This window comes from Enterobacter sp. WCHEn045836 (assembly GCF_003965585.1).
GTDB lineage: Bacteria > Pseudomonadota > Gammaproteobacteria > Enterobacterales > Enterobacteriaceae > Enterobacter > Enterobacter dissolvens.
This window is the reverse complement of the sequence record NZ_RXPT01000003.1, coordinates 1-114,009: the sequence shown is the minus strand read 5'-3', so window position 1 is coordinate 114,009 and position 114,009 is coordinate 1. Positions and strand designations below refer to the sequence as shown.

Sequence of the window (114,009 nt, the reverse complement as noted above, 5' to 3'; positions counted from 1 at the left end):
CCGATGTGATCACCAAGGTGACGCTGGCACCTGAAATGACCGGCACTGACGTTATCAGCAAACTGGCCGCCGCCGGGATTGTCGTGTCAGCAGGCCACTCAAACGCCACGCAGAAAGAGGCAAAAGCCGGTTTCCGCGCAGGCATTACCTTTGCGACGCACCTGTATAACGCCATGCCATACATCACGGGTCGTGAACCGGGTCTGGTCGGGGCGATTCTGGATGAGCCAGACGTTTACTGCGGTATTATCGCGGACGGTTTACACGTCGATTACACCAACATTCGCAACGCCAAGCGGCTGAAAGGTGACAAGCTTTGTCTGGTGACAGATGCCACCGCACCGGCAGGGGCAAATATTGAGCAGTTCATTTTTGCCGGTAAAACAATATACTACCGCAACGGACTGTGTGTGGATGAAAACGGTACGTTGAGCGGCTCCTCCCTGACCATGATTGAAGGCGTGCGTAACCTGGTTGAACATTGCGGGATTGCGCTTGATGAAGTCCTGCGAATGGCAACCCTTTATCCTGCGCGCGCTATCGGCGTGGATAAACAGCTTGGCGGAATTGCACCAGGTATGGTTGCAAACCTGACGGCATTCACACACGATTATAAAATTATTAAGACCATCGTTAATGGTAACGAGGTCGTCACTGAGTAAGTAAAAGTATGACACCAGGCGGACAAGCTCAAATCGGTAATGTCGATCTCGTTAAACAGCTTAACAGCGCGGCGGTATATCGCCTGATTGACCAACACGGGCCAATCTCACGTATTCAGATAGCCGAACAAAGCCAGCTTGCTCCCGCCAGCGTGACAAAAATTACACGTCAGCTTATTGAGCGCGGACTGATCAAAGAAGTCGATCAGCAGGCCTCCACCGGGGGCCGCCGCGCAATTTCCATCATCACCGAAACGCGCAATTTTCAGGCCATTGGCGTGCGTCTTGGTCGCCATGACACCACCCTCACACTTTACGATCTGAGCAGTAAAGCCATCGCGGAAGAGCACTACCCTCTTCCGGAGCGCACCCAGGAGACCCTGGAACACGCGCTGCTGAATACTATCGCGCACTTTATCGAAAGCTGTCAGCGCAAGATCCGCGAACTCATCGCCATTTCAGTGATCCTGCCCGGGCTGGTTGATCCGGAAAGCGGCGTCATTCGTTACATGCCACATATCCCGGTCGAGAACTGGGCGCTGGTGGAGGCGCTGGAAAAGCGCTTTAAAGTGACCTGCTTTGTGGGCCACGACATCCGCTCGCTGGCGCTGGCCGAGCACTACTTTGGTGCGAGTCAGGACTGTGAAGACTCTATTCTGGTGCGTGTTCACCGCGGCACCGGGGCGGGCATTATCTCCAACGGCCGTATCTTTATTGGTCGTAACGGCAACGTGGGCGAGATTGGTCATATCCAGGTGGAACCGCTCGGCGAGCGCTGCCACTGCGGTAATTTTGGCTGTCTTGAAACAGTTGCCGCCAACGCAGCCATTGAGCACCGCGTCCGTCATCTGCTGGAACAAGGCTACCAGAGCCGCGTGACGCTGGACGATTGTAAAATCGGCGCCATCTGCAAAGCCGCCAATAAAGGCGATGCGCTGGCCTGCGAAGTGATCGAGCAGGTCGGGCGCCACCTCGGTAAAACCATTGCCATTGCCATCAACCTCTTTAATCCGCAAAAAGTGGTGATTGCAGGCGAAATCGTCGAGGCGGAAAAAGTGTTATTGCCCGCGATTGAAGGCTGCATTAACACTCAGGCGCTGAAGGCGTTTCGCCAGAATTTACCGGTCGTGCGTTCGACGCTGGATCACCGCTCTGCGATTGGCGCGTTTGCGCTGGTCAAACGTGCCATGCTCAACGGGATCCTGTTGCAGCATTTGCTGGAAAGCTAATCGGGACTTATAGTAACGCCTTCTTTTTTTGATGTCGGATTGTTCATGACCATTAAGAATGTAATTTGTGATATTGACGGCGTGCTGATGCACGACAACGTCGCCGTGCCAGGTGCTGCGGAGTTTCTTCACCGCATCATCGACAAAGGAATGCCGCTGGTTCTGCTCACGAACTACCCTTCCCAAACCGGTCAGGACCTGGCGAACCGTTTTGCCACCGCGGGCATCAACGTACCGGACAGCGTGTTTTATACCTCCGCCATGGCGACGGCAGATTTTTTGAAGCGTCAGGAAGGGAAAAAAGCCTACGTGGTCGGAGAAGGTGCGCTGATCCACGAGCTGTATAAAGCAGGCTTTACGATTACCGATGTAAACCCGGACTTTGTAATTGTCGGCGAAACGCGCTCGTTTAACTGGGAGATGATGCATAAAGCAGCCTACTTTGTCGCCAGCGGCGCGCGCTTTATCGCCACCAACCCGGATACGCACGGCCGTGGTTTCTATCCGGCCTGCGGCGCACTGTGCGCCGGTATCGAAAAAATCTCCGGTCGTAAGCCGTTTGTTGTCGGCAAACCGAGCCCGTGGATCATTCGTGCCGCGCTGAACACGATGCAGGCCCACTCTGAAGAGACCGTGATTGTCGGTGATAACCTGCGCACCGATATTCTGGCAGGTTTCCAGGCGGGTCTGGAAACCATTCTGGTGCTCTCCGGTGTCTCTCAGCTCGATGACATTGATTCGATGCCGTTCCGGCCGAGCTGGATATACCCCTCCGTCGACGAAATTGACATTATTTGATTCAGAACCACGCCTCAGGGCGTGGTTTTTCATTTATAGCCCCCACAAACAAAACCCCATCTAACAAAAACGTCAATTCATTGCATAATCATCAATAAAACTGTTTATGACATACTCTTTTTTCAACATTCTGCAATCACCATTGCACTATTTCCGTTTAACACCGTAAAACCCTTGCGCGCCCTGCCCCTTTGCGGCATTTTCATAAGCAAGCAACATTACAAAGCAACAGGGTTAACGGAGAAGGTTATGTGTTCAATTTTTGGCGTACTGGATATTAAAACTGACGCGGGCGAACTGCGTAAAAAAGCACTCGAACTGTCCCGCCTGATGCGCCATCGCGGCCCGGACTGGTCTGGCGTCTACGCCAGCGACAAAGCAATTCTGGCGCACGAACGCCTGTCGATTGTTGACGTCAACGCCGGTGCACAGCCGCTGTATAACGAGAAAAAAACACACGCGCTGGCTGTCAACGGTGAAATCTATAACCATCAGGCACTGCGTGCGGAGTATGGCGATCGCTACGCCTTCCAGACCGGCTCTGATTGTGAAGTTATTCTGGCGCTGTATCAGGAAAAAGGCCCCGAGTTCCTGGACGACCTGCAGGGCATGTTTGCATTCGCCCTGTACGACAGCGAAAAAGACGCGTACCTGATTGGCCGCGACCATATTGGTATTATCCCGCTGTACATGGGCCATGATGAACACGGCAACTTCTATGTTGCGTCTGAAATGAAAGCGCTGGTACCGGTGTGCCGCACCATTAAAGAGTTCCCGGCAGGCAGCTACCTGTGGAGTAAAGAGGGTGAGATCCGCTCTTACTACCAGCGCGACTGGTTCGACTATGACGCGGTAAAAGACAACGTCACGGACAAAGCCGAACTGCGTCAGGCGCTGGAAGATTCCGTTAAGAGCCACCTGATGTCAGACGTACCTTACGGTGTGCTGCTCTCCGGCGGTCTGGACTCCTCCGTCATTTCCGCCATCACCAAGAAGTTTGCGGCTCGCCGCGTGGAAGATCAGGAACGCTCTGAAGCCTGGTGGCCTCAGCTGCACTCCTTTGCCGTGGGTCTGGAAGGCGCTCCGGATCTGAAAGCCGCGCAGGAAGTGGCGAACCACCTCGGCACCGTGCACCATGAGATTCATTTCACCGTGCAGGAAGGTCTGGATGCGATCCGCGACGTGATCTATCACATTGAAACCTATGATGTGACGACCATTCGCGCTTCCACCCCTATGTACCTGATGTCGCGTAAGATTAAGGCGATGGGCATCAAGATGGTGCTGTCAGGTGAAGGTTCTGATGAAGTATTTGGCGGCTACCTGTATTTCCACAAAGCGCCGAACGCGAAAGAGCTGCATGAAGAGACGGTGCGTAAACTGCAGGCGCTGCACATGTTTGACTGTGCACGTGCTAACAAGGCGATGTCGGCATGGGGTGTGGAAGCGCGCGTTCCGTTCCTGGATAAGAAATTCCTTGATGTGGCCATGCGCATCAACCCGCAGGACAAAATGTGCGGCAACGGCAAAATGGAAAAACATATCCTGCGCGAATGTTTTGAATCCTACCTGCCAGCCAGCGTGGCGTGGCGTCAGAAAGAGCAGTTCTCTGATGGTGTCGGTTACAGCTGGATCGACACCCTGAAAGAGGTGGCGGCGAAACAGGTTTCAGACCAGCAACTGGAAACGGCAAGCTTCCGCTTCCCCTACAACACGCCGGGCTCTAAAGAAGCGTATCTGTACCGTGAGATCTTCGAAGAGCTGTTCCCGGTACCGAGCGCTGCCGAGTGTGTGCCTGGCGGTCCGTCAGTTGCCTGCTCCTCAGCGAAAGCCATTGAATGGGATGAATCTTTCAAAGCGATGAACGATCCATCAGGACGTGCGGTCGGCGTTCACCAGTCCGCCTATAAATAACCTGTAATTTCAACATCAGGCCCTGCGGGGCCTGTTTTTTTTTGCCTCACATTTCCCCCGCTAAAACCGATTAATAACCAATAATTGCCGAATATTCGGTCACGCTGTTCGCAACCTAACCAAACAGTCACATTCCGGCCATTTTCGTTGAAAAAGGTGTTGACGCTGCAAGGGTCTATACGCATAATGCGCCCCGCAACGCCGATAAGGTAACGCGAAAAAAGATGGCTACGTAGCTCAGTTGGTTAGAGCACATCACTCATAATGATGGGGTCACAGGTTCGAATCCCGTCGTAGCCACCATCTTTTTTGCGGGAGTGGCGAAATTGGTAGACGCACCAGATTTAGGTTCTGGCGCCGCAAGGTGTGCGAGTTCAAGTCTCGCCTCCCGCACCATTCCCAGGACAGCGTTGCACGGATGGGGTATCGCCAAGCGGTAAGGCACCGGTTTTTGATACCGGCATTCCCTGGTTCGAATCCAGGTACCCCAGCCATATTTCTTCGATTTTGCGGTTCTCCGCGGTATTGGGGTATCGCCAAGCGGTAAGGCACCGGTTTTTGATACCGGCATTCCCTGGTTCGAATCCAGGTACCCCAGCCATCGAAGAACGCAGTACTGGCTACGTAGCTCAGTTGGTTAGAGCACATCACTCATAATGATGGGGTCACAGGTTCGAATCCCGTCGTAGCCACCAAATTAAGATTATCGATTGTAATCGGTAATAAAAAATTGTTGGGGTATCGCCAAGCGGTAAGGCACCGGATTCTGATTCCGGCATTCCGAGGTTCGAATCCTCGTACCCCAGCCAATTTAAAAAGTCGTTAAGCAGTACGTTTAACGCAATTGGGGTGTCGCCAAGCGGTAAGGCTCTGGTTTCTGATACCAGCATTCCGGGGTTCGAATCCCTGCACCCCAGCCACTTAAAACAAACAAGCCCGCTCTGCGGGCTTATTTGTTTTTGTTGCTCAGAATAGTGCCCCTGATGCCCTCTCCCACGGGGAGAGGGAATAAAGATTAGAGCCCCAGGGCGTATTTCAGAGCCTGACGTTTCAAACCACCGGCGCGTTCCGCCGCCATCAATCCAATGTTACGCAGAATACGCACCGGCGCTAAGTCATTGCTGAATCCGGCATAGAACAGATCCATCCCCGACTGCATGATGAAGTTATCCGCCATACGTCGCGTCTGGTAGCGCTTGAGTACGTGATGGCTTGACCAGGCCTCCGCGTGAGCGCGTGCATTGCCCAGCACATCCAGTAAAGCGTCAACGTCACGATACCCCAGATTCACCCCCTGACCCGCCAGCGGATGAATGGTATGCGCCGCATCGCCCACCAGCGCCAGCCCTTCACGGGCATACTGCAACGCGTGGCGCCGTGTGAGGGGGAACGCCCCTGCGGCAACCGGCGTGACGTATCCCAGACGAGCCGGGAAGTGTTGCAGGATTTCACGCTGCAACTGCGCCATTGAAAGCCCCTGCAACTGGCGGATGCGCGCCGGTTTGTCATACCACACCAGCGACGCCCAGTTATCAAACAGCGGTAAAAAGGCATGCGGGCCATTCGGGGTAAAGTGCTGCCAGGTACTCTCTCCCGGCGCGTTCTCGCACTGAACGGTGATCAGCATACAAGACTGCTCATACTGCCAGGCATGAACGCCGATACCCGCCATCTGTCTGACCTGCGAGTGAGCACCGTCAGCCCCAATGACCAGTTTTACAGCCAGTTCATCGCCACTGTCGAGCGTCAGCGTATAGCCGCTATCATGAGGATGCAGCGCCTTCAGCGACGCAGGGACACGCAGCGTCACCTTCGGATGCGCCTCCAGCGCCTGCCAGAGCGCCCGCTGGAGGACGTTGTTTTCCACCATATAGCCCAGACGTGGCAGCTTCAGCTCGGCGGCATCAAACGCGACGTGGGCATTTTCCCATTCCCAGGTTTCGAGGCGACTGTAAGGGTGAGCCCGCATATCGAGCACCGCCTCCCAGACGCCCAGCCCGCGAAGCAGATCGACAGAGGCCGCGCTGATGGCGGAAATGCGGACATCCGGCTTTGCCGTCGGGTCAAACTCAGCCGGTGCCGCCTGCTCAATAACCGTTACCTCAAATCCCTGCTGCGCCAGCCCCAGCGCCAGCGCGCCGCCGACCATACCGCCGCCGACAACGGCTATTTCGGTGTGTTGGAGTGTCATGGTCACTTTTCCTTATTGGAGAATCCCTTAAGTTTACCGGATTTTTGCGGTCCTGAGACGCATAACCTTCATACTGGTCACAACCCCACCAAAGCATTACAATACACGGCTTGCAATCCTGAGCTGAGCAAGTCGATGACTAAAAAACTCCATATAAAAACCTGGGGCTGTCAGATGAACGAATACGATTCATCCAAGATGGCCGATCTGCTGGATACCACCCACGGATACCAGCTGACTGAAAATGCGAAAGAAGCCGATGTGCTGCTGCTGAATACCTGCTCCATTCGTGAAAAAGCGCAGGAAAAAGTCTTTCACGTGTTAGGTCGCTGGAAACTTCTCAAACGAAAAAATCCGGACCTGATCATCGGTGTGGGTGGCTGCGTCGCGTCGCAGGAAGGTAAGCTGATCCGCCAGAGAGCCCCCTATGTGGATATTGTCTTTGGCCCACAGACCCTGCACCGCCTGCCTGAGATGATCAATAAAGTGCGTGGCGATCGTAGTCCGGTTGTTGATGTCAGCTTCCCGGAGATCGAAAAATTTGACCGTCTGCCCGAGCCGCGCGCGGATGGCCCGACGGCGTTTGTCTCCATCATGGAAGGCTGCAACAAATATTGCACCTACTGCGTAGTGCCGTATACGCGCGGTGAAGAAGTAAGCCGCCCGGCAGACGATATTCTGTTCGAAATCGCACAGCTTGCCGCACAGGGCGTACGCGAGGTGAACCTGCTGGGTCAGAACGTTAACGCCTGGCGTGGTGAGAACTACGACGGCACCACTGGCAGCTTTGCAGAGCTGCTGCGCCTGGTGGCCGCGATTGACGGTATCGATCGTATTCGCTTTACCACCAGCCATCCAATGGAATTCACCGACGATATTATCGACGTTTACCGCGATACGCCGGAGCTGGTGAGCTTCCTGCATTTGCCGATTCAGTGCGGCTCTGACCGCGTGCTGAACCTGATGGGGCGTCCGCATACGGTGCTGGAGTACAAATCTACCATTCGTAAGCTGCGTGAAGCGCGCCCGGATATCCAGATAAGCTCCGACTTTATCGTTGGCTTCCCTGGTGAAACCGCTGACGACTTCGAACGCACCATGAAGCTCATCGGCGAAGTGAATTTTGACGTCAGCTACAGCTTCATCTTCTCTGCGCGTCCTGGCACACCTGCGGCCGATATGGTTGACGATGTCCCGGAAGAAGAGAAAAAACAGCGTCTGTACATTCTGCAGGAGCGTATCAACCAGCAGGCAAACGCCTGGAGCCGCCGTATGCTCGGCACTGTCCAACGTATTCTGGTGGAAGGTACCTCCCGCAAGAGCATCATGGAGCTGTCCGGCCGTACCGAAAACAACCGCGTGGTGAATTTCGAAGGCACACCGGACATGATCGGTAAATTTGTGGACGTTGAGATTGTGGAAGTGCTGACCAACTCGCTGCGCGGGAAGCTGGTGCGCACCGAAGATGAGATGGGTCTGCGCATTGCGCAATCGCCTGAATCCGTGATTTCCCGCACCCGCAAAGAAAACGATTCTGGCGTACGAGTTTACCAGCCATAATCCTTCAGGCCTGCCTTCCCGGCAGGCCTTGTATTTCCTCTCATCGCCCCCAATATCTTCCGCAACGCTTGCGCCTTTTTTCCATGGCGTGAATAATTTCGGTAATGACCGTTTTATTACGCCTGAGGGCGCCGGGCCAGTTAACCAATCAAAGAGGAACAGTTTGAACATAGACACGCTTGAAATTAGCCTAACGCCCGCAGACAACGCTCGCCTGCTGAGCCTGTGCGGGCCGTTTGATGACAACATCAAACAACTGGAGCGACGTCTGGGTATCGAAATCAATCGTCGCGATAATCATTTCAAACTCACCGGACGCCCTATCTGCGTCAATGCGGCTGCGGACATTCTGCGTAACCTGTATGTTGATACCGCCCCGATGCGCGGCGAAATTCAGGATATCGAACCAGAACAGATCCACCTCGCCATTAAAGAGGCGCGCGTGCTTGAGCAGAGCGCGGAAAGCGTGCCGGACTATGGCAAGGCCATAAACATCAAGACCAAACGTGGCGTCATCAAACCGCGTACACCGAACCAGGCGCAGTACATCGCCAACATCCTCGATCATGACATCACCTTCGGCGTGGGCCCGGCGGGTACAGGTAAAACCTATCTGGCCGTTGCCGCTGCAGTTGATGCGCTGGAACGCCAGGAGATCCGTCGTATTCTGCTGACCCGCCCTGCTGTTGAAGCCGGTGAAAAACTCGGCTTCCTGCCGGGAGACCTGAGTCAGAAGGTGGATCCTTATCTGCGCCCTCTGTACGACGCGCTGTTCGAAATGCTCGGCTTCGAGAAGGTTGAGAAGCTCATCGAACGTAACGTGATTGAAGTCGCCCCGCTGGCCTACATGCGTGGCCGTACCCTTAACGATGCGTTCATTATTCTGGATGAGAGCCAGAACACCACCATCGAACAAATGAAGATGTTCCTGACGCGTATCGGCTTTAACTCGAAAGCGGTCATTACCGGTGACGTCACCCAGATCGACCTGCCGCGCAGCACCAAATCGGGTCTGCGCCACGCCATCGAAGTACTGGCCGAAGTGGACGAAATCAGCTTTAACTTCTTCCACAGTGAAGACGTGGTACGCCACCCGGTGGTCGCGCGTATCGTTAACGCCTATGAAGCCTGGGAAGAGGCCGATCAGAAGCGCAGGGCCGAACTGGCCGCAGAACGTAAGCGCGAAGCGCAGGAGCAAGAACAGAAATGAGTCAGGTGATCCTCGATTTACAGCTGGCCTGTGAAGATAATTCCGGCATGCCAGAAGAGGCGCAGTTTCAGAAATGGCTGGATGCCGTTATCCCCCAGTTTCAGGAAGAGTCAGAAGTCACGATTCGCCTGGTGGATGAAGCAGAAAGCCATGAGCTCAACCTGACCTACCGCGGGAAAGATAAGCCAACCAACGTGCTCTCTTTCCCGTTCGAAGCCCCACCGGGTATTGAGATGCCGCTGCTGGGCGATCTGATCATCTGCCGTCAGGTGGTGGAACAGGAAGCCAAAGAACAGCAAAAGCCGCTCGAGGCCCACTGGGCGCATATGGTCGTCCATGGAAGCCTGCACCTGCTGGGCTACGATCATATTGAAGATGACGAAGCGGAAGAGATGGAGTCCCTCGAGACAGAGATAATGCTTGCTCTGGGCTATGAGGATCCGTACATTGCCGAGAAAGAATAGTCAGACAACAGACTGACTAACATGCCGCCGCGTAAGGAAATCACGCGGCGGTAAACATTGAACTGACGAGAGAACCCTTAACAAACGCCATGAGCGACGACAATTCACACAGTAGCGACACGACAAACAGTAAAAAGGGATTTTTCTCCCTCATTCTGAGCCAGCTTTTCCATGGTGAGCCCAAAAACCGTGATGAACTGCTGGAGCTGATTCGTGATTCCGGGCAGAACGATCTTATCGACGAAGATACGCGCGAAATGCTCGAAGGGGTAATGGACATCGCCGACCAGCGCGTTCGCGATATCATGATCCCCCGCTCGCAGATGATCACCCTGAAACGTAACCAGAGCCTCGACGAGTGCCTCGATGTCATTATCGAATCCGCTCACTCCCGTTTCCCGGTCATCAGCGAAGACAAAGATCACATCGAAGGGATTTTGATGGCGAAAGATCTGCTGCCGTTTATGCGCAGCGATGCCGAAGCCTTCAGCATGGAAAAAGTGTTACGCCAGGCGGTTGTTGTGCCGGAAAGTAAACGTGTGGATCGGATGCTGAAAGAGTTTCGCTCCCAGCGTTACCACATGGCGATTGTGATTGATGAATTTGGCGGCGTGTCAGGCCTCGTCACGATCGAAGATATTCTTGAGCTGATCGTGGGCGAGATCGAAGACGAGTATGACGAAGAAGAAGATATCGACTTCCGTCAGCTTAGCCGCCACACGTGGACCGTCCGCGCGCTGGCCTCCATTGAGGATTTCAACGACGCCTTCGGCACCCACTTCAGTGATGAAGAGGTGGATACCATTGGCGGGCTGGTGATGCAGGCCTTTGGTCATCTTCCTGCCCGCGGCGAAACCGTTGACATCGATGGTTACCAGTTCAAAGTGGCGATGGCCGACAGCCGACGTATTATACAGGTTCATGTCAGAACGCCGGACGACTCACCGGTGCCAAAACTGGAAGATTAATGTAAATGGCATTTGCCCCATTGCTTGAACGCCAGCGCGTCCGTTTGCTGCTGGCGCTGCTACTCGGAGCCAGCGGTACGCTGGCTTTTTCTCCTTACGATATCTGGCCTGCGGCCATCCTCTCCCTGATGGGATTACAGGGTTTAACCCTGAATCGTCGTCCCGTCCAGGCTGCAGCCATCGGCTACTTCTGGGGGCTGGGCCTGTTCGGCTCAGGTATCAACTGGGTCTACGTCAGCATCGCCCAGTTTGGCGGTATGCCGGGGCCGGTTAACGTCTTTCTTGTTGTACTGCTGGCTGCCTATCTCTCGCTCTATACCGGTCTGTTTGCGGGCATTCTCTCCCGCCTGTGGCCTAAAACCAGCTGGCTGCGCGTCGCCATTGCGGCCCCCGTGGTCTGGCAGATTACCGAGTTCCTGCGCGGCTGGGTGCTGACCGGCTTCCCGTGGCTGCAGTTTGGCTACAGCCAGATCGACGGCCCGCTGAAAGGGCTGGCTCCGGTAATGGGCGTTGAAGCCATTAACTTCCTGCTGATGGTGGTCAGCGGTCTGCTGGTGCTGGCACTGGTCACGCGTAACGGGAAACCACTGGTGGTGGCGCTGGTCCTCTTTGCCCTGCCCTTCCCGTTGCGTTATATCCAGTGGTATACCCTGATGCCTGAGCGCGCAACGCAGGTTTCAATGGTACAGGGCGATATTCCGCAGGCGATGAAGTGGGATGAGAAAGAGCTGCTGAACACGCTGAAAATCTACGCCAACGCCACTGAAGAGGTGATGGGTAAATCGCAGCTGATCATCTGGCCTGAATCCGCCATTCCGGATCTGGAAATTAACCAACAGCCGTTTCTGAATATGATGAACGATCTGCTGCGCGCGCGCGGCAGTACGCTGATCACCGGGATTGTGGATGCGCGTCTGAATCAGCAGAACCGCTACGATACCTACAACACCATCATTACGCTCGGCAAAGACAGCGACTACAGCTACACCTCGACTGACCGGTATAACAAGAATCACCTTGTTCCGTTCGGCGAGTTTGTTCCGCTGGAGTCGATTCTGCGTCCGCTGGCACCGTTCTTTGACCTGCCAATGTCCTCCTTCAGTCGGGGGCCGTATGTGCAGCCGCAGCTGCATGCACACGGTTTTGCCCTGACGGCGGCCATTTGCTACGAGATCATCCTCGGCGAACAGGTACGCGATAACTTCCGTCCGGATACGGACTTCCTGCTGACCATCTCTAATGATGCCTGGTTCGGTAAGTCGATTGGTCCGTGGCAGCATTTCCAGATGGCGCGAATGCGTTCCCTGGAGCTGGCGCGTCCTCTGCTGCGCAGCACCAACAATGGCATCACCGCCGTGATTGGACCGCGGGGTGAAATTCAGGCCATGATCCCGCAGTTTACGCGCGAAGTGTTGACGGCTAAAGTCACGCCAACAAGCGGCCTGACGCCATATGCCCGTACCGGTAACTGGCCTCTGTGGATCCTGACCGCCCTGTTTGGCTTTGGGGCTGTGCTGATGAGCCTGCGTCAGCGTCGCCAATAACCTCACCTCTTCCTGCCGGGTGGCGGCTACGCCTTACCCGGCCTGCATTTCGCTTCGTCGGTCGGGTAAGGCGTAGCCGCCACCTGACAGTTCCCTCCCAAATTTCAATTCTGGCACGTCTATTGCTTTGTTTATTCACGCAAACGCAGTTTGGCTTAACGTGCAACCTTGTCGCACCAGCGCAGATCATCAGTAGCACCGAAACGGTGCAATGAGAGATTTTTGCCTCGGAATGGTGCGGCGCGCTTCGCAAAAATAAACAATAACGCAGCAAAATCTTTACATTAAGCCAGACTAAATGTTAACAAGCTTGCATAACACTGCACTCGCATAGCGCGAGATATAACAACATCACAATGGGTATCAATGCGTCTCTGGCGCTGATAAGAAAGGAGTTGGGTATGCAATTACGTAAACTGGCCACAGCAATGCTGGTAATGGGGATGTCCGCAGGCGTCGTTCACGCTGAAGACGCGCCGGCAGCCGGCAGCACTCTCGACAAGATTGCCAAAAACGGCGTGATCGTGGTCGGCCACCGTGAATCTTCTGTCCCGTTCTCTTACTACGACAACACGCAAAAAGTCGTGGGCTATTCACAGGATTACTCTAACGCTATCGTTGAGGCCGTGAAGAAAAAGCTGAACAAACCCGATCTGCAGGTGAAGCTGATTCCGATCACCTCACAGAACCGTATCCCACTGCTGCAAAACGGCACCTTCGATTTTGAGTGTGGCTCTACCACCAATAACCTGGAGCGTCAGAAACAGGCCGCCTTCTCCGACACCATCTTTGTGGTGGGGACCCGTCTGTTGACCAAAAAAGGCGGCGCGATTAAAGATTTTGCTGACCTGAAAGGCAAAGCCGTTGTTGTGACCTCCGGGACAACCTCAGAAGTGCTGCTGCACAAGCTGAACGACGAGAAGAAAATGGATATGCGCATCATCAGCGCGAAAGACCATGGTGACTCCTTCCGTACGCTGGAAAGTGGCCGTGCCGTCGCGTTTATGATGGATGATGCCCTGCTGGCTGGCGAACGTGCAAAAGCGAAGAAACCGGACAACTGGGATATCGTGGGCACCGCGCAGTCGAAAGAAGCTTACGGCTGTATGCTGCGTAAAGACGATCCGCAGTTCAAGAAGCTGATTGATGACACCATCGCCCAGGTGCAAACCTCTGGTGAAGCGGAAAAATGGTTCGACAAATGGTTCAAGAACCCAATTCCACCTAAAAATCTCAACATGAACTTTGAACTGTCTGACGACATGAAAGCACTGTTCAAATCACCGAATGACAAGGCTCTTAACTAATTAGAACTACAGGGGCGGGATCTCCTGCCCTCTCGATTGTCGGGAAGCATGGACAGACTATACGTTGAGTGGTCGTTCCCCACTCAGCGCGAAAAATGAGCTTCTCACCAATCTTCGAGGGTAGCGCTGCTACCCTTTTTTTTCTGGAGTTTATTATGTCAATAGACTGGAACTGGGGCATATTTCTGCAACAAGCCCCGTTCGGCAACACAACCTATCTTGGCTGGCTGTGGAGCGGCTTTCAGGTCACCGTTGCATTATCGATAACGGCGTGGATTATTGCGTTCCTTGTCGGTTCACTGTTCGGTATTCTGCGCACCGTCCCAAACCGTTTTCTCTCTTCTATCGGCACGCTGTATGTGGAACTGTTCCGTAACGTTCCGCTGATCGTGCAGTTCTTTACCTGGTATCTGGTCGTTCCTGAACTGCTGCCGGAAAATATTGGCATGTGGTTCAAGTCGGAACTGGATCCTAACGTACAGTTCTTTGTCTCCTCGATGATGTGTCTGGGGCTGTTTACCGCCGCGCGCGTGTGCGAGCAGGTGCGTGCCGCTATTCAGTCGCTGCCGCGTGGACAAAAGAACGCGGGTCTGGCAATGGGATTAACGCTGCCGCAAACCTACCGCTACGTCCTGCTGCCTAACGCCTACCGCGTCATTGTCCCACCGATGACCTCAGAGATGATGAACCTGGTCAAAAACTCGGCCATCGCCTCCACGATCGGTCTGGTCGATATGGCGGCACAGGCGGGCAAACTGCTGGATTATTCCGCCCATGCGTGGGAATCCTTCACGGCAATTACGCTCGCGTATGTTCTGATTAACGCTTTCATCATGCTGGTGATGAACCTGGTTGAACGCAAAATTCGCCTGCCGGGCAATCTGGGGGGCAAATAATGTACGAATTTGACTGGAGTTCCATTATTCCTTCCATGCCATACCTGCTTGATGGTCTGGTGATCACCTTAAAAATCACCGTGATCGCCATCATCGTTGGTATCGTCTGGGGAACCCTGCTGGCAGTCATGCGCCTGTCGAGCTTTAAACCGCTCGCCTGGTTTGCCACTGCCTACGTTAACGTTTTCCGCTCCATCCCGCTGGTGATGGTGCTGCTGTGGTTTTACCTGATTGTTCCCGGTTTCCTGCAAAACGTTCTGGGACTGTCACCGAAAACCGATATCCGCCTTATCTCCGCGATGGTTGCGTTCTCCATGTTTGAGGCCGCTTACTATTCCGAGATTATCCGTGCGGGCATTCAGAGTATCTCCCGTGGGCAGTCCAGCGCGGCGCTGGCGCTGGGAATGACCCACTGGCAGTCCATGCAGCTCATTATTCTGCCGCAGGCGTTTCGCGCCATGGTTCCCCTCCTGCTGACCCAGGGCATCGTGCTGTTCCAGGATACCTCTCTGGTATATGTCCTGAGCCTGGCAGACTTCTTCCGTACCGCGTCCACCATTGGTGAACGTGATGGTACGCAGGTTGAGATGGTGCTCTTCGCAGGTGCGGTCTATTTTGTGATTAGTTTAAGCGCGTCGCTGTTGGTCAGTTGGCTGAAGAAAAGGACGGTATAATGATTTCCCTGAAAAATGTTTCTAAATGGTATGGGCACTTTCAGGTGCTGACCGACTGCTCCACCGAAGTCAAAAAAGGTGATGTGGTGGTAGTGTGCGGGCCGTCCGGTTCCGGTAAATCGACGCTGATCAAAACGGTGAATGGCCTGGAGCCTGTGCAGCAGGGCGAAATTGTTGTTAACGGCACCAAAGTGAACGACAAGAAAACCAACCTTGCCCAGCTTCGCTCCCACGTGGGGATGGTGTTCCAGCATTTTGAACTGTTCCCTCACCTCTCCATCATCGAGAACCTGACGCTGGCGCAGGTGAAAGTGCTTAAGCGTGACAAGAAAGCGGCGCGTGAGAAAGGGCTGAAGCTTCTGGATCGCGTTGGGCTTTCGGCGCACGCCGATAAGTTCCCGGCACAGCTTTCCGGCGGCCAACAGCAGCGTGTGGCCATTGCCCGCGCGCTGTGTATGGATCCGGTCGCCATGCTGTTTGATGAGCCTACGTCAGCACTCGATCCGGAGATGATCAACGAAGTGCTGGACGTGATGGTGGAGCTGGCGCACGAAGGAATGACCATGATGGTAGTGACCCACGAAATGGGCTTCGCCCGCAAAGTGGCCAACCGCGTGATCTTCATGGATGAAGGCAAGATCGTTGAAGACTCGCCGAAAGAAGAGTTCTTCGCCAACCCGAAATCCGAACGCGCAAAAGACTTCCTGGCCAAAATCCTGCACTAATCTTCTCAGTGCGCAATCTGCGGATTGCGCACTGCCTCACGCTTTCAATCTCTGCTTCTCGTCGGCGTCACATTGCAGCGTTAACCTTGTCACAAAATAACGCTACGTATGGAGAACGCTATGGCACAGCCTATTATTCTCGATTGCGATCCGGGTCATGACGACGCGATTGCCCTCGTCCTTGCACTTGCCTCCCCTGAACTTAAAGTCAAAGCTGTCACCTCATCTGCCGGCAACCAGACGCCGGATAAAACCCTGCGCAACGTCCTGCGTATGCTGACCTTGCTAAAGCGCACCGATATTCCCGTGGCCGGTGGCGCGGTCAAACCGCTGATGCGTGAACTGATCATTGCCGACAACGTACACGGAGAAAGTGGCCTGGACGGCCCGGCACTGCCGGAACCGGGTTTCGCCCCGCAATCCTGTACCGCCGTGGAGCTGATGGCAAAGGTACTACGCGAGAGTGCTGAACCCGTCACGCTGGTAGCAACGGGCCCACAAACCAACGTTGCGCTGCTGCTGAACAGCCATCCTGAACTCCACAGTAAAATTGCCCGTATCGTGATTATGGGCGGTGCCATGGGACTGGGTAACTGGACGCCTGCGGCGGAGTTCAACATCTTTGTCGACCCGGAAGCGGCGGAGATCGTCTTCCAGTCGGGCTTGCCGATTGTGATGGCCGGGCTGGATGTTACCCACCGTGCACAGATTATGGCGAATGACATCGAGCGTTTTCGTGCGATTGGCAACCCGGTTGCCACGACCGTTGCCGAGCTGCTCGACTTCTTTATGGAATATCACAAAGCCGAGAAATGGGGCTTCCACGGTGCACCGCTGCATGACCCATGCACCATTGCCTGGCTGCTGAAGCCTGAGATGTTTACCACGGTAGAGCGCTGGGTTGGTGTGGAGACCCAGGGGAAATACACCCAGGGGATGACGGTGGTGGATTACTATTCGCTGACGGGGAATAAACCGAATACCACGCTAATGGTGGATATCGATCGGCAGGCGTTTGTGGATTTGCTGGCGGAGAGGCTGGCTTACTATTCTGCGGCCTGATGCCCTCACCCCAGCCCTCTCCCACAGGGAGAGGGCGCAAACAGTTTTGCTTTTATTTAGGGCTCAAACGGCCGACGCTGGAACTGATCGTGCCCGCACTTCGGACACAGGGACAGCACCTCCGGCGTATAAACCGCAATATGATGATGGCATTTCTCGCAGACCAGGTTTCCCAGTCCCACCACTTCGCCACTGTGGTAAACACCATGATGATTCAGATCCTGGAATACCTCGCGCCACTCCAGCTGTGTTTTATCGGTAATATCCGCCAGTTCCTGCCAGAGGCTCTCCTTGATCACCCGCATAAAAACGCTGTCGGTCACCTCGTCCTGGCTCTCCTGGTAACTGCGCGCGAACTCTTCCAGATCACGACGCACGGCGCGCGTCACCTCTTCCACTTCGGTTCGCGTTAACTCACCCGTTTGCGTCACGCGGGCACGCGCCTGCTCCACCAGCGCGTCGATATCACGCTCGCCGTTACGCAGCCGTTCCGTCAGTGTCGCCACCAGTTCGCGGTAAAATTGAGCAACCTTGTTCATCATTTTGCCTCCCGGGTCAGTAACTATTTCTAATAATAGACCTTATTTCATCGCCGCTTTGTCAGGTGAACCACAGACCCGGTAAATTCCTGCAAAGCGCATTTGTGCGAAAGGCTGTTTTGACGCGGGCGTTTGGGCTATGCTATGCGGATCTGAAATACCACATCCATTGGCTACATTTGTAGCTGTATTGAAAACAGGACCACTGGCTGCCATGCAAGAGCAATACCGCCCGGAAGAGATAGAATCAAAAGTCCAGCAACACTGGGACGAGAAGCGCACCTTTGAAGTAACCGAAGACGAGAGCAAAGAGAAGTATTACTGCCTGTCGATGCTTCCCTATCCTTCTGGTCGACTACACATGGGCCACGTGCGTAATTACACCATCGGTGACGTGATTGCTCGCTACCAGCGTATGCTGGGCAAAAACGTTCTGCAGCCAATTGGCTGGGATGCGTTCGGTCTGCCTGCGGAAGGCGCGGCGGTCAAAAACAATACAGCACCCGCGCCGTGGACGTATGACAACATCGCGTACATGAAAAACCAGCTCAAAATGCTGGGCTTTGGCTATGACTGGAGCCGCGAGCTGGCGACCTGCACCCCGGAATACTACCGCTGGGAACAGAAGTTCTTCACCGAGCTGTACAAAAAAGGCCTGGTTTATAAGAAGACGTCTGCGGTTAACTGGTGCCCGAACGACCAGACCGTTCTCGCGAACGAACAGGTTATCGACGGCTGCTGCTGGCGTTGTGACACCAAAGTTGAGCGTAAAGAGATCCCTCAGTGGTTTATCAAAATCACCGCTTACGCTGACGAACTGCTGAACGATCTGGACACGCTGGACCACTGGCCGGATACCGTTAAGACCATGCAGCGCAACTGGATCGGTCGTTCTGAAGGCGTGGAGATCACCTTCAACGTTGAGAACTACGATCAGACCCTGACCGTCTACACCACTCGTCCGGACACCTTCATGGGCGCGACCTATCTGGCCGTAGCCGCAGGTCACCCGCTGGCGCAGAAAGCTGCTGAAAATAACCCAGAGCTGGCCACCTTCATCGACGAATGCCGCAACACGAAAGTGGCGGAAGCCGACATGGCGACGATGGAGAAAAAAGGCGTTGCCACGGGCTTCTATGCGAAGCACCCACTGACTGGCGAAGCGATTCCGGTCTGGGCAGCAAACTTCGTGCTGATGGAATACGGCACTGGCGCGGTGATGGCCGTTCCGGGTCACGACCAGCGCGATTATGAATTTGCCACCAAATATAACCTGCCGATCAAAGCCGTTATTCTGGCAGCTGACGGCTCTGAACCTGACCTGTCTGAGCAAGCTCTGACGGAAAAAGGTACGCTGTTTAACTCTGGTGAGTTCAGCGGTCTGAGCTTCGAAGACGGCTTCAACGCCATCGCCGACAAACTGGCATCGCTGGGCGTGGGTGAGCGTAAAGTAAACTACCGTCTGCGCGACTGGGGCGTTTCCCGTCAGCGTTACTGGGGTGCGCCAATCCCGATGGTCACGCTGGAAGACGGCACCGTGATGCCAACCCCGGAAGATCAGCTCCCGGTGATCCTGCCGGAAGATGTGGTCATGGACGGCATTACCAGCCCGATCAAAGCCGATCCTGAGTGGGCGAAAACCACCGTCAACGGCCAGCCTGCGCTGCGTGAAACTGACACCTTTGACACCTTTATGGAGTCATCATGGTACTACGCGCGCTACACCTGCCCGCAGTATCAGGAAGGGATGCTGGATTCTGACGCGGCAAACTACTGGCTGCCGGTGGATATCTATATCGGTGGTATTGAACATGCCATCATGCACCTGCTCTACTTCCGCTTCTTCCACAAACTGATGCGCGACGCGGGTATGGTCAACTCTGACGAACCAGCAAAACAGCTGCTGTGTCAGGGCATGGTACTGGCAGATGCGTTCTACTACGTCGGTGCGAACGGCGAGCGTAACTGGGTTTCTCCGGTTGATGCGATTGTTGAGCGCGACGAGAAAGGCCGTATCGTGAAGGCAAAAGACGCCGAAGGTCATGAACTGGTGTATACCGGCATGAGCAAAATGTCCAAGTCCAAAAACAACGGTATCGACCCGCAGGTGATGGTTGAGCGTTACGGCGCGGATACCGTGCGTCTGTTCATGATGTTTGCCTCTCCGGCAGACATGACCCTGGAGTGGCAGGAATCTGGCGTTGAAGGGGCTAACCGCTTCCTGAAACGTGTCTGGAAACTGGTTTACGAACACACCGCACAGGGTGACGCTCCGGCACTGAACGTCGCTGCGCTGACTGAAGATCAGCAGGCGCTGCGTCGTGATGTTCATAAAACGATTGCAAAAGTGACCGATGATATTGGTCGTCGTCAGACCTTCAATACCGCAATTGCGGCTATTATGGAACTGATGAACAAGCTGGCGAAAGCACCGCAGGAAGGCGAGCAGGATCGTGCCTTAATGCGTGAAGCGCTGTTAGCCGTCGTGCGCATGTTGAACCCGTTCACCCCGCATGTCAGCTTCACCCTGTGGCAGGAGCTGAAAGGCGAAGGCGATATCGACAACGCGCCGTGGCCGGTTGCTGACGAATCCGCCATGGTGGAAAACACCACGCTGGTGGTGGTGCAGGTCAACGGTAAAGTACGCGGTAAAATTACCGTCGCCGTTGATGCAACCGAAGAACAGGTTCGTGAGCGTGCTGGCCAGGAACATCTGGTGGCGAAATATCTTGAGGGCGTTACCGTGCGTAAAGTGATCTACGTACCGGGTAAACTGCTGAATCTGGTCGTTGGCTAAGCGCGGGAGGAAACGTGCGACAACTGGCAACAATACTCTTATCTCTGGCGGTGCTGGTCACCGCGGGTTGTGGCTGGCACCTGCGCAATACCACGGCGGTGCCCGCTGAGATGAAAACGATGATTTTCGACTCATCGGATCCAAATGGTCCACTCAGTCGGGCTGTGCGTAATCAGCTGCGCCTGAACGATGTTGAGCTGATCGAGAAAGGCACCCTGCGCCAGGATGTACCGTCATTACGTATCTTAAGCTCATCGCTGGCTAAAGATACCGCGTCTATCTTCCAGGATGGACGTACTGCGGAATATCAGATGGTGTTGACGGTGAACGCGGCCGTACTGATCCCGGGTAAAGACATTTACCCTATCAATACCAAAGTGTACCGTTCGTTCTTTGATAACCCGCAAACGGCGCTGGCAAAAGATGCTGAGCAGCAGATTATCATTAACGAAATGTACGACAAGGCAGCGGAACAGCTGATCCGTAAACTGCCGGGCATTGCCGCATCGCCAAAACAGGGTTCTGACATCATCGACAAACCGGATGCCAACACGCCTCCTGTTTCTACCTCCATGGGTAACTGATGATCAGGCTGTATCCTGAACAACTCCGCGCGCAGCTCAATGAAGGGCTGCGCGCGGCGTATCTGCTACTCGGTAACGACCCATTATTACTTCAGGAAAGCCTGGATGCCGTGCGACACGCGGCGGCCGCTCAGGGCTTTGATGAACACCACACCGTTCAGTTGGATAACAATACCGACTGGAATGCCCTCTTCTCGCTTTGCCAGGCGATGAGTCTCTTTGCATCACGCCAGACCATCCAGATCCTGCTGCCAGAGAATGGTCCGAACGCGGCCATAAATGAACAACTGGCGACGCTGGTCAGCCTGTTGCACAGCGATCTGATGTTAATCGTGCGTGGCAACAAGCTCACCAAAGCGCAGGAAAACGCAGCGTGGTTTACCCAACTCGCCACTCATGCCGTGCTGGTGACCTGCCAGACGCCTGAGCAGGCCCATCTGCCCAAATGGGTAGCCGCAAGAGCTAAACAGAACAACCTTCAGCTGGACGACGCAGCAAATCAGCTGCTGTGCTACTGCTATGAAGGAAACCTGCTGGCCCTGGCGCAGGCGCTGGACCGGCTTTCCCTGCTCTGGCCAGATGGCAAACTGACCCTGCCGCGCGTGGAGCAGGCGGTTAACGATGCCGCACACTTCACGCCGTTCCACTGGGTGGATGCCCTGTTGTCGGCAAAGAGCAAACGCGCCCTGCATATTTTGCAGCAGCTCCGTCTTGAAGGTAGCGAGCCGGTGATTTTGCTGCGTACGCTGCAGCGTGAACTGCTGTTGCTGATTACGCTCAAGCGCCAGTCTGCCCATACGCCATTGCGTTCGCTGTTTGACAAACACCGTGTCTGGCAAAACCGTCGGGCAATGACCACCGAGGCAATCAATCGTCTGAGCCATGAACAGCTGCGCCAGGCGGTACAGCTTCTGCTGCGCGCAGAGCTCACGTTAAAACAAGACTACGGCCAGTCCGTCTGGGCGGAGCTGGAAAGCCTTTCTCTGCTGCTCTGCCACAAGGCACTGGCAGACGTATTTATCGATGGATAGTATGCACTCTTTACAGGCCCTGTACGGTGGCACCTTTGACCCGGTCCATTACGGTCATCTGAAACCGGTTGAAATTCTGGCGAATCTGATTGGTCTTCAGCGCGTGATTATCATGCCCAATAACGTTCCGCCGCACCGGCCACAGCCTGAGGCCACCAGCGAGCAGCGAAAAGAGATGCTCGCTCTGGCCATTGCGGATAAACCGCTCTTCACTCTCGACGAGCGGGAGCTACGCCGCGACACCCCTTCCTGGACGTCGCAAACGTTGCAGGAGTGGCGGCGCGAACAGGGGCCGGACAAACCGCTGGCCTTTATCATCGGCCAGGATTCTCTGCTCAACTTCCCCACCTGGCATCAGTATGAAACCATTTTGCAGAACAGCCATCTGCTCGTCTGCCGCCGTCCGGGCTATCCGCTGACCATGCGTGAAGAGCAGTATCAGCAGTGGCTGGAAGCCCATCTGACCGACAATGTGGAAGATCTGCACAGTCAACCTGCCGGGAAGATCTATCTGGCGGAGACACCGTGGTTTGATATTTCTGCGACAATCATTCGCGACCGGCTGCAGCACGGTTTAGCCTGTGACGATCTCCTGCCATCGTCAGTGCTGGACTATATCCACGCGCACGGGTTGTATCAGAAAAGCGCAGACGCATAATCCGGGCGCACAAAAAGCGCCTTATTGATTATCCTGCCTTGACAGAGTAAGCCATACTGTTATCCTCCGCTGCCAGACTTTCCCGCCGATCATTGCTTTACAGAAATTGTTTTACAAAAATGGCGATGCAATCTCCGGCGGAGGGTGGGATGATACCCGCCTTCAAAAGCCCGGCCGGTGACATTTGTCCCGACAGGGGCGTCAGTTCAGGTATACTGTCTGGCTACGAATTCACAGTTGCACAATCTCATTCACCCAGGGGGAAAACTTGCAGGGTAAAGCACTCCAGGATTTTGTTATCGACAAAATTGATGACCTGAAAGGTCAGGACATCATCGCTATCGACGTTAAGGGTAAATCCAGCATCACCGACTGCATGATCATCTGCACCGGTACGTCTACTCGCCATGTGGTTTCAATTGCCGATCATGTTGTTCAGGAATCACGCGCAGCAGGACTGTTACCGCTCGGGGTTGAAGGTGAAGCGACCGCTGACTGGGTGGTTGTCGATCTTGGCGATGTTATTGTCCACGTCATGCAGGAAGAGAGCCGTCGCCTGTATGAGCTGGAAAAACTCTGGGGTTGATGCGTGAAGTTGCAGCTGGTCGCCGTCGGCACCAAAATGCCGGACTGGGTACAAACCGGTTTTACTGAGTATCTGCGTCGTTTCCCGAAAGATATGCCGTTCGAGCTGGTGGAGATCCCCGCCGGAAAGCGCGGCAAGAACGCGGATATCAAACGCATTCTCGATAAAGAGGGAGAGCTGATGCTGGCTGCCGCAGGCAAAAACCGCATCGTGACCCTCGATATTCCAGGCAAGCCCTGGGATACGCCGCAGCTGGCGCACGAACTGGAGCGCTGGAAGCAGGATGGTCGTGACGTCAGTCTGTTGATTGGCGGGCCTGAAGGGTTGTCCCCTGCCTGCAAAGCGGCGGCAGAACAAAGTTGGTCTCTCTCCGCGCTGACGCTCCCCCACCCGCTTGTGCGGGTACTGGTGGCAGAAAGCCTGTATCGCGCGTGGAGCATTACTACCAACCACCCCTATCACCGCGAGTAATGACTGACCAGGGTAGATTAAGCAGCGGATGAAACTACAGAATTCTTTTCGCGACTATACGGCTGAGTCCGCGCTGTTTGTGCGCCGGGCGCTGGTCGCCTTTACGGGGATTTTGCTGCTTACCGGCGTGCTGATCGCCAACCTTTATAATCTGCAAATTGTCCGCTATACCGATTACCAGACGCGCTCAAACGAAAACCGCATCAAGCTGGTGCCTATCGCCCCCAGCCGCGGCATTATTTACGACCGTAACGGCACCCCGCTGGCCTTAAACCGCACCATCTACCAGATTGAGATGATGCCGGAAAAAGTCGACAACGTGCAGGATACGCTGGAAGCATTGCGAGGCGTTGTTGATCTTAACGATGACGATATCGCTGCGTTCAAGAAAGAGCGCGCCCGTTCTCACCGTTTTACCTCCATTCCGGTTAAAACCAACCTGACGGAAGTCCAGGTGGCCCGCTTTGCCGTCAATCAGTACCGTTTCCCTGGCGTGGAAGTGAAAGGCTATAAACGCCGCTACTATCCCTACGGCTCCGCGCTGACGCACGTGATCGGCTACGTCTCCAAGATCAACGACAAAGACGTCGAGCGTCTTGATAAAGACGGCAAACTGGCAAACTACGCTGCAACGCATGATATCGGTAAGCTGGGAATTGAACGCTATTACGAAGATGTCCTGCACGGGCAGACCGGCTATGAAGAGGTTGAAGTCAACAACCGTGGCCGCGTTATTCGCCAGCTGAAAGAGGTGCCACCGCAGGCAGGACACGATGTCTACCTGACGCTTGACCTTAAACTGCAACAGTATATTGAAACCTTACTGGCAGGCAGCCGTGCGGCAGTTGTCGTGACCGATCCGCGCACCGGCGGCATTCTGGCGATGGTCTCCATGCCAAGCTACGACCCTAACCTCTTTGTCGATGGGATTTCCAGTAAGGACTACTCCGGGTTGCTTAATGACCCGAATACACCGCTGGTGAACCGCGCCACGCAGGGGGTATACCCTCCGGCGTCGACAGTGAAACCTTACGTCGCCGTCTCGGCGCTGAGCGCGGGTGTCATCAACCGCAACACCAGCCTGTTTGACCCGGGCTGGTGGCAGTTGCCGGGGTCAGAAAAACGCTATCGCGACTGGAAAAAATGGGGCCACGGTCATCTGAACGTAACGAAATCGCTGGAAGAGTCTGCGGATACCTTCTTCTATCAGGTGGCGTACGACATGGGTATTGACCGCCTGTCAGAGTGGATGAGCAAATTCGGCTACGGACACTACACCGGGGTTGATCTCGCCGAAGAACGCTCCGGCAACATGCCAACCCGTGAATGGAAGCTGAAGCGCTTTAAGAAGCCGTGGTATCAGGGTGATACCATTCCGGTAGGTATCGGCCAGGGTTACTGGACCGCGACCCCGCTGCAGATGAACAAAGCGATGATGATCCTCATCAACGATGGCGTGGTGAAGGTCCCGCATCTGCTGCAAAGTACCGTTGAAGAGGGCAAAAAAGTGCCGTGGATCCAGCCGCATGAAGCACCAGTGGGGGATATTCACTCCGGCTTCTGGGAGATCGCCAAAGACGGGATGTACGGGGTGGCAAACCGCCCGAACGGTACCGCGCATAAGTATTTCGCTGGTGCGCCGTATAAAGTGGCCGCCAAATCCGGTACAGCGCAGGTCTTCGGTCTGAAAGCCAACGAAACCTATAACGCGCACCGCATTGCCGAACGACTGCGTGACCATAAGCTCATGACGGCATTTGCACCTTATGATAACCCGCAAGTGGCGGTGGCGATGATTCTGGAAAACGGTGGCGCAGGGCCAGCCGTAGGTACCATCATGCGCCAAATCCTCGACCACATCATGCTGGGTGATAACAACACCGAACTGCCGGCTGAAAACCCGGCCGCCGCTGCGGCGGAGGACCAATAATCATGACGGATAATCCAAATAAAAAATCGCTGTGGGATAAAATCCACATCGACCCAGCCATGCTGCTGATCCTGCTGGCTCTGCTGGTCTACAGCGCCCTGGTTATCTGGAGCGCCAGCGGCCAGGACATCGGCATGATGGAGCGCAAGATTGGCCAGATCGCGATGGGTCTGGTCATCATGGTGGTGATGGCGCAGATCCCGCCGCGCGTCTATGAAGGCTGGGCGCCCTATCTCTATATCTTCTGTATTATTTTGCTGGTTGCGGTAGATGCGTTTGGTGCTATCTCCAAAGGTGCACAGCGCTGGCTGGATTTGGGCGTGGTTCGCTTCCAGCCCTCGGAAATTGCCAAAATCGCCGTTCCACTGATGGTGGCACGCTTTATCAACCGTGATGTCTGTCCCCCATCTCTGAAAAATACCGCCATCGCGCTGGTACTGATTTTCCTGCCAACGTTGCTGGTGGCGGCGCAGCCTGACCTTGGCACCTCGATCCTTATCGCGCTCTCCGGCCTGTTTGTTCTTTTCTTGTCGGGCCTGAGCTGGCGTCTGATTGGTATCGCGGTGGTGCTGGTCGCCGCGTTCATCCCTATTCTCTGGTTCTTCCTGATGCATGATTACCAGCGCCAGCGCGTGATGATGCTGCTCGATCCGGAAACCGATCCGCTGGGTGCAGGCTATCATATTATTCAGTCCAAGATCGCGATTGGCTCCGGTGGCCTGCGCGGAAAAGGCTGGCTGCACGGCACCCAGTCACAGCTGGAGTTCTTACCAGAGCGCCACACCGACTTTATCTTTGCGGTACTGGCGGAAGAGCTGGGGCTGGTCGGCATCTTGATCTTACTCGCGCTGTATGTACTGTTGATCATGCGCGGGCTGTGGATTGCCGCGCGTGCGCAAACCACCTTTGGCCGCGTGATGGCGGGTGGGTTGATGTTGATTTTATTCGTTTATGTCTTCGTAAATATTGGTATGGTGAGTGGTATTCTGCCGGTTGTAGGCGTTCCGCTTCCGCTGGTGAGTTACGGAGGCTCAGCACTGATCGTGTTGATGGCCGGGTTTGGTATCGTGATGTCGATCCATACCCACAGAAAAATGTTGTCAAAAAGCGTATAAAAATAAGGGGATCGGAATGCGTAAGCAGTGGCTGGGGATCTGCATTGCGGCAAGTTTACTTGCGGCGTGCACAAGTGATGATGGTCAGCAACAGGCAACCGTCGCGCCGCCGCAGCCTGCGGTGTGTAATGGCCCAATCGTTGAAATCAGCGGCGCCGATCCCGTTTATGAACCGCTGAATGCCAGCGCGAATCAGGATTATGAGCGTGACGGCAAAAGCTACAAAATCGTTCAGGACCCTTCCCGTTTCAGCCAGGCGGGTTTCGCCGCCATTTATGATGCGGAACCCGGGAGCAACCTGACGGCATCTGGAGAAGCGTTCGACCCGACGCAACTCACTGCGGCGCATCCGACGCTGCCTATCCCAAGCTACGCCCGTATCACCAACCTGGCGAATGGTCGTATGATCGTGGTACGCATAAACGACCGTGGCCCGTACGGTAACGACCGCGTGATTTCGCTGTCGCGCGCGTCCGCCGACCGCCTGAACACCTCGAACAACACCAAGGTTCGTATTGACCCGATTATCGTGGCGCAGGATGGTTCGCTTTCCGGGCCGGGTACCGCATGTACGACAGTGGCAAAACAGACGTATGCCCTTCCTGACCGTCCAAATCTTGACGGCGGCATGGGAAGCGTCTCATCGCCGGCCGAGCCTTCTCAGCCTGGCGGAGAAGTGCGCCCTATCAGCAACGATACGCTGCAAAGCGATGACAGCACTGGCGCACCGGTAAAGAGTAGCGGTTTCCTGGGGGCACCGACGAACTTAGCCTCAGGTGTGCTGGAAGGCAGTGAGCCTACCCCCGCGCCTGTTGCCGCCCCTGTCGTGCAGCAGCCTGCTCCCGTCACCGCGCCGGCCACCACCCAGAGCACAGCGGTGGCAGCGCCTGCTGCCGCCGCTGCCAGCGGCGGCTTTGTCGTCCAGGTGGGCGCCGTCAGCGATCAGGCCCGTGCACAGCAGTATCAACAGCGACTGAGCCAGCAGTTTGGCGTCCCAGGCCGCGTTGAGCAAAACGGAGCGGTTTGGCGTATTCAGATGGGACCGTTTGCCAGCAAATCGCAGGCAGCGACCCTGCAGCAGCGACTGCAAAATGAAGCGCAACTCCAGTCATTTATCGCGGTAGCGAAGTAATTTATCGGCGGTATCCGAATTGTCAGTTTGTGTAAAACACATTCACAAACTCATGCTTAAAGTCGGATGCCTGCCTGAATAGCATTTGCTATAGTAAGGCACTTTTTTTAATTCCATCACGGATGTCGTAGTTCTGACCATGAAGACCACTTTTTCTGCTCGTTTTGTGCAGCGCATGGCGCTGACCACGGCCCTTTGCGCGGCTGCACTCTCCGCAGCTCACGCCGATGACCTGAATATCAAGACCATGATCCCTGGCGTTCCGCAAATCGACGCGGAATCCTACATCCTGATCGATTACAACTCTGGCAAAGTTCTGGCCGAACAGAATGCCGATGCCCGTCGCGATCCGGCCAGCCTGACCAAAATGATGACCAGCTACGTCATCGGCCAGGCCATGAAAGCAGGTAAATTCAAGGAAACTGACCTGGTCACTATCGGTAACGATGCGTGGGCAACCGGGAACCCGGTCTTCAAAGGTTCTTCTTTGATGTTCCTGAAACCGGGTATGCAGGTTCCGGTCTCTCAGCTGATTCGTGGTATCAACCTGCAGTCCGGTAACGACGCCTGCGTCGCGATGGCCGATTTCGCTGCGGGCAGCCAGGATGCGTTTGTTGGCCTGATGAACAGCTACGTTTCTGCGCTGGGTCTGAAAAACAGCCACTTCCAGACCGTTCACGGCCTGGATGCTGAAGGGCAGTACAGCTCTGCGCGCGATATGGCGCTGATTGGCCAGGCGCTGATCCGCGACGTACCGAACGAATATGCCATCTATAAAGAGAAAGAGTTCACCTTCAACGGTATTCGTCAGACCAACCGTAACGGCCTGCTGTGGGATAACAGCCTGAACGTTGACGGCATCAAAACGGGTCATACCGACAAAGCGGGTTACAACCTGGTTGCCTCTGCTACCGAAGGTCAGATGCGCCTGATCTCTGCCGTGATGGGCGGTCGTACCTTTAAAGGCCGTGAGACAGAAAGTAAAAAACTGCTGACCTGGGGCTTCCGTTTCTTCGAAACCGTGAACCCACTGAAAGCAGGCAAAGAGTTTGCCTCTGAGCCGGTCTGGTTCGGTGACAACGATCGCGCCTCCCTGGGCGTGGACAAAGATCTGTACCTGACCATTCCACGTGGCCGCATGAAAGATCTGAAAGCCAGCTACGTACTGAACACCACCGAGTTGCATGCACCTCTGCAAAAAAATCAGGTTGTGGGTACCATCAACTTCCAGCTGGATGGCAAAACTATCGATCAGCGCCCGCTGGTTGTCCTGCAGGAAATTCCTGAAGGCAATTTCTTCGGCAAAATCATTGATTACATTAAATTGATGTTCCATCACTGGTTTGGCTAAAAATTGAGCACTTGAAAGTGTGATTTTGATCCCCATATATTAAGTATCCTGATAACTCCCACCTGACGTGGGAGTTATTCTTTTTTGACGTTACGCCGGAGCTGACATGAAAACCAAACTTAACGAACTGCTTGAATTCCCTACCCCATTTACTTACAAAGTAATGGGTCTGGCGAAACCTGAGCTGGTTGATCAGGTGGTTGAAGTGGTACAGCGCCATGCGCCGGGTGACTACTCTCCGTCAGTAAAACCAAGCAGCAAGGGCAACTACCACTCGGTATCCATTACCATCACCGCGACACACATCGAGCAGGTGGAGACGCTGTACGAAGAGCTCGGTAATATCGAAATTGTTCGTATGGTGCTGTAGTCCCTCTGCGGTTACCCGGTTTGCCGGGTAACCCCTTTCCCCGCTGTGATATACTCCCCCTCATCTTTTGTCCCTCGTCTTCGGAGACGTCGTTTTGTACCAGGATAAAATTCTTGTCCGTCATCTCGGGCTGCAACCTTATGAGCCTGTCTCCCAGGCTATGCATGACTTCACCGACTCACGCGATGACACCACCCCCGATGAAATCTGGCTGGTAGAACACCTGCCGGTGTTTACGCAGGGGCAAGCGGGAAAAGCGGAACATTTATTGATGACGGGCGATATCCCGGTTATTCAGAGCGACCGCGGCGGGCAGGTTACGTACCATGGCCCAGGGCAACAGGTGATGTACGTTCTCCTGAACCTCAAGCGCAGAAAGCTGGGCGTACGCGAGCTGGTAACTCTGCTTGAGCAAACGGTCGTCAACACGCTGGCGGAATACGGTATTGATGCGCATCCGCGGGCCGACGCGCCGGGTGTCTACGTGGGCGAGATGAAGATCTGCTCGCTCGGGCTGCGTATCCGTAAAGGCTGCTCTTTTCACGGGCTGGCGTTAAACATTAATATGGATTTGAAGCCTTTCCAGCGCATCAACCCCTGCGGCTATGCCGGGATGGAAATGACGCAAGTGTGCCAGTGGGTCGACACCGCAACGACAGAAAATATCCGTCCTGTGCTTTTAGCTAATATGTTAGCGCTACTTAACAATCCCCCGCACGAATATATCACTGCTTAATATATTATACATTGTGGCTCGATAATTTGACGGGCCACGATTTAATTGCCGCTTTTACACTTTACAATAATCCGCAGATTCTATATTTTCGAAGCGCTCGAATATTACCGATCCATATTATTTAGCCTCCCGTCAGCGCTGCGTGCAGGACCTAAGTAACTTGCGTGATAATCACACAACTGGTTGTTTTTGATAAACAAGTGAAACAAAACCAACACTTTACGAATCTCTACAAGCATAATAAATAAATTCAACTATCATTCATGTTGTGAATGTGTACGGAGTAAAAGCGTGGAGTATAATAATTTACCAGCCAAACGCCTGAATGAACCCGGTGGCGAAGACAAGCCGCAAATTTTTCGGACTTTACGTAATATTGATCTCAATTTACTGACTATTTTTGAGGCAGTATATGTCCACAAGGGTATCGTTAACGCTGCGAAAATTCTTAATCTCACGCCCTCTGCAATAAGCCAGTCAATTCAAAAACTGCGCGCTATATTTCCTGATCCGTTATTTATTCGTAAGGGACAGGGGGTTACCCCCACGGCGTACGCCACGCATCTGCATGAGTACATCAGCCAGGGGCTGGAGTCGATTCTGGGCGCGCTGGATTTAACCGGAAGCTACGACAAACAGAGAACCATCACCATCGGCTGCTCTCCCTCTGTGGGGGTGTTAGTCATGCCTGCGATTTATCAGGCCGTAAAAGAGCATGCACCGCAACTCCTGCTGCGTAATGTTCCCCTCAGCGAGCCTGATGTGCAGCTTGCCCAGTTCCAGACTGATTTGATTATCGACAGCGGCAGCTTCAGCGCCAGAGCGTTAGGGCAAAATGTCCTCTACGCAGACAACCTGGTGCTGGTCTGTCGCCAGCAGCACCCGGTGCTCAGTGAGCCACTCACCATTGAAAATCTGCGTAACTACGATCACTCGTCATTCATGACGGAAGGACAGTCTCACCATTCGCTGCGCCAGCGTATTGATGACATCTTCCCGGAGCGCCAGATCAGCTTCAGCAGTTACAATATGTTCACTACCGCGTCCCTGATTGGCAGCAGTGATATGCTCTGCATCATGCCGTCGCGCCTGTATCACCTGCTGCGTAAATGTTGGCCACTGGAGAGCATTCCGCTCAGCCAGCTCAATGCAGAATCTATCGAGATTTCACTGCATTACAATAAGCTCAGTCTGCGCGATCCGGTACTCGAAAACGTGATCCGCATCATCCGCCAGGCCTTCTGACAGGTTGACACAGCACAAGTCCCTGCCGCACGCAGGGCAAAAGGCACAAAACAACAACTATTTTACAAATTGGCGACCTGGCAGGCTGCTTTACCGACCGTTTCAATGATATACTGCCTGTCGTTCGTTCAAAAATAGTTGATAAATACAACATTCCCTTGAATTGAAACGCTTTCCTTCGATATTCGCAACTGGAACACGCACGCTATGAGTAAACCCATTGTGATGGAACGCGGTGTTAAATACCGCGATGCCGATAAAATGGCCCTTATCCCGGTTAAAAACGTGGCTACAGAGCGCGAGGCGCTGTTAAGAAAACCGGAATGGATGAAAATCAAACTTCCGGCCGACTCTTCGCGTATCCAGGGGATCAAAGCGGCGATGCGTAAGAATGGCCTTCACTCCGTTTGTGAAGAAGCGTCTTGCCCGAACCTTGCTGAGTGTTTCAACCACGGCACCGCGACGTTTATGATTCTGGGTGCCATCTGCACCCGTCGTTGCCCGTTCTGCGATGTTGCGCATGGTCGCCCGGTGGCGCCTGATGCAAACGAACCTCAAAAACTGGCGCAGACCATCGCTGATATGGCGCTGCGTTATGTGGTCATTACCTCCGTTGACCGTGATGACCTGCGCGATGGTGGTGCTCAGCACTTTGCTGACTGTATTACTGCCATTCGCGAGAAAAGCCCGAACATTAAGATTGAGACGCTGGTTCCGGATTTCCGCGGCCGTATGGACCGTGCACTAGATATCCTGACCGCAACGCCACCAGACGTCTTTAACCACAACCTGGAGAACGTACCGCGTCTCTATCGCCAGGTGCGTCCGGGTGCTGATTACAACTGGTCTCTGAAGCTGCTGGAGCGGTTCAAAGAAGCGCATCCGCATATTCCTACCAAGTCAGGCCTGATGGTGGGTCTTGGTGAAACCAATGACGAAATCATTGAAGTGATGCGCGATCTGCGTCGCCACGGCGTGACCATGCTGACGCTGGGCCAGTATCTGCAGCCTAGCCGCCATCACCTGCCCGTGCAGCGCTACGTTAGCCCGGATGAGTTTGATGAGATGAAAGCCGAAGCGATGGCGATGGGCTTCACCCACGCTGCTTGCGGTCCATTTGTACGCTCCTCTTACCATGCTGATATGCAGGCAAAAGGCGAAGAAGTTAAATAACCCTGTAATATTCACTTACAGGAATACAAAAAAACCGGCCTGTTGAGCCGGTTTTTTTTTCGCAAGCCTTCAGGCATTGCCGTTACTCTTTGTGAGAGAGCTTTTCAGCCGGAACGGTATCCTCGGCGCTTTTCTTCGCTGCCGCATCATCGTCGTTCATCGCTTTCTTAAAGCCTTTGATGGCGGCACCCAGGTCACCACCCAGCGTGCGTAACTTCTTGGTACCAAACAGCAGGACGACCAGTGCGGCAACCACCAGCAGTTTGGTAATACTAATCTCACCCATAGATACCTTCTTAACATAAAACAGGCTGCATTCAGCACCAAAACCCGATCGTATTAACGGTCATTTGGCGCGTGCACACAATAGCAATCTGTAACAAGGTGAATCAAGCATTGTTGAAAAAAACATCACAATAATTGCGGTGGCGCAAAACGGCGGTTGCGAAGAACAGGTAATTGCTGCCGTGCAAGCGCAATCCTTTCCGAAATTATCTCCGTCATCAGCATAACCGGACCTTCCGCTGCGGCGGCAATCGTAACGCCCAGCGGGTCAATCACCCTGCTCTGCCCGATATTTTTATTGCCACACTCTCCTGCCGCGACCACATAACAGGTGGTATCCAGCGCACGCGCCGTAAGCAACGTGGCCCAGTGATGCTCTTTCAGCGGCCCCCTGACCCATGCGGCAGGCAGAACCAGCACATCCGCGCCCTGTAATGCCAGGCTCAGCGCCAGCTCAGGGAAACGAAGATCGTAGCAGGTCATCAGCCCAATGTTTAACCCCTCAACCGCGATCAGGGGCGGTACACAGTCACCCGGGTCAACCTGGCGCGACTCCTGAATACTGAACGCATCATAGAGATGAAGCTTGGCATAGCTGGCGATGATGCCGCCGCCACGGATGGCCACCAGCGTATTCACTGCCCGACCAGGCGTTGACGGCACATGCACCGTCAAAATCGTGGTCATGTCATTACCCACACTCGCGGTCAGTAATTGCTGTAAAAATGGCCCATCAAGCGCCTGCGCAGATTTCACCGACAAATCCGGGTCGTTATCATCGCGAGCCAGCAAGGCCTCTGGCAACACCAGCAGCGACGCGCCCTTTCGTTGTGCCTGCGTCATCAGCGAGACGCATTGAGCCGCGTTCTCCTGCCAGCGAGGCGTGACCACAAACTGCCCTACCGCAACATACATATTTGTCCCCTAAACATAAACAGCGTTAAACTCGCCACTCTTACACATCAAATAGCAGGTATTTACAGTGTTACAACTCCTTTTAGCTGTTTTTATTGGTGGGGGGACGGGAAGCGTTGCGCGGTGGTTCCTGAGTATGCGGTTTAATCCCCTGCATCAGGCGATCCCAATGGGGACACTGGCGGCAAACCTGATTGGTGCGTTTATTATTGGCATGGGGCTGGCCTGGTTTAACCGCATGACGCACATCGACCCAATGTGGAAAGTATTGATTACCACCGGATTCTGCGGCGGTTTAACCACCTTCTCCACCTTTTCTGCGGAAACGGTATTTTTGTTTCAGGAAGGCCGTATCGGCTGGGCGCTGGTAAACATTGCCATCAATATGCTCGGCTCCTTTGCGATGACGGGGATCGCATTCTGGCTATTTTCATCCGCCACTCCCCACTAACAGCCGGAGCGTTAATGTTGGCTTAATTTTTCTCTGTCACTCTGGTGCCAATACAGAACGAGGGTGACAGAATGAAAGAGAGTTTGATGAGCGCAGGCGTGGTGTTGTTGAGCGTGCTGATCGTTGCCAGCTTCCTGAAAATGTATCTGCTTGGCTGAGACAAAACGAAAAAAACCCGCTCAGTGAGCGGGTTTTGATATTCTTGCTGACGCGTCTGAATTACAGAGCGATTACGTTAGCAGCAGAAGGGCCTTTGGCACCGTTAGTGATTTCGAACTCTACACGCTGACCTTCAGCCAGAGTTTTGAAACCATTAGACTGGATTGCAGAGAAGTGTACGAACACGTCTTTGCTGCCATCTTCAGGAGTAATGAAACCGAATCCTTTGGACTCATTAAACCACTTAACGTTACCTTTAATCTTAGACATCAAAATTACCTTTACATTAAAAAACGACACAAATGCTGTGTCGGTTACCAGTACATCAATTGTGGGAGCTTTTGTCCAGCGGATCTTTGATAAAAAGTGACTAAAGTCGCGTTAATTTTCGCTGGCGGATTTTTATCCCATATGATTCAACGGCTGCGCATTTTTTCACCAGTCCGTCACCGTTTTTCAGTTAAAACTGAAAACGCATCCAGGCGAAGTAAACGTTACCGTTGTTGTACGTACCGGGAATGTAGGTCATCTGGAACGTTGCAGGGCCATAGCCAATCGAGGCCAGCGGCAACAGAACCGGAATGGGGATATAGTTCCAGTTGTCGCGCGCGGTCACCCCAACGGTGTAGCCGAGACCAACATGGAAGTTGTCGTCAGTTAACGGACGCCATGTTTTCTCCCAGCCATAGCCGCCGATCGGTTCCCATTTGTTAAAGGAATCTTTAAAGGCCATCAGATAGATGCCATTCCAGTTTCCTTTTTCGTCCCAGCGCGACTGACCAAAACCGGCTCCCCATGGGCGCTCGTTATATTTGTCCGTCTTTTCTTTGTCGTAGGCAAAGCGTGCATGCCAGGTGATCGCCGGCACATAGAGATCATAGTGCTCTGGCGCGCTCCAGGTTTGAGAGACATTATCCGTAAAGGTGGAGAACCAGCCTTTATCCGTCGCGTTCTCTTCAGCCAGTGCAACAGAAGAGAACGTTAACTGTGCAAAAATAAACAATAAAATGAAGAAAAAATTATTACGTCCGATCACAATGCAATTACCATTCTTAGTATTCGAGGCAAAGTTTACCATAAAATAGTTGAATGGAGCCTTAACAGCATCAGCATTACTCCTAATTAATCAGCCATTTTGCGAGAATATTCTGAGTGATGCATTGCCCCATGCTGAATAATCGCCTGTCCGGTACCTGTTCAGCAGTTATCAAATAATGTTTACGGACATTAATAACCTCATTTTTATTATGGCTTTCAGGGCAAACATAAACGCCGGTCAAGGTCGTATAAATTTAATCATTAGCATCTGCAGTCAGACTTTTCTTTCTATCCGACTGCCTGCCCTACGCTGGCGCGGCTCAGAGCGGATCACTCCCCCGGCACAGCTGGTTTGAAAAGTCTTTTACCTTCTTAATCAAGAACGTGTTAATCTACAACCAATAAATTAACAACTCATTAGCATTTAAATGACATACTCTACTCAACCAATCGGTCAATACCCACATGTCATTATTGCCATCGCAATGGCAAAAATATCGCTAACATCTGCTTTAGTAGTATATTTATTGATTTTAATCAGCAAGGACTGGCCATTAATTCGGCACATTCTCATCCTTCTTTTTTATTGATTATTTGTGCTCTCGGGGAGCAAGGATACAGGGGAAATCATGCTTACGTTTTTAGAGCTCCTTATCGGAGTCGTTGTCATTGTCGGTGTAGCGCGCTACATCATTAAGGGGTATTCCGCCACGGGCGTGTTATTTGTCGGCGGCCTGACCTTACTGATCATCAGCGCGCTGATGGGTCATCAGGTCTTACCTGCCAGCGCAACCAGCACCGGCTATACCGCCACAGACATTGTTGAATACATTAAAATTCTGCTCATGAGCCGCGGTGGCGATCTGGGCATGATGATCATGATGCTGTGCGGTTTTGCCGCCTACATGACCCATATTGGTGCTAACGATATGGTCGTGAAGCTGGCCTCTAAGCCGCTGCAGTACATCAACTCCCCGTATCTGCTGATGGTGGCAGCCTACTTCCTCGCCTGTCTGATGTCGCTGGCCGTTTCGTCAGCCACTGGCCTGGGGGTGTTATTGATGGCTACCCTGTTCCCGGTCATGGTTAACGTCGGCATCAGCCGTGGTGCCGCGGCGGCAATCTGCGCCTCTCCGGCGGCAATAATTCTTTCCCCAACCTCCGGTGACGTCGTGCTGGCGGCGAAAGCGGCAGAAATGTCACTCATCGATTTCGCCTTTAAAACCACGCTGCCTATTTCTATTGTGGCTATTGTAGGGATGGGGATCGCACATTTCTTCTGGCAACGTTATCTCGATAAAAAAGAAAATATCAGTCATGAAATGATGGATGTGAATGAAATCACCACCACCGCCCCGGCGTTCTATTCGATTCTGCCGTTCACGCCTATTATCGGTGTGCTGATTTTTGACGGCAAATGGGGACCACAGCTGCACATCATTACCATTCTGGTTATTTGTATGCTTCTGGCCGCCGTGCTGGAATTTATTCGCGGTTTCAATACCCAGAAGGTATTTTCAGGCCTGGAAGTGGCGTATCGCGGTATGGCAGATGCGTTCGCAGGCGTCGTGATGCTGTTGGTGGCGGCAGGCGTCTTCGCGCAGGGCCTGAGCACCATTGGCTTTATTCAGAGTCTCATCTCCATCGCCACATCGTTCGGCTCTGCCAGCATTATCCTGATGCTGGTGCTGGTGGTGCTGACCATGCTGGCGGCAATGACCACCGGTTCAGGTAACGCGCCGTTCTACGCCTTCGTTGAGATGATCCCAAAACTGGCACACTCTTCCGGTATTAACCCGGCTTACCTCTCCATTCCCATGCTGCAGGCGTCAAACCTCGGTCGTACCATTTCGCCGGTATCAGGGGTGGTGGTAGCGGTCGCCGGGATGGCAAAAATCTCGCCGTTCGAAGTGGTAAAACGCACGTCGGTACCGGTGCTTGTGGGCCTGATCATCGTGATTATCGCGACCGAGGTTCTGGTTCCCGGCGCAGCCTGAGCTCAATGACCGATATCCAAAAAGCGCCTGCGGGCGCTTTTTGTGCTTTAATAACTTCCAGAAATTTATCGCGTTAACCCATCAGGAAATCACATGTTCAGGAAGGATATCGTTATCCCGTCTGGCGCTATGGCGCTTGCACTCTGTGTCTTCTCCGCGCAGGCGGACCCGCTCAAAGCCACGCAGTATGGCGATTTCGATCGCTACGTTCTGGCGCTTTCCTGGCAAACCGGGTTCTGCCAGAGCATGGCCGAGCGTAACCGTAACGAGCCAGAAGAGTGTCGTCTGCAAAAAGAGAGCAATAACAAGACCGATTATCTGACCGTACACGGCTTATGGCCGGGCCTGCCAAAATCCATTGCCGCACGCGGGGTGGATGAACGCCGCTGGATGCGTTTTGGCTGCGCGACCCGCCCAATCCCAAACATGCCGGAAGTTAAAGCAAGCCGCAAATGTTCGGCCGCCGAAACCGGGCTGTCACTGTCGGGAGCCGCGAAGCTGAACAGCGTCATGCCCGGCGCAGGCGGTAACTCCTGCCTGGAACGCTATGAATACGCCAAACACGGCGTCTGCTTCGGCTTTGATCCTGACGCCTATTTCGGCACCATGGTGCGGATGAATCAGGAGATAAAAAACAGCGCGGTGGGGAAATTCCTGGCGGACAACTACGGTAAAACGGTAAGCCGTAAAGACTTTGATACTGCCGTGGCGAGAAGCTGGAGCAAAGAGAACGTCAAAGCGTTCAAGCTGACCTGCAATGGCAATCCGGCCTATCTGACCGAAATGCAGATTTCGCTCAGGGCCGATACCATTAACAGCCCGCTCTCTGCGAACTCTTTCGCGCCACAGCCACATCCGGGTAACTGTGGCAAACAGTTTGTTATCGATAAAGTCGGTTACTGACCCACAATCGGGCGCACCAGATCAAACCGGTGTTCGTCACTGATCCCATAATAGGCCGTCGGCCCACCTGCACGCAGGATGGGCTGCGCTTTCGCCGTCTGATAGATCCCCTCTTCCAGCAGCGATTCGGCAATATGAACGCCTACCACTTCCCCGAGCACCAGCCAGGTGTCAACCGGTGTACCGTCGGCGCCGGTCAGCTGAATACACTGCGACAGGCGGCACTCAAAGTTTACCGGGCTCTCGGCCACTCGCGGCGCCTTCACCAGCTGTCTCGCAGCGGGCGTCAATCCGGAAAAGGTAAACTCATCTTGTTCGTGTGGCAGCGTGGCTGAGGTTTGATTCATCGCTTCAGCCAGATCGCGCGTGGCCAGGTTCCAGACAAACTCACCCGTTTCGTTAATATTACGCACGCTGTCTTTCCAGCCATTGCTGGAAAAGCCAATAATCGGCGGACGATAGTTAAAACAGTTAAAGAAGCTATACGGAGCCAGGTTGAGCTGTCCTGCCTTGTCGCAGGAGGAGATCCAGCCAATCGGACGCGGGCCAATGATGGCATTCAGCGGGTCATGGGGCAGACCGTGCCCCTGAGAAGGTTGATAGAAATACATAGCGCTCTCTTAATGATGGGGAAGTCGCGAATGGCGTGTCGCTCATCGCCCTGATTCAGAACAGTCAGCGTAACGCAATCTGCCAGAAATGAAGACTGAATAAATTTCAGCGAAAATTCATATGGCCCATGAATGTGACCTGTATCACTTCAAAGTTGCGCGTTCAGACAGTATCATCGGGAGAGTTAAACCCTCGCTGCCAGACGGCGAGGGTTTTCTTTTGGATTGGTTTCTGCGTTACACGCAGTATTAACGACATGGAGTAAAAAATGTCCAGACCCACCATCATTATCAATGAACTCGACGCAGAACGTATTGACCGACTTCTGGAAAAACCAGAATTCGCCTCGCTCCCGGTTGCCGATGCCCTGAATGAAGAGCTCGACCGGGCGCAGATGTGCACCCCGGAGTCAATGCCGCATGACGTGGTGACCATGAACAGCCAGGTCAAATTCCGCAACCTGACCACGGGTGAAGAGTTGACCCGCACGCTGGTTTACCCGGCACAGATGACCGACAGCAGCGCCCAGCTTTCCGTGCTGGCACCGGTCGGCGCGGCCCTGCTGGGTCTGCGTACCGGGGATACCATCCACTGGGAACTGCCAGGCGGAGCCTCGACCCATCTGGAAGTGCTGGAACTGCTCTACCAGCCAGAAGCGGCAGGCGATTACCTTCGTTAATCCCTTCTGAACCATCGCGACCCGCGTTGCACAGAGGATGCCTGCGCATCCTCTTTCCGCAGATTCACCCGAACGTCCTATACCGCGCCAGAAACCCTTAATCCAGGCTTAACCTGTTTTGGTGCCGCGAGGACGGTCATGAGTGAGATAGTTGTTATCACACTTATTTTTCTCATTTTTGTGGCGATCATCGTCACGGCCGTGCTCTATCTCGAGCGCCACTGGTAGGCAATCTGCTTCACACAACGCCCCCCGGAAACGCATTCACCAGCCCTTTCACCTGCTGCTCCGCCATCCAGATGCCCGGCTGAGCGGCAACAAGCGGTAGACGGTTCATGCATTCTCCCCCGCATAATAAGAGGGGCTGAGCGTCTGCCAGTGTTCAGCCAGCCACTGCTGGCACGCCTCCTGGGAGCGGGGTTCACCGACCACGCGCCAGCCTGCGGGCAATGCGCACTGCTGCGGCCACAGGCTGTACTGCCCCTGATCGTTACGCAAAATAGCAAACTGCCCCTGCGGATTATCGAAAGGATTGCTGAATTCCATACAGACTCCGTTAGTGAATAAGCGGCTGCCAGAGGGTCATCAGCCCCTGCGTCAGCCCACCGCGCCAGCAAAGCGCGTCGTGTCCGCCGTCAACCTGACGCCAGTAAACCTGCTGCTGTGTGTGCAGTTCGTCGTAAATGGCCTGATTCGCGCGGTAAATCAGCGGCTCGTTGCGCCCGGCCTCAAGGAGGATGCGCAGGCCGCGTGCGGTCTTCTCACCCGCTTTCAGTTGGGCGATAAGCAGTCCTTCCTGCTGCCCGCCGCGGTGCGGCCACCAGTAAGAGCCGGACTGGCTCAGCACGCAGCCAAAACGCTGCGGCCAGTGAAGTGCGGCATAAAGCGAGGAGAGGCCGCCGAAGCTCTGGCCTGCGACCACCGTACGGTCAGCGCGGTCGCTGAATGGCGTGCGTTGTTTTACAAGAGGGAGAAGCTCTTCCTGCACCGCCAGCCAGAAATCGGGGTTACAGGGCAATTCGTTATTGCGATGCGCCATATCTATCACATCGATTAAAACGTAGACGGCAGGCGGCAGTTTGCGTCCGAGAGTCAGCGCCGTCAGCGCTGGCCAGACGGGCATGCTTTCGGCCCAGAACTGGCCGTCGAGCAGCACCGCCAGCGGGCGTTCAGGGTCGTCATTCCCGGTGGTAAAAATCCATATGCGTCGACGGTTGCCCAGACGCCTGCTGTGCCATTCGATGCAGACCGGCTGCCGGTACGGCGTATCGGGGCGATCCCAGCCGGGCTGCACCGGAGCATCGGGCATCTCCAGCGCAGAGACATCATGTCCCCTCCCGCCTCGCCAGCTCTGGGCATTAAGCGGGTCGGACATCGCCTGCGGCAGCAGCTTGCGCCAGCCTTCACGCAGCGCCATGCGATCCGGCTGCTCACCGTGAAACACATCGGGCGCAAAATCGTCCGTATTCTCTGAGGGGATAAAGCAGTAGCTGCCGCGCCACTGGGGACTGAACTCGCCCTGCCACTGCCAGACGTCGGTGTCCGGGATGCGTTCGAGGGATTGTGGGCGGGCATTTTTATGGTGATCGGTTACGCCGGTGATATACAGCCAGACGCGTTTCACCGCTGAGGTCTGTTGGGTTCCCGCCGGATCGCGCCACCAGAAGGTGACCCGATATTTCCCCTGTTCACGCACCCATTCCGGCCCGTTTTTCGACTGCCACCAGGCTTCACTTCCCGTTGTTAACACCGTCACCCCTCTAACCTCATGTTTAACAGTCTTTTTTGTTTCAGGACAAATTTTATTGATAATATTATTGATAACTATTTGCATTTGCAATAGCGTAATGCCCGCGCTGTGGGAAGCGCGTTCATAAGAAACCATAAAAGCGGGACATCCAATGAATAAGAAGATTCACTCTCTGGCCTTGCTGGTCAATTTAGGGATTTATGGCGTCGCGCTGCCTGCCATGGCAGACGACAATACCGCCTCCGCGCAGCATGAAGACACCATGGTGATCACCGCCGCCGAGCAGAATTTGCAGGCACCGGGGGTTTCCACCATTACCGCCGATGAGATCCGTAAAAATCCGCCCGCGCGTGACGTGTCTGAAATCATCCGCACCATGCCAGGCGTTAACCTGACCGGTAACTCCACCAGCGGCCAGCGCGGTAACAACCGCCAGATTGATATCCGCGGTATGGGCCCGGAAAACACGCTGATCCTGATCGACGGCAAGCCGGTGACCAGCCGTAACTCGATTCGTCTGGGCTGGCGTGGCGAGCGCGACACCCGCGGTGATACCGGCTGGGTGCCGCCTGAGATGATTGAGCGTATCGAAGTGATCCGTGGCCCGGCCGCCGCGCGTTACGGTAACGGTGCGGCAGGTGGCGTGGTGAACATCATCACCAAAAAATTCGACGACCAGTGGCACGGCTCCTGGAACACCTATCTGAACGCGCCTGAACACAAAGATGAAGGCTCCACAAAACGCACCAACTTCAGCCTGAGCGGCCCGCTGGGCGGCGACTTCAGCTTCCGCATGTACGGTAACCTCGACAAAACTCAGGCCGATGCGTGGGACATCAACCAGGGTCATCAGTCTGAGCGTACCGGTGCCTATGCCAACACCCTGCCAGCTGGCCGCGAAGGGGTTGAGAACAAAGACATCAACGGGGTAGTCCGCTGGGATTTCGCACCGATGCAGTCTCTGGAGTTTGAAGCGGGCTACAGCCGCCAGAACAACCTCTACGCCGGTGATACCCAGAACACCAACAACGACAATGCGCTGGTGAAGAAGAACTACGGCAAAGAGACCAACCGCATCTATCGCCAGAACTTCGCCGTGACCTGGAACGGCGGCTGGGATAACGGCATCACCACCAGCAACTGGGCGCAGTACGAACACACCCGCAACTCACGTCTGGGTGAAGGGCTTGCCGGAGGAACCGAAGGGCTGTTCAACAGCGATAAATTCACTGACACCGACCTGGCCGACGTGATGCTGCACAGCGAGATCAACCTGCCGATTGATTTCATCGTCAACCAGAACCTGACGCTGGGCACCGAGTGGAACCAGCAGCGAATGAAGGATTCCACCTCCTTCTCGCAAACCCTGCAGGGCGGGACCGTCCCGGGGATGAGTAACGATCGCAGCCCGTATACCTCCGCAGAGATTTTCTCCCTGTTTGCGGAAAACAATATGGAGTTGACCGACAGCACCATGCTGACCCCGGCGCTGCGCTTCGATCACCACACCATCGTGGGCAACAACTGGAGCCCGTCTCTGAACCTGTCGCAAGGTCTGGGGGATGATTTCACCCTGAAGATGGGCATCGCGCGCGCCTATAAAGCGCCGAGTCTGTACCAGACCAACCCGAACTACCTTTTATACAGCAAGGGCCAGGGCTGCTATGCCAGCTCTGACGGCGTGGGCTGCTATATGATGGGTAACGACGATCTGAAAGCCGAAACCAGCATCAACAAAGAGATTGGTCTGGAGTGGAAACGCGACGGCTGGCTGGCGGGCGTGACCTGGTTCCGCAACGACTATCGCAACAAGATTGAAGCGGGTTATACGCCGATTGGCCAGACCTCCACCAGCAAAGTCACCACCGATATCTACCAGTGGGAGAACGTGCCGAAAGCGGTGGTTGAAGGTCTGGAAGGTTCCCTGAACGTGCCGGTCAGCGACACCATCAACTGGACCAACAACATCACCTACATGCTGCAGAGCAAGAACAAGGAGACCGGCGACCGTCTGTCGATCATCCCGGAGTACACGCTGAACTCTACCCTGAGCTGGCAGGTGCATCAGGATGTGTCGCTCCAGTCGACCTTCACCTGGTACGGCAAGCAGCAGCCGAAGAAGTACAACTACAAAGGTCAGCCGGTGAGCGGGTCTGAGAAAGACGAAGTCAGTCCGTACAGCATCCTTGGCCTGAGCGCGACGTGGGACGTGACCAAAAACGTCAGCCTGACCGGCGGCGTGGATAACGTTTTCGACAAACGTCAGTGGCGTGCGGGTAATGCCCAGACCACCGGGAATACCGCGACGGGTGCCTATATGTACGGCGCGGGGGCTTATACCTATAATGAGCCAGGCCGCACGTGGTATATGAGCGTGAATACCCGATTCTGATTCAGGTAGTGACTTCCCCCTCTCCCTGTGGGAGAGGGCCGGGGTGAGGGCAACAGGCCGCACAATTCTGAAGGGAAAACCATGCACACAACCCACAGCACGTTCGTTCTCGCCAACCTCACCGTTCACCGCATCACCTTTGACCCCACCACCTTCACCGACGCCGATCTGCTCTGGCTCCCCCATCACGCACAGCTGGCTGACGCCGGACACAAACGCAAAGCCGAGCACCTGGCGGGTCGCCTTGCCGCCGCGCATGCATTAAATAACCGCACGGTGCCAGGCATCGGCCCCAGCGGCGAACCGCTCTGGCCGCACGGGGTATCGGGCAGCATCACCCACAGCGGCACGAGGGCCATGACCGTCGTCACGCACGAGCACCATGCGCTTCTCGGCATCGATTGCGAAGCGATCCTCCCCGACATGGAGGCCCGAGAAATCAAAGACGGCATCATTGATAAGCAGGAAGAGAGTGTGCTGTCACGCGCGGGAAATCCGTTCGCCCTCGCCCTGACGCTGGTTTTTAGCGCCAAAGAGAGCCTGTTTAAAGCCCTTTTCCCGCGGGCGAAAATCTACATGGGATTTGACAGCGCCCGCATCACAACGCTCGACGACGAGACGCTGACGCTGGCGCTGACCCGCCCACTGGCGGGGTTTAACGAAGGCACCCCCTTCACGCTGCACTGGCAACGTGATGGCGATGGGGTGATCACATTGCTGTCACGCTCTCCCGCCGCCTGGCCCTCAAGCCCGTCACCACAAAGGTAACGATAAACACCAGCGCGAACAGCACCACAATGGTCGGCGCTGGCGCGCTGTCGAGAAAGAACGACAGAAAGATGCCGCTCACCGAGACCAGCATCGAGATCGCAACCGCCACCAGCAACGCCATGTGGAAGCGTCGGGTGATCAACACCGCAATCGCGCCGGGCGCAATCAGCAGAGAAATCGACAGAATAATCCCCACCGCTTTCAGCGTCGCCACAATGGTCAGCGAGACCATGCACAGTAACCCGTAGTGCAGCCAGCGCGTGCGCAGACCGCTCGCCTGCGCCTGCTGATAATCAAAGCAGAACAGTAAAAAGTCGCGCCATTTCAGGCTAATCACCAGCGTAATCACCCCGGCGACGATACCGCTTTGCAGGATATCCATGTTGTTTATGCCCAGCATATCGCCGAACAGAATATGGTCGAGATGCACCTCAGGTTTAACGGCGATATAGAGGATCAGTCCGGCACCGAACATGCCGGAAAAGACGATCCCCATGACCGTATCCTGCTTGATGCGGCTGTTGTCCTTCAGGTATCCGGTGGCGACCGCGCAAAACAGCCCGGCAACAAATGCCCCCAGCGCCAGCGGCAGACCCATCATCCACGCCAGTACAACACCGGGAAACACCGCGTGGCTCATGGCGTCGCCCATTAATGCCCAACCTTTGAGAACCAGAAACACCGACAGCAATGCGCAGGGAACGGCCACCAGGAGTGAAATCAGCAGCGCGTTGTGCATAAACGCAAACTGGAAGGGTTCCAGCAGCAGCGCCATCATGGAAGTACCTCCTGCGCGTGACGTGCCCGGCGCCGGCTGGCAAGCAGGCCATGCTTCGGTGCAAAGACGAATGCCAGCAGGAACAGCAGCGTCTGGGCGACCACGATAATGCCGCCGGTCGCGCCGTCCAGATAGTAGCTGGCCCACGCGCCAAGGAAGCTGGTGATGCTGCCAATGGCGACCGCAATCATCAGCAGGCGCGGAAAGCGGTCGGTCAGCAGCCACGCGGTCGCACCGGGGGTGACCACCAGACAGATCACCAGAAACGCGCCGACGGTTTGCAGCGCCGCCACGGTAGAGACCGCCAGCAGGGTAAAGAAGAGGATTTTCAGGCGTTCAGGACGCAGGCCAATGGCGCGGGCGTGGTTCTCATCAAAAAAGGTCACCATCAGATCTTTCCATTTGAACAACAGAATGAGCATTGACACCACGCCGATAATCGCCAGCTGGACAATATCTTCCGGAGCAATCGCGAGGATATTACCGAGGACGATAGTCTGAATATTTACCGAGGTTGGGTTGAGCGACACCATAAACAGACCCAGACCGAAAAAGGAGGAAAATATCAGTCCGATAATAGCGTCCTCTTTCAGGCGGCTGCGCTGGTTCAGAAAAAGCATGCTCCCCGCCGCCAGCCCACCCGATAAAAACGCCCCCAGCGAGAACGGCAGGCCGAGCATATAAGCGCCCGCCACGCCCGGTACGATAGAGTGCGAGAGCGCATCGCCAATCAGCGACCAGCCTTTGAGCATCAGGTAACAGGAGAGAAAGGCGCACAGCCCGCCCACCATCGCCGAGACCCACATCGCGTTGAGCATGTACTCATAGCCGAAGGGTTCAAGAAGCGCGTTCATTTTGCCCCCTGACGGTGGGTAACGAAGGGCCGCTCATCGTCAGTAATGATGCGCTCTTCAGAGCCGCTGAGCACCACGTGACGCAGCACGCCGCTGAAGGCGCGTTCAAGATTCTCGGCGGTGAAGGTAGTTTCCGTCGGGCCGCTCGCCAGCACGGTACCTTTGACCATCACCGTGTAATCGCAAAACTCCGTCACCGAACCTAAGTTATGGGTCGAGACCAGCATCGTTTTGCCCTCGTCGCGCAGTTCCCGCAGCAGGCTGATAATTCTGGCTTCGGTTTTGACATCCACGCCTGTAAAAGGCTCGTCGAGCAGGATCACCTCCCCCTGTTGGGCAATCGCCCGCGCCAGAAAAATGCGTTTCTTCTGCCCACCGGACAGTTCGCCAATCTGGCGATGACGCAGGTCGAGCATATCCACGCGCTTCAGCGCATCGTTCACGATACGACGATCGTTCTCCTTAGGCCGACGCATAAACCCCATATGCCCGTAGCGCCCCATCATCACCACGTCTTCAACCAGCACCGGAAATGACCAGTCGACCTCTTCCGACTGGGGCACATAGGCGACGAGATTCTGATGCAATGCACGATGAGGCGGCATGCCCAGAATGGCGATGTTGCCATTCGCCGCCCGTACAAAGCCCATTATTGCCTTGAACAGCGTGGACTTGCCGGAACCGTTCACCCCCACCAGCGCGGCAATCGATCCCCCCGGCACGTTAAACGAGGCGTCACGCAGCGCCGTGTGACCGTTGCGGTAGGTCACGGTAAGGTCTGTGACGGCAATCCCCTTTTGCATAGTTACTCCTTCATGCCGTCACGGATGCCCTGCACCAGCGTGCGGGTGGTGACGTTCAGCAGATCGATATAGGTCGGCACCGGGCCGTTTTCCGCGCTCAGGGAGTCAACGTACAGTACGCCGCCGTAATGGGTGTCGGTTTCGCGCGCCACCTGACGCGCGGGCTTATCGGAAACGGTGCTTTCGCTGAATACCGCCGGGATATGATGTTTTTTCACCAGGTCGATCACCTTGCGCACCTGCTGAGGCGTGCCCTGCTGATCGGCATTGATCGGCCAGAGATAAAGCTCTTTCAGGCCAAGATCGCGCGCCAGATAGGAGAAGGCCCCTTCGCTGGTCACCATCCAGCGTTTGTCTTCCGGGATCTCCGCCACCTGCTTACGCAGCGGTTCGAGGGTAGCGGTGATCTTCTGCTTGTAGGCTTCGGCATTTCGCTGATAGGTCTGCGCATTCGCCGGGTCGTACTTCACCAGCGCATCGCGAATGTTGTCGACGTAAATCAGCGCGTTGTCCGGCGACATCCACGCGTGCGGGTTGGGCTTGCCGTTGTACGGCCCTTCACCGATCCCCATCGGCGTGATGCCTTTGGTGACGATCGCTTCCGGCACGCCGTTCAGATGCTGATAAAAGCGCTGAAACCAGAGTTCGAGATTAATGCCATTCGCCAGAATCAACTGTGCTTTTTGCGCGCGTTTGATATCGCCCGGCGTGGGCTGATACTCATGGATTTCAGCGCCCGGTTTGGTAATCGATGTCACTTCTGCGGCGTCTCCCGCCACGTTTTTCGCCATATCAGCGATAACGGTAAAGGTGGTTATGACCTGGAACTTTTCAGCCGCCAGCGCGCCCGTAGAGGTGCCGGTTATGAGCAGTGCGCTGAACAACAGACGCTTCAATCCTTGCCGTAGGTGCATCGCAGAAGTCTCCTGAGGTGATTAAATTCAAAGCAAAATTAGCCCGTGCTATAAGGTATAGCACAGGCTATATTTAAATGAAAATAGTTATCATTAAAGTTATGTCAATGGAGGGTTTATGGGAAGCGATGACATTTGAAGAGTCTGGCTGCGCCTGATGGCGCGTCGCTTATCAGGCCTACAAAGTTGGCTCGCGGTAGGCCGGGTAAGGCGAAGCCGCCACCCGGCATGAGGGGGGCTCACTGAGCTGCAAGCGCTTTATAAAACGCGGGATCCTTCTGAATCACATAGAGAACCTTCGCCGCCAGCCCGGTTGGGTTACGACGTTTAGACTCCCAGCTTTTTATGGTATCAACGCTCGTGCCAAGCGCCTTCGCCATTTCGCTTTGAGTAACATTTAGCTGTTCTCTGATTGCGCGAACATCCGCGACTTCATAGCGGGTTACCCTGGAAGCGGCTTTCCTTCCGCTATGGATCTCAACGGCCTCTTCAAGCGAAGTTTTTAACTCATCAAAGATACTCATGTCAGCCTCCTCCTACCTGAACGGAGTACATAGTACACCTTTCATTTGCGGCATTGGAAGCAGTATTTTTCAGCACAGAAGTCAGTTTTTTAAGTTCTGCTTTCTCTGCCTCAGTCAGGCTGTCTTTCGTGTTTTGTGGGTAGGCCATAATGAAATAGATCACCTCCTTCGTGGCCAAAAAGTAAATCACTCTTGCACCGCCTCTCTTTCCTTTTGGGCCTGTAGCCATCCTTATTTTACGTAAACCCCCGTCTGCTGGATCAGATCGCCTTTATCATGCCAGGCAATGAGTTCCTTTTGCAGATCCTTTAATTCATCATCTGTAGCAATGCTTTTAATCTGCCGGGTAAAGAGTGATGTTTCGATAAACTCTATCGCGTGATTCATCCATGTTTCCTTCCCTAATCGCAGCAAAAACCTAAGACATCAAAGTCAGGTTCTTGCTGCATTGTTACTCTTCCTTGAGTAATACTGCTCCAGGGAACTGTATTTATATACAGACAAAAGGAGTTTTAAGAATTCGTTTAGACATCCGGGAACATCACGCTATTCCCCGGCGCTTCCCGGTGCAGGTGGATAAAGTTCAGGTGCCGTTCATACTGGTCCAGAATGTCCGTTATCACCTGCTCCTTGCTGTAATCCATCAAATCATTTCCCTGGCTGCCTTCCAGCAGGAACGTCTCCAGCCGGTAGTAGGTCGACTTCCCGCTGCGCGCGCGGTAGGTAAACCCGGGCACCGAATACTGCTGCGGCCAGATCTGATAAACAAAGTTCTGCTCGTCGCCCATATGCACCAGCAGATCCAGGTGCCCCAGGGTCTCGCCCTCTTCCGGCGGCAGGTTTTTCAGCTCCACGTAAGCCCCGCGTAATCGCAACTCCTGCGCCACCTCTTCCATGGCCGGGTAACAGACCGTCTCCATCATCTGGCTGGTATAGCGCGTGCCCGGGTAGTTCATCAGGCGTGAGAGACGTTTCTTCCAGCTCAGTCTGTCCTTGGCGCCCATCGGACGCGGCGCGGTGTCGCGGCTGGCGCTGACGCGGCGGTAATCTTCCACCTTGAGCGATTTGTACAGCCCGGCCATTACGAAGAAGATCACAAAGCTGAACGGCAGACCCATGATCACCGTGGTGTTCTGCAGGGCGGAAATCCCGTTGGTCATCAGCATGCCGAGCGTCAGCAGGCCAATGGCCACCGACCAGAAGATGCGCAGCCAGTTTGGCGCATCGCTGTTGATGTCCTTCAGCTTCGAGGTGAAGTTGCCCAGCACCAGCGCACCGGAATCCGCCGAGGTGACGTAAAACAGCAGGCCGGTAATGGTGGCAACGGAGGCGCTAAAGGTGAACGCCGGATACTGCGCCAGCAGGCTGTAGAACCCGCGCTCCGGATGCACCATCGCCTCCTGCGCAAACGCTGCGTCACCGTGAATGATTTCAAACAGCGCGCTGTTGCCAAACACCGAGAGCCACAGCAGGGTAAAGGTGAACGGGATAATCAGCGTGCCCATCACAAACTGGCGAATGGTGCGGCCACGTGAAATACGCGCCAGGAACAGGCCGACAAACGGCGACCACGCCACCCACCACGCCCAGAAGAACAGCGTCCAGTTGTTCATCCACTCCACCGGGCGGTCAAAGGCGAAGCTGTTCAGGGTCATGCCCATAAAGCGGTTTATGTAGTCGCCCACGTTCAGCACTAAGGCATTGAGCAGGAATGACGTATCACCCATGAACAGCACAAACAGGATCAGACCCAGCGCCAGAGCCACGTTCAGCTCTGAGAGCACGCGGATACCTTTATCCACACCGGACGTCACCGAAATGGTGGCGATAATCACCGACAGCGCAATCAGCGCCGCTTTCGCCGCCATCGAATCCGGAATATCAAACAGCACGCTCAGCCCGTAGTTGAGCTGCACCACGCCAATCCCGAGCGTTGTCGCGATACCAAAGATGGTGCCGATCACCGCCGCAATATCCACGCTGTGACCAATCGGGCCGTTTATTTTTTTACCGAAAATCGGGTACAGCGCGGAGCGGATGGTAAGGGGTAAATTATAACGATAGCTAAAGTATCCGAGCGCCATCCCCATCAGGGCGTACATTGACCAGCCGGTCAGGCCGTAGTGGAACAGCGTCCAGACCATCGCCTGGCGCGCGGCCTCCATCGTCTGCCCTGCCCCTTCCGGTGGCTGCATATATTGTGTGACCGGTTCGGCCACGGAGAAGAACATCAGGTCGATGCCAATGCCCGCGGCAAACAGCATCGCAGCCCAGCTCAGCAGGCTGAACTCGGGTTTTGACTGTTCGGGCCCGAGTTTCACCGAGCCAAAGCGTGAACAGGCAATGCAGACGACAAAGACAATATAGAGCGTCGCCGCCAGCAAATAGTACCAGCCGAAGGTCTTCGACACCCAGTTCAGGGTGCGCCCAATCCACTCGGCAGAGAAGTCTCTAAAGAAGATCGTCATCAGGGAAAACAACAAAATCAGTCCTGCGGAAGTATAAAAAACAACCGGATTGATTTTGTCCTTTTCTCTGTTTTGCGAAAGATCTGTCATCCAGTATCCCCACTGTTTTTGTAACTATTAAAATCCAAATCCGCAACAATTAAGACACATTTTATATTGAACGTCCAATCAAAAACCGCTTTAATGGTTAACCAACGCTGATGAATGGAGTGGCAAAAATGCCCAAAGTGGGGATGCAGCCGATCCGGCGCAGGCAACTGATCAACGCCACGCTGGAAGCAATAAATGAAGTGGGAATGCATGACGCGACCATCGCGCAGATCGCCCGTCGTGCGGGCGTCTCCACGGGGATCATCAGTCACTACTTCAGGGATAAAAATGGTCTGCTGGAAGCGACCATGCGCGACATCACCGGCCAGCTGCGCGATGCGGTCCTGAGCCGCCTGCACGCCCTGCCGGATGGCAGCGCAGAGCAACGCTTGCAGGCCATTGTCGGCGGCAATTTTGATGAAACGCAGATCAGCAGCGCGGCAATGAAAGCCTGGCTGGCCTTCTGGGCGAGCAGCATGCATCAGCCGATGCTCTACCGGTTGCAGCAGGTGAGCAGCCGTCGTCTGCTCTCAAACCTGGTGTACGAGTTCCGCCGCGAACTGCCGCGCGAACAGGCCCAGGAAGCAGGCTACGGGCTCGCGGCACTGATCGACGGGCTATGGCTGCGCGCGGCCCTGAGCGGCAAACCGCTGGATAAAAACCTGGCCCAGTCGCTCACCAGCCACTTCATCAGCCAGCATTTATCGACCGATTAACCGAGGAGAATTTATGTCCCGAATGGCAGAACAGCAGCTTTATATCAATGGTGGTTATACATCCGCCACCAGCGGTCGCACCTTCGAGACCATCAACCCGGCCAACGGCGAGGTTCTGGCGACCGTACAGGCCGCCGGGCGCGAGGATGTCGATCGCGCCGTACAAAGTGCACAGCAGGGGCAAAAAATCTGGGCGGCGATGACCGCCATGGAGCGTTCTCGCGTCCTGCGCCGCGCTGTCGATATCCTGCGCGAGCGTAACGATGAACTGGCGAAACTGGAAACCCTCGACACCGGTAAAGCGTATTCCGAAACCCGCACCGTGGATATCGTCACCGGTGCGGACGTGCTGGAGTACTACGCGGGGCTGATCCCGGCGCTGGAAGGCAGCCAGATCCCTCTGCGAGACACTTCTTTCGTTTACACCCGTCGTGAGCCGCTGGGCGTGGTCGCGGGTATTGGCGCGTGGAACTACCCGATCCAGATCGCCCTGTGGAAATCCGCTCCGGCGCTGGCGGCGGGCAACGCGATGATCTTCAAACCGAGCGAGGTCACCCCGCTCACCGCCCTGAAGCTTGCGGAGATCTACACCGAAGCGGGCCTGCCGGACGGCGTGTTTAACGTCCTGCCGGGCGTGGGCGCGGAGACCGGCCAGTTCCTGACCGAGCATCCGGGCATCGCGAAAGTCTCCTTCACCGGCGGCGTCGCCAGCGGCAAAAAGGTGATGGCGAACTCGGCGGCCTCGTCCCTGAAAGAGGTGACGATGGAGCTGGGCGGTAAATCTCCGCTGATTGTCTTTGACGACGCGGATCTCGATCTCTCCGCCGACATCGCCATGATGGCCAACTTCTTCAGCTCCGGCCAGGTGTGCACCAACGGCACCCGCGTGTTCGTACCGGCGAAGTTCAAAGCCGCGTTTGAGCAGAAAATTGTTGAACGCGTGGGCCACATCCGCGCGGGCGATCTGTTCGATGAAAACACCAACTTTGGCCCGCTGGTGAGCTTCCCGCACCGCGACAACGTGCTGCGCTATATCGCCAAAGGCAAAGAGGAAGGCGCACGCGTGCTGTGCGGCGGCGACGTGCTGAAGGGCGACGGCTTTGACAACGGCGCGTGGGTCGCCCCGACCGTGTTCACCGACTGCACCGACGAGATGACCATCGTGCGCGAAGAGATCTTCGGGCCGGTGATGTCCATCCTCACCTATGAATCTGAAGAAGAGGCTCTCCGCCGCGCTAACGATACCGACTACGGGCTGGCGGCGGGCATTGTCACTGCCGATCTGAACCGCGCCCACCGCGCGATTCATCAGCTTGAGGCGGGGATCTGCTGGATCAACACCTGGGGTGAATCCCCGGCGGAGATGCCGGTTGGCGGCTACAAACACTCCGGCATTGGCCGCGAAAACGGCGTGATGACGCTCCAGAGTTACACCCAGGTGAAGTCCATCCAGGTTGAGATGGGTAAATTCCAGTCCATATTTTAACCGGGAGGTTTTTTTGCAATTTGACTACATCATTATTGGTGCCGGCTCTGCCGGCAACGTTCTGGCAACACGACTGACTGAAGATCCGAACATCACCGTGCTGCTGCTTGAGGCGGGCGGCCCGGATTACCGTTTTGACTTCCGCACCCAGATGCCCGCCGCGCTGGCATTTCCCCTGCAGGGCAAGCGCTACAACTGGGCGTACGAAACCGAGCCTGAGCCGTACATGAACAACCGCCGCATGGAGTGCGGACGCGGTAAAGGGCTGGGCGGGTCGTCGCTCATCAACGGCATGTGCTATATCCGCGGCAACGCCATGGATCTGGACAACTGGGCGAAAGAGCCGGGTCTGGAGCACTGGAGCTATCTCAACTGCCTGCCCTACTACCGTAAGGCCGAAACCCGCGACGTGGGTCCGAACGACTACCACGGCGGCGACGGCCCGGTAAGCGTCACCACCTCGAAGCCGGGCGTGAACCCGCTGTTTGAGGCGATGGTCGAAGCCGGGGTACAGGCGGGCTATCCGCGCACTGACGATCTCAACGGCTATCAGCAGGAAGGCTTCGGCCCGATGGACAGGACGGTCACGCCGCAGGGGCGACGCGCCAGCACCGCGCGCGGCTATCTGGATCAGGCGAAACAGCGCCCGAACCTGACCATCCGCACCCACGCCATGACCGATCGCATTCTGTTTGACGGCAAGCGCGCCGTGGGCGTTGAGTGGCTGGAGGGCGAAAGCACCATCCCGTCAAAAGCCACAGCAAACAAAGAGGTGCTGCTGTGCGCCGGGGCGATTGCCTCTCCGCAGATCCTGCAGCGCTCCGGCGTGGGCAACGCGGAACTGCTGAAGCAGTTCGATATTCCGCTGGTGCACGATCTGCCCGGCGTGGGTGAAAACCTGCAGGATCACCTGGAGATGTATCTCCAGTACGAATGTAAAGAGCCGGTCTCCCTCTACCCTGCCCTGCAGTGGTGGAACCAGCCGAAGATTGGCGCTGAGTGGCTGTTTGGCGGCACCGGCGTGGGCGCGAGCAACCACTTCGAAGCGGGTGGGTTTATCCGCAGCCGGGAAGAGTTCGAATGGCCGAACATTCAGTACCACTTCCTGCCGGTGGCGATTAACTACAACGGCTCGAATGCGGTAAAAGAGCACGGCTTCCAGTGCCACGTTGGGTCGATGCGCTCACCAAGCCGCGGGCACGTGCGTATTAAATCGCGCGATCCGCACCAGCATCCGGCGATCCTGTTCAACTATATGTCCCACGAGCAGGACTGGCAGGAATTCCGCGATGCGATTCGCATCACCCGCGAAATCATGCATCAGCCCGCGCTGGACAAATACCGTGGCCGCGAAATCAGCCCGGGGGTTGAGTGCCAGACCGACGAACAGCTGGACGAGTTCGTGCGTAACCACGCTGAAACCGCCTTCCACCCCTGCGGGAGCTGCAAGATGGGCTATGACGAGATGGCGGTGGTCGATGGCGAAGGCCGCGTTCACGGGCTGGAAGGGTTACGCGTGGTGGATGCGTCAATTATGCCGCAGATCATCACCGGCAACCTGAATGCCACCACCATTATGATTGGCGAGAAAATAGCTGATGCCATTCGCGGGCGCGAGCCGCTGGCGAAGAGTACAGCGGCGTATTATGTGGCGAACGGAGCGCCAGTTCGTCAGCAAACGCAGAAGGTATAATTGCTACACCCTCTCTGTAAAAGGAGAGGGTTTTCAATATGAATTGTCCATTTAAAAAATCTGTTTTTATCTATAAGAATTAAATATTAGCAAGACAATTAATTTAATTATTTAAAAGTGTGTTGACACTCTGCCCCACGAGAATTAAGTTTTAATCGAAGTCTGTTCCTGCCTTTATACAGAATATATCGCAATCAGCATTAAAGAATATGTCATGGTTCTTTAATGGCTTCCTGCATTTTATTTATTTTGCATCACCCGACAGTGAGATAACATCATGAATAATAGTGCAAACCGCGTCGTCGTGATCACCGGCGCCAGCAGCGGTATCGGTCAGGCTGTTGCTCTTCATTTAGCGAATAAAGCGTTTTCTCTGGTACTGGTCGCACGTCGTCTGGACAGAATAAACGCCCTTGTCGACAACATCACTCAGACAGGTGGACAGGCCATCGCCGTGCAGGCCGACGTAACCCGCCAGGAAGAGGTTCAGAAAGCCATCGATGCTGCCGTAGCGGCCTGGCAGCGCGTGGATGTGTTGATCAATAACGCCGGATTTATGGCTATCGCCCCCATCAGCGAGCGGAAAACCGATGAATGGGATCGGATGATCGATACCAATATCAAAGGGGTCTTGTATGGCATCGCCGCCGCGCTGCCGGTGTTTCAACGTCAGGGCAGCGGACACTTTATCAACGTGGCGTCCGTGGCGGGCATTCGGGTGCTTGCCCCTGGCGGGGTCGTCTACAGCGCCACCAAATTCGCCGTCCGTGCGCTAAGCGAAGGGCTACGCCAGGAGGCAGGCAAAACTATCCGCACCACGCTTATCTCTCCGGGGGCTGTCGAAAGTGAACTGCAGTACGGCAGTTCTGATAAAGAAAGTCTGGCGTTTCTCGCTGAATTCTATAAGCAGGCGATCCCGGCAGAGGCCATTGCCCGGGCCGTTTTATTTGCAATCGAACAACCCAGCGACGTTGATGTCAATGAAATTATTGTCCGACCGACGCAGGAAGAATTTTAGCATGCCTTAAATAATACTGAATGAGGTGTCATTATGATTAAATCATTAACGTCCTTATCAGATTTAAATATGCGAACCGGGGCCGATATTCTCCTCGAAGTGCTGGAGAGTGAAGGCGTGGAATATATTTTCGGTAACCCTGGCACCACCGAACTCCCGCTAATAGATGCCCTGCTCCGGCATGAAAATATTCACTATATTCTGGCCCTGCAGGAGAGCAGCGTGGTCGCCATTGCCGACGGGTATGCAAAAGCGTCCGGCAAAACCGGGTTTATCAATTTACATACCGCCAGTGGTCTTGGGCACGGCATGGGGAATTTAATTAATTCCCGGATCATGAAAACGCCGCTGGTGGTCACCGTCGGTCAGCAGGATACGCGCCACTATGTGCGTGATCCGCTTCTGTATGATGACATTGTCTCCATTGGCGCGCCGGTGACGAAATGGGCACAGGAGGTCACCAGTGCCGATCAGCTGCCGGTGCTGGTTCGCCGCGCATTTCACGCTGCCAGCTATCCCCCTGCCGGACCGGTGCTGCTCTCCCTGCCGATGAACGTGATGGAAGAACTCAGCGATGCCGGGATACAAACGGCGTCCAGAGTAAACTACCACACCGTTGCCGGTTCGCTGGACGAACTGGCGGAGGAACTAAGCCAGGTGCCCGCCGGGAGGATCATGATCGTGGCCGGGGATGAAGTTCACTCCAGCGGCTCAACGCCGGAGATTGTCCAGCTGGCGGAAACGCTGAGCGCCCATGTTTATGGCTCTTCCTGGCCGCTGAACCTGCCCTTCCCCACGCAACACGCCCTCTGGCGCGGCAATATGCCCACCACCGCCAGCGAGATCGCCAGCATCGTGAACGCCTACGATGCGGTATTTATTATCGGCGGCAGAAGTTTGATCACCATTTTGTACAGCGAAGGGGACGCCATCCCGGGAAGCTGTGCGGTTTACCAACTCTCCGCCGATATGAACGAACTTGGCCGGACGTATGCCACACGGCTCTCGGTAATGGGAGATATCAAACTGTCCCTGCGCGAACTGCTGCCGAAGCTGGAACAGCGCCTGCTTGCCAGCACGCTGACCCACCAGCGGTTGCTGATTGCGGCCCGCGATGAACGTGAAAAAGAGTGGCAGCAGCAGGAGGAACGTCTGTCTGCCGAGCGGCTACGCCCGACGATTGCCCCGATGGTCGCGGCCTGGGAAGTCATCCGCGCCATTCCGGCGGGCACCACTATTGTCGATGAGGCGATTGCCACCGCCAGGCATGTCCGCCGGTTTATCTCTGACCAGCAGCATCAGCGCTACTACTTTATGCGCGGCGGCGGACTGGGCTGGGGAATGCCTGCCGCCGTGGGCCACTCACTGGGCCTTGGCCGCGAGCCGGTCGTATGCCTGCTGGGTGACGGTGCCTCACTCTACTCGCCGCAGGCACTGTGGACCGCGGCACATGAAAATCTGCCCGTCACCTTTATTGTGATGAACAACAGGGAGTACAACATCCTGAAAAACTTTATGAAAAGCCAGGCAGACTACAGCTCGACACAGCTGGGACGTTTTATCGGGATGGATCTGGTTAACCCGCATATCGATTTTCAGTCGCTGGCAACCGCCATGGGTGTTCAGTGCTGCCGGGTAACCGAGGCTGCAGATATCGCCGGAGCGGTAGCACGCGGACTGCAGTCAGGAAAAACCAATTTGATTGAAATCGCGATTTCTGCGGATTAACCACGCGCATGCGTTATTCCCGCAGGGCATAAGCAAAGCAGAATTTCGACTTTGCGTAAGACATCAGCCAGCCTAACGTAACGGAATATAAAACAAACAATATATCTTCTTCAGGGATCGCTATGACGAAAAAACTGCTGCCGTTACTGGTGCTGGCTGCGCTTTCCGGCGCGGCGCACGCCGCCACGCCCCCCAACACGCTGGTTGTCGCCCAGGGCCTGGATGACATTGTGAGCCTCGACCCGGCAGAAGCCAACGAGCTCTCCAGCATCCAGACCGTGCCGAGCCTGTATCAGCGCCTGGTACAGCCGGACCGCGATAATCCGGAAAAAATCACGCCGATTCTGGCGGAAAGCTGGGACGCCGACGCGGCAGCAAAAACCCTGACCATCAAGCTCAAGCCCGATGCCAAATTTGCCTCCGGCAACCCGCTACGCCCGGAAGACGTGATCTTCTCGTATACCCGCGCCGTGACGCTGAACAAATCCCCGGCCTTTATCCTCAACGTGTTGGGCTGGGAGGCGAGCAACATCGCCAGCCAGCTGAAAAAAGTGGATGACCACACCGTGCAACTCCACTGGACTGCGGACGTCAGCCCTGCCGTGGCGTTGAATATTCTCTCCACGCCGATTGCCTCTATCGTGGATGAGAAGCAGGTGGCGGCCAACGTGAAAGATAACGACTTTGGCAACGCGTGGCTGAAAATGCACTCGGCGGGCAGCGGCGCGTTCAAAATGCGCGTCTATCAACCGCATCAGGCTATCGTGCTGGAAGCCAACGACTCCGCCCCCGGCGGTGCGCCAAAGCTGAAAAGCATCATTATTAAAAACGTCCCCGATCCGGCCTCACGCCGCCTGCTGATCCAGCAGGGTGATGCCGACGTGGCGCGCGATCTGGGCGCAGACCAGATTAGCGCGCTCGAGGGCAAGCCGGGCGTGAAGGTGCTGAGCATCCCGTCCGCGGAACAGAATTACCTGGTGTTTAACACCGGCAACAGCGCCAACCCGCTGCTGAATAACCCGGCCTTCTGGGAGGCGGCGCGCTGGCTGGTGGACTATGACGGCATCACCAAAAACCTGCTCAAAGGCCAGTATTTTGTTCATCAGAGTTTCCTGCCGGTCGGCCTGCCGGGCGCGCTGGAAGACAATCCGTTTAAATTTGACCCGGCGAAAGCGAAAGCAATCCTCGGGAAAGCGGGCATTAAAGACGCGCACTTCACCCTGGACGTGGAGAACAAGGCGCCGTTTATCACCATCGCCCAGTCGATGCAGGCGAGCTTCGCGCAGGGCGGCGTGAAGGTGGATCTGCTGCCCGCAGCGGGTAGCCAGGTGTACGCCCGCGTGCGTGCGAAACAACATCAGGCGGCCATTCGTCTGTGGATCCCGGACTACTTCGATGCACACTCCAACGCCAGCGCCTTCGCATGGAACGACGGAAAATCCAGCACCGTGGCCGGACTTAACGGCTGGAAAATTCCGGAGCTGAACAAGGCTACGCTGGCGGCGGTTGCCGAGCCGGATCCGGCAAAACGTCTGGATCTGTACAAGAAGATGCAGGAACAGTTACAGCATAACTCGCCGTACGTGTTCGTTGACCAGGGCAAAACCCAGATTGTGGTGCGCGATAACGTGAAGGGGTATCAGCAGGGGCTTAACGCGGATATGGTCTGGTACGATCGCGTTACGAAGTAGCTTTTCCCCCTCTCCCTGTGGGAGAGGGAGCCGTCCGTGCATATTTTCAGGATAACGGTTTTCCCATGCCACATCTTTCCACCCGCGTGCTTCAGGGTCTGCTCAACCTGCTGCTCACGCTGTTCGGGCTGCTGCTCGTCACGTTTGCGCTCTCTGCCTTTTCCCCGGTCGATCGTGTATTGCAGATCGTCGGCGATCACGCCAGCCAGTCAACCTACAATCAGGTTCGCCACCAGCTCGGACTGGATCGGCCCCTGCCCGTGCAGTTCTGGCACTATCTGCAAAACCTCGCCCACGGTGATTTAGGCACCGCCAGCGCCACCGGACAGCCGGTGCTGCAGGATCTGCTGCACGCCTTTCCCGCCACGCTCGAACTGGCAACCCTGGCGCTGATTATCGGTACCGTACTCGGCGTAATTGCCGGGGTGTTGTGCGCCCGCTACGCCGGATCGCCGCTCGATTTAGCCCTTCGCACGCTCACCCTGCTCGGCAACTCGGTGCCGATTTTCTGGCTCGGGCTGCTGATGCTGGCCCTGTTCTACGCGAAGCTGCAGTGGAGTGCCGGTCCCGGCAGGCTGGACGACATCTGGCAGTTCACCGTGGAGCCGAGGACCGGCTTTGCGCTGGTGGATACCTGGCTTTCCGGCGACCGGGAGGCATTTCGTAATGCCGTCAGCCATCTGGTACTGCCGGTGCTGCTGCTGGCCTATTACTCGCTGGCAAGTATCACCCGCCTGACGCGCTCCGCCTGTCTGAGCGAGATGAACAAAGAGTACATTCTGCTCGCCCGCGCCAAAGGGGCCGGGGAGATGGCCATCCTGCTGCGACACGTGCTGCCCAACATACGCAGTACGCTGCTGACGGTCATCGCACTGGCCTACACCAGCATGCTGGAGGGCGCGGTATTAACCGAAACCGTCTTCTCGTGGCCGGGCATCGGGCGCTACCTCACCACCGCCCTGTTCGCCGGCGATACCACCGCGGTGATGGGCGGTACGCTGCTGACTGGCGTCTGCTTTGTGCTGATCAATAACCTTACCGACCTGCTTGTGCGGGCGACCGATCCCAGGGTGCGCTGATGCCGTTCTCTATTTTCTTACGCCGCCTGCGCCGCTCCCCCGCCGCCTTTTGCGGACTGGTTGCCATCGCGCTGCTGGTGCTGATCGCCCTTTTCGCGCCGTGGCTTGCGCCGCTTGATCCCAACTGGCAGGACGCCGCCGCGCGCCTGCAGGCACCGAACGGCCAGCACTGGCTGGGGACCGACAGCTACGGGCGGGATCTGCTCTCGCGTTTAATTTACGGCACCCGTCCGGCGCTGGGGCTGGTGGCTTTAGTCACCGTTATCACCCTGCCCGCCGGTCTGCTGGTGGGGATTTTGTCCGGCTACTACGGCGGCTGGCTGGAGCGCATTCTGATGCGCTTTACCGACGTGGTGATGTCGATGCCGCGCCTGATCCTCGCCTTCGCGTTTGTGGCGATGCTCGGCCCCGGCCTGCTTAACGGCGCGCTGGCGCTGGCCTTAACCACCTGGCCGGCCTACGCGCGTCAGGCGCGGAGTGAAATTCAGCGCCTGCGCCACAGCGATTACCTGGCCGCCGCCGAGATGATGGGCATTCGCGGCCTGCGGCTGCTGGTGGGTCATATTCTTCCGTTGTGCCTGCCCTCGGCGATTGTACGTTTAGCGCTGGATCTGGCGGGGATTATTCTGGCCGCCGCCGGGCTGGGTTTCCTTGGCCTCGGCGCCCGTCCGCCAATGGCCGAATGGGGGGCGATGATTGCTGACGGTATGCAGGTGATTTTCGACCAGTGGTGGATTGCCGCCATTCCGGGCGGCGCGATCCTGTTCGCCAGCCTGGCCTTTAACCTGCTGGGCGATGGCCTGCGTGATGTACTGGAGCCGCAACATGACTGAACAACGCGTCATCGTCGATGCGCTGACTATCGACTACCCCGCCGCCCGCGTGGTCAATAACCTGAGCTTTACATTAGGCAACGAGCGGCTGGCGCTGGTGGGCGAATCCGGCTCGGGCAAATCGATGTCAGCCCGCGCCCTGATGGGGCTGGTACGTAAGCCCGGCGTAGTGAGTGCCCGGCAGCTTAACGTGCTGGGCAACAATGTGCTGACGATGAATACCCGCCGCTGGCAGGCGCTACGCGGTAACGGCATTGCGATGGTATTGCAGGATCCGCGCTATGCCCTCAACCCGGTGAAAAGCATATTTGCCCAGCTTGACGAGGCGCTGACCTTGCATCAGCGCCTGCCCCGTGCAGAGCGCGTGGCGCGCATTCACGACATTGTTCGCGCCGTCGGGCTGAGTGAAAACGTGCTGGCGCGTTATCCCGGTGAACTCTCTGGCGGCATGGGCCAGCGGGTAATGATCGCCATGGCGCTGATCAACAACCCACAGGTGCTGATTGCCGATGAACCCACCTCGGCGCTGGACGCGCGCCTGCGCAACCAGATCCTCGAATTGCTGGTACAGCAGTGCGAAGCCCGGCAGATGGCGATGCTGCTCATCAGCCACGACCTGCCGCTGGTGGCAGAGCACTGCGACCGCGTGCTGGTGATGTATCAGGGCGAGAAGGTCGATGAGATGGCGGCAAGCCAGCTTTCGCAGGCGACGCATCCCTACACGCGCACCCTGTGGACCTGCCGGCCGAACGCCGACACGTACGGCCAGATGCTGCCAACGCTCGACCGCACGCAGCCCTGGAAGGAGGCAAGCAATGGCCCTCGTTGACGTCAATCGGCTTCAGGTCACCTTCGGTGAGAAAACGGCGGTGTCCGGTGCCCGTTTTACCATCGAAAAAGGCGAAACGTTCAGCCTGATCGGTGGCTCCGGCTGCGGTAAATCGACCCTGTTGCGCGTGCTGGCGGGGCTGCAGCGCGAGTGGCGCGGAAGTCTCTCTCTGTTGGGCGAAACAATACAGCCAGGGCAGCGTTTTACCGGCCCGCTGCGCCGCAACGTGCAGATGGTGTTTCAGGATCCGTGGGCCTCGCTGCACCCGAACCACACGCTGTTGCGCACGCTGTCGGAGCCGCTGAAAATCCACGGCGAGACGCAGATTGCACAGAAAGTGGCGGATGCGCTACAGCAGGTGGGGTTATCCGCCGATGCGGGTAAGCGCTACCCGCACCAGCTTTCCGGCGGCCAGCGTCAGCGCGTGGCGATAGCCCGTGCGCTGCTGTTGCGCCCGCAGCTACTCCTGCTGGACGAACCAACCTCGGCGCTGGATATGTCGGTGCAGGCAGAAATTTTGAATCTGCTCAACCGCCTGAAAGCCGAGCACGGCATGACCTATCTGCTTGTCAGCCACGATGCGGACGTGATTGCGCATATGTCCGACCGGGCGGCGTTTATGGCGCACGGGGAGATCCAGCGGGTGTTTGATCGGGAGGCGATGTTAAGGGGTGAGCACAGGATGGGGTAACCCGTGCGGCGGCGAGCGCCGCACGGGTTTTCCAGGCCGGGTAAGGCGCAGCCGCCACCCGGCAAACAATTACTTCAGCAGCTTCACCGTAGCATCGATATCGATTTCATCTTCGGTAAAGATCAGCGTGGTGTTCTGGAAGGTGGTGATCGCCAGCTTCTTCACCGTGCGCATTTCGCCCGGCTTTTTGTCGGATTTCGGTTTGATGTTGTTCATCAGCAGCCCGACCGACAGCACCGCGTTCTCTTTGTCGATGCCCGTATCCGCAGGCTCTTCTTCGCTAAACACCACGAAGGATTTGATGGAGGTGAGCTTCACGCGCTCGCCGGCAATATAGAGGTGTTTACTTTCCGGGATCACCTTCACCGCATAGGCGGAAAGGCCTTTGTTGTTGGTGGTTGGCTCAAAGGTCACCGCCGCGTCTTTCTTAATCAGATCAGGGTTGGCGACCTTAATCACATGAAAATAGCGGTTATCGCCGTTTTCATCTTTGATAAATCCAAAGCCTTTATCTTTAAACCACGTTGTGATTGTACCGTTCATCGCTGTTACCGCCTGTCAGATCGTAATGACTAAAGTTTTGCAGCGCGCAGTGTAATGCACAATGGCGGAGGAGACAAAAAAAAGCCCCTGCACGGGGGCAGGGGAAAACTCATGTCAGAGCTTATTAGAATTTAGTTGAACACCATCCCACCATCAATCAAGAGCGACTGACCAGTCATGTAGTCAGAGTCTGGCCCGGCGAGGTATGAAACACAGGCAGCGACATCTTCCGGTTCGGACAGGCGGCCAAGCGTAATGCGTTTGGCAAAGGTTTCGGTGCCATAACCAAGCGGTTTACCTGCCGCCTCGGACACCTGACGGTCAATCTCCGCCCACATCGGCGTTTTCACGATACCCGGGCAGTAGGCGTTAACGGTGATCCCCAGCGGCGCGAGGTCCCGAGCGGCGGTCTGGGTTAAGCCGCGCACTGCGAATTTACTTGAGCTGTACACCGCCAGTTCCGGGTTACCGGTGTGGCCCGCCTGGGAGCAGGCGTTGATGATTTTGCCGCCGTGCCCCTCTTTGCGAAACGCGTCAATCGCGGCCTGCATACCCCAGATCACCCCTTTCACGTTGATGTTGTAGACCTTGTCGACAATCTCCGGCGTGATGGATTCGATGGGCGTAGATGGCGCAATCCCGGCGTTATTCACAATCACGTTGAAACCGCCCAGCGCGGTGCGGGCTTTCTCCACCGCCGCAAACACCTGGTCGCGATCAGAGACATCCACCTTCACGGCGACGGCGTTGCCGCCGTTACGGATGATTTCATCGGCGACGGCTCTCGCCGTCTCATCGTTGTAGTCGGCGATAGCGACGGCAAAACCATCTTTCACCAGGCGCAGCGCAATCGCTTTACCAATCCCCTGGCCTGAGCCGGTTACGAGAGCAACTTTTTGCATTTCTCTGTCCTTATAGTGAGTCACAAAATCTGGCTGAGATGGAGCTGGCCCATCAGCAGCGGGTTATCGCTGTAGTCAACGGGAATGGCCACCACGGCCGGGCCATTCACATCCATCGCCGCACGCAGCGTCGATTCAAGGGCATCGGCGCTCTCCACGGCAAAGCCCCTGGCGCCAAAGGCGTCGGCATAGGCTTTGAAGTCAACCGGGCCGAACGCCACGCCGGAAAGACGCTGGTATTTTTTCTCTTCCTGAATGGCGACCATGTTGTAGCCGTTATCCACCCAGATGATGTGCAGCACGTTGGCGTTGAGGCGCACCGCGGTTTCCAGCTCCATGCTCGACTGCAGGAAGCCGCCGTCACCGGACACCGACACCACCTTGCGGCCCGGGTTGACCAGCCACGCGCCAATGGCCCACGGCAGCGCAACGCCCATGGTCTGCTGACCGTTGGAGATCATCACCTGGCGCGCCCGGAAGCTGTAGAGGTAGCGGGCGATCCAGATGTGGAAGCTGCCCATGTCGACGGTCAGCGTCACGTCGTTATTGACGATGTCCTGCATGGCGCGAACGATACGCAGTGGATGCAGGGCAAACTGGTTGAGCGAGGCACCGCGGCGATCGAGCAGATCGCGCTGATGCTGGCGATCGACCAGGATTTCTGACGCACGCTGGCTGAGCTCCAGCTTGTGGTCAATCCGGCTGGCAAGCAGGTTCAGCGTGGCGGCGATGTCGCCCACCAGCTCGATGTCAGGGACATAATTGCGCTCTTCATACGCAGGCAGTACATCAATATGCACCAGCGTGGCGTCGCCGCTGTTCCACATGGACGGCTCATACTCAACCGGGCTGTAGCCGATACAGATAATCAGATCCGCCAGGTGCAGCAGGCGGTCACCCGCCTGGTTGTTAAAGAGGCCAACGCGTCCGGCGAAGCGGGTGAAATGCTCCTGGTTCACCGCCCCGGCGGCCTGATAGGTGCTGGTGACCGGAATGCGGCTTTTCTCCAGCAGCTTACGCAGCGCCGCGCTGTTAGCAGGCTGGCTCGCCATCAGCCCCAGCAGGATCACCGGGTTTTTGGCGTTGTCGATGAGTTTCGCCACGTCGTTAATGGCCGATTCAGGAGCCGGGCCCATCAGCGCCGGGCCGCTGGCCGGTAAAATCGCCCCCGTGGCAGGCTGGTCAACAATATCCTGCGGCAGGCTGACGAACGCACCGCCCGGCCTGCCGTGCTCGGCGGCACGGAATGCGTTCGACACCACTTCAGCAATCGCATCCGGAGAGCTGACTTCAACAGCGTATTTGGTGACCGGGCTGAACATGGCAACCGTATCCATGCTCTGGTGCACCAGCTTGGCTTTATCCGCCCGCTTCACCGCCCCGCCCAGCGCCACCACCGGGTCGCCTTCGCTGTTGGCGGTGGCGATACCGGTGATCAGGTTGGAACAGCCCGGGCCGGAGGTGACCAGCGCCACCCCGGCTTTGCCGGTCAGGCGCCCTACCGCCGCCGCCATGAACGCCGCGTTTGCCTCGTGGCGTACGGGGATGATCTCAATGGAGGAGTCCAGCAGGGAGTCAAAGACTTTGTCGATTTTCGCCCCCGGGATCCCGAACACCTGCTTCACGCCCTGCGCTTCCAGTTGACCTACAACCATATCGGCGCCATGCGCCCACTGACGTGACTGTTTCTCACTGTTCACGGTAGTTCTCCTGTTAGTTTTCGACGGAACGGATCGCTGCATCAAGATTGCTGGGGTGAAGGTTGGCCTGTAAAAACGCGCTGTCGGCTGGCAGATCGATCATCAGCTTGTGTATTTCGCCAAAGGTGAGCACGCCGCTCTCCAACTGATAGTCGAGCAGATGTCCCCCGCCCTGACGGTCGTCGGTAATGAAATGTTCGTGATAGCCGGCCACGTTAATGCCCTGCATATGCTGCGGCGTGCGGAACCCGACCAGCACCCCTTCGCGCTGGTTGAAGCGGAACACCGGCTGGTCGTCCAGCACGTCGGTCATCGCGCGGTATGGCGGCGTCTGACGCGGTACGGTACGGGTGTGGGCGTGGCGGAAGTTGCCGTCGATGCGCAGCGCGCAGAACAGGTTATCGGAGGGGATTTGCTGGTCGATCACGTCGTGGATCTGCTGACGACTGACCGGCGCATCAAAGGTTTTACGGTACTGCGGCTGGAACCAGGTCATCACCGCGAACGGCGTTTTCTGCTCTGGCTTCGCGGCGCGTGCGCTGCCGTCGGCGCGCAGCTGGTACACCTGGCTGCTGAAGGCAATCATTTCGCCGTCCAGCTCGTTGAAGGTGCCCAGACCAAAATCACCGTGCGCCAGCAGATCGGCGATGGTGGTGTCCCCCTCGTAGACGCCGCTTAGCAGGGCGCTCATTAGCGATGTCTGATAGATCACGCTGTCAGGATGCTTAGCGGAGAACCCGCGCAGGGTCTCGCATAAACTGGCCTCACAGTCGCAGGCAGATGAGTGCATCATCATGCTCGTCCTCTTCAACTTTATTTAGAAAGGTTAAATAAATGTTGACCCGATTCAGCAGAGAGTTCCAATATAGAATCCATGCTGGTTTGAGACGTTTTAGATATGGAACTTCGTTATCTGCGGTATTTTGTCGCGGTTGCACGCGAGCGACACTTCACCAGGGCGGCCGAAGCGCTGGGTATTTCACAGCCTCCTCTGAGTCAGCAGATCAAACGGCTCGAAGAGGAAGTGGGCACGCCGCTGTTCAGACGCCTGACGCGGGGCGTAGAGCTAACCGAAGCGGGAGAAGCCTTCTACGAGGACGCCTGTAAGATCCTGGCGCTGAGCGACGCCGCGCTGGAGAAAGCCCGGGGCATCGCGCGCGGTCTGAACGGTAACCTGTCGATTGGCATTACCAGTTCAGATGCTTTTCATCCCAAAATTTTCACGCTCATTCGTCAGTTTCAGGTACAGAACATGGCGGTGCAGGTACACCAGGTGGAGGCCAATATGTCTTCGCTGACAGCGATGCTGGCGGAGGGGGAACTGGATATTGCCTTCGTGCGGCTACCGTGCGAAAGCAGCAAGGCATTCGAGTTAAAGATCCTTGACCGGGAACCGATGGTGGTGGCGCTGCATCGCGACCATCCGCTCGCAACAAGCGGCGATCTGGCGCTGGAGCAGCTCCGGGATACGCCAGTGGTGTTGTTCCCGCAGGAGGTCGCGCCCGGCCTGTTCGACCGGGTTTACAGCTGCTGCGAACGGGCCGGGATCGACGTGCAGCACGCGCTGCAGTCGTCACAGCTTTCGTCCTCCCTGAGCATGGTCTCCGCCGGTGGCGGCTTCGCGCTGGTGCCGAAATCGATGGCGGCCATTTCTCCGCCGAATGTCACCTATCATGCGTTGAGCTCACCCGAGCTTTATACCGATATCGCGCTCTGCTGGCGACGGTTTGAACGCTCGCGGACGGTGAAGCGGTTCTTGACGATGATAAGCGAGGAGTAGCGGCCGGTTTGGTTGGTGGTTTTTGTAGGCCGGATAAGGCGTAGCCGCCATCCGGTAAGACAGCTTCTGGCGTCAAATCCAGACATCATTCTCGGCGGTGCGTTCCCCGCCTTCGTGCCCGGTATTAAGGACGCCGCAAGGTTCTATCATCATCATTTTTACCGTCCCCTCTGCAGAGGTTTTGTGCTCTATACCTTTTGGCACCACGTACAGTTCCCCCGGATTGACGAGCACATGCCCGTCACGAAAATCGATACGTAACACACCCTCGACAACGATGAATGCTTCATCGGTTTCAGGATGCGAGTGCCATATAAAATCTCCCTCAATTTTCACAATCTTAAACTGGTAGTCATTCATCTGTGCGATGACTTTCGGCTGCCAGTGCGCGTCAAAGAGGGAAAATTTATGTTCCAGATTAACAGGTTGATGCATGGTGACACTCCCTATGGTTGAGAAGTCACCAGGATAGAGTAAGGCCGTTGCGCCAGTCTTGAACGATCGTGCAACTCAGGCACGGCTGTTTTGAATGAATTTTTGCCAGCGTCCCGGCGAGATCCCCACCGTTTTTATAAACTGGCGAGTCATATGACTCTGGTCGGAAAACCCGGCTTCAACGGCAGCTTCAGCAAGCGACAGCCCCTTCTCTATCAAACGTCGGCAATATTCAAGACGGCGCATCGTTACATAGCGATACGGGCTTGTTCCGTAAAGTGCGCGAAAATCCCGGCTCAGGCTCCAGCGATCCCTGCCGCTGACGGCGGATAATGTCTCCAGCGTAATGTTCTGGCTAAACTCGGTTTGTATATACTCGCGTGCACGCTCTGCGCGACGATAATCGAATGCGCATCGTCGAACGCGTTGCCCTCCCACAATGGCCAGCGTGCTGGCCAGATCGTAGAGCGCATCCTCTTCTTCCAGCGTATCAACAGCTTCCTCTGGCGCTTTGAGCAGGGATTCCGTCGCCGCGAAAAGCCGGGGATCGGAGGAGATCCCGCCGGGAATAAACGGCAGCGGTTTTCCGCCCAGGATTTTCTGAATTAACGCGGGATCGATATACAGCATCCGATACTGAAATCCGTCAGTCGTCCCCGCTTCTCCGTCATGCACTTCATCGGGATGCAGGACCATCGTCCCGCCCGGAAGGCTGTGTTGTTGGCTGCCCCGATAGTGAAAACTCTGTACCCCGGACAAGGTTCTGCCTATCGCGTAGGTGTCATGCCGATGTGGCTCATAGCCATGCCCGCTGAAATACGCCTCAATGCGCTCTATCTTCCCTGGCGTTTGTGCAAATTTGACCCAGTCTTTGTTCTCTTTTTCGCTCGCCATATGTGCCATCTGATGCCAGTTGAGGGTAAGTCACACCATAAACGCAGGGGGTGGTGTTTGGAAAGAGAGGAATGGCAGGGCTTTCTGGAAGGCGCCTCGCAAACCAGGAAGTAACCTTGTGTAATTCAGGATGGCGGCTTTTCATCACATCTTCATGGCCGTAAAGTGCCTGCGTTGCGGCACCACCGTAACCGGGGCCAGGAACCCACAAGCATGACGCGACATTTTTACCTGAAGAGGATGCTCAATGACGACTCTCCCTGGATTTTCTTACGCACTCGCTGAAGATAGCGCGGTTTATCACCTTATTAACCTGCCCCTTCCCGACACTGCGGATCTGTTCGAACTGGTTGATGCCTGCGCCGCCTGTGTCAGCGTGCTGGTTGAAACCGACGATGCAGTAACCCACGCTACCCTCTGCGCGCGCTTGCAGGCAGGACTTAAACGCCTGCGTGAACGTTGTGATGCTGAACTCCCACCGCATCTGGTTGAACGGCTCATCGCGGGGGAGACGATCGTTTCCTGCGTGCCGGACTGCTGGCAGGAGACGACGTTGCAGGTGGATTATGCGCTGGCACTCACTCGCGCGGTAATGGGCGGCACGCTGCCTGCGAACGTGGCAAAAGACCTGACCGGATTGCTGCATGACATGGTATGGCTGTTGGCGGAGTTTGTGAAAGAGCCCTATATCACGGCACACTGAGCCGGGAGACCGGGCAGCGGCAGGATCCGTAAAAAGATGCTGAAAGCTGTTAAGTCGAGTATCGAATGATAAGGTAGATTTTCCACTACATTTCGGGCAGGTACAAAAGTGAATATTTCAGAGAAATATGAATGGAGTAAGAATAACTACCTGGTGAGTACAGACAGACACAAACTGGATGTACAGGCCATCCATCGGTATTTAACGAGATCGAGCTGGGCAAAAGGCATTCCTCTGGATATTGTCTCTGCGTCAGTCGAAAACAGTCTTAACTTTGGCGTTTACCATAATGAAAATCAGATTGGTTTTGCTCGCCTGATAACGGATTACGCTACCTTCGCCTACCTTTGCGATGTTTATATTCTTGAAGAATACCAGGGTGAAGGGCTCGGAAGATGGGTTATGGAATGCATACACAGTCACCCCATTTTTGATCAACTCCGCAGGGTGATGTTATTTACAACCACAGCGCCCTGGCTTTATGAAAAATTTGGCTACGAGCCGGTAAACAGAGAAAACTATGCATGGACCATTACACGGCCTGATATTTATATAAATAGTAAAAAGCCTGACTGATAAACAGGCATAGCACAATTTAAATTTTATCAGGCAGTCCATTGCCATTATAACGATGGCTTTGACTCAGCAAAGCATGCATCTTAATGATGTATTAAACCTATTTCGCTCGTTATGGAAAAATATTTACTTCTGACGGAAAAGCACCATTCCGGCGTGATGAAGTTCGTCATTACTGACAAAGATCCCATCAGCGGTAAAACCGGAGTCGTCCTGGTAGTAGATTCTGTTTTGACGAATTTCATAGTCCCCCTGGAAGGCACTACGCCGGGTGCCGCGTGCTTCATCGTAACGTCCATCCGGTAAAAGTTCATGGCGAATTAATCCATCTTCAGTAACCCAGACACCTGTGTAAAGCATTTCGTTTTCCATCTATTGTCCTTAGAATGTCTATTCACGATAAGATTAATGACATTGTTGTTGCAGAGTTGCTTCGGCACCCTTTTAATGGTGCTTTCCTCGTATTTTTCACTTCACCAGAAGTGTTTCTTTTGGATTATCAGAAATTAATCTTGCCGTCATATAGACCCTGTTCTTAACAGATGCTCCCAGGATTTCATAGGATTTACCCTCCTCCTGTGCCAGTAAAGAGATTTTTTTCTCAGCGCTGTCAATGGTTGAGTCGACAGCACTAATAGTCTGGGCGCTACTGTTAAAAGTCATGAAAGACAGAACTGCCGCTACAGTGAAAGAATAAATATTTCTCATGATGATTCTCCTGATAATTGGCGATATACCTTATTTTGTTAAGGCGAGCGGTTACCGGGCACCATACCCGCCAGATGTATTTTATTTAAAATGGATGTAAATATTACAATCGTGCTTCAGTTTGCAGACGCGGTTGGTCTGATGGTTATTTCTGTTGTATCAACGCTTTCCGGCGCCTCAATGATATGCCTTACGGCACGGGCAATGTCAGCAGGTTGAAGTGCAACAGCGCGGTAAACATCCATCGCCGCCATGGTTTCCGCATGGGTAATGGTTGACGCCAGTTCACTTTCCACCACGCCAGGATTAACGCACGTTACGCGGACTTTCGAGCTTTCCTGGCGTAAACCATCTGAAATAGCCCGTACCGCAAATTTAGAGGCACAATAGACTGCCGCCGTTGGCACAACGGAAAGAGCACCAATAGAGCCAATATTTATTATCTGACCGGAGCCCTGCGCTTCCATCAGCGGAAGCACGGCGCCAATTCCCCACAGCACGCCCTTGATATTAACGTCAATGGTGCGCTCCCATTCATCCTGTTTGCCAGCCGACAGCGGTGAAAGCGGCATAATGCCCGCATTGTTGATAAGAACATCAACACGGCCCCAGTTATCCAGCGCGGCCTGTACGAAGTCAGCCATAGACTGTCGGTTTGTGACATCCAGCTGCTGGGCTTTCGCGATACCACCCGCACTGCAAATTTCTGCGGCAATCGCCTCGGTACGCTCCACTCTGCGTGCTCCCAGTAAAACCTTCGCGCCAGCTTTTCCAAGCTCTCTGGAAATGCCTTCTCCAATACCACTTGATGCGCCGGTAATTAATATCACTTTATTCATGATGCTCTCCTTCAGTTGAGTTCGAAGAGATAATAGATCCTCTCGATTAGTTCCAGTATCCTGCTCTCACTGGACTCACTGGTTAGCATCGTTAAACAATGAAGATTGATCTTAACCTTTTACCCGTTTTCATCGCGGTGGCAGAAGAGCATAGTTTCAGTAAGGCCGCGGCACGGCTGGGCGTTACCCGTTCGGCGGTCAGTCAGGGAATACGACGGCTTGAGGATGCCTTTGGGACAATGCTGGTCATGCGCACAACACGCTCAGTGAATTTAACGGAAGCGGGAGAACGGCTGCATAAATCTCTGTCACTACCGGTAGCCGGTATTGAAGCCGCATTCGATGATATGGCTTCTGACGATATGCCACGTGGCCTTCTCAGGATCGCAGTGACCTCGATTGCGGAAGAATTTCTTTCGGGTCCGCTAATCGCCTCGTTTGCGGCAGCGAACCCAGCGGTGACGCTTGATATTGTTGTCACGGATGAGGAGTTTGATATCGTGGCAGCAGGCTACGATGCTGGCGTGAGGCTCGGAGAAGTCATTGAAAAAGATATGATTGCTATTCCGCTTACCGGAAAGCAACGTGAGATGGTGGTTGCCTCTCCCTCCTATCTCGCTGCCAACGGCATACCCGTTCACCCGCGTGAGCTGATGCATCATCGGTGCATTGGCTGGCGACCAGCCCCGGATGTTGCCCCTTATCGCTGGCCATTTGAAGAGAACGGGAAAGCCTTCGACCTGGCGATTGAACCGCAGATTACGACTAACGATCTGCGTCTGATGCTGAGGCTGGCTCTTGCCGGTGGCGGCATAACGCTTGCCACTCAGGAAACATTCAGGCCGTATATTGAAGGTGGTCAGCTTGTATCATTGCTTGATGATTTTCTTCACCATTTTCCTGGCTTTTATCTGTACTTCCCTCAGCGTCGCAATATTGCGCCAAAGCTCCGCGCCCTGATTGACCATGTCAGGGAATGGCGGCAGCAATCTGTTTAATCGGCGGCACGGCTGCGCCCGGCGGCGCTATGCTTGCACGGGCCTACGGTGAGTGTCGAGGCGGGGATAGTAGATGGCTGGCAATTGATGATTGGTTTTCGCAGGACGGGTAAGGCGTAGCCGCCATCCGGCAATGCAACTCTTAAAGCCGCATCCTGTTCGATCAGGAGGACATTATGCGATGTGCCAAGAAAAAGTATGTATACGTATGAATAATATGTGTGTCGTCTCCTCGTCATGGCTCGCCTGGAATCATCAGAAAGGATGACAACAAAGCCAGTCATGTCACAGATAAAGCGTTATGGTAATTCCAGAGGTACATCACTGCCATTAAACACTTCCTTTAGATACTTTTTTGAAACTAGTACCATTTTTTGATTCTGGCAAGGAAGGATTGACAGGCATCGTTTTCAGTTGCAAAAAATTCAACCTCTGTGCGTTTTCCATGTTCACTGTAAAAAACACACCATAGCCCTCCATCGAGGATCAAACATAATGCCTCATCCTCAACACCATCAATAGAGTAGCTATCACTGGGTATGTTTAATTTATTTAACTCATTTTGCAACTCTACTCTATCCATAGGTTTTCCCTGCTATTTTCTTAAAGATAAACATTAATAACCCCGGCATAAACCGGGTTATAAATCTATAACCCCTTACCTTAACAACACAACTTAAATATTTTATGCGGACACTGATATTGAGTCCTTGATAACAGTAACCTCCCTACCTAAAATTTTGGAGGCTGCTTTTGCATTGTCAAGAAAATAATTCCTTTATAAATTCTGAGAACGAGTCAGAAACCAATTCAATTTCTTTATCATCCATCAGGAAAATAAATACCTTACCTAATGAATCATCAGATTTAAGAGATAGTAGAAAAGAGTCCCCCCATCATCATAGGCAAAGGGAACCATATTCCTCAACTCGCCAAATGATTCGATAAGGTCACAATAGAGTTTCTCTATCGGCAGGTCACCATATTTTATAGGGTTAAAACCGCCAAGCATAAACGGATTATTTTCTTCATTATCATTAGGATACCCGCCATTATTTTTTAGATAAAAATCAAGAAATGACGTGGGAAGATGATGATCAAAGTACGCATTGAACGCGTTTATTTCGTCAACAGTCAATTTATATTCTAAATCAGTAAGATACATGATGACTTTACCTTGAAGAATCTACAGGTGCGGTTTTGGCAAAGATTCCGCACGCATTAAATTATAAATAAGCTCTGAGCTCGAAAAATGAGTTAATGCCCATCTCAGACCACATCAACCCGGCACAATTAACTACCCAACTTGTAGATCGTAGTAGCGGAACAGGTAAGTTCTTCTCAGTTTCCATCTATACTTCAAAAGGATACAATGAGATATTTTTTATGGCTGTTAAAAACGAAACAAATTTACTACCACCAGGGTAGGACTCAACATCTAAAAATATCATACGCCCCCCTAATGAGACAGTTAAAACCCCGTCACTCTCATAAGATATAACCTGAGAAACAAATAACACCCCATCACCACCCATCTTAATTTCAGGTGTCTGCTGACAAACATCATTAATATTCCAGCCCCATTTAAACATGTCGTCCACATCAAATTCGACATTATAACATCTATTTACTTCCGGTGGTTCACCACACCATACAGCCACTCCATTGCCTAAAGGTGAGGTGAACTCTACTTTATTTCCATCAAATTTCACTACTGTTATGTTTGTCATTTTAGTATCGGTACTCTCACAACAAGATTATCAAAATTCATGACATTATTTACAGAGTCTAATGTCCATTTGTCTTCATGGTAATGATGTTGGGTAGGTTTACTATTCATCTCATGGTTACCATAACGGATACTTCTCTTACCGTCAGCCGATACGATTCGGTCTGAGTCTGGTAATCCAGTTCTTGGATGGATATTTGTATGGGGGCCGGGGCTAAGGAAATCATCCCAACGATTAAGGCCATCCTCTGGTTTAACTGGCTTAGAAGCATAAGTCTCATTGTGGTACCCCTGCCCTGGAGGATTCGGATTTTTCCATCAGCATTAGATTCCGTCTTGCATAAACCTAACGGATCAATCCCCCCCCAACGGATTCGGCGCATACTGATAAAGATTCCACCCGCCATTCAACCCTATCGGATCCTGCACAATAAACAGCCCGACCTGCGGGTCGTAGTAGCGGAACAGGTTATAATGCAACCCGTTTCACCGTCAGCGTACTGCCCTGCATAGCGAAGCGGTTGATGCGCCATCGCTGTGCGATTCACAACCCGTGAGAACCCTTCGCTCTGATGGCGTACCTCGCCAAAGCTGTCGAACTGCCCGCTTCAGCGCACCTCGTCGCATTCGTCGGTTATCACGATATCGATTTGGTCTCTTCGGTTAGCACGAGGTTGAATAGATTTGTAGATACAGCGTGATTTTAGATGAATGTTGACCTTATCTGGGATCGGTATATTCATCCTTTGGTTATGCGTGTATTCACTATGTCATTCACATAATGTTCAATCGAAATATTGTGCTCCCGATTAATCTGAGAAATGAATGCGCTAAGATGCTCTTGCGATGCATGAAGGGTCGTGGCAATAAGGTTATCAAAATCGTTCTGAGTAAATCGTTTATGTCCCTTCAACGTCGAGTGCTGAAGCAAAGTGTGTGCGGTCACTTCCAGGACGGCCCGCCGGTAATGATCGGACAGCAGGACGTCAAGATCGGTCTTAAGAATATCAAACTCAAAATAAAAGCTGACAAATCCCGATTCAACAGGTAATGAATAAATCAGTTTGTCACCTAATTTCTCAACGTAAGGTTCATATCCTTCGCCCATTACTCGCGTAGTCTGCATATAATCCCTCTCCTTTCATGCATTATATTAATTCCACTTAAGAAAATATACAACGTTACTCTTTTAAATCTTGCTTAAAAGGCCTGTAAGAATCACAGAGAACATCACCTCGCTAAAAAATTACATTTTCGCCGTGCTGGTTTACTTTGAAAGAAAATAATTCACCCGTAAAAATAATTATAAAACGCATTGAAATTTTCATTACCGATAAGTGGCACAATCCTTTCCCGCAACTCATCAATGAAATTGTCTTTTACTTCGTCATTATCATCTGCTATATCAAAGATACTGTATTGACCATATACCAAATCAATAAGCTCAGCTAGAGAAAATATGAACCCAGAGAGACTACTAGCTATCTGAAACGGTTCAACTACATCATAACCTGCATAAACAGAGGAACTCCCTTCATTGATAACCGCAATTATAGGTTTACCTCCGCCAAAATTATCGCCAATAACAAGATAATTATCTGGTAAGTATTCATAACCACTTTGAGCCTTCAAGAGCTCACTTACTGAGTGAAGTTTAATTGGCGTGAAGCCTGTTTCAATCTTTAATTTTTCAGGATTACAATTTTTATATAAAAATTCCACCTCTGTCGAACGAGGTAAGTTGGACGGGAAGGCATTGTCCAGATCATTGACGGTGCTGAAACTCCCTGACAGCGAGTATTTATTGCAAATGACAACAAGTTGTTTTAAAGCTTTTTCAGTCTCATTCACCATTGTTTCAGGCGCACCCATAAATATATCCCTCAGTAATAATTCATTAATTTAGTGTAATACCCCCAGAATATATAACCTTCTAACAAGCTAAGTAAATCATTTTCAATTACCCTCTTGTTCTTTAAATCAAAGCTCTAAGAAGTTATCATTCTTGAGATAAAAATTCAAACCTGCTATGAAATCTTCTACAGATGGTTTTTATCTTTGATTAGAAATATCATGTAATACATCTATAAATTGATCTCCATAGAAAAACAACTCTAGCGAATTATCGACAACAAAAACAGGGTATACTTCCTCATCGTCATCCCTAATGACAGGATAGTTTTCCAAATAACAAACAAGATCTGCTTTTGCAGATAACTCATATTCTTTTGTATACACACAAAAATTATCCAATGTATCCCCACCCATAATTTTATTTATTATATCATCTAAATCATAAGCCTTACTGTATTCTAACTGACTCATACGCACAATCCTTGAAGTTTATTTTTTATAATTTGCAAGGCAAGCAGTTAATAATAGGATTATATACTCCATTGAACTTTACTTTAATCAACCTTAATAATTCGAGTGATTGTTTTTTGATCAGCTTTTTACTAGCCGAAATAATACCCATAAATCAAATCATATTTTATATCGATTACCTTTATACTCTCATAAACGACACCCTATTATATTGTACGCATCGACTTACGATCTTAACCACTAAAAAATCTGCACTTTAAAATATTAACAACTCTAGAAATAGAATTTGAAATGGGCACGTCATTATTATATAAGCCGGAATAATTAATATAATTCAACCTTTTATTAATCACTTATCTTTACGAGTACTGCCAAAAACCAGCCACGATATTCCCGCCAGATATGTTTTTATACAAATATAAAGCACCGTAACCAAAGATGTAATCACCATCAAGCAATGAATCTGGATAATAATCTTCATCTATCTGCATGAAAAATTCATAACCATCTTTTTGCAAAGCATCAAAATAACAATCTTCCGATTGTATTAACCTTGCATCTTCGGTTTTAGTGATAAAGTCAAACTCTTCACTTTCAACCTTATCATACCCAACAATAACTGCCTTATTAATGTATTTTATCGTAAATGCATCATTATTGCTTTCATCAGAAAACGTATGCGTAAAAACTTTTACTGAACAATTGGGGTAGATATTGTTATCAATCATATCATCATATCCTTCAGGAATAAGTATCGTAATATACTCATGTCCATCATCAGGATTCTGAATTGTCAAATAAAACTTATAGCCCCGAACAACATCTTGTTTATCTAAAAAGAATTCAGGGATATTTCCACCAATCCGCCCAATGACATTACCATCAGAAAAGATACTTATTTTAGAGATCAGATTATATTTAATCATTCCTTCAACTCACTCCCATAAAAAGTACATTTTCTCTTTCCTAATACCCATAACCATTTCAGCGAACAAATTCTTAGCATCTTAAGTCACTTTTATGATTAACTGCAATGTACGTCTCTTTAGATATGATAGAAAAATAAATTAATAAAATCCGGAAAAATTTATTTTCTTTGCCAGCTAATGGATTTAATAAAGCCTGGAGTTTGAGCGTGGTTCAACATCTCTTATACCAAGTTGATTCGTTTTTTCAAAAATTAAATCATAGCAGTAGACTGTCTCTTCCCCCTTTAATAAACGAACACCTTCAAGGCTCACTTTATATATTCCTTTAGGAACATCAGCATTAATCCAACCAGTATAACTTTCCCACTCCCAAAATACTGCCATATCGGCAACATATAAATCACCAGTTACATTAAGATAGAAATGTTTATCTGTGAATATAACCTCTCTGTCTTCATTGTCGGGAAATTCATTTAAAAAGAGCCTAACAACATAGCCACCATCATCAAGGCCCATAATGGGTAAGGCAATACCTTTATTAAGAACAAGATCCCCTTTGTCGGTGGTGGTGAATTCCTGGAGAATGTTATCTCCATCCTCTATCTTCCCACCAAATGGGGCCAGTATTCCTGGATAATCGAAAATTATTATCCCGTTAAAATCCACATCAATGTCAATTGTTTTAACCACATCTACCTCCTGATGCCTTACCTATTTCTTGATTATGAACAACGCAAGCAATTTCCAATGTGCTTCTTTAGGAGTGACATTTTGACTAAGATTCCAGCCGTCGAAGGAATCCTTAAATCGTTTGTAATATGTGAAATGGAATATAAATTACGGCTAGTCACATTGAATGGAACGTCCGCGGATCCTTGCCACGGCCCCTGATTTTTTTCGGTATCATTTTTAATAGCTCTATGTAGTTCTTCATGCATTCCAGCGCTATAAGGATCCGGGAAAAACGTTGGTGTATTTTCATAGTGCCAAGATCGGTTGGTCCAATGCTGTTGGCTATTTTTCGTGGCATTAAATGGTATCCGATTCAAATTGGGTACAATGCCCATGGCATTAACCCTAACAGATTTATCCAAGTAAGTTGGTTGGGAACATATGAGTATAAGTCTAACCCACCATTTAACCCTCTCGAAGTCTGCACAATAAGCTGACAGATCTGCGTATAGCAAAAAAGGAAATATGTTATTAATGAAATAATTGGGCACTCCATCATTGCATTAATGAAGCCCCCTGTAAAAAGTAGTGATTAACAAATCCACCCTCTTACGAGGGTAAGAACCTGTATCACCATGCTTCATCTTCAGGAATTATTTTTCCAATAAAACTTTCAAAATTTGGCTCAAGATAGATCTCCTCCTGATTTTCCAAATCACAAAAATATACTGCACCATCATTTATACCAACACAATAGGGGAACCCACCTCCATCAATTGCGAATGGTATAAAATTTTCTGCAAGAATTTTTTTGTTAATTACTAAATCCTTATAGTAATCATCAACAGTTAATATGCCCGATCTTTTAGTATGTAATACAGGTAGGAAATATTTTATATCATTCTCGTAGTGTTCGCTTTGATAAACACGACGACCTTCGTCCAGTATGCCACCATTACTTATAAGCCATAAAGATTTTAAGGCATTAGGAAAAGTTACGCCCAGCGAAACTTCGATCTTGCCTAGCTCATCAGCAGATACAGCAGGGGAAGAATCTATAAGTTTAATCATCATTTCTCTCCTATTGACAATGTTTAGGAATACGACCTCTCAGCCATCCTTTACTATGAGATATTTTTATAGCTTCAGGAGAGCCATACTTCACTCCAAAATGTTTTTCGAACTGAGATACAGACCCCTTATGTGGGAAAGATGCTTTGTGCGCCTCAGTCGTGACCAACTGCATAGTTGACTTACCTGTTTTTGGATCAAAATCGTCAAGATGATGCCATGTATATTCGCTTGCATCAGCTTCACTTATGCCTGCAAGTTTGTAGGCTTCTGTGAAATCCCGCCCCCTTGATCCTTGAAGGGTAATTTCAACGATATTTCGTTGTGTCCCAGTAACAGGATAAAGTGATGGGCTTCCACTAAAGTCAACGCCGCTCAATGCCAGACCCATAGGGTCTATCCATAACAGAGGATTAGGGGCATAGTTATATAAATTTAAGTTTCCACCAGCTAACCCAATCGGATCCTGCACAATAAACCGCCCGACCTGCGGGTCGTAGTAGCGGAACAGGTTATAATGCAGCCCCGTTTCACCGTCAGCGTACTGCCCGGCATAGCGAAGCGGTTGATGTGCCATCGCTGTGCGATTCACAACCCGTGAGAACCCTTCGCTCTGATGGCGTACCTCGCCAAAGCTGCCGTACTGGCCGCTCCAGCGTACCGCACCACGCTCGTCGGTCACCTCCAGCGGCGCGCCGTTCAGGTCGGTATTGAACCAGTAAATCTCACCGCTCTTCTGGTCACGAAGGTGATCCACCCGCGCCAGTGGGCTCCAGGCTTCATTCGGGTCATAAATATATGTACTGCACAGCCCGGTTTGCTGCTGCTCCTGCAACAGGCGGTAGCCCTGCCACAGGAAGCGCGTTTCGGTGGTGCCGTGCGCGGTGGTGACGATTTTGCTGGTACGGCGGCCCAGCGCGTCGTAGTGATAGCGCGCCTCAAACCGCCCTTCCGGCCCGGTTCCGCGGGCAGATACCAGCCGGTTCTCGGCGTCATACGCATAATGCTGTTCATACAGTCCGTTGCGGCGGCTGACCAGGTTGCCCCAGTGGTCGTATTTCATAAACAGCGCCTGCCAGTGCTGCAGGCGGTTATCCGTGACCGGTACCGCATCATCATTGGCGGCGAGGTTATCCGCGGCGTCATAGCTGAACTGCGCGCGGCTGTGCCCCTGTCGGGCCTCGTAGTGCTTCAGCAGACGCCCTTCGGCGTCGTAGCCGTAATCCACCTCACCGCGCAGGGTGTCGCTGACACCAGAAAGCTCACCGCGTGCGGTGTAGCGATACAGGCGTTCCCGTATCGCCTGCTCCGGCAGGGTCACCTCCGTACTCAGCTCACTGCGCTGCAGGGTACGTCTGCCAAGGCTGTCATACTGACGGAGCTGCTCGCGCGCGCCCTGGGTGCGGCGGACCTCGCGGTGCAGGCGGTCGCGGGTGAACTCGGTCACCAGCTGCTGCCCAAAGCGGATGGCACTGACATGGCCGGAGCCATAGTGCAGCCAGGCCAGCTTTTGCTCGCCGGGCAGCGTCAGGCCGGTCAGGTTACTCAGGGCATCCCATTCATAGCCCACCGCGCCGTTAATGCCGGATTCGCTCAGCACGCGCCCGGCGGCATCGTGGCGGTAAGCAATCTCATCGCTTTCGATACCCAGGGCAACGCCTTCGGCGGTTGGCGTGCGGCGGATGTGGGTGATCTGGCCGCTCAGGTCGCGGACGTAGCGGTACTCCGCGTGGCGCTGAGTGCGCCCGATCAGCAGCCCGCTGTCGTCATAGCTGAACTGCTGGACGCGGCGGGCAATACCGCCGTCGGCGGCAGGTCGGCCGTTTTCTTCGAGCGCGCAGAGGAGCCCTCGCGCATCCCATTCCATATGGCGTACGGTCTCGTCAGGACGCGTTTCGCTGAGCGGGCGGCCCACGGCGTCGTAGGTAAAGCGATATTCCGCCCCGTTGCCGTTATCAAGGCGCAGCAGGTTACCGCGTGGGTCGTAGCGCCACTGGCGCACGCGGCCAATACGATCGGTGAGGCTGACCGGGAGGCCGAGCGCGTTATAGGCCCAGCGCACCTCGCTTTCCAGCGGGTCGCGCCAGCCCGTGAGCTGGCCGCGTTCGTTCCACACCAGCGACTCGCGGCTGCCGTCCGGATGGATCACGGCACTCAGCAGCCCGGCGTTGTTCCACTCCCGACGCGTGATATTCCCTTCCGCATCCTCGCTGGCAATCAACTGCCCGAAGCGGTCGTAGGTGAAGCGGGTCACGCTGCCGGAGCAATCGGTGCGCTGCATCAGCAGCCCCTGGTGGTTCCAGACCAGGCGCACCACACCGCCGATGGCGTCGGTAATGCTCTCCGGCAGGTTTTCTTCCTCATCGGGATAGTGATACGCGGTGGCGTTACCGGCCGGATCCGTTTCCGACAGCAGACGACCGCAAAGGTCGTACATGGCCTGCGATGAGGTACCGTCTGGGTACACCGTGCGGGTGATGCGGTCGGTCAGACGATACCAGTAATATTCTGTGCGACGGCCTGCCGGGTCCGTCTCACTGGTCATGCGGCCATACTTATCCCAGGTACTGCAGCGCATCGCACCGCCGGGCAGAATGACATCGCTGAGCTCGCCGTCGCGGTAGACAAACGTCGTCTGGCGGCCGTCGTAATCCGTGAAGCGCGCGACGTTGTCGTCGTCATCCACCAGCCAGTGCGCCTGCGCGCCGTCTTCGCGGGTCGCGCGGCGGGTGCCGTTATCAAAATCGTATTCGAACGTCAGCTGTTCGCCGCCGCTGTGGCGAAAACCGACCACACGCGGCAGGCCGTCAATCTCCCGCCAGCGGTATTCGCTCAGCAGGCCGTTGGCGTCCTCGTGGGCGCTCATCAGCCCGTCCTGCCAGCTGAAGCGTCGGCGCACGCTACCGCCCCGGCCGGTCACGCAGACCAGCTGGCGCTGTTCATCATAAGCGTAACTGACCAGGCAGATCTCGTCATCCAGCCAGGCGCCGGTGAGCCTGTCGCGGTCGTAGCGGCAGACCACGCGCTGGCCCGCGCTGTCGGTCAGGGCATGCAGAGTATTATCCGCATTCCACTCGAAGAGAATATCGTTGCCGCAGGGTTCTGAGATGCGCTGAAGCAGTGACGGTGCGTCATCCTGCAGCGGCGCATAGTGCCAGCGCTCGCCGCTGACGTCATACACCGACCAGCTGTCGTCATGGTGACGTTCAAGCCAGTTTTTTTCGCTCTCGCAGTAGGTGCGCATCCCTTTCGGCACGTTCGGGAAGGCAACGTAATCGCCGGACGGCGCACGCCACACCAGCCCGTCCTGATAGGGCTCCAGGCGGCTTTCCCAGAACAGGCTCCAGCCGCGGCCCAACACGCTGTCGCCGGGGTTGCCGCTGCGCCAGTAGCGCTGCCAGCGCACCGGCAGGCGTGACGGCAGAACGAAATCGAGCTCATCATCCCCGCTGAGAAACTTCTGTCCGCTGACGATATCCACCGGACGGGCGATGATCCCCGCGGCCGCTACGCCGGTCATCAGCGTGCCGGCGCGGCAGGCGATACGGGCCAGCTTATTGATCCCAGGGATTTTGCCCAGCAGCTTAGAGAGCGCCCCGACTTTGCCGGCCGCACCGCCCCAGCCGCCGAGAAGCCCGGCGAACAGCAGGGTAAGATCGGAGACTTTATAGAGCCACTCGGGCACTTCAGACTGAATGGGCAGGGTTTGCTGCGGATCGCCGCCGATGAAGACGTTGTCCGAGCCGGTCATCACCTTCGCGTCGCAGGTGGTGCGATCCCCGATGCGGGACGCCGGCTGGCTGTTAATCGAGACGCGCTTAGAGCCTTCGGCCATCTGCTGCGAGCCGTCGTCCGAGCACTTCACCGCGCTGTCCGTCGCGATGGCGGCGGGTTTGCTGTTGATAAACACATTGGGCGAGCCGGAGGTGATGACGCCTTTCTTCGTCATACTGGATGCCCCGGCGTCGGCGATACTGTCCCGGGCGGCGGTCGCCAGCTCCCCGGTGTAATACCCCACGGCCAGGCTGGCGCCGACGAGCAGCACACCCACGCCAAGGCAGGATGCGCCGAGACCGGCAATAAACATCGCCCCCGCCAGAATGCCCCCGGCGGCGGCAATCAGGCCACCGACAATCGTTCCGGCAATCATCCCGGCCAGCGCACCGGAGTGGCCGATATCATCACCAACGCGTGCAGCTTCAAACATAACGACTATCCCTGGTGTTAATGGTGGAAGCGAAAGCTCCTGAGAAGATCGCCGAACAGCGCGCAGTCCGTATCGCCCAGCGTACGGATGCAGGTCATGGTGAACACCAGAATGTTATCGCGCCCGGCATTAAACACGGCCTGCTGCTGCCAGATGCGTTTCCCGTCGCGCAGATAGCTGGCGTGGACCATTTCACCCTGCAAAAGGCCGTCGCCGAGCGTTGCGGCACTGCGTTCACCCTGCTTCCAGCCCTTGAGATGTTTTGCCATCAGGACGAGCTGGCGATCGATATACGCGGCAAGCGCTTCGCCGGGGTTGAGGGTATCGCGGGAGATGTTGAATGCTGGCGCATCCGCAGCAGGCGGCGCGAAGACATTGACGGTACGATCCTGATAGCCCTCGGGAAAAGCGATCATTCCTTCATTAAACAGGCACTGCGAAGATGGTTCTGACATTGAGCGGGTCCCACCACATTTTTTCAGAAGCGGTAAGTTTCGCATATGTGTTTAAGGCTGACTATCCCCAGATTATTGTCCCACCGCCACGCTCGCCGACAGCCCCGCCACCAGCTCAACCCCCTTCGGTAAGGTGTCGATATGAATGCGCACCGGCACGCGCTGCGCCAGCCGCACCCAGCTGAAGGTGGGCTCCACGTCGGGCAGACCCAGCCCGCCGGTCTCGTCGTTGTTATCGCCAATCCCATGACCGATGCTCTCCACGTGCCCCGTGAGGACAGGGTCATAACCCATCAGCGCCACCTGCGCGCTATCCCCCACGCGGATATGGCGCAGTTTGGTCTCTTCAAAATACCCTACCACCCAGAAGCTGTGGGCATCAACGATGGCCACCTTTGTCTCCCCCGCTGTCGCATAATCGCCAGGGCGAAGCCGCAGATGCGTGACGTAGCCCGAGACTGGCGAGCGAACGGTGGCGTGAGCCAGATTAAGCTCGGCCAGCGCCAGCGCGGCAAGTGCGCCGTGATAATTGGCCGCCGCGACGTTGGCCGCACTGCCAGTTTGCTGCAAATCCTCGCGGGAGATGGCGTCCTTAATCTGCGTGCGTCGCCGGGCGGCATCCTGGCGCATCAGCATCTCATGGCGTTTTGACGCCACATCTGCCTGCGCGCTGGCCACCGCCAGTTTGAGCCAGCGCGGATCGATGCTGTAGAGCACATCGCCCTGGTTTACCCACTGATTATCCCGCACCGCCACGCTGATAACCGGCCCGGAGACGTCCGGCGCTATCTGCACCACATCCGCCCGCACGCGTCCGTCGCGGGTCCACGGGGTCTGGGCGTAATGTTTCCACAAGATAAACGCCAGACACGTTGCCGCCGCAACGGCGCTTAGCGTCAGCGCATAACGGCCCAGCAGAGAAAGTAATGCTTTCATATCAATAACCCCAACGCGGTTAACCCCTGCATAAGCAGGTAAAAGGTGACGATCCAGGTTGAAACATCCATCAGCGGGCGACACGGCAAACGGCGGTAAAGCCTGCTGAGAGAGAAAAGCGGTAGGAGAAGCAGCGTGCAGATCAGTGCCACGAGCGCCACCATCAGTAACCCGGGGATCAATACGCCCCCGACATTAAGATCATTGACCATCGTTCGGCCCCCGTAATGCGCAGTGGAGATCCACCAGCCTGCCGATAACCTGGCGCGTTTGTTCATCAGCCGCAGGCAAACGGCGGCTAATGGCGGCGGCGAGGCGTTCACGTAAAGCGGCGGTGTCTGACGTCGTCGTCAGTTGATAAAGCAGCGCGTTGACCTCCGGCGGCGTGTCAGCACGGCGGAGGTGTCGCACCGAGAGGCCAATCCGCAGCGCGTGCAGCAGCCGGTTAAGCGCCTGTTCGGTGGAGTGTCCGCTGCGTGGCAAGCGCGGCAGTAACAGGGCCGCCCTGTCGATCATCAGATTGATCCAGTGGGTTTCATCGCTCTGCATTTTTCCTTTCACGCTGCGGCGGATATCGCGCTGGCACAACCTCAGCAGCCGGTTGATGGCGGCATCGGCCTGCACGGTTTGCAGCAGGCTCATGCTGATGACGGCAAAACCGGTCGCGAAAAAGAGAGCAATGGCGGTGTTTAGCGCCGCGGCGAAATCGCCGCTGTAGCGCGCGCTTAGCTCCGATAACACCGGCAGCGTCAGGGTGATCCCCATTGCCATAAAAGTGGTGGGTGGGCGCGCCTGCAGTGACCCGGCCAGCAGATACGCTGGCGCAAGTACCGCCACCAGCACGGCGAAATCACTCACCTGTGGAAGTAGCGCAAAGCTGTAAAGCAGGCTTATCACTACACCCCAGATGCTGCCAATGATGTATTTCACAAGGTGTGGCGCCGGGGTGTCGAAGCTACCGAACAGCGTGCAGCAGACACCGAGGATCGAAACTGCCGTGCCGCCGTCGGGCCAGGCGGAGTAAATCCAGACCAGACAACCGCTCAGGATGATGACGAACGCCCCCAGCGCCGTGCGCGCAGCGGTAAGCGGATCGCGGTGGAAGACGTAGCCTTTGATCTCGCTACTCTGAACGCGATCGGACGCAAACCGGCTGTGGTGGATCGCATCTGAAAGACGATCGCACTGTTGCAGAAGGCGCACGGCCTCTGTCAGATAACGGGTAAAACTTGCCCGCTCCGCGTCTTCCACGCTCAGCGCCTGAGAAGCATCGCGGTCAGCGACCTGCTGGCAACGCTTGATTAGAGCGTCTGCCCGATGTTTTCGCTGGTCTTCATCGTCACAGGCAAGCCAGGTCTGGACATCGTCCAGCACGGTTTGCAGTTCAGCGGGCATTGTCGCCGTCAGGGGTAAGCGGTCATGCAGTTCGCAGTTCACCATAATCAACCGCGCCAGCCGGTCAGGAATGGCTTTTCGGGCCTGGCGTACCGGAACGGCAAGGGCGAAATCGTACGGGATATGGTGGCTCATTCCCTGCAGGAACTGCAGCGACAGCGCAAAATGCAGGGGCGACGTCACCGTACCGGGTTTGCCCGCTAAGGTGTCGGCCACCCGCTCGCGTGCGGCGCGCAGCGTCTGCGATAAGGCGCTGTTGAACTGCGCGGAGATGCGCGCAGGCAATACATAGCGGTGAATCACCGCTGCGCAGAAGATACCAATCGCAATCTCCTGCACCCGAACGACGGCGATGTTAAAAATCGCACCGGGCTCAGAGACCGCCGGGAAACCAATCAGGCTCGCGGTGTAACCCGCCAGCACAAAGGCATAGGCCCGGGGCGTGCGTTCCAGCAGAGATAACCAGAGACAGAAGGTGATCCAGCCGGTCAGCACCACGCTGCAGACAATCGGCATAGTTGCGAAAGTGGGCACGATCAGCACGGTAGCGCAGGCCCCCGTTACGGTTCCGGCCAGACGGTAAAGGCTCCTGCTGAGCGATGCCCCCACCGACGTCTGCGACACAATGTAAACGGTAATAATGGCCCATGAGGGGCGCTCGAGACCGATCGACAGCGCGATGTAATACGCCAGCATCGCGGCGGCAAATGTCCTTGCGGAATAGAGCAGCGCGCGGGCATCGCTTTGCAGCGCGGCGGGTAAATAGCGAGAGATGAGGATATTCATGCCGGGATTATTACCGGCTTGTCAGCGCGCTTAAATACTCTATTCTGTCAAAAAATACCTAAATGTTGCCAGAAACATGAAACCTCAACTTGCTAATACGCTCTATGACCCTGACGCCACAGCCTCTCCTGCCGTGGCACGTCATCTGGACTTCGTGGACTACGCTGCGGAAGTGCCGGTACATACCCACCGCAAGGGCCAGCTGATTATTGCCCGCTATGGCGCGGTAAGCTGTTATGCGGAAAACGATATCTGGATCGTGCCGCCAGACTGCGCCGTCTGGATCCCCGGCGGGATCCCGCACAGCGCAAAAGCGACCTGGAACGCGCATCTCAACTATCTGTTTATTGAGCCCGGCGCGGCCGCGTTGCCGGATAAGTGTTGCACGCTGGCGATCTCGCCGTTGATTAAGGAATTAGTGGATCGTCTTACGCACGAGGAGGTGAATTATCCTCCCGACAGCCACGTCGCCAGGCTGACCCGGGTCACGCTGGACGAGCTCGCCCGCATGCCGCAGCAAAAGCTGAGCCTGCCGGTTTCGGCGCATCCCAAAATACGCGCTATGGCCGACGCGCTGGTCAGCCACCCTGAGGACAGAAGCACCCTGAAAGACTGGGCCAAACGGCTGGCGCTCAGCGAGCGATCCTTTGCGCGTCTGATGCAGCGCGAGACCGGGCTGAGCTTTGGGCGATGGCGGCAGCAGCTGCACCTGATTATCGCCCTGCAGGAGCTGGCGAGCGGTGCCCCGGTGCAGAATGTGGCAACAAAACTCGGGTATGAATCCGTGAATGCGTTTATCACCATGTTTCGCAAAGCGATGGGCACCACGCCCGCGCACTACTTTGCCGAACGGAAAAACAGCGGCCGTTAGCCCGGTCCCTCGCTGGCCTGCAGCCAGCAGCGACACCAAACTGGCGGGATTTTGACGAGCCGTCAGAAACTTTTAATTAACTCATAACTCGTCAAATCGACGTAACGTTAATAACAGTTCAACTATTTATTACACTTGCAATCATTATTAACTTAATCAAACCTTAAGTTAAACCACGATATTAATCGTTAATACTTTATCCAGTTCCAAACCGTAAGAACCATCATTTCTTAATTTTCATCAACGAAATCGCAGATCGTTTTATATCCATGCCGTACAAAAATTGACGAGCCACTTTGGAAGCGCTAGCGTTGAAATAGTTTCATAACCCACTAAAGAAAAAAGATTTTTTCAGGATTTCCTTAAATGGAGTTTTATAAAAATGGCTATTCCCGCTTATTTATGGCTTAAAGATGACGGCGGTGCCGATATCAAAGGCTCTGTTGATATATATGGTCGTGAAGGAAGTATCGAGATAATCGGACTGAATCACGGCGTAGTGCAACCCACCGACAAGCATAACGGCAAGGCAACAAGTCTACGCGTCCATTCCCCCTATTCTTTCGATAAAGAGATAGACGCCTCCAGCCCCTATTTGTACAAGGCTGTCAGCACAGGCCAGAAGTTTAAATCCGCAGAGGTCAAATTTTATCACATCAATGTTGCAGGACAGGAAGTAGAATATTTTTCCACCTGCATGGAAGGCGTGACGATCGTCAGCGTCTGTCCAATGATGCTTGACGTCAAAAATCCTGACTATGAGAAACATAACCATCTTGAGCTGGTAGAACTGCTGTATGAAAAAATCACCTGGCGCTATGTGGACGGTAACATTATACATTCAGACAGCTGGAACGACCGCAAGACGGCATAAGGAGAGTGTTATGGGATGGAAGTATGAGCAGTCTACCGGCAAGATGTATAAAGATGGTAAATTAATTGAGACCGGATATTCCGGTGCTCTTACAAATAAAAACAACCCGGACCGTCAGCATGTGAAGGGATTAGGGCCACTGCCTCGCGGTACGTATAAAATTGCGGGTCATTCGAATTCTAAAGGACCGATAACCATTATTCTTGAGCAAACCTCGGGAGAAAGCTTTGGTCGCTCAGAATTTCGCATTCATGGTGACCACAAGTATGGTCCCGCCGGTTTTGCATCCGAGGGATGCATTATTCTCTCACCGTCAACGAGGCGTAAGATTCTTCGCGACGGTGGTGAGCTTGAGGTTGTACGATGAAATACCCGATCGTACTGCTGTTATGTGCTTTTACAGCCCCGGCAATAGCTGACGTTACTGACTGGTCTTCAGCACTTAAGGGTATCGCCTCAGGGGATGCACACTGGATTGAGCAAGCCCCAGCGCTGGCTGCCGTCGCTGATGGGGATCAGGCGCAGCAGCTAGAGGATGCCCTGGCCGCTGCGCTCACAACAAACACGGACGCCACGCTGAAAACGCTCCGCACCATTGACGCCGGAAAATGGCCGCACATGGTAGGCAGCGATATCATCTGCACCCCGCCTTTAGAGAAATCACCCGCAGAAATCGATGCGTTCTATCAACTCACACGTCAGGCGCTACTGGAAAACATAGACGGTGCTCATTGCCTCTGGATCCTGGAAGCAACAATGGAAGAGCTCAAAGCAGAGAAAGCCCGTCGGGCTAAGTAAGAGGGGAGCCCGGCGCACAATGGCCGGGTCTTTCACTTGTTCCAGACCGTATCTCACCCCGGTCCCTCGCTCCCCGCCCCCAGCAGCGGCACTATCACATCGCTGATGGGTACCGGAATACCGTGCGCGCGGCCATAGCGCTGGATCACGCCGTTGCGGATATCCCACTCCAGTGGGCGGTTGGCCTGACGGTCGGCAAGGATCGAGGTGCCCAAATCCGCCGGGGCACGCTGGAAGTTCGCCAGGATCTCCTGCGCCACGTCATCGTTAAGCGCCGCCCCCTCGGCACGGGCGACGGCAAGGCCTTCGCGCAGATAGGCCAGCGCAAGTTCGCTGATATCCTCGCGCCTGAACATTCCGGCGCGACGGTTGGCCAGCACCATCAGCCCGGCAACCGCATTTTGCAGCAGCTTGCGCCAGGCGACAGTGGTGAAATCAGCCGACAGTTCTACCGCACAGCGTGTACCCTGCAGCGCATCCACCACCCGTTTTGCCTGCGGAACGTCCGGCAGGGTCAGGCGCGGTTTGGCGCGCAGCCAGACGGAGGCATCCGGCTCGCGCTGCGCCGGGAACCAGACCACCGACGGCAGCACCGTCGCGCCGTTGACCCACGGCTCCAGCTGGGCTTTCTGCTCCACGCCGTTTTGCAGAGCGCAGACCACTGTGTTTTCGTCACACAGCGCGCGCAGCCACCCGGCGCTGTCAGCGTTCTGCGTGGTCTTCACCGCCACAAAAACCAGATCCACAGGGCGTGTGATGGCTGTCGGATCGGTCAATACCGGGCCGGGAACGACCGTTTCACCTTCGTCGTCACGCAAACGCAGTTCTGGATGTGCGGTGCGTCCGCATAGCTGCAGTGTGCGGCCAGCATCATGCAGCGCCGCGGCGATGGTGGTACCAATTGCACCAGGACCAATCAGCGCAATCTCTGGATTGTCAGACATGGTTAACTCCCCTTTTCGCTAAGCCTGCTAACAGTTATACCACTGTAAAAAGTGAGCGCCACGTCGTTGTCTATACTCAACACACGACAGACAACGGAGTGCGCCATGCCTTTACCCGATTTCAAATCCTCTGAACCCTATACCCTTGGCATCGAACTCGAGCTGCAGGTGGTTAACCCACCGGGATACGATCTGAGCCAGGACTCCTCCGCGCTTATCGCCGCCGTTAAAGACGACATCAAAGGCGGTGAGGTCAAACACGATATCACCGAAAGCATGCTTGAGATTGCCACCGGCGTGTGCCAGAACATCGATCAGGCGGCGGCACAATTCTCCATGATGCAGCAGAGCATTTTGCGGGCGGCGGCGGAGCAGCATATTCAGATCTGCGGCGGTGGGACGCATCCGTTCCAGAAGTGGCAGCGGCAGGAGGTGTGCGATGACGAGCGCTACAACATTACCCTGGAGCGCTTTGGCTATCTGATTCTACAGGCAACGGTCTTTGGCCAGCACGTGCATGTCGGGTGCCGGACCGGCGATGACGCGATTTATCTGCTGCATGGCCTGTCGCGCTTTGTTCCGCATTTTATCGCCCTGGCCGCCGCCTCCCCCTACATGCAGGGCACGGACACGAAGTTTGCCTCATCGCGACTCAACATTTTTTCCGGGTTCCCGGATAACGGTCAGATGCCGTGGGTCAATAACTGGCAGGAGTTTGAGGGGCTGTTTCGCCGCCTGAGCGCTACCAGCATGATCGACAGCATTAAAGATCTGCACTGGGACATTCGCCCCAGCCCACATTTTGGCACCGTTGAGGTGCGGGTGATGGATACGCCGCTGACGCTTGGCCATGCGATCAATATCGCCGGGCTGATCCAGGCCACATCCCACTGGTTGCTGACCACCCGGCCGTATAAGCATCAGGAGAGGGATTTTCTGCTGTATCGCTTTAACCGTTTTCAGGCGTGTCGCTACGGGCTGGAGGGCATACTGACGGACGTGCATACCGGCGAGCACAAGACGGTCGCAGAGGATATTGCCTGGCTGCTGGAGCAGGTTGCGCCATCCGCCGAGAAGCTCGGCGCGACCAGCGCGATCAAGGAACTTGCCCTGCTGTTAAAGCAGGGCAAGAGCGAGGCGCAGCGGATGCGGGACTTTATCGCCGACGGCGGCTCACTTATTTCTCTGGTTCAGAAGCACTGCGAGCTGTGGGCGACGAGTCCGTAAGGCCGTGCCCCCATTCGCGCAGGCGCTGGAACAGCACGAAGAGCGCGGGGATGAACAGGATCCCCACCACGGTCGCCACCAGCATACCGCTGAATACCGTAGTCCCGATGATGCGACGGCTTTGGGCACCCGCCCCGGTCGCCAGCATCATCGGCAGGACGCCAATGATGAACGATACCGCCGTCATCATCACCGCACGAAAGCGGCGTGATGCCCCCTCGCGAGCAGCATCAACAATCGCCATCCCTTCCATGCGCCGCGCGCGGGCAAACTCGACGATAAGAATGGCGTTCTTGGCAGCAAGGGCTATCAGCAACACCAGGCCAATCTGCACATACACGTCGTTGGCGTAGCTGGCTGTCCACAGCCAGACCAGTGCCCCGCCGATGGCGAACAGCACCGAGAGCATCACGCTCGCCGGTAACGTCCAGCTCTCGTACTGGGCAACGAGGAACAGCCACGCCATCACCACCGCCGCCAGCACGATCCAGATCGCCTGATTGCCGGTCTGCTGCTCCTGATATGACATGCCGCTCCAGGCATAGTCATAACCCGCTGGCAGGTTTTCCGCCAGAAGCTGGCTCATCGCCGCCATCGCGGAGCTGCTGCTGACCCCTTCCGCCGCTGAACCGCTCACCGACACCGACGGGAACTGATTGTACTGCTGCAGGAACGGTGCGCCGACGGTGGGCGTGATGGTCACGAGATTACTCAGGCGCACCCGCTCGCCGTTGTTGCTGCGCACGAACAGCTCGCTGATTTGCCCGGCGCGCTCGCGCCACTGCATCTCGTTTTGCATCACCACGTGGTAGACGCGGTTGTTGACGCTGAAATCGCCGGCGCGCGTGCCGCCAAAAGCGGTCTGCAGGCTACTGAAGATGCGCGACACCGGTACGTCGAGACGTGCCGCGCGCTCGCGGTCAACGGTCAGCGTCAGCTGCGGCACGTTGCTGCTCCAGGTGGTGAATACGCGGCTCAACTGCGGATGCTGGTTGGCTTTCACCAGCACCTCGCGGGTGATGCGCTCCAGCTCCGCCGGGCTCTGCCCCGCCTGCGCCTGAATACGCAGGTCGAAACCGGAAGCATTGCCCAGCCCCGGCAGCGTCGGCGGGGCGAAGGTCATGATGGTTGCTTCCGGCAGCGCCAGCAGCTGGCGCTGAAGGGTACCCATCACTTCATCCAGCGGCGGACGCTCGCTCCAGTCCTTCAGCATGATGGAGATAAACCCGCCATTGGAGGCGCTGGTGCCGTTGAGAATATTAAACCCGGAAACCTGAATCACATCCTCTACTGCCGGGTTTTTGGCGATCAGTTCACGTGCAGTGGTCATGACGGCTTCGGTACGCTCAAGCGAAGCCGCTTCCGGCAACTGAACGCTGGCGAAGAAGTAGCCCTGATCTTCCTGCGGCAGGAAGGCTTTTGGCATCGACGTAAAGCTGAACACCACCACCGCTGCCGCGCCTGCGGTGGCCAGCAGCGCCAGCCACGGGCGAAGGTTGAAGAAATTGACGATGCGGGTATAACCATTGCGCGCAGTATCCAGCCCACGATTGAAAACGCGATACACAGCCGCCGGACGCGCCGGACGCGGGCGCAGCAGCAGCGCGCAGAGCGCGGGGGTCAGGGTTAACGCCACCAGGCTTGAAAGCGTTACGGCGGTGGAGAGCGTGACCGCAAACTGGCGGTACAGCTCGCCGACAATCCCCGGCAGCAAGGCCACCGGCACGAATACCGCCAGCAGCACCAGCGTCGTCGCGATCACCGGCCCGGCAATCTGGCGCAGCGCCAGCGCGGTCGCCGCCGTCCGGCTCTGCCCTTCCGCCATCAGCGTTTCGACGCTTTCCACGACGACGATGGCATCATCCACCACCATGGTCAGCGCCAGAATAATGGCGAACAGGCTGAGCGTGTTGGCGGAGTAGCCAAGCGTGTAGAGCACCGCAAAGGTGCCCACCAGCGATACCGGAATGGCAAGGGCGACAATCAGCGTGGCGCGCCAGCTCTGCAGGAACAGGGAAACGACCACCACTACCGCCAGCAGGGTCAGCGCCAGCGAGACGCCGATCTCTTTGATCGTCGCGGCGACAAAGGTAGTGGTGTCGAATTTCACCTCATACACCAGGTCGTCCGGGAAGCGCGTCGAGAGACGTTCAAGCTCTGCGCGCACCGCGTCGGCCACGCGCAGGGCGTTGGCGGACGGGGTCGGATAGATACCGAGGTAGGCGGAGTCCTGCCCGTTCAGCTGCGCGCCGGAACTGTAACTGCGCGAGCCAAGCTCGATGGTGGCAACGTCCTGCAGGCGCACCAGTTGCCCCATCTCGCCCGCGCGGATGATGATGTTGGCAAAGTCTTCGGCCTGGTTTAAGCGCCCCAGCCCGTTGATGGTCAGGGTCTGCTGCTGGCCGTTAAACACCGGCGGCGTACCGACCTGGCCTGCCGCGCCCTGCACGTTCTGCTCGCGCAGCGCCTGCGCCACGTCGTCGGTGGTGACGTTGAGCGCGTTCATGCGGTCGGGACGCAGCCAGATACGCATGCTGTAGTCACGCGCGCCAAACATCTGCACCTGCCCGACGCCCGGCAGGCGAGACAGCGCCTCGCGCACCTGGGTGCTGGCGTAATTGCTGACGAACAGTGGCGTGTGGGTGTTATTCGGTGAGTAAAGACTTACCCCCATCATCAGGTTGGTGGCCCGCTTGCGTACCTGCACGCCGTTTTGCTGCGCCTCGGTCGGCAATTGTGCCACAGCCTGCGACACGCGGTTTTGCACGTCGATGGCGGCCAGATCCGGGTCGGTTCCGGCAGCAAACGTGATGTTCAGGCTGTAGGTGCCTTCATCAGAGCTGGTGGACTCCATATACAGCATGTGATCCACGCCGTTAAGCTGGGTCTCCAGCGGTGTGGCGATGGCCTCCGCCACGTCAGCCGCGCTGGCCCCCGGCCATGACGCACTGACATTAACTACCGGTGGCGTAATCTGCGGGTACTGCTCCACCGGGATCAGCTTCAGCGCGATAGCCCCCAACAGGGTAATGACCAGCGCAATCACCATCGCAAAGCGCGGGCGTTTGATGAAAAACGTCAGCATGATGGCTCCTTAATTCAGTATCTGGACGGCAGCGCCTGGCTGCACGCGCTGCGCACCGTCAGTAATCGCTCGCTCACCGGGCTTCACGCCGGAGGTAATCTGGAACTGCTGGCCGATCTGCCCGGCGATCGTCAGCGGGCGCATGTCGGCTTTGCCGTCGGCGTTAACCACCCAGGCAAAAAAGCCGTCGCCGTTCTGCTGGACCGCCGCGGCGGGAAGGGTCAGCACGGGCTGCTCGGTTGCCGGGCGCAGGGTCACGTTCACGTTGCCGCCGGGCAGGAGTTGATGGCGCGGGTTGGCAAACTCGGCGCGCAGCATCACGCTGGCGGTACGCGGGTCGATGCGGTTATCCACGGATGTCAGTTCACCTGGGATGCGCTGGCCGTTGCTGTCAATTAACGCCTGCCAGGCCTGCTTCATGGCGCTGATATCCGCATGCTGTCCGGCTTTGGTGGCAAATGCCCCCTCTTCCAGCGCAAAGGCGATGCGGATGGGATCGAGCTGCACGACTTCCACCAGCACGCCGCTGGCAGGGTTGACCAGGCTGCCAACGTGGAACTGGCTGTGCCCCACGCGACCGTCAATCGGCGAGGCGATGCGGGTATAGTTCAGGGTGACGCTGCGGGTGTCGAGACGGGCTTTCGCCTGCTCCAGCGCGGCGCTGGCGACGTCCCGCTGCATGCGGGCGTTATCCACGTCGTGACGGCTGATGGCGTTACTGCTACCCAGGCTTTCAAAGCGCGAGAGCTGCTGCTGCGCCTGACGCAGCGTGGCTTCGGCGCTTCTCACCTCGGCCTGTGCCAGGCGCAGGGCGGCGCGCGGCTCGGCGTCATCGAGCTCAAACAGCACGTCTCCCTTTTTCACGTACTGCCCGTCGCGGAAGTGGATTTTGGTAATCACGCCTTCCGTGCGGGCGCGCAGCTCAACGGTGTGAATCGCTTCGATGCGGCCCGGGATCTGACGCTCGGCGGCGTGGGCGGTCTGCTCCACGGCGGCGACGCGAACAGGAATGGCGGCAGCGAATGCGGGTTGCAGGGTGCAGGCGAGGAGCGCGAACAGGAGTGGGAATTTCATGGGAGTACCTCAGTATTTTCCCCTCACCCTAACCCTCTCCCCTTTGGGGAGAGGGCAGGGTGAGGGGTAAGGTTTTCGTTATGCAGCCTTACGGAACCTGCGGGTGAGTCGCTTCTCGATTTCGACGATAAAGAACATCCCGATTGCCACCGCCAGCGTCACGAACCAGTAGCGCAGCGGCAGTGCTTCGGTGCCGAACAGCATCTGCATAAACGGCAGATAGATAATCGCCACCTGGAGCAGGAACAGTACGCCGGTCACCAGCCAGATCCCTTTGTTTGCCAGCAGGCCGCGGTTCAGGGAGAACCCTTCGGTGTTGCGGCAGTTAATCATGTACACCCACTGGGCGCAGACCAGCATCTGCAGCAGCACGGTGCGAATGAACTCCGCGCTGTGACCGCGCGGGGCAAGCAAGGCTTCCAGCGCAAAAGCGGCGATGGCAATCATGGTGCCCACAAAGGCCACGCGCCACACGGCATACGCGTCCATCACATGCTGCCCGGTCTGACGCGGCGGACGGCGCATGATGTTGCGCTCGGCGGCTTCAAACGCCAGGCCGAAGGAGAGCGTGGCGGAGGTCGCCATGTTCATCCACAGAATCAGTACCGGCGTCAGCGGAATGATATTCCCCGCCAGCAGCGCAATCACAATCAGCAGCCCCTGCGCCAGGTTAGTTGGCATGATGAACAGAATGGTTTTCTTCAGGTTGTCGTAAACGCGACGCCCCTCTTTTACCGCGCTGGCAATGGTGGCGAAGTTATCGTCCGTCAGGACCATGTCCGCCGCCTCTTTGGTCACTTCCGTGCCTTTGATGCCCATCGCAATACCCACGTCCGCCTGACGCAGCGCCGGGGCATCGTTCACGCCGTCACCGGTCATGCCGACAATTTCACCTTTATCCTGCAGGGCTTTCACCAGACGAAGCTTATGCTCCGGGCTGGTACGGGCGAAGATGTCATACTTCACCGCCGCGTCCGCCAGCTCGGCGTCGTCCATCTTCTCCAGCTTGTAGCCGGTCACCGCCTGCTCGCTGTTGGTGATCCCCAGCATCTGACCAATGCTCATCGCCGTCTGCGGGTGATCGCCAGTGATCATCTTCACGCGGATCCCTGCCTGCTGGCAGGCGTTAATGGCGTCAATGGCTTCCGGGCGCGGTGGATCCATCATCCCGGCGATACCGAGGAAGATCAGACCGTGGCTGAGATCGTCATGCGTCAGCGCCTGCTCACCGTTTGCCGGTTTGAACGCCGCGGCCACCATACGCAGCCCCTGGCGCGCATAGCGCTCCATCTCGCTTTCCCAGTACGCACGGTCAAACGCCTGCGCACCGTTGCGGGTCTGCTGCTGTGCGCAGAGGGCGAAAATCACATCCGGCGCGCCGGTGATCAGGATCTGCTCCTCACTGCCAATCTGGTAGTGGGTGCTCATGTACTTGTACTGCGAGTCGAACGGGATTTTGTTAATCAGCGTGGTCATCACCGGCGCGAGGTGGGCTTTCGCCGCCAGCACCTTCAGCGCGCCTTCGGTCGGCCCACCGGTGATGCCCCACAGGCCGCGCTCGTCCTGAATCAGCTGGCTGTCGTTGCACAGGTCGATGGTGCGCAGGTACTGCTCGAGCACGGTGTCCGGCTGGATCTGCATCGGCTCGTCGCTGCCTTCCAGGTAGATGTTACCCACCGGCTCGTAGCTGTTGCCGTCCACGCGGTAGCAGGCGTCAGCGGTGATGATGGCCTTCACCGTCATTTCGTTCATGGTCAGGGTACCGGTTTTATCCGAGCAGACCACGGTCATCGCCCCCAGAGTTTCAACCGTTGGCAACTTGCGGATAATCGCCCGCTTGCGCGCCATCGCCTGCACACCCAGAGAGAGGATAATGGAGATAATCGCCGGCAGACCTTCCGGTACGGACGCCACCGCCAGGCTAATCAGCGAGAGCAGCAGCTCGCCCATTGGGATCTCGCGGAACACCAGGCTGAAGATAAACAGCGCCGCCATCATCGCCAGAATAATGGCGAAGATAGCCTTGCCCAGCTTGTCCATCTGTACCAGCAGCGGCGTGCGGTGTTTTTCAATCCCGTCCATCATCTGGTTGATGTGGCCAAGCTCGGTCTCCTGCCCGGTGGCAATCACCACGCCAATCCCCCCACCCGCGCTTACGGTGGTGCCTGAGAAGACCAGATTAGTGCGATCGCCCAGCGGCAGTTCACCGTTCAGCGGGTTGGTGTGTTTATCTACCACCGTGGATTCGCCGGTGAGAATCGCCTCTTCCACGCGTAAATTATGCGCTTCGATTAAGCGCATATCTGCGGGAATACGATCCCCCGCACGTAAAACAATAATATCGCCCGGAACTATTTCAGTTGTGGGTATTGTTTCATGGTTGCCATTGCGAATAACGCGCGCCTCGCTGGAGAGCATATTACGAATACTCTTCAACGATTTTTCCGCGTTGCTTTCCTGAATATGACCAATTAACGCATTGATCACCGCCACGCCCAAAATAACCAGCGTATCGACCCAGTGGCCCATTATTGCCGTTAATACGGCCGCGGCCAGCAGGACATAAATCAGGACATCGTTAAAATGGGCTAAAAAACGCAGCCAGGCGGGTTTACCTTTTTTCTCCGGCAGCGCATTCGGGCCCTGTTTTTGCAAACGCGCCTGTGCCTCTGCACGGTCCAGACCACTGGCCTGGCTCTGCGCGTGCGCAAGCACCTGCTCTACGGTCTGCTGGTATGCCAGCCCGCCGGAAGGTGGCACATTTGGGGACAATTTTTTTTCGGTCATCGTATTTTTCCTTTAATATCCGGTGAACAGAAGCCTGAATTCCTTTCGGGCGTAAATAAATTCATTTTAAAGTCTTGCGGGTAAAATTGATCTACCGCAATATAATGACGTCTCGGTTATTCAAAACTGCTTAAAACTATTTCGATGACCCAATTTTTACAAAATATTTCTAAACCAACTCTAAACGAGGAGGATCCATGTTTGGTATTTATCGCGGACGCCGCCTGGCGTTATACATTATCGCTGCCATTGTTATTGCAACGTTAATTGGATATAGCACCTATACGTTTGTAAAATTATTTTCATAACGCAGACATTAATTGACATAACGCGATATTCATTTAATCGCGCGTGGGGGATTGTTTTTATTCTGAGAATAAGAAGATGATCAGCGGTGATTATTTTGGTGAATGTGTATTGTCGGGTTTATATTGCTTTACGTTTCGCGATGCCCGACAATGACATTTTTAACTGACGATTAACATTACGATGAAACACCCGTTAGAATCGCTGCTCACGGCGGGCGGCATTTTATTGCTGGCCCTGCTTTCGTGCCTGCTGTTACCGGCACCCTCGCTGGGGCTGTTGCTGGCGCAGAAGCTGGTTCAAACCTTCCACATGGTGGATCTGAACCAGCTCTACACTATTCTGTTCTGCGTGTGGTTTTTACTGCTTGGGGCGATCGAATTCTTCGTGCTGCGTTTCGTCTGGCGCCGCTGGTTTTCACTGGCGTCGTAAGCAGGTGATGGAGGCCCGGCAGGTGAAGCCACCGGGCAAAACGGCTTAATGCGCCCGACTGTGGTTCTCTTTGCGATACGCCCCAGGCGGCTGGTTGAACGTGCGGGTGAAGATGCGGGTAAACGTCTGCTGCGAGTCAAACCCGTAACGCAGGCAAATGTCATACACCCGCGCATCTGATTCACGCAGGTCCCGTGCCGCCAGCAGCAGCTTGCGTTCACGGATGTAGCGCCCCAGACTCTCCCCTTTGTATTGCATAAACAACCGCTGCAGATGCCATTTCGAGTAACCCGCGTGACGGGCAATCTCTTCAATACGTAATGGCTGGTGCAGGTTATCGTCGATCCACTCGACGATGGTGTCGATAACTTGAGCGGAAATGGTCATACTGCTCTCCCCTTCAGCTTCTTGATTGATCATTATTCCCACCACTCACGAAATGTTTGTGTGGTGTCACTCACCCGGACAGGCTCGCCCAGCGCGGGTGTCAGCAGCCGATAATTTTTGTCCTTGCTGGCTTTTGCCAGTTGGATCAGCGGATCGTTCCAGGTGTGTTTCGCCAGCACGAAACGTCCGTTATGCCCAGGCACCACGGCTTTCGCGTTCAGATCCACTGAGGCCTGCGCCGTCTCTTCCGGCAGCATGTGGATATACTTCCAGTCCTGGTCATACTGACCGTTTTCCATAATGGCCAGGTCCACCTCGCCAAACTGCTCACCGATAGCCTTAAAATGCGGCCCGTAACCCGAATCGCCGCTGTAGTAAATCTTCTGCCCGGGCGTAACGAACATAAAACTGCCCCACAGCGTTTGATTGCGCTTTATGCCGCGTCCGGAAAAATGACGCGCCGGCAGGACATGTACCGTCAGCGCCTCGCTGATACGTACCGACTGGTTCCAGTCGCGCTCTTCAATAATCTCCGGCTTCATTCCCCAGTAACGCAGGTGCGATCCCACGCCAAGTGGGGTAACCACGCGTTTCACCTTCGGTAGCAGCGCCGTGATGGTGGCGTGATCCAGGTGATCGTAGTGATCGTGCGAGATGATCAGCAGGTCGATCTCCGGCATGCTGCTCGCCTGCCAGGGATACTCCCCGGCGAAGGCTTTATTGAGGAATGAAAACGGCGCCGCGTAATTCCCGAGAACGGGGTCGATCAGAATACGTTTACCCGCCAGCTGCATATACCAGGAGGAGTGACCGAGCCACACCAGCGTCTCCTGCTCCAGCGGCAGGCTCGCGAGATCGGTTTTCACCAGCGGCAGCGGCTGTGCAGGACGGGCGTTTTCGGTCTTCTGGGTCAGAAACTCCCACATCGCCACCAGCATATTTTTGTCGCCGTTATAGCCCGGCGTAGGCAACGTATTGTGGAACTTCCCGTCGCGATACTGTGGCGAGGCCTCTACTTCCGTAAGCTGCGCACCCTGCGGTGGCTGGCCAAAACCGGCGTTCAGAACAGACGGAAAACTCGCAGCTGAAGCAATAATCATGATTAACACCACGCAGATGAAGAGAGGTTTTTTCATATCCTGACCCGAAAACGCGCCTCATCCGATGGTTTGCGCGGGGTAAACTTGATTATGAGTGAGTAAGCACTCATTATAGATATGATGATAAAGTCGTCAAGACGTTTTCGATCTTTGACATTCCGCGTTGCAGCGGGTCAAAGCACGTGTTTCAATCAGGGTTTTTACAAGTGACAGGAGGATAAATTTAGTGGCACGTCCGAAGAGTGAAGATAAAAAACAGGCCTTACTGGACGCCGCAACCGCGGCATTTGCGCAGTCAGGTATTGCCGCCTCAACGGCCTTAATTGCCCGTAAGGCGGGCGTCGCCGAAGGCACCCTGTTCCGCTACTTTGCTACCAAAGACGATCTGCTGAATGCCCTCTATCTGCATCTGAAGCAGGATCTCTGCCAGACCATGCTGGCGAACCTCGATCGCACCATTACGCTGCCAAAAGAACATACCCGCAATATCTGGAACAGCTATGTGGACTGGGGTATTCGTAACCCTGTTGCGCATGCGGCTATCCGTCAGATCGGCGTGAGTGAAAAGCTGAGCGTCGAAACGGAACAGGCGGTGAAGGAGATGTTTCCGGAACTCCATGAGCTCTGCCGCCGTTCGATACGCCAGGTGTTTATGTCTGATGAATTTAAAACCTTTGGCGATGCGCTTTTCTTATCGCTTGCCGAATCCACAATGGAATTTGCCACCCGCGATCCTTCCCGCGCCGTTGATTTCAAAGCGCTCGGGTTTGAGGTTATGTGGCGCGGGCTTGCCCAGGAAGAGAGCGATGGACAGTAAATCCCTGCAGGAGCACGCCAAACGCGTGGCGCTGGAGTTGCCTTTCACCGAACATTGCTGGCCGTTTGGGCCCGAATACGATGTGTTTAAGGTGGGCGGAAAAATTTTTATGCTGATGGCCACCGTACATGGACGGCCCCACGTCAGCCTGAAATCAGACCCGGAAAAATCGCTGTTAAACCAACAAATTTATCGCGGGGTTGAACCGGGCTATCATCTGAACAAAAAACACTGGATTTCCCTCTACGGTACCGACGACGTCACGCCAGAGCTGGTGACCGATCTCATCAACGATTCCTGGAATCTGGTGGTGGATAAGCTGCCGAAAAAAGACCAGAAGTGGATCAGGCCGGTTTGATTGTTCGTCTGAGACGAACAGAATAAGCGCTCGAATCGCACTTATCTTTTTCTGCGTCTCGCTGTAATCTGCTCTCCTTTCGCGCCCGCATGCGGGCGAATTTCATTACCAGGAGTTGTTATGGATATTATTTCTGTCGCCCTGAAACGCCACTCCACCAAGGCGTTCGACCCCGCTAAAAAACTGACCGCAGACGAAGCGGAAAAAATCAAAACCCTGCTGCAATACAGCCCATCCAGCACCAACTCCCAGCCATGGCACTTTATTGTCGCCAGCACCGAGGAAGGTAAAGCTCGCGTGGCGAAATCTGCCGCAGGCACTTACGTCTTCAACGAGCGCAAAATGCTGGACGCTTCTCACGTGGTGGTGTTCTGCGCAAAAACCGCGATGGACGATGCCTGGCTGGAACGCGTCGTGGATCAGGAAGAGGCCGATGGCCGTTTCAACACGCCAGAAGCCAAAGCGGCCAACCATAAAGGTCGTACCTACTTCGCTGACATGCACCGTGTGGATTTGAAAGATGACGACCAGTGGATGGCGAAACAGGTTTATCTGAACGTGGGTAACTTCCTGCTGGGCGTGGCTGCGCTGGGCCTGGATGCGGTACCGATTGAAGGCTTCGACGCCGCAATCCTCGACGACGAGTTCGGCCTGAAAGAGAAAGGTTTCACCAGCCTGGTGGTGGTGCCGGTTGGGCATCACAGTGTGGAAGATTTCAACGCCACGCTGCCGAAGTCTCGCCTGCCGCTAAGCACAATTGTGACTGAGTGCTAATCAGTACTGGCACGCTGGATCCCGGCGTGCCAGCTATCAATAAAGCGTAATCTGCGGATGCTTTACTCCACACACCAGCGCATAACGCGTTAAGGTATCCAGACTGGCACGTGTGATATTTGCTTCCATTCGGGAAACCGTTGGCGCGCTAACCCCCATCCTCTCTGCCACCTGCGCACGCGTCAGCCCGGCCTGGCTTCGCCATTGCGCCAGCATGTCACGCAGACGCGCTTTACGCTCTTCCGCATCAAAAGAGGCTTGTACCTCTGAATCACTTAATAACTCTGCTCTTAATTCGTCCCAGTTAATAATCTTCTTGCTCATCCAACATCTCCTGTTGTCTCTTCAGTGCCAGACGGATTTCAGCGGAGGGGGTTTTTTGCGTCTTCTTAATAAAGACCCGCAACAGAAAAATGGTCTTCTCCCGTTGGTAGACATAAATTCCCCGACTATGGAGCAGCCCAACTGTTCTTATTTCAAACAAGCCATGTGGCAACGGCTTGCTATCAGGCTCCCTCAATGCCGTTGGATGAGTACGCAATTTATCTAGCTGGCGAATCAACTTCGCCTGTACCACCGCAGGCAATGCGAGGATCTCCTCCCGAACCGCATGATGAACGATAAGTCTGAACATGGTTATTCATCCCTGACAATATTAACATATAAAGCAATTTGCATTAAAGGCTAATTTCGCCTTTCGTGATTTACCTTACACGTTTGTGCCAGGATCAACCGAGTCCACGTCGATTCCCTGAATTCTTCTCGCAAAAAACTTACCTGGCCGGGTTCCCGGCGTGCCAGATTCGTTCTGCATAGCGCCCAATCACCGCCAGCGACGCCGCGAGGAGCAGGAAGAACACCACTTTGTTCATGCCGTCCCAGAAGTATTCGAAATAGCGGGTGTAGAGGTTAATGGCGAGGAAGGTCAGGCCAAAACCGCGCAGCATGCCGTCGTCGGTTTTAAGGCCGATGTAAATGCAGAGCACCGCCGCCACGGCGAACAGCAGCGCCCACGGCAGCAGCGAAGCCTGCGTAACGCCGTACCAGTTATCGATATCGTAGTTGCCGAAAATCGACATGATCCACAGGGCGACAAACAGATACGTGAGCCCCATCGCTTTGCTGGTCGTGTAGAGATGGCGCGCCTGCAGCCTTCCGCGCAGCAGCCAGCACAGTGCCAGCAGCGCACCGCCGAAGAAGATAAAGCGTACCGGGTAGTTCATTCCCAGCCAGTAGGCGCCCCAGCCGGACATATAGCCCGTCTCCGCACCAAACCAGTTACCGAGTGAGAGCAGGAAAAACAGCCACACCAGGCCGGAGCGACCAAAGAAGCCCACCAGCCCGTAAACCGCACACCCCGCCAGGAAGAGCGGTGCGATATGGCCGCTGTCGTTATCCAGCCGCTCCCCGAGTTGCCAGAGCGCGATAGCCGTAAACAACACGCCGAGGAAAAGCATGGCTTCAGTGCTGTAGTGCCACTGGGTTTCCCGCCGCTGTCGGCTGAAGCCCCACAGATAAAACAGCACGGCAACCAGCGCAGGCAGCCCGATGCGGGCGAAGGAGGAGAAAGAGAAGAATTCAATAATGCGCACCATCAGTTCACTGTCGGAGAACAGGCTGCCGATAGCGATGATCACGCAGGCCAGCGCCGTCCAGAAGGCATAGCGGCTGAGCCGCTGCCAGTCCATGGTGACGCGTGTCAAGGTGCCCGCCAGACGCTGATGCTCGTCAGCGCTTAATGTGCCTTCCTGCTGCCACTCGTTGAGCGCGCGGCGCAAAAGCCGCTCCTGTTTTCGGGTCACCTTCATTTTGCCTGCTCCGCCAGCCATTCCATCGCCCTCTCCCCCGCGTCATCCACCGGCAGATAGACCAGCAGCCGCGATCCATTACGCGGCGCAGAGTACCAGTACATCTGCTGCAGGGTAAACTCGCCCAGCTCAGGATGGGTAAACAGCTTGAGCTGGTTCTCCACTCCGCGTACCTCGTTGCGCTGATGCCACAGGGTTTTAAATTCCTCAGACACGGCAAAGAAACGCGCCAGTTTCGCTTCCCACAGCGGATCGCCCCGGTGTTCGGCCATCGCCGCGCGGAAATAGGAGACAAAGATCGGCAGGACGTCGTCAAGCTTGCCAAGCCGCGCACGCCATGCGGGATGGGTGAGGAAAAGATAAATACAGTTGCGATCTTCCGGCGGGATCGTATTGAAATCGACGCCCATTAAGTGCCCGAAACTGTCGTTCCACGCCACGATATCGAAGTTGGGTTTCTGGATGCTGGCGGGTTTCGGCATGAGGGTATCAAGCAGGCGACGCGTGCCCTCGCTGATCCCCTCGCAACCCGTCGCCTGTGGCGCTTCGCCCGGCGGCAATCCGGCCAGCACAAAAAGATGGCGCGTCTCGGTTGGGGTACATTGCAGCGCTTTTGCCACTGCCGCCATCACGGTGCTGGAGGGATTAACATCTCTGCCCTGCTCCAGCCACGTGTACCAGGTCACGCCCACGTCAGCCAGCAAAGCCACCTCTTCACGGCGCAGCCCCGGCGTGCGGCGGCGGCCGCTGCGCGGCAATCCAAGACGCTGTGGATCAAGGCTCTCACGCCGGGCGCGTAAAAATGCCCCCAGCTGTTTTCGCGTGTCGTCCTTGAGTGAGACAACAGGTTCAGACATCAGCGCCATAACTCCCCCTGCATGGTAGTGCCAGTACCAGTATAAGCAAGAACTGGTACCCGTTTATCAGATCGTTGATGCTACGACCATCTGTTGAATGACGCAATGGAGTTACCATGAATACGTCAGTTGTTTCACCGGGTCGCGCAGGCCTGATATTGCTGTTAACCGGCCAGATGCTGCCGCTGATTGATACCTCGATCACCAACGTGGCGCTGGACGCTATCACCCACTCCTTGCATGCCACCGCCACCGAACTGGAGCTGATTGTCGCGCTCTATGGCGTGGCCTTCGCCGTCTGCCTTGCCCTTGGCAGCAAGCTCGGGGATAACCTCGGGCGCCGTCGTCTGTTTATGTGGGGCGTGGCAAGTTTTGGCCTGGCGTCGCTACTGTGCGGAATGGCGGGAACCATTGAGCAGCTGCTTGCCGCGCGCATCATTCAGGGCGCAGGCGCGGCGCTGATCGTGCCGCAAATTCTCGCCACCCTGCACGTGACGCTCAAAGGTACGGCTCACGCCAAAGCGATCAGCCTGTTTGGCGGTATCGGCGGCATTGCGTTTATCGTCGGGCAGATGGGCGGCGGCTGGCTGGTGTCGGCTGATATCGCCGGGCTGGGCTGGCGTAACGCCTTCTTTATCAACGTGCCTGTCTGTCTGGTGGTCCTGGCGTTGAGCCGTCGCTATGTGCCGGAAACCCGTCGCGAAACGCCGTCGCGCATTGACTGGGCGGGCACCGTTCTGCTGGCAGCCATTCTCTGCTGCCTGCTGTTCCCGATGGCCCTCGGCCCCCAGTGGCACTGGTCCTGGCCGCTGAAAGCCGCACTGATGGCGTTTATCCCGCTGGGGTATCTGATGGTCTTAAATGCCCGTAAAAAGGAGCGTGAGGATGCCCATCCGCTGATCCCGCCGCGTCTGATGCAGCTTCGCAGCATCCGCTTTGGCGTACTGATTGCGCTGCTCTTTTTCAGCGTCTGGTCCGGGTTTATGTTCTGTATGGCGCTGACCATGCAAACCGGTCTCGGAATGGCGCCGTGGCAGTCAGGAAACAGTTTTATCGCCCTGGGGGTAACCTATTTTATTTCGGCATGGTTTGCCCCGCGTCTGATTGCCCGCTACAGCAGCAGTACGATCCTGCTGACCGGGCTGGCCATCCAGATTATCGGCCTGCTGGCGCTGATTGCCACGTTCCGCCTCTGGGGCATGCACAACACGGCGCTGACCCTGGCACCGGCAACCGGGCTGGTCGGCTATGGGCAGGCGCTGATCGTCAACAGCTTCTACCGCATCGGGATGCGCGACATTCAGCCTGACGATGCCGGGGCGGCCAGCGCGATTTTAAGTACGCTGCAGCAGGCCGCCCTGGGGCTTGGCCCGGCGATTTTTGGTGCGATCCTGCTGCACGCACTGCAAAACCACCACGGCGATTACACCCAGGCGATTAACGTCTTCCTCGCCGTGGAAACCGGCATGATGATCGTGCTGGGGCTGGCAACGTTACGTATGCGCCATCGTCTGTGCCTTCCGGTGGTGAAAACCTGCCACGCCACTAAATAAGCCGCGAATTTGCATAATAGATCCGCAGCCGCCATTATGGGGCTGCATCAATACAGGAGACGTTATGCAGGAATTAATTGCTCAGGTTGAAGAGTTAGGGATTGAAATTAATCACACCACTTCGTTAGTGATTATCTTTGGTATTATTTTTCTTACCGCCATCATTGTTCATTTTATTCTGCACAAAGTGGTGCTTCGCGCGTTCGAGAAACGCGCGCAGGCCAGCAGCCATTTATGGTTGCAGATCATTACGCAGAACAAGTTATTTCACCGTCTGGCGTTTACCCTTCAGGGGATAATCGTCAACGTTCAGGCGGTACTGTGGCTGCAAAAAGGTAGCGAAGCAGCGGAAATGCTCACCACCTGCGCGAAGCTGTGGGTGATGGTGTATGCCCTGCTCTCTTTCTTCTCGCTGCTGGACGTGATTTTTAATCTGTCACAGAAAATGGCGACCGCCTCGCAGTTGCCGCTGAAGGGGATCTTCCAGGGTATCAAGCTGGTGAGCGCTATTCTGGTGGGGATTTTAATTATCTCCCTGCTGATCGGCCAGTCACCCGCCATTCTGATCAGCGGCCTGGGGGCCATGGCAGCGGTATTAATGCTGGTGTTTAAAGACCCGATACTCGGACTGGTGGCGGGCATTCAGCTCTCCGCCAACGACATGCTGAAGCTCGGCGACTGGCTGGAGATGCCGAAATACGGCGCCAACGGCACGGTGACGGACATTGGTCTCACCACGGTTAAAGTTCGCAACTTCGACAACACCATCACCACCATTCCGACGTGGGCGCTGGTCTCCGACGCCTTTATCAACTGGAGCGGCATGTCTGCCTCCGGCGGGCGACGCATTAAGCGCAGCCTGAATATTGATACCACCAGCATTCACTTCCTGGACGAGCATGAGCAGCAGAAGCTGATTCAGGCGAAGCTGCTGAAGCCTTATCTGGCCGCACGTCATGAGGAGATTAACCTGTGGAATCAGCAAAACGGTGAAGGCGAATCGGTATTAAACCTGCGCAAGATGACCAATATCGGCACCTTTCGCGCCTACCTGAATGAATATCTGCGTAACCACCCGCGGATTCGCAAAGATATGACGCTGATGGTGCGCCAGCTGGCGCCTGACGCAAATGGTCTGCCGATTGAAATATATGCCTTCACCAACACGGTGGTCTGGGCAGAATATGAAGAGATTCAGGCTGACATCTTCGACCATATTTTTGCCGTGGTGGATGAATTTGGTCTGCGTATTCATCAGTCCCCCACCGGGAACGATATTCGCTCCCTGGCGGGCGTTATTACACAATAATCAGGTACTGGCGCGGGAAATAAAGCGCCAGTCCAGCATGATTCTTTCCGTGGGCGCATCCGGGTTGTCGATCTTATTCAACAGCAGATCGACCGCCTTGCGCCCGATATCCCGCGAAGGCTGTTCAATGGTGGTCAGCGAGATCATCTCTGCCAGCTCCGTACCGTCAAACCCCACCACCGCGATATCCTCCGGCACGCGCAGCCCCGCCTGCTGTATGGCCCGCAGCGCCCCTGCCGCAAGGGTATCGGACACCGCAAATACCGCGTCCGGCGGGTTGTCCTTCAGCAGATTTTGCATCGCCGCCATGCCCGCGCTGGAGCTGAGATCGCGGGCGTACTCCACCGCCTGATAATCCAGATCCCGCAGGTGAATCACGCTCTTATAACCGCGTTCGCGCAGGCGAGCATATTTGTAGCTGAGATCGTGATTGATCATCGCGATACGTTTGCGTCCGCCGTTGGCAAGCTGGCTGATGGCATGCTGTGACGCGTCCACATCATTGATGCCCACGCAGGAAACCGTTCCGGCGTCGGCGTATTCAGCGCACTGCACCCACGGCGCGGAGCCGATCAGCCCGGCGAGTTCAGGCAGTTTTGAGAAGGCATCCATGGTGATAATGCCGTCGACGATTTTGCCCGACAGCAGGCTTAACCCCGAGCGGGAGCGTTCGATATCCGATCCGGAGTTACACAGCAGAATGCGGTAGCCGTTCTTCTCAGCTTCCTCTTCAATGCCCTTCACCACTTCCGCACAGAACGGGTTGGCGATATTCGAGACCATCACCAGGATCATATAGCTGCGCGCGGTGCGCAGCTGACGCGCCAGCAAATTGGGCTGGTAGTTGCTCTCTTTAATGGCCTGCAGGACGCGCTCGCGGTTTTTCGCCTTCACGGTATCGCTGTTGTTAAGCACGCGCGAGACCGTTGCCACGGACACCCCGGCAAGCTGAGCGATTTTCTGAATTGACATAGCGACGGCACTTCCTGCGGTTAACGTTTTATGCAGGCTACCATAAATTCGTTGCCCGGCGAACCGGACAACGCGTTACGCTTGCACACGAACCCAGCGCTGCTGCTGATAGCTTTTCACAATGGCATCAATGATATACATCACATTCGCCCCGTCGTGGAACGTCGCAAACTCGGGCCGCTCAGGCATCACGCCGGCCTGCACGGCACGGTAAAACTGCGCCATCATGTTCTTAAACGCATCGGGCCAGCCTTCGATATGCCCACCGGGGAAGTGGGCGCTGTCGGCCACATCGCGGTTCATCAGCGTCGGGTCATCACTCAGCGTCTGACTGGCCTGCGCGCGATGGCCGATCCACAGCTGTTGCGGCACCTCCTGATCCCATGCAACAGACCGCTCGCTGCCGTTGATTTCAAAGGTCAGGCGATTTTTGCGCCCGGCGCTCACCTGTGAAACGCTAAAGCAGCCTTTGCTGCCGTCGTCAAAGCGGAACAGCACTGAGCCAAAATCTTCGGTGGTGACCGGTTTTTCTTCATACTGCGCGTGTTCATCGTGAGTGAAAGTGTGATTGCCTGCCACATTTGCCTTGCGCGTCGGCCAGACGATGGATAAATCGGCCATCACCTCGGTGATGCGCCGCCCGGTGACAAACTGCACCGTGTCGCACCAGTGTGAGCCGATATCCGCCACCGCGCGCGATGCGCCACCGAGCGCCGCATCCACCCGCCAGTTGTAGTCCGTTTCCAGCAGCATCCAGTCCTGCAGATAGCTGCCGTGCGAGGCGAACAGCCGCCCGATGCTGCCCGCGTTCATCATGCTTGCCGCCTGGCGCACCATGGCAAACTGGCGATAGACAAAGCTGACGCCGTGTACCACACCCGCCTGCTCCGCCAGCGCCACCAGCTCACGCGCCTCGTCCGGCGTCATGCACAGCGGTTTTTCGGAGAATACGTGCTTACCCGCGCGCAGGATCTGGCGGTTAATCTCCGCGTGCAGATGGTTTGGCGTGCAGTTGTGCACCACGTGTAAATCCGGATGTGCAAGCAACGCCTCCACGCTGTCGAAGGCGTGCGGCACGTTAAGCTGACGCGCTTTTTCCTGCGCCCTGGCAAACGTACCGTCGCAGAGCGCCACCACCTGCACAAACCCGAGACGCCGAAGCGCCTCGATATGCGCCGGGCCAATAAACCCGCTGCCGATAATGCCGACGTTAATCATCGTTGCCTCCTGCGGCAAAATCATCAAATGCGCGCCCGGAGACCGGAATGATGTGACGGCGAATAAACTCGCTGCCTTCGCGGGCACCGGTATCGCCGTCCTTAAGGCAGCACTCCCACTCCAGTACCGCCCAGCCGTCAAAATCATACTGGGTCAGCTTGCTGAAGATGCCTTTGAAGTCGATCTGCCCGTCCCCCAGTGAGCGGAACCGCCCGGCCCGGTTGAGCCACGGCTGGTAGCCACCGTACACGCCGCTACGCCCGTTGGGACGAAACTCGGCATCCTTCACATGAAACGCTTTAATACGCGCATGGTAGATGTCGATAAAGGTCAGGTAGTCCATCTGCTGGAGCAGCATATGGCTTGGGTCGTAGAGAATGTTGCAGCGCGGGTGGTTATCAACAAGCGCCAGAAAACGCTCAAAGGTCACTCCATCGTGCAGATCTTCCCCCGGATGCAGCTCAAAACAGACGTTCACGCCCTGCTCGTCAAAGGCGTCCAGAATCGGCCGCCAGCGGGTGGCCAGTTCCTGGAACGCCGCCTGAAAACGCGGCTCATTGTGCGGCGGCCACGGGTAGAAAAACGGCCATGCCAGCGAGCCGGAGAAGGTGGCATGCGCCTTCAGGCCTAATCTCGCCGAGGCCACGGCGGCCTGTTTCAGTTTTTCTGTAGCCCACGCCTGCCGGGCGGCCTCATTGCCGCGTACGGCTACAGGGGCGAAGTGGTCAAACGCGTCACTGTACACCGGGTTCACCGCCACAAGCTGCCCTTCCAGATGGGTCGACAGCTCGCTGATCACCAGCCCGTGCTCCGCCAGCGTGCCGGTGATGTCATCACAATAGGTCTGGCTTTCAGACGCTTTCTGCACATCAAAAATAGCCGGATGGTTACAGGGGATCTGCACCGCCTTATAGCCCATCGCTGCCGCCCAGCCCGCCAGCCCTTTAAGCGTGTTGAACGGTGCATTCACACCAATAAACTGCGACAGAAAAATACCCGGTCCCTTAATCGTTCTCATACCACCTCCAGAACATTACGCCTTGTCATCGTCATACTTAAACGTGAGAAGGAAAATCAGCGCGATCGCCGCGGCAGCCACCGCCGGGATCCACCAGAACGTGACCCACGCCTGCGGAACGGCCTGCCCGGCCACCAGGCGGTTATAGAGCGCGCCGGAAATCTGCGAGCCAAGCAGCATGCCGATACCGTAGGTAAACATCACAATCATGCTCTGCGCCTGACCTTTGACCTTTTCGCCTGCTACCCGGTCGGTATAGATAAAGCCGACGACAAAGAAGAAATCGTAGCAGACACCGTGCAGCAGAATGCCGAGATAGAGCAGGATGCGCCCCTCCTCGCTGACGCCCAGCGCGAACAGGGCATAACGCACAAACCACGCCAGCATGCCGATCAGCAGCATGATTTTCACGCCCAGGCGGCGGAACAGCAGCGGAATGACCAACATGAAGAAGATCTCAGACATCTGCCCGAACGACATGGCGGTGCTGACATCCGCAATACCCGCATCCGCCAGATACGAGGCGGTGTAGGCGTAGTAGGTGCCAAGCGGGACGGAGATCAGCATCGCGCAGACGGAAAAGACGAAGAAATGGCGGGTTTTCAGCAGCGCAAAGGCATCCGCGCAGAAGAGATCGCGCACCTGCACCGGCAGCCCTTTTGCGGGAGCAGGCGTGTGCGGCAGCGTCAGGCTGTAGAGAGCCAGCAGCACGGAGCTGACTGCCGCCACCTGGAAGATGGTGACACTTGCCGCCACGCCGGTAACGCCGATGAAAATGCCCGCCACAATCCAGCCGATGGTGCCGAACACGCGCACCACCGGGAAGGTTTTATCCACGTTCGCCAGGCTGTGAAAGGCGATATTGTTGGTCAGCGCCAGCGTCGGCATGTAGCAGAGCGTATAGCCGAACAGCAGGCCAATCAGCAACGCACCGTTTTCAGCAATCAGCGCACCCGGCACAAACCAGAGGATTGCCGCCCCGGCGAGATGCATCACCGCCATTACCTTTTGCGAAGCGAAGAAGCGATCCACCAGCATCCCGAGCACAAACGGCGACAGAATAGAGGCGATGGGCCCGGCAGAGAACGCATCGCCAATCAGCAACGACATGTTGTGCTGGGTCATCACCAGACCCAGCGTGACCGACCAGCTTCCCCAGATAAAAAACTGCAGAAACATCATCAGCGACAGACGCGGCACCAGCAGCCGGTGCGGTGCTATCGCCTTTCCACTACTTTCAGTTGTTGACACCATGATAAGCCCCACCCTCAAAAGTAATCGATTACAAAACAGTTCAAACAAAAAAGTAATCGATTACAAAACAAAGATCCTGTGGATCGTAGAAGATTTGGGAGGGGTGTCACGATAAAGATGAAGCAGTGTTTTGTAGGCCCGGTAAGCGCAGCGCCACCGGGCGTGAAGGCAGGTGTGGTCTGGTTTGGGGCGGCTGTTGCCCTCACCCCGGCCCTCTCCCACAGGGCTGAAGGATCCCCAGTAATTTTTTACCGAAAGCGATGAATGTTGTTTCAGGAAAATAAATGACTTACAGCGACGCCCTGGTCCGGCTGTAAATCGCTGAGGCGTTTCCTGCAGGCCGGGGCGAGGCGCATGGATGCGCCGAGAGGGCGGCTTTGCAGGGACGTTACATCCGCCCGTCCCCGATAAGCCGGAAGGAATAAGCCGAAGGCACCGCGAAGCGGCGATTTACCGCCGGGAGCCCGGGTCGCCAGGGCGGTGGCGACTGAGCCGCCCTGGCACGTTCACAAGTCATGCCGTTACAGAGTAGCA

Annotated in this window: 112 protein-coding genes, 7 tRNA genes and 2 pseudogenes (1 of these 121 only partly in view); 67 read left to right on the top strand and 54 right to left on the bottom strand. The window is 55.2% G+C overall.

Annotation, left to right across the window (positions count from 1 at the left end):
* The 11 genes from nagA to EKN38_RS04865 form a co-directional block, all read left to right on the top strand.
* A protein-coding gene (gene nagA, locus EKN38_RS04915) for an N-acetylglucosamine-6-phosphate deacetylase (protein WP_014831091.1) crosses the window boundary here: on the top strand, positions 1-662 show its 3' portion. The gene continues 487 nt to the left of window position 1, outside the view; 662 of the gene's 1,149 nt are visible here — the last part of the coding sequence; its start codon lies off the left edge, out of view; the stop codon is at positions 660-662.
* An 8-nt stretch (positions 663-670) separates the two neighbouring features.
* A complete protein-coding gene (locus EKN38_RS04910; RefSeq protein WP_013097570.1) occupies positions 671-1,891 on the top strand; it encodes an N-acetylglucosamine repressor in 1,221 nt (406 codons plus the stop codon).
* A gap of 45 nt (positions 1,892-1,936) precedes the next feature.
* On the top strand, positions 1,937-2,689 hold the full coding sequence (gene nagD, locus EKN38_RS04905; RefSeq protein WP_013097571.1) for a ribonucleotide monophosphatase NagD: 753 nt from the start codon (positions 1,937-1,939) through the stop codon (positions 2,687-2,689).
* A 249-nt stretch (positions 2,690-2,938) separates the two neighbouring features.
* Positions 2,939-4,603, top strand: a complete 1,665-nt coding sequence (asnB, locus tag EKN38_RS04900) for an asparagine synthase B (protein WP_014831090.1) — start codon at positions 2,939-2,941, stop codon at positions 4,601-4,603.
* Between the two features lie 226 nt (positions 4,604-4,829).
* Positions 4,830-4,906, top strand: a tRNA-Met gene (locus tag EKN38_RS04895).
* An 8-nt stretch (positions 4,907-4,914) separates the two neighbouring features.
* Positions 4,915-4,999 (top strand) — tRNA-Leu (locus tag EKN38_RS04890).
* Positions 5,000-5,022: 23 nt separating this feature from the next.
* Positions 5,023-5,097 (top strand) — tRNA-Gln (locus tag EKN38_RS04885).
* 32 nt (positions 5,098-5,129) lie between these two features.
* Positions 5,130-5,204 (top strand) — tRNA-Gln (locus EKN38_RS04880).
* A gap of 17 nt (positions 5,205-5,221) precedes the next feature.
* Positions 5,222-5,298, top strand: a tRNA-Met gene (locus tag EKN38_RS04875).
* Positions 5,299-5,337: 39 nt separating this feature from the next.
* A tRNA-Gln gene (locus EKN38_RS04870) sits at positions 5,338-5,412 on the top strand.
* Positions 5,413-5,448: 36 nt separating this feature from the next.
* Positions 5,449-5,523: transfer RNA gene (locus tag EKN38_RS04865), tRNA-Gln, on the top strand.
* 95 nt (positions 5,524-5,618) lie between these two features.
* On the opposite strand, the gene ubiF is transcribed toward EKN38_RS04865, so the two are convergent.
* Complete coding sequence (gene ubiF, locus EKN38_RS04860; protein ID WP_014831089.1) at positions 5,619-6,794, bottom strand: 3-demethoxyubiquinol 3-hydroxylase; 1,176 nt, start codon at positions 6,792-6,794, stop codon at positions 5,619-5,621.
* Positions 6,795-6,929: 135 nt separating this feature from the next.
* Between ubiF and miaB the strand changes: the two genes are divergently transcribed.
* From miaB to rihA, 10 genes are all read left to right on the top strand, one after another.
* Entirely contained in the window at positions 6,930-8,354 is a 1,425-nt protein-coding gene (miaB, locus tag EKN38_RS04855; protein WP_013097574.1) for a tRNA (N6-isopentenyl adenosine(37)-C2)-methylthiotransferase MiaB, read from the top strand.
* A 163-nt stretch (positions 8,355-8,517) separates the two neighbouring features.
* Positions 8,518-9,564 carry a PhoH family protein gene (locus EKN38_RS04850; RefSeq protein ID WP_014831088.1) on the top strand — a complete coding sequence of 349 codons (1,047 nt, stop codon included), beginning with the start codon at positions 8,518-8,520 and terminating at the stop codon, positions 9,562-9,564.
* A complete protein-coding gene (gene ybeY, locus EKN38_RS04845) occupies positions 9,561-10,028 on the top strand; it encodes an rRNA maturation RNase YbeY (RefSeq protein ID WP_003858677.1) in 468 nt (155 codons plus the stop codon). Before EKN38_RS04850 ends, ybeY begins: the two co-directional genes overlap by 4 nt.
* Positions 10,029-10,117: 89 nt before the next feature.
* A complete protein-coding gene (gene corC, locus EKN38_RS04840; RefSeq protein ID WP_013097576.1) occupies positions 10,118-10,996 on the top strand; it encodes a CNNM family magnesium/cobalt transport protein CorC in 879 nt (292 codons plus the stop codon).
* Between the two features lie 5 nt (positions 10,997-11,001).
* Entirely contained in the window at positions 11,002-12,540 is a 1,539-nt protein-coding gene (gene lnt / locus EKN38_RS04835; RefSeq protein WP_014831087.1) for an apolipoprotein N-acyltransferase, read from the top strand.
* 401 nt (positions 12,541-12,941) lie between these two features.
* The gene (locus EKN38_RS04825) at positions 12,942-13,847 is read left to right on the top strand and encodes an amino acid ABC transporter substrate-binding protein (protein WP_014831086.1); all 906 of its coding nucleotides are present in this window, start codon (positions 12,942-12,944) and stop codon (positions 13,845-13,847) included.
* A gap of 155 nt (positions 13,848-14,002) precedes the next feature.
* Entirely contained in the window at positions 14,003-14,743 is a 741-nt protein-coding gene (locus EKN38_RS04820; RefSeq protein ID WP_013097579.1) for an amino acid ABC transporter permease, read from the top strand.
* A complete protein-coding gene (gene gltK, locus EKN38_RS04815; protein ID WP_014831085.1) occupies positions 14,743-15,417 on the top strand; it encodes a glutamate/aspartate ABC transporter permease GltK in 675 nt (224 codons plus the stop codon). Before EKN38_RS04820 ends, gltK begins: the two co-directional genes overlap by 1 nt.
* Complete coding sequence (locus EKN38_RS04810) at positions 15,417-16,142, top strand: amino acid ABC transporter ATP-binding protein (protein WP_014831084.1); 726 nt, start codon at positions 15,417-15,419, stop codon at positions 16,140-16,142. The genes gltK and EKN38_RS04810 overlap by 1 nt, the downstream gene beginning before the upstream one ends.
* A 120-nt stretch (positions 16,143-16,262) precedes the next feature.
* Positions 16,263-17,204: a pyrimidine-specific ribonucleoside hydrolase RihA gene (gene rihA, locus EKN38_RS04805; protein WP_014831083.1), complete on the top strand. Its 942-nt coding sequence runs from the start codon at positions 16,263-16,265 to the stop codon at positions 17,202-17,204.
* A 56-nt stretch (positions 17,205-17,260) separates the two neighbouring features.
* On the opposite strand, the gene EKN38_RS04800 is transcribed toward rihA, so the two are convergent.
* The gene (locus EKN38_RS04800; protein ID WP_014831082.1) at positions 17,261-17,743 is read right to left on the bottom strand and encodes a zinc ribbon-containing protein; all 483 of its coding nucleotides are present in this window, start codon (positions 17,741-17,743) and stop codon (positions 17,261-17,263) included.
* A 214-nt stretch (positions 17,744-17,957) separates the two neighbouring features.
* Here EKN38_RS04800 and leuS point away from each other — a divergent pair, with 214 nt between their 5' ends.
* The 14 genes from leuS (at position 17,958) to lipA (ending at position 32,922) form a co-directional block, all read left to right on the top strand.
* A complete protein-coding gene (gene leuS / locus EKN38_RS04795; RefSeq protein WP_014831081.1) occupies positions 17,958-20,540 on the top strand; it encodes a leucine--tRNA ligase in 2,583 nt (860 codons plus the stop codon).
* 14 nt (positions 20,541-20,554) lie between these two features.
* Positions 20,555-21,124, top strand: a complete 570-nt coding sequence (gene lptE / locus EKN38_RS04790) for an LPS assembly lipoprotein LptE (protein ID WP_014831080.1) — start codon at positions 20,555-20,557, stop codon at positions 21,122-21,124.
* Positions 21,124-22,155 carry a DNA polymerase III subunit delta gene (holA, locus tag EKN38_RS04785; protein ID WP_014831079.1) on the top strand — a complete coding sequence of 344 codons (1,032 nt, stop codon included), beginning with the start codon at positions 21,124-21,126 and terminating at the stop codon, positions 22,153-22,155. The genes lptE and holA overlap by 1 nt, the downstream gene beginning before the upstream one ends.
* A complete protein-coding gene (nadD, locus tag EKN38_RS04780; protein ID WP_043951582.1) occupies positions 22,148-22,813 on the top strand; it encodes a nicotinate-nucleotide adenylyltransferase in 666 nt (221 codons plus the stop codon). Before holA ends, nadD begins: the two co-directional genes overlap by 8 nt.
* 268 nt (positions 22,814-23,081) lie before the next feature.
* Positions 23,082-23,399, top strand: coding sequence for a ribosome silencing factor (gene rsfS / locus EKN38_RS04775; protein WP_003858696.1), 318 nt, complete (start codon positions 23,082-23,084; stop codon positions 23,397-23,399).
* Between the two features lie 3 nt (positions 23,400-23,402).
* Entirely contained in the window at positions 23,403-23,870 is a 468-nt protein-coding gene (rlmH, locus tag EKN38_RS04770; protein ID WP_003858701.1) for a 23S rRNA (pseudouridine(1915)-N(3))-methyltransferase RlmH, read from the top strand.
* Between the two features lie 28 nt (positions 23,871-23,898).
* Complete coding sequence (mrdA, locus tag EKN38_RS04765; protein ID WP_014831077.1) at positions 23,899-25,800, top strand: peptidoglycan DD-transpeptidase MrdA; 1,902 nt, start codon at positions 23,899-23,901, stop codon at positions 25,798-25,800.
* 2 nt (positions 25,801-25,802) lie between these two features.
* Positions 25,803-26,915, top strand: coding sequence for a peptidoglycan glycosyltransferase MrdB (mrdB, locus tag EKN38_RS04760; RefSeq protein ID WP_013097590.1), 1,113 nt, complete (start codon positions 25,803-25,805; stop codon positions 26,913-26,915).
* A 16-nt stretch (positions 26,916-26,931) separates the two neighbouring features.
* A complete protein-coding gene (gene rlpA, locus EKN38_RS04755; protein WP_126521775.1) occupies positions 26,932-28,047 on the top strand; it encodes an endolytic peptidoglycan transglycosylase RlpA in 1,116 nt (371 codons plus the stop codon).
* Positions 28,048-28,186: 139 nt separating this feature from the next.
* Complete coding sequence (gene dacA, locus EKN38_RS04750; protein ID WP_013097592.1) at positions 28,187-29,398, top strand: D-alanyl-D-alanine carboxypeptidase DacA; 1,212 nt, start codon at positions 28,187-28,189, stop codon at positions 29,396-29,398.
* Between the two features lie 106 nt (positions 29,399-29,504).
* Positions 29,505-29,768 (top strand): DUF493 family protein YbeD, encoded by a 264-nt coding sequence (ybeD, locus tag EKN38_RS04745; RefSeq protein WP_003858718.1) that lies wholly within the window; start codon positions 29,505-29,507, stop codon positions 29,766-29,768.
* A 94-nt stretch (positions 29,769-29,862) separates the two neighbouring features.
* Positions 29,863-30,504, top strand: coding sequence for a lipoyl(octanoyl) transferase LipB (lipB, locus tag EKN38_RS04740; RefSeq protein WP_014831075.1), 642 nt, complete (start codon positions 29,863-29,865; stop codon positions 30,502-30,504).
* A gap of 291 nt (positions 30,505-30,795) precedes the next feature.
* Entirely contained in the window at positions 30,796-31,749 is a 954-nt protein-coding gene (locus EKN38_RS04735) for a YbeF family transcriptional regulator (RefSeq protein WP_014831074.1), read from the top strand.
* Between the two features lie 207 nt (positions 31,750-31,956).
* Positions 31,957-32,922, top strand: coding sequence for a lipoyl synthase (lipA, locus tag EKN38_RS04730; protein WP_013097595.1), 966 nt, complete (start codon positions 31,957-31,959; stop codon positions 32,920-32,922).
* Between the two features lie 82 nt (positions 32,923-33,004).
* Here the strand turns inward: lipA and tatE are convergent, their stop codons facing one another.
* On the bottom strand, positions 33,005-33,208 hold the full coding sequence (gene tatE, locus EKN38_RS04725) for a twin-arginine translocase subunit TatE (RefSeq protein ID WP_013097596.1): 204 nt from the start codon (positions 33,206-33,208) through the stop codon (positions 33,005-33,007).
* 125 nt (positions 33,209-33,333) lie between these two features.
* The gene (locus tag EKN38_RS04720) at positions 33,334-34,122 is read right to left on the bottom strand and encodes a deaminated glutathione amidase (protein WP_014831073.1); all 789 of its coding nucleotides are present in this window, start codon (positions 34,120-34,122) and stop codon (positions 33,334-33,336) included.
* A 67-nt stretch (positions 34,123-34,189) separates the two neighbouring features.
* Here EKN38_RS04720 and crcB point away from each other — a divergent pair, with 67 nt between their 5' ends.
* Positions 34,190-34,573, top strand: a complete 384-nt coding sequence (crcB, locus tag EKN38_RS04715; protein WP_014831072.1) for a fluoride efflux transporter CrcB — start codon at positions 34,190-34,192, stop codon at positions 34,571-34,573.
* A 219-nt stretch (positions 34,574-34,792) separates the two neighbouring features.
* Here the strand turns inward: crcB and cspE are convergent, their stop codons facing one another.
* A complete protein-coding gene (cspE, locus tag EKN38_RS04710) occupies positions 34,793-35,002 on the bottom strand; it encodes a transcription antiterminator/RNA stability regulator CspE (protein WP_002439184.1) in 210 nt (69 codons plus the stop codon).
* A gap of 190 nt (positions 35,003-35,192) precedes the next feature.
* Positions 35,193-35,810 carry a lipid IV(A) palmitoyltransferase PagP gene (gene pagP / locus EKN38_RS04705; protein ID WP_043951581.1) on the bottom strand — a complete coding sequence of 206 codons (618 nt, stop codon included), beginning with the start codon at positions 35,808-35,810 and terminating at the stop codon, positions 35,193-35,195.
* A 589-nt stretch (positions 35,811-36,399) separates the two neighbouring features.
* Between pagP and dcuC the strand changes: the two genes are divergently transcribed.
* On the top strand, positions 36,400-37,767 hold the full coding sequence (dcuC, locus tag EKN38_RS04700) for an anaerobic C4-dicarboxylate transporter DcuC (RefSeq protein WP_014831070.1): 1,368 nt from the start codon (positions 36,400-36,402) through the stop codon (positions 37,765-37,767).
* Between the two features lie 93 nt (positions 37,768-37,860).
* Positions 37,861-38,670, top strand: a complete 810-nt coding sequence (rna, locus tag EKN38_RS04695) for a ribonuclease I (protein WP_014831069.1) — start codon at positions 37,861-37,863, stop codon at positions 38,668-38,670.
* On the opposite strand, the gene EKN38_RS04690 is transcribed toward rna, so the two are convergent.
* The gene (locus tag EKN38_RS04690) at positions 38,664-39,281 is read right to left on the bottom strand and encodes a flavin reductase family protein (RefSeq protein WP_126521773.1); all 618 of its coding nucleotides are present in this window, start codon (positions 39,279-39,281) and stop codon (positions 38,664-38,666) included. The genes rna and EKN38_RS04690 overlap by 7 nt on opposite strands.
* 269 nt (positions 39,282-39,550) lie before the next feature.
* Between EKN38_RS04690 and rnk the strand changes: the two genes are divergently transcribed.
* Both rnk and yldA read left to right on the top strand, forming a co-directional pair.
* Positions 39,551-39,961, top strand: a complete 411-nt coding sequence (rnk, locus tag EKN38_RS04685; RefSeq protein ID WP_014831067.1) for a nucleoside diphosphate kinase regulator — start codon at positions 39,551-39,553, stop codon at positions 39,959-39,961.
* Between the two features lie 138 nt (positions 39,962-40,099).
* Positions 40,100-40,189 carry a small membrane protein YldA gene (gene yldA, locus EKN38_RS26130; protein WP_274517437.1) on the top strand — a complete coding sequence of 30 codons (90 nt, stop codon included), beginning with the start codon at positions 40,100-40,102 and terminating at the stop codon, positions 40,187-40,189.
* A gap of 105 nt (positions 40,190-40,294) precedes the next feature.
* Here yldA and EKN38_RS04680 read toward each other — a convergent pair whose 3' ends face one another.
* Complete coding sequence (locus EKN38_RS04680) at positions 40,295-40,507, bottom strand: MbtH family protein (protein ID WP_014831034.1); 213 nt, start codon at positions 40,505-40,507, stop codon at positions 40,295-40,297.
* 10 nt (positions 40,508-40,517) lie between these two features.
* The gene (fes, locus tag EKN38_RS04675) at positions 40,518-41,717 is read right to left on the bottom strand and encodes an enterochelin esterase (protein WP_014831033.1); all 1,200 of its coding nucleotides are present in this window, start codon (positions 41,715-41,717) and stop codon (positions 40,518-40,520) included.
* Between the two features lie 145 nt (positions 41,718-41,862).
* On the opposite strand from fes, the gene EKN38_RS04670 reads away from it, so the two are divergent.
* Together EKN38_RS04670 and entD are read left to right on the top strand one after the other, a co-directional pair.
* Positions 41,863-44,103 carry a TonB-dependent siderophore receptor gene (locus EKN38_RS04670; RefSeq protein ID WP_014831032.1) on the top strand — a complete coding sequence of 747 codons (2,241 nt, stop codon included), beginning with the start codon at positions 41,863-41,865 and terminating at the stop codon, positions 44,101-44,103.
* An 81-nt stretch (positions 44,104-44,184) separates the two neighbouring features.
* Entirely contained in the window at positions 44,185-44,871 is a 687-nt protein-coding gene (entD, locus tag EKN38_RS04665; protein WP_043951579.1) for an enterobactin synthase subunit EntD, read from the top strand.
* On the opposite strand, the gene sitD is transcribed toward entD, so the two are convergent.
* The 7 genes and pseudogenes from sitD to betT all read right to left on the bottom strand — a co-directional run bounded on the left by sitD (position 44,813) and on the right by betT (position 51,305).
* A complete protein-coding gene (gene sitD / locus EKN38_RS04660) occupies positions 44,813-45,652 on the bottom strand; it encodes an iron/manganese ABC transporter permease subunit SitD (RefSeq protein WP_014831030.1) in 840 nt (279 codons plus the stop codon). The genes entD and sitD overlap by 59 nt on opposite strands.
* A complete protein-coding gene (sitC, locus tag EKN38_RS04655) occupies positions 45,649-46,506 on the bottom strand; it encodes an iron/manganese ABC transporter permease subunit SitC (protein WP_014831029.1) in 858 nt (285 codons plus the stop codon). Before sitC ends, sitD begins: the two co-directional genes overlap by 4 nt.
* Positions 46,503-47,309 (bottom strand): manganese/iron ABC transporter ATP-binding protein, encoded by an 807-nt coding sequence (locus tag EKN38_RS04650; RefSeq protein ID WP_014831028.1) that lies wholly within the window; start codon positions 47,307-47,309, stop codon positions 46,503-46,505. Before EKN38_RS04650 ends, sitC begins: the two co-directional genes overlap by 4 nt.
* Before the next feature lie 2 nt (positions 47,310-47,311).
* Positions 47,312-48,223 carry a metal ABC transporter substrate-binding protein gene (locus tag EKN38_RS04645; protein ID WP_014831027.1) on the bottom strand — a complete coding sequence of 304 codons (912 nt, stop codon included), beginning with the start codon at positions 48,221-48,223 and terminating at the stop codon, positions 47,312-47,314.
* 239 nt (positions 48,224-48,462) lie between these two features.
* Positions 48,463-48,747 (bottom strand): NadS family protein, encoded by a 285-nt coding sequence (gene nadS, locus EKN38_RS04640; RefSeq protein ID WP_014831026.1) that lies wholly within the window; start codon positions 48,745-48,747, stop codon positions 48,463-48,465.
* Between the two features lies 1 nt (position 48,748).
* Positions 48,749-49,134 (bottom strand): annotated as a pseudogene (locus EKN38_RS04635) (type II toxin-antitoxin system RelE/ParE family toxin).
* 137 nt (positions 49,135-49,271) lie between these two features.
* On the bottom strand, positions 49,272-51,305 hold the full coding sequence (betT, locus tag EKN38_RS04630) for a choline BCCT transporter BetT (RefSeq protein ID WP_126521771.1): 2,034 nt from the start codon (positions 51,303-51,305) through the stop codon (positions 49,272-49,274).
* 128 nt (positions 51,306-51,433) lie between these two features.
* Between betT and betI the strand changes: the two genes are divergently transcribed.
* The 10 genes from betI (at position 51,434) to EKN38_RS04580 (ending at position 63,069) form a co-directional block, all read left to right on the top strand.
* Positions 51,434-52,021 carry a transcriptional regulator BetI gene (betI, locus tag EKN38_RS04625; protein WP_014831022.1) on the top strand — a complete coding sequence of 196 codons (588 nt, stop codon included), beginning with the start codon at positions 51,434-51,436 and terminating at the stop codon, positions 52,019-52,021.
* A gap of 13 nt (positions 52,022-52,034) precedes the next feature.
* Positions 52,035-53,507 carry a betaine-aldehyde dehydrogenase gene (betB, locus tag EKN38_RS04620; protein WP_126521769.1) on the top strand — a complete coding sequence of 491 codons (1,473 nt, stop codon included), beginning with the start codon at positions 52,035-52,037 and terminating at the stop codon, positions 53,505-53,507.
* 13 nt (positions 53,508-53,520) lie between these two features.
* Positions 53,521-55,200, top strand: a complete 1,680-nt coding sequence (betA, locus tag EKN38_RS04615) for a choline dehydrogenase (protein ID WP_126521767.1) — start codon at positions 53,521-53,523, stop codon at positions 55,198-55,200.
* A gap of 277 nt (positions 55,201-55,477) precedes the next feature.
* A complete protein-coding gene (locus EKN38_RS04610) occupies positions 55,478-56,218 on the top strand; it encodes an SDR family oxidoreductase (RefSeq protein WP_014831019.1) in 741 nt (246 codons plus the stop codon).
* A gap of 33 nt (positions 56,219-56,251) precedes the next feature.
* Entirely contained in the window at positions 56,252-57,946 is a 1,695-nt protein-coding gene (locus EKN38_RS04605) for a thiamine pyrophosphate-binding protein (RefSeq protein ID WP_014831018.1), read from the top strand.
* A gap of 122 nt (positions 57,947-58,068) precedes the next feature.
* On the top strand, positions 58,069-59,637 hold the full coding sequence (locus EKN38_RS04600; protein WP_014831017.1) for an ABC transporter substrate-binding protein: 1,569 nt from the start codon (positions 58,069-58,071) through the stop codon (positions 59,635-59,637).
* Between the two features lie 65 nt (positions 59,638-59,702).
* The gene (locus EKN38_RS04595) at positions 59,703-60,716 is read left to right on the top strand and encodes an ABC transporter permease (RefSeq protein ID WP_126521765.1); all 1,014 of its coding nucleotides are present in this window, start codon (positions 59,703-59,705) and stop codon (positions 60,714-60,716) included.
* A complete protein-coding gene (locus EKN38_RS04590; protein WP_014831015.1) occupies positions 60,716-61,549 on the top strand; it encodes an ABC transporter permease in 834 nt (277 codons plus the stop codon). Before EKN38_RS04595 ends, EKN38_RS04590 begins: the two co-directional genes overlap by 1 nt.
* Entirely contained in the window at positions 61,542-62,378 is an 837-nt protein-coding gene (locus EKN38_RS04585) for an ABC transporter ATP-binding protein (RefSeq protein ID WP_014831014.1), read from the top strand. The genes EKN38_RS04590 and EKN38_RS04585 overlap by 8 nt, the downstream gene beginning before the upstream one ends.
* Positions 62,365-63,069 (top strand): ABC transporter ATP-binding protein, encoded by a 705-nt coding sequence (locus EKN38_RS04580; RefSeq protein WP_014831013.1) that lies wholly within the window; start codon positions 62,365-62,367, stop codon positions 63,067-63,069. The genes EKN38_RS04585 and EKN38_RS04580 overlap by 14 nt, the downstream gene beginning before the upstream one ends.
* 69 nt (positions 63,070-63,138) lie before the next feature.
* Here EKN38_RS04580 and EKN38_RS04575 read toward each other — a convergent pair whose 3' ends face one another.
* The 4 genes from EKN38_RS04575 to budA form a co-directional block, all read right to left on the bottom strand.
* Positions 63,139-63,612, bottom strand: a complete 474-nt coding sequence (locus tag EKN38_RS04575; RefSeq protein WP_023620402.1) for a cold-shock protein — start codon at positions 63,610-63,612, stop codon at positions 63,139-63,141.
* 131 nt (positions 63,613-63,743) lie between these two features.
* Positions 63,744-64,514: a (S)-acetoin forming diacetyl reductase gene (locus EKN38_RS04570; protein WP_014831011.1), complete on the bottom strand. Its 771-nt coding sequence runs from the start codon at positions 64,512-64,514 to the stop codon at positions 63,744-63,746.
* Between the two features lie 20 nt (positions 64,515-64,534).
* Positions 64,535-66,256 carry an acetolactate synthase AlsS gene (gene alsS / locus EKN38_RS04565; protein WP_409449467.1) on the bottom strand — a complete coding sequence of 574 codons (1,722 nt, stop codon included), beginning with the start codon at positions 66,254-66,256 and terminating at the stop codon, positions 64,535-64,537.
* Positions 66,228-67,007: an acetolactate decarboxylase gene (gene budA, locus EKN38_RS04560; protein ID WP_014831009.1), complete on the bottom strand. Its 780-nt coding sequence runs from the start codon at positions 67,005-67,007 to the stop codon at positions 66,228-66,230. Before budA ends, alsS begins: the two co-directional genes overlap by 29 nt.
* Before the next feature lie 105 nt (positions 67,008-67,112).
* Between budA and EKN38_RS04555 the strand changes: the two genes are divergently transcribed.
* Positions 67,113-67,994 carry a LysR family transcriptional regulator gene (locus tag EKN38_RS04555; protein ID WP_014831008.1) on the top strand — a complete coding sequence of 294 codons (882 nt, stop codon included), beginning with the start codon at positions 67,113-67,115 and terminating at the stop codon, positions 67,992-67,994.
* Positions 67,995-68,066: 72 nt separating this feature from the next.
* Here EKN38_RS04555 and EKN38_RS04550 read toward each other — a convergent pair whose 3' ends face one another.
* Together EKN38_RS04550 and EKN38_RS04545 are read right to left on the bottom strand one after the other, a co-directional pair.
* Entirely contained in the window at positions 68,067-68,429 is a 363-nt protein-coding gene (locus tag EKN38_RS04550; RefSeq protein WP_014831007.1) for a cupin domain-containing protein, read from the bottom strand.
* Between the two features lie 75 nt (positions 68,430-68,504).
* Entirely contained in the window at positions 68,505-69,323 is an 819-nt protein-coding gene (locus tag EKN38_RS04545) for an AraC family transcriptional regulator (RefSeq protein WP_043951746.1), read from the bottom strand.
* A 247-nt stretch (positions 69,324-69,570) separates the two neighbouring features.
* Between EKN38_RS04545 and EKN38_RS04540 the strand changes: the two genes are divergently transcribed.
* Both EKN38_RS04540 and EKN38_RS04535 read left to right on the top strand, forming a co-directional pair.
* Positions 69,571-70,026, top strand: coding sequence for a hypothetical protein (locus EKN38_RS04540; RefSeq protein WP_014831005.1), 456 nt, complete (start codon positions 69,571-69,573; stop codon positions 70,024-70,026).
* Between the two features lie 108 nt (positions 70,027-70,134).
* Complete coding sequence (locus tag EKN38_RS04535; RefSeq protein ID WP_014831004.1) at positions 70,135-70,602, top strand: GNAT family N-acetyltransferase; 468 nt, start codon at positions 70,135-70,137, stop codon at positions 70,600-70,602.
* Positions 70,603-70,728: 126 nt separating this feature from the next.
* Here the strand turns inward: EKN38_RS04535 and EKN38_RS04530 are convergent, their stop codons facing one another.
* The 3 genes from EKN38_RS04530 to EKN38_RS04520 all read right to left on the bottom strand — a co-directional run bounded on the left by EKN38_RS04530 (position 70,729) and on the right by EKN38_RS04520 (position 72,149).
* Positions 70,729-70,962, bottom strand: coding sequence for an Atu4866 domain-containing protein (locus EKN38_RS04530; RefSeq protein WP_202947482.1), 234 nt, complete (start codon positions 70,960-70,962; stop codon positions 70,729-70,731).
* A gap of 108 nt (positions 70,963-71,070) precedes the next feature.
* Positions 71,071-71,310 carry a hypothetical protein gene (locus tag EKN38_RS04525; protein ID WP_014831002.1) on the bottom strand — a complete coding sequence of 80 codons (240 nt, stop codon included), beginning with the start codon at positions 71,308-71,310 and terminating at the stop codon, positions 71,071-71,073.
* Between the two features lie 116 nt (positions 71,311-71,426).
* Positions 71,427-72,149 (bottom strand): SDR family oxidoreductase, encoded by a 723-nt coding sequence (locus EKN38_RS04520; protein WP_014831001.1) that lies wholly within the window; start codon positions 72,147-72,149, stop codon positions 71,427-71,429.
* 98 nt (positions 72,150-72,247) lie between these two features.
* Here EKN38_RS04520 and EKN38_RS04515 point away from each other — a divergent pair, with 98 nt between their 5' ends.
* The gene (locus tag EKN38_RS04515) at positions 72,248-73,147 is read left to right on the top strand and encodes a LysR family transcriptional regulator (RefSeq protein WP_014831000.1); all 900 of its coding nucleotides are present in this window, start codon (positions 72,248-72,250) and stop codon (positions 73,145-73,147) included.
* 361 nt (positions 73,148-73,508) lie between these two features.
* On the opposite strand, the gene EKN38_RS04510 is transcribed toward EKN38_RS04515, so the two are convergent.
* The 15 genes and pseudogenes from EKN38_RS04510 to EKN38_RS04440 form a co-directional block, all read right to left on the bottom strand.
* Positions 73,509-73,730 (bottom strand): hypothetical protein, encoded by a 222-nt coding sequence (locus EKN38_RS04510; protein WP_014830999.1) that lies wholly within the window; start codon positions 73,728-73,730, stop codon positions 73,509-73,511.
* Positions 73,731-73,997: 267 nt separating this feature from the next.
* The gene (locus EKN38_RS04505) at positions 73,998-74,312 is read right to left on the bottom strand and encodes an SMI1/KNR4 family protein (RefSeq protein WP_260480537.1); all 315 of its coding nucleotides are present in this window, start codon (positions 74,310-74,312) and stop codon (positions 73,998-74,000) included.
* Between the two features lie 187 nt (positions 74,313-74,499).
* Complete coding sequence (locus EKN38_RS04500) at positions 74,500-74,877, bottom strand: hypothetical protein (protein WP_071841832.1); 378 nt, start codon at positions 74,875-74,877, stop codon at positions 74,500-74,502.
* Between the two features lie 340 nt (positions 74,878-75,217).
* Positions 75,218-75,484 (bottom strand): annotated as a pseudogene (locus EKN38_RS26210) (RHS repeat-associated core domain-containing protein); the annotation flags it as partial.
* Between the two features lie 131 nt (positions 75,485-75,615).
* Entirely contained in the window at positions 75,616-76,002 is a 387-nt protein-coding gene (locus EKN38_RS04490) for a hypothetical protein (protein ID WP_014830995.1), read from the bottom strand.
* A 161-nt stretch (positions 76,003-76,163) separates the two neighbouring features.
* Complete coding sequence (locus tag EKN38_RS04485; protein WP_014830994.1) at positions 76,164-76,748, bottom strand: hypothetical protein; 585 nt, start codon at positions 76,746-76,748, stop codon at positions 76,164-76,166.
* A gap of 180 nt (positions 76,749-76,928) precedes the next feature.
* Positions 76,929-77,201, bottom strand: coding sequence for a hypothetical protein (locus EKN38_RS04480; RefSeq protein ID WP_014830993.1), 273 nt, complete (start codon positions 77,199-77,201; stop codon positions 76,929-76,931).
* Positions 77,202-77,560: 359 nt separating this feature from the next.
* On the bottom strand, positions 77,561-78,127 hold the full coding sequence (locus tag EKN38_RS04475; RefSeq protein WP_014830992.1) for a hypothetical protein: 567 nt from the start codon (positions 78,125-78,127) through the stop codon (positions 77,561-77,563).
* A 186-nt stretch (positions 78,128-78,313) separates the two neighbouring features.
* The gene (locus EKN38_RS04470) at positions 78,314-78,820 is read right to left on the bottom strand and encodes a hypothetical protein (RefSeq protein ID WP_014830991.1); all 507 of its coding nucleotides are present in this window, start codon (positions 78,818-78,820) and stop codon (positions 78,314-78,316) included.
* Positions 78,821-79,432: 612 nt separating this feature from the next.
* The gene (locus tag EKN38_RS04465; RefSeq protein WP_043951578.1) at positions 79,433-79,876 is read right to left on the bottom strand and encodes an SMI1/KNR4 family protein; all 444 of its coding nucleotides are present in this window, start codon (positions 79,874-79,876) and stop codon (positions 79,433-79,435) included.
* Between the two features lie 7 nt (positions 79,877-79,883).
* Positions 79,884-84,080, bottom strand: coding sequence for an RHS repeat-associated core domain-containing protein (locus EKN38_RS04460; RefSeq protein ID WP_014830989.1), 4,197 nt, complete (start codon positions 84,078-84,080; stop codon positions 79,884-79,886).
* Between the two features lie 17 nt (positions 84,081-84,097).
* A complete protein-coding gene (locus tag EKN38_RS04455) occupies positions 84,098-84,535 on the bottom strand; it encodes a DcrB-related protein (RefSeq protein ID WP_014830988.1) in 438 nt (145 codons plus the stop codon).
* 72 nt (positions 84,536-84,607) lie between these two features.
* Positions 84,608-85,471 (bottom strand): HlyD family secretion protein, encoded by an 864-nt coding sequence (locus tag EKN38_RS04450; RefSeq protein WP_014830987.1) that lies wholly within the window; start codon positions 85,469-85,471, stop codon positions 84,608-84,610.
* Entirely contained in the window at positions 85,468-85,683 is a 216-nt protein-coding gene (locus EKN38_RS04445; protein WP_014830986.1) for a DUF1656 domain-containing protein, read from the bottom strand. The genes EKN38_RS04450 and EKN38_RS04445 overlap by 4 nt, the downstream gene beginning before the upstream one ends.
* Positions 85,673-87,652 carry an FUSC family protein gene (locus EKN38_RS04440; RefSeq protein ID WP_014830985.1) on the bottom strand — a complete coding sequence of 660 codons (1,980 nt, stop codon included), beginning with the start codon at positions 87,650-87,652 and terminating at the stop codon, positions 85,673-85,675. Before EKN38_RS04440 ends, EKN38_RS04445 begins: the two co-directional genes overlap by 11 nt.
* A 76-nt stretch (positions 87,653-87,728) precedes the next feature.
* Between EKN38_RS04440 and EKN38_RS04435 the strand changes: the two genes are divergently transcribed.
* The 4 genes from EKN38_RS04435 to EKN38_RS04420 all read left to right on the top strand — a co-directional run bounded on the left by EKN38_RS04435 (position 87,729) and on the right by EKN38_RS04420 (position 90,195).
* Positions 87,729-88,523: an AraC family transcriptional regulator gene (locus EKN38_RS04435; RefSeq protein ID WP_014830984.1), complete on the top strand. Its 795-nt coding sequence runs from the start codon at positions 87,729-87,731 to the stop codon at positions 88,521-88,523.
* Positions 88,524-88,905: 382 nt separating this feature from the next.
* Positions 88,906-89,397: an Hcp family type VI secretion system effector gene (locus tag EKN38_RS04430; protein WP_014830983.1), complete on the top strand. Its 492-nt coding sequence runs from the start codon at positions 88,906-88,908 to the stop codon at positions 89,395-89,397.
* A 10-nt stretch (positions 89,398-89,407) separates the two neighbouring features.
* Positions 89,408-89,764, top strand: a complete 357-nt coding sequence (locus tag EKN38_RS04425; protein ID WP_014830982.1) for a tlde1 domain-containing protein — start codon at positions 89,408-89,410, stop codon at positions 89,762-89,764.
* Positions 89,761-90,195, top strand: coding sequence for a hypothetical protein (locus EKN38_RS04420; RefSeq protein WP_014830981.1), 435 nt, complete (start codon positions 89,761-89,763; stop codon positions 90,193-90,195). Before EKN38_RS04425 ends, EKN38_RS04420 begins: the two co-directional genes overlap by 4 nt.
* 53 nt (positions 90,196-90,248) lie before the next feature.
* On the opposite strand, the gene EKN38_RS04415 is transcribed toward EKN38_RS04420, so the two are convergent.
* Positions 90,249-91,139, bottom strand: coding sequence for an oxidoreductase (locus EKN38_RS04415; RefSeq protein WP_014830980.1), 891 nt, complete (start codon positions 91,137-91,139; stop codon positions 90,249-90,251).
* A gap of 105 nt (positions 91,140-91,244) precedes the next feature.
* Here EKN38_RS04415 and EKN38_RS04410 point away from each other — a divergent pair, with 105 nt between their 5' ends.
* On the top strand, positions 91,245-92,366 hold the full coding sequence (locus EKN38_RS04410; RefSeq protein ID WP_014830979.1) for a YbdK family carboxylate-amine ligase: 1,122 nt from the start codon (positions 91,245-91,247) through the stop codon (positions 92,364-92,366).
* Here the strand turns inward: EKN38_RS04410 and EKN38_RS04405 are convergent.
* From EKN38_RS04405 to EKN38_RS04395, 3 genes are all read right to left on the bottom strand, one after another.
* Positions 92,317-95,451 carry an efflux RND transporter permease subunit gene (locus tag EKN38_RS04405; protein ID WP_014830978.1) on the bottom strand — a complete coding sequence of 1,045 codons (3,135 nt, stop codon included), beginning with the start codon at positions 95,449-95,451 and terminating at the stop codon, positions 92,317-92,319. The genes EKN38_RS04410 and EKN38_RS04405 overlap by 50 nt on opposite strands.
* 9 nt (positions 95,452-95,460) lie before the next feature.
* Entirely contained in the window at positions 95,461-96,525 is a 1,065-nt protein-coding gene (locus tag EKN38_RS04400) for an efflux RND transporter periplasmic adaptor subunit (RefSeq protein WP_014830977.1), read from the bottom strand.
* 78 nt (positions 96,526-96,603) lie between these two features.
* Positions 96,604-99,312 (bottom strand): cation-transporting P-type ATPase, encoded by a 2,709-nt coding sequence (locus tag EKN38_RS04395; protein ID WP_126521763.1) that lies wholly within the window; start codon positions 99,310-99,312, stop codon positions 96,604-96,606.
* 489 nt (positions 99,313-99,801) lie between these two features.
* Here EKN38_RS04395 and EKN38_RS04390 point away from each other — a divergent pair, with 489 nt between their 5' ends.
* On the top strand, positions 99,802-100,050 hold the full coding sequence (locus EKN38_RS04390) for a DUF1158 domain-containing protein (RefSeq protein WP_014830973.1): 249 nt from the start codon (positions 99,802-99,804) through the stop codon (positions 100,048-100,050).
* A 45-nt stretch (positions 100,051-100,095) separates the two neighbouring features.
* Here EKN38_RS04390 and EKN38_RS04385 read toward each other — a convergent pair whose 3' ends face one another.
* Together EKN38_RS04385 and EKN38_RS04380 are read right to left on the bottom strand one after the other, a co-directional pair.
* Complete coding sequence (locus EKN38_RS04385; protein ID WP_014830972.1) at positions 100,096-100,437, bottom strand: RamA family antibiotic efflux transcriptional regulator; 342 nt, start codon at positions 100,435-100,437, stop codon at positions 100,096-100,098.
* 32 nt (positions 100,438-100,469) lie between these two features.
* A complete protein-coding gene (locus EKN38_RS04380; RefSeq protein WP_014830971.1) occupies positions 100,470-101,573 on the bottom strand; it encodes an MBL fold metallo-hydrolase in 1,104 nt (367 codons plus the stop codon).
* Positions 101,574-101,763: 190 nt separating this feature from the next.
* Between EKN38_RS04380 and EKN38_RS04375 the strand changes: the two genes are divergently transcribed.
* The 3 genes from EKN38_RS04375 (at position 101,764) to nfsB (ending at position 103,486) form a co-directional block, all read left to right on the top strand.
* A complete protein-coding gene (locus EKN38_RS04375; RefSeq protein WP_014830970.1) occupies positions 101,764-102,354 on the top strand; it encodes a TetR/AcrR family transcriptional regulator in 591 nt (196 codons plus the stop codon).
* The gene (locus EKN38_RS04370) at positions 102,344-102,712 is read left to right on the top strand and encodes an MmcQ/YjbR family DNA-binding protein (protein WP_014830969.1); all 369 of its coding nucleotides are present in this window, start codon (positions 102,344-102,346) and stop codon (positions 102,710-102,712) included. Before EKN38_RS04375 ends, EKN38_RS04370 begins: the two co-directional genes overlap by 11 nt.
* A 120-nt stretch (positions 102,713-102,832) precedes the next feature.
* Entirely contained in the window at positions 102,833-103,486 is a 654-nt protein-coding gene (nfsB, locus tag EKN38_RS04365) for an oxygen-insensitive NAD(P)H nitroreductase (protein WP_014830968.1), read from the top strand.
* A 36-nt stretch (positions 103,487-103,522) separates the two neighbouring features.
* On the opposite strand, the gene EKN38_RS04360 is transcribed toward nfsB, so the two are convergent.
* From EKN38_RS04360 to EKN38_RS04345, 4 genes are all read right to left on the bottom strand, one after another.
* On the bottom strand, positions 103,523-103,810 hold the full coding sequence (locus EKN38_RS04360) for a helix-turn-helix domain-containing protein (protein ID WP_014830967.1): 288 nt from the start codon (positions 103,808-103,810) through the stop codon (positions 103,523-103,525).
* Complete coding sequence (locus EKN38_RS04355; protein ID WP_014830966.1) at positions 103,791-104,120, bottom strand: type II toxin-antitoxin system RelE/ParE family toxin; 330 nt, start codon at positions 104,118-104,120, stop codon at positions 103,791-103,793. Before EKN38_RS04355 ends, EKN38_RS04360 begins: the two co-directional genes overlap by 20 nt.
* Positions 104,121-104,259: 139 nt before the next feature.
* Positions 104,260-105,294, bottom strand: a complete 1,035-nt coding sequence (locus EKN38_RS04350) for a hypothetical protein (RefSeq protein WP_014830965.1) — start codon at positions 105,292-105,294, stop codon at positions 104,260-104,262.
* Positions 105,291-106,160 carry a helix-turn-helix transcriptional regulator gene (locus tag EKN38_RS04345; RefSeq protein WP_126521761.1) on the bottom strand — a complete coding sequence of 290 codons (870 nt, stop codon included), beginning with the start codon at positions 106,158-106,160 and terminating at the stop codon, positions 105,291-105,293. Before EKN38_RS04345 ends, EKN38_RS04350 begins: the two co-directional genes overlap by 4 nt.
* 107 nt (positions 106,161-106,267) lie before the next feature.
* On the opposite strand from EKN38_RS04345, the gene EKN38_RS04340 reads away from it, so the two are divergent.
* Together EKN38_RS04340 and EKN38_RS04335 are read left to right on the top strand one after the other, a co-directional pair.
* Complete coding sequence (locus EKN38_RS04340) at positions 106,268-107,704, top strand: MFS transporter (protein ID WP_014830963.1); 1,437 nt, start codon at positions 106,268-106,270, stop codon at positions 107,702-107,704.
* Between the two features lie 64 nt (positions 107,705-107,768).
* Positions 107,769-109,013: a mechanosensitive ion channel family protein gene (locus tag EKN38_RS04335; RefSeq protein ID WP_014830962.1), complete on the top strand. Its 1,245-nt coding sequence runs from the start codon at positions 107,769-107,771 to the stop codon at positions 109,011-109,013.
* On the opposite strand, the gene EKN38_RS04330 is transcribed toward EKN38_RS04335, so the two are convergent.
* The 4 genes from EKN38_RS04330 to EKN38_RS04315 form a co-directional block, all read right to left on the bottom strand.
* Entirely contained in the window at positions 109,014-109,985 is a 972-nt protein-coding gene (locus EKN38_RS04330) for a LacI family DNA-binding transcriptional regulator (RefSeq protein WP_014830961.1), read from the bottom strand.
* A 75-nt stretch (positions 109,986-110,060) separates the two neighbouring features.
* The gene (locus EKN38_RS04325) at positions 110,061-111,203 is read right to left on the bottom strand and encodes a Gfo/Idh/MocA family protein (protein ID WP_014830960.1); all 1,143 of its coding nucleotides are present in this window, start codon (positions 111,201-111,203) and stop codon (positions 110,061-110,063) included.
* Positions 111,196-112,221, bottom strand: a complete 1,026-nt coding sequence (locus tag EKN38_RS04320; RefSeq protein WP_014830959.1) for a sugar phosphate isomerase/epimerase family protein — start codon at positions 112,219-112,221, stop codon at positions 111,196-111,198. Before EKN38_RS04320 ends, EKN38_RS04325 begins: the two co-directional genes overlap by 8 nt.
* Before the next feature lie 15 nt (positions 112,222-112,236).
* Positions 112,237-113,475, bottom strand: coding sequence for an MFS transporter (locus EKN38_RS04315; protein WP_014830958.1), 1,239 nt, complete (start codon positions 113,473-113,475; stop codon positions 112,237-112,239).
* Positions 113,476-114,009 lie beyond the last annotated feature (534 nt).

Bases quoted from the DNA above. Each gene is read 5' to 3' on its own strand.
- EKN38_RS04910 (WP_013097570.1), top strand. From the start codon at position 671: ATGACACCAGGCGGACAAGCTCAAATCGGTAATGTCGATCTCGTTAAA.
- nagD (WP_013097571.1), top strand. From the start codon at position 1,937: ATGACCATTAAGAATGTAATTTGTGATATTGACGGCGTGCTGATGCAC.
- asnB (WP_014831090.1), top strand. From the start codon at position 2,939: ATGTGTTCAATTTTTGGCGTACTGGATATTAAAACTGACGCGGGCGAA.
- ubiF (WP_014831089.1), bottom strand. From the start codon at position 6,794: ATGACACTCCAACACACCGAAATAGCCGTTGTCGGCGGCGGTATGGTC.
- miaB (WP_013097574.1), top strand. From the start codon at position 6,930: ATGACTAAAAAACTCCATATAAAAACCTGGGGCTGTCAGATGAACGAA.
- ybeY (WP_003858677.1), top strand. From the start codon at position 9,561: ATGAGTCAGGTGATCCTCGATTTACAGCTGGCCTGTGAAGATAATTCC.
- corC (WP_013097576.1), top strand. From the start codon at position 10,118: ATGAGCGACGACAATTCACACAGTAGCGACACGACAAACAGTAAAAAG.
- lnt (WP_014831087.1), top strand. From the start codon at position 11,002: ATGGCATTTGCCCCATTGCTTGAACGCCAGCGCGTCCGTTTGCTGCTG.
- EKN38_RS04825 (WP_014831086.1), top strand. From the start codon at position 12,942: ATGCAATTACGTAAACTGGCCACAGCAATGCTGGTAATGGGGATGTCC.
- EKN38_RS04820 (WP_013097579.1), top strand. From the start codon at position 14,003: ATGTCAATAGACTGGAACTGGGGCATATTTCTGCAACAAGCCCCGTTC.
- gltK (WP_014831085.1), top strand. From the start codon at position 14,743: ATGTACGAATTTGACTGGAGTTCCATTATTCCTTCCATGCCATACCTG.
- EKN38_RS04810 (WP_014831084.1), top strand. From the start codon at position 15,417: ATGATTTCCCTGAAAAATGTTTCTAAATGGTATGGGCACTTTCAGGTG.
- rihA (WP_014831083.1), top strand. From the start codon at position 16,263: ATGGCACAGCCTATTATTCTCGATTGCGATCCGGGTCATGACGACGCG.
- EKN38_RS04800 (WP_014831082.1), bottom strand. From the start codon at position 17,743: ATGAACAAGGTTGCTCAATTTTACCGCGAACTGGTGGCGACACTGACG.
- leuS (WP_014831081.1), top strand. From the start codon at position 17,958: ATGCAAGAGCAATACCGCCCGGAAGAGATAGAATCAAAAGTCCAGCAA.
- holA (WP_014831079.1), top strand. From the start codon at position 21,124: ATGATCAGGCTGTATCCTGAACAACTCCGCGCGCAGCTCAATGAAGGG.
- nadD (WP_043951582.1), top strand. From the start codon at position 22,148: ATGGATAGTATGCACTCTTTACAGGCCCTGTACGGTGGCACCTTTGAC.
- mrdA (WP_014831077.1), top strand. From the start codon at position 23,899: ATGAAACTACAGAATTCTTTTCGCGACTATACGGCTGAGTCCGCGCTG.
- mrdB (WP_013097590.1), top strand. From the start codon at position 25,803: ATGACGGATAATCCAAATAAAAAATCGCTGTGGGATAAAATCCACATC.
- rlpA (WP_126521775.1), top strand. From the start codon at position 26,932: ATGCGTAAGCAGTGGCTGGGGATCTGCATTGCGGCAAGTTTACTTGCG.
- dacA (WP_013097592.1), top strand. From the start codon at position 28,187: ATGAAGACCACTTTTTCTGCTCGTTTTGTGCAGCGCATGGCGCTGACC.
- ybeD (WP_003858718.1), top strand. From the start codon at position 29,505: ATGAAAACCAAACTTAACGAACTGCTTGAATTCCCTACCCCATTTACT.
- lipA (WP_013097595.1), top strand. From the start codon at position 31,957: ATGAGTAAACCCATTGTGATGGAACGCGGTGTTAAATACCGCGATGCC.
- tatE (WP_013097596.1), bottom strand. From the start codon at position 33,208: ATGGGTGAGATTAGTATTACCAAACTGCTGGTGGTTGCCGCACTGGTC.
- EKN38_RS04720 (WP_014831073.1), bottom strand. From the start codon at position 34,122: ATGTATGTTGCGGTAGGGCAGTTTGTGGTCACGCCTCGCTGGCAGGAG.
- cspE (WP_002439184.1), bottom strand. From the start codon at position 35,002: ATGTCTAAGATTAAAGGTAACGTTAAGTGGTTTAATGAGTCCAAAGGA.
- pagP (WP_043951581.1), bottom strand. From the start codon at position 35,810: ATGGTAAACTTTGCCTCGAATACTAAGAATGGTAATTGCATTGTGATC.
- dcuC (WP_014831070.1), top strand. From the start codon at position 36,400: ATGCTTACGTTTTTAGAGCTCCTTATCGGAGTCGTTGTCATTGTCGGT.
- rna (WP_014831069.1), top strand. From the start codon at position 37,861: ATGTTCAGGAAGGATATCGTTATCCCGTCTGGCGCTATGGCGCTTGCA.
- EKN38_RS04690 (WP_126521773.1), bottom strand. From the start codon at position 39,281: ATGTATTTCTATCAACCTTCTCAGGGGCACGGTCTGCCCCATGACCCG.
- rnk (WP_014831067.1), top strand. From the start codon at position 39,551: ATGTCCAGACCCACCATCATTATCAATGAACTCGACGCAGAACGTATT.
- yldA (WP_274517437.1), top strand. From the start codon at position 40,100: ATGAGTGAGATAGTTGTTATCACACTTATTTTTCTCATTTTTGTGGCG.
- EKN38_RS04680 (WP_014831034.1), bottom strand. From the start codon at position 40,507: ATGGAATTCAGCAATCCTTTCGATAATCCGCAGGGGCAGTTTGCTATT.
- EKN38_RS04670 (WP_014831032.1), top strand. From the start codon at position 41,863: ATGAATAAGAAGATTCACTCTCTGGCCTTGCTGGTCAATTTAGGGATT.
- entD (WP_043951579.1), top strand. From the start codon at position 44,185: ATGCACACAACCCACAGCACGTTCGTTCTCGCCAACCTCACCGTTCAC.
- sitD (WP_014831030.1), bottom strand. From the start codon at position 45,652: ATGATGGCGCTGCTGCTGGAACCCTTCCAGTTTGCGTTTATGCACAAC.
- sitC (WP_014831029.1), bottom strand. From the start codon at position 46,506: ATGAACGCGCTTCTTGAACCCTTCGGCTATGAGTACATGCTCAACGCG.
- EKN38_RS04650 (WP_014831028.1), bottom strand. From the start codon at position 47,309: ATGCAAAAGGGGATTGCCGTCACAGACCTTACCGTGACCTACCGCAAC.
- EKN38_RS04645 (WP_014831027.1), bottom strand. From the start codon at position 48,223: ATGCACCTACGGCAAGGATTGAAGCGTCTGTTGTTCAGCGCACTGCTC.
- nadS (WP_014831026.1), bottom strand. From the start codon at position 48,747: ATGAGTATCTTTGATGAGTTAAAAACTTCGCTTGAAGAGGCCGTTGAG.
- betT (WP_126521771.1), bottom strand. From the start codon at position 51,305: ATGACAGATCTTTCGCAAAACAGAGAAAAGGACAAAATCAATCCGGTT.
- betI (WP_014831022.1), top strand. From the start codon at position 51,434: ATGCCCAAAGTGGGGATGCAGCCGATCCGGCGCAGGCAACTGATCAAC.
- betB (WP_126521769.1), top strand. From the start codon at position 52,035: ATGTCCCGAATGGCAGAACAGCAGCTTTATATCAATGGTGGTTATACA.
- EKN38_RS04610 (WP_014831019.1), top strand. From the start codon at position 55,478: ATGAATAATAGTGCAAACCGCGTCGTCGTGATCACCGGCGCCAGCAGC.
- EKN38_RS04605 (WP_014831018.1), top strand. From the start codon at position 56,252: ATGATTAAATCATTAACGTCCTTATCAGATTTAAATATGCGAACCGGG.
- EKN38_RS04600 (WP_014831017.1), top strand. From the start codon at position 58,069: ATGACGAAAAAACTGCTGCCGTTACTGGTGCTGGCTGCGCTTTCCGGC.
- EKN38_RS04595 (WP_126521765.1), top strand. From the start codon at position 59,703: ATGCCACATCTTTCCACCCGCGTGCTTCAGGGTCTGCTCAACCTGCTG.
- EKN38_RS04590 (WP_014831015.1), top strand. From the start codon at position 60,716: ATGCCGTTCTCTATTTTCTTACGCCGCCTGCGCCGCTCCCCCGCCGCC.
- EKN38_RS04585 (WP_014831014.1), top strand. From the start codon at position 61,542: ATGACTGAACAACGCGTCATCGTCGATGCGCTGACTATCGACTACCCC.
- EKN38_RS04580 (WP_014831013.1), top strand. From the start codon at position 62,365: ATGGCCCTCGTTGACGTCAATCGGCTTCAGGTCACCTTCGGTGAGAAA.
- EKN38_RS04575 (WP_023620402.1), bottom strand. From the start codon at position 63,612: ATGAACGGTACAATCACAACGTGGTTTAAAGATAAAGGCTTTGGATTT.
- EKN38_RS04570 (WP_014831011.1), bottom strand. From the start codon at position 64,514: ATGCAAAAAGTTGCTCTCGTAACCGGCTCAGGCCAGGGGATTGGTAAA.
- alsS (WP_409449467.1), bottom strand. From the start codon at position 66,256: ATGCAGCGATCCGTTCCGTCGAAAACTAACAGGAGAACTACCGTGAAC.
- budA (WP_014831009.1), bottom strand. From the start codon at position 67,007: ATGATGCACTCATCTGCCTGCGACTGTGAGGCCAGTTTATGCGAGACC.
- EKN38_RS04555 (WP_014831008.1), top strand. From the start codon at position 67,113: ATGGAACTTCGTTATCTGCGGTATTTTGTCGCGGTTGCACGCGAGCGA.
- EKN38_RS04550 (WP_014831007.1), bottom strand. From the start codon at position 68,429: ATGCATCAACCTGTTAATCTGGAACATAAATTTTCCCTCTTTGACGCG.
- EKN38_RS04545 (WP_043951746.1), bottom strand. From the start codon at position 69,323: ATGGCGAGCGAAAAAGAGAACAAAGACTGGGTCAAATTTGCACAAACG.
- EKN38_RS04540 (WP_014831005.1), top strand. From the start codon at position 69,571: ATGACGACTCTCCCTGGATTTTCTTACGCACTCGCTGAAGATAGCGCG.
- EKN38_RS04530 (WP_202947482.1), bottom strand. From the start codon at position 70,962: ATGCTTTACACAGGTGTCTGGGTTACTGAAGATGGATTAATTCGCCAT.
- EKN38_RS04525 (WP_014831002.1), bottom strand. From the start codon at position 71,310: ATGAGAAATATTTATTCTTTCACTGTAGCGGCAGTTCTGTCTTTCATG.
- EKN38_RS04520 (WP_014831001.1), bottom strand. From the start codon at position 72,149: ATGAATAAAGTGATATTAATTACCGGCGCATCAAGTGGTATTGGAGAA.
- EKN38_RS04515 (WP_014831000.1), top strand. From the start codon at position 72,248: ATGAAGATTGATCTTAACCTTTTACCCGTTTTCATCGCGGTGGCAGAA.
- EKN38_RS04510 (WP_014830999.1), bottom strand. From the start codon at position 73,730: ATGGATAGAGTAGAGTTGCAAAATGAGTTAAATAAATTAAACATACCC.
- EKN38_RS04505 (WP_260480537.1), bottom strand. From the start codon at position 74,312: ATGTATCTTACTGATTTAGAATATAAATTGACTGTTGACGAAATAAAC.
- EKN38_RS04500 (WP_071841832.1), bottom strand. From the start codon at position 74,877: ATGACAAACATAACAGTAGTGAAATTTGATGGAAATAAAGTAGAGTTC.
- EKN38_RS04490 (WP_014830995.1), bottom strand. From the start codon at position 76,002: ATGCAGACTACGCGAGTAATGGGCGAAGGATATGAACCTTACGTTGAG.
- EKN38_RS04485 (WP_014830994.1), bottom strand. From the start codon at position 76,748: ATGGGTGCGCCTGAAACAATGGTGAATGAGACTGAAAAAGCTTTAAAA.
- EKN38_RS04480 (WP_014830993.1), bottom strand. From the start codon at position 77,201: ATGAGTCAGTTAGAATACAGTAAGGCTTATGATTTAGATGATATAATA.
- EKN38_RS04475 (WP_014830992.1), bottom strand. From the start codon at position 78,127: ATGATTAAATATAATCTGATCTCTAAAATAAGTATCTTTTCTGATGGT.
- EKN38_RS04465 (WP_043951578.1), bottom strand. From the start codon at position 79,876: ATGATGATTAAACTTATAGATTCTTCCCCTGCTGTATCTGCTGATGAG.
- EKN38_RS04460 (WP_014830989.1), bottom strand. From the start codon at position 84,080: ATGTTTGAAGCTGCACGCGTTGGTGATGATATCGGCCACTCCGGTGCG.
- EKN38_RS04455 (WP_014830988.1), bottom strand. From the start codon at position 84,535: ATGTCAGAACCATCTTCGCAGTGCCTGTTTAATGAAGGAATGATCGCT.
- EKN38_RS04450 (WP_014830987.1), bottom strand. From the start codon at position 85,471: ATGAAAGCATTACTTTCTCTGCTGGGCCGTTATGCGCTGACGCTAAGC.
- EKN38_RS04445 (WP_014830986.1), bottom strand. From the start codon at position 85,683: ATGGTCAATGATCTTAATGTCGGGGGCGTATTGATCCCCGGGTTACTG.
- EKN38_RS04440 (WP_014830985.1), bottom strand. From the start codon at position 87,652: ATGAATATCCTCATCTCTCGCTATTTACCCGCCGCGCTGCAAAGCGAT.
- EKN38_RS04435 (WP_014830984.1), top strand. From the start codon at position 87,729: ATGAAACCTCAACTTGCTAATACGCTCTATGACCCTGACGCCACAGCC.
- EKN38_RS04430 (WP_014830983.1), top strand. From the start codon at position 88,906: ATGGCTATTCCCGCTTATTTATGGCTTAAAGATGACGGCGGTGCCGAT.
- EKN38_RS04425 (WP_014830982.1), top strand. From the start codon at position 89,408: ATGGGATGGAAGTATGAGCAGTCTACCGGCAAGATGTATAAAGATGGT.
- EKN38_RS04420 (WP_014830981.1), top strand. From the start codon at position 89,761: ATGAAATACCCGATCGTACTGCTGTTATGTGCTTTTACAGCCCCGGCA.
- EKN38_RS04415 (WP_014830980.1), bottom strand. From the start codon at position 91,139: ATGTCTGACAATCCAGAGATTGCGCTGATTGGTCCTGGTGCAATTGGT.
- EKN38_RS04410 (WP_014830979.1), top strand. From the start codon at position 91,245: ATGCCTTTACCCGATTTCAAATCCTCTGAACCCTATACCCTTGGCATC.
- EKN38_RS04405 (WP_014830978.1), bottom strand. From the start codon at position 95,451: ATGCTGACGTTTTTCATCAAACGCCCGCGCTTTGCGATGGTGATTGCG.
- EKN38_RS04400 (WP_014830977.1), bottom strand. From the start codon at position 96,525: ATGAAATTCCCACTCCTGTTCGCGCTCCTCGCCTGCACCCTGCAACCC.
- EKN38_RS04395 (WP_126521763.1), bottom strand. From the start codon at position 99,312: ATGACCGAAAAAAAATTGTCCCCAAATGTGCCACCTTCCGGCGGGCTG.
- EKN38_RS04390 (WP_014830973.1), top strand. From the start codon at position 99,802: ATGAAACACCCGTTAGAATCGCTGCTCACGGCGGGCGGCATTTTATTG.
- EKN38_RS04385 (WP_014830972.1), bottom strand. From the start codon at position 100,437: ATGACCATTTCCGCTCAAGTTATCGACACCATCGTCGAGTGGATCGAC.
- EKN38_RS04380 (WP_014830971.1), bottom strand. From the start codon at position 101,573: ATGAAAAAACCTCTCTTCATCTGCGTGGTGTTAATCATGATTATTGCT.
- EKN38_RS04370 (WP_014830969.1), top strand. From the start codon at position 102,344: ATGGACAGTAAATCCCTGCAGGAGCACGCCAAACGCGTGGCGCTGGAG.
- nfsB (WP_014830968.1), top strand. From the start codon at position 102,833: ATGGATATTATTTCTGTCGCCCTGAAACGCCACTCCACCAAGGCGTTC.
- EKN38_RS04360 (WP_014830967.1), bottom strand. From the start codon at position 103,810: ATGAGCAAGAAGATTATTAACTGGGACGAATTAAGAGCAGAGTTATTA.
- EKN38_RS04355 (WP_014830966.1), bottom strand. From the start codon at position 104,120: ATGTTCAGACTTATCGTTCATCATGCGGTTCGGGAGGAGATCCTCGCA.
- EKN38_RS04350 (WP_014830965.1), bottom strand. From the start codon at position 105,294: ATGAAGGTGACCCGAAAACAGGAGCGGCTTTTGCGCCGCGCGCTCAAC.
- EKN38_RS04345 (WP_126521761.1), bottom strand. From the start codon at position 106,160: ATGGCGCTGATGTCTGAACCTGTTGTCTCACTCAAGGACGACACGCGA.
- EKN38_RS04340 (WP_014830963.1), top strand. From the start codon at position 106,268: ATGAATACGTCAGTTGTTTCACCGGGTCGCGCAGGCCTGATATTGCTG.
- EKN38_RS04335 (WP_014830962.1), top strand. From the start codon at position 107,769: ATGCAGGAATTAATTGCTCAGGTTGAAGAGTTAGGGATTGAAATTAAT.
- EKN38_RS04330 (WP_014830961.1), bottom strand. From the start codon at position 109,985: ATGTCAATTCAGAAAATCGCTCAGCTTGCCGGGGTGTCCGTGGCAACG.
- EKN38_RS04325 (WP_014830960.1), bottom strand. From the start codon at position 111,203: ATGATTAACGTCGGCATTATCGGCAGCGGGTTTATTGGCCCGGCGCAT.
- EKN38_RS04320 (WP_014830959.1), bottom strand. From the start codon at position 112,221: ATGAGAACGATTAAGGGACCGGGTATTTTTCTGTCGCAGTTTATTGGT.
- EKN38_RS04315 (WP_014830958.1), bottom strand. From the start codon at position 113,475: ATGGTGTCAACAACTGAAAGTAGTGGAAAGGCGATAGCACCGCACCGG.